Raw genomic sequence first — 115343 nt, 5'->3', positions numbered from 1 at the left:
TGGTCACCACCACCGTCACCACCGGCTGCTGGATGTATTTCGACAGCGACTTTTCAATGTCGCGCGCCAGTTCGCTGGACGTCTTGCCGGCCGCCTGCAGGTCCTCGACCAGCGGCGTGGTGATCTTGCCGTCCGGACGCACCGGCACCGACATCGACACCTCCGGATTGCGCCAGACGATGATGTTGACCGCGTCGCCCGGACCGATTTTATAGTCGGGGTTGGCGGCGACGGCCTGGTTTTCGGCCGGGGCCGGCGGGGTCGCGCAGCCGCCCAGCAGCAGGGCCAGGCTCGCGGTGGCGGCCAGGATGGCAGCCCTGGCGGTCAGTCGGTATGTCATTTCCTTGTTCTCCTTCGTGGCAGAGGTCGCGTCAACCCAGGCCGGCCTGAAAGTTGCAATTTACCCATCAGTTTCCTGTTGAGTCGGAACTATAGTGCTTTTGGAAAAGACACCGCGCACGGGAGAACATTTCACGTTTTCAAGCTCGTGCCCGGCTCTCGATTCTGTCTCCGCCACCTCACCGTGTCCCGTCAGATCCCCGTTTCCCCTGCAGGGACGCGGCGCAAGGCTTCGCCAAGCTCAACCGTGCTACGTGAAATTTTTTTTCTCACTACAATCAAATCGTTTAATTTTTGGCAACAATGCAAACCGGCACGCGAGGCCAGACAAGTGTTTGCATGAGCTAACAACAGTTCATTGATTGCCAAACCAAAACTTGGGTGCGGTAACGCACGGAAGTTTGATTGCAGAAACGACACCTTAGTAATTCACGACGGAAATTTCATCGCGGAACTCGCATCCGCCCAACAAGCAGGCAACAACCTCGCCCCCGCCGGGCATTTTTTAGACGAGACAAGCAAATGGCAGAAATGACGGCCGCAATCCACCACTTTCTCAAGGCGATTGGCAAGTACCGCTGGCACGCGGTCGCCATCACGTGGACCTTTGCGCTGGTCGGCTGGGCGATCGTGCTCAAGCTGCCCAACCAGTACGAAACCTCGGCCCGCGTGTACGTCGATACCCAGACCATCCTCAAGCCCCTGCTGTCGGGGATGACCACCCTGCCCAACCTGGAGCAGCAGGTGGTGTTCATGCGCCGCACGCTCCTCAGCCGCCCCAACGTCGAAAAGCTGATGCGCATGGTGGACCTGGACGTGAAGGCCGGCGACGCCAGGGAGCACGACAAGATGGTCGATGAGCTCATGGACAAAATCAAAATCGCGGGCACCGAGCGCGACGACATCTACACCATCAGCTACACCGCCCCCAATCCCAAGCTGGGCCGCGACGTGGTGCAGTCGCTGCTGACGATGTTCGTCGAGGGCAGCTTCGGCGGCAAGAAGCAGGACTCCGAAAAGGCGGTGCAGTTCATCGACGACCAGATCAAGACCTACGAGGAAAAGCTGGCCAGCGCCGAGAACGCGCTCAAGGAATTCAAGATCAAGAACGTGGGCATGCTGCCGCGCGACGGCGCCGACTATGGCGCCAAGCTGGCCGACGCCACCGAGCAGCTGAACCAGGCGCGCCTTGAACTGGCCGAGGCCGAGCAGGCCCGCAACGCGATCCGCCACCAGATCGCCGGCGACGGCAAGGGCGAGAAGCTCGATCCGGCGCTGGCCGACAAGGAGCTGGACGACCGCATCGCGTCCGTGACCAAGAATCTGGACGCGCTGCGCATGCAGTACACCGACCAGCACCCGGACATCATCGCCAGCCGCCGCCTGCTCGACCAGCTCCAGGCGCGCAAGAAAGAAGAGTTGAGCCATCCGAAGCGCAGCCTGGACCCGGGCGCCTCGTACAGCCCGATGCTGCAGCAGCTGAACGTGAGCCTGTCGGCGGCCGAGGCGCGCGTGGCCTCGCTCAAGGCCCGCGTGGGCGAACACGCCGCGCGCGTTTCCCGCCTGCGCGCCCAGGGCACCGTGATCCCCGAGGTGGAAGCCCAGCTGGCGCAGCTGAACCGCGACTACCAGGTCAACCGCGAGAACTACCAGAAGCTGGTCGAGCGCCGCGAATCGGCACGCCTGTCCGGCGACCTGTCCTCGGCCACCGACATGCTCACCTTCCGCGTGGTGGACCCGCCGACCGCGCCCACCAAGCCGTCCGGCCCCAACCGCCTGCGCCTGTTCTCGCTGGTGTTCGTGTTCGCGCTCGGCGCCGGCGTGGCGGGCGCCTTCCTGATGAGCCAGGTGCGCCCGACCTTCCTGTCGCACGCGTCGCTGCGCGAAGTGACCGGCTTGCCGGTGCTGGGCAGCGTGGGCATGAACTGGACCGAGCGCGAGCGCGTGCGCCACCGGCGCCGCCTGTATGCGCTGGCCTGTTCGGTGCTGGTGCTGTTCGGGACCTACGGCGCCGGCGTGGCCGCGATCGTGGCGCGGCCCGCGCTGTAACGGATAGAACACAAGGAGTCATCGTGAGCATTATCGAAAAAGCGGCCAGCCGCATCGACCTGCAGCGTGCAAGCGCCGCCCAACCCATTCCCGCCGGCGCCGAACCGGAAACCGCCGCCGCGTTCGTGCCGCCGGCGCCGCCCGCGCTGCCGCTGCCCGGGTTCGACGCGGCCACCGCCGCGCCGGTCGTTCGCCCTGCCGCCAAAACGGTCGATCTGGACCTGGAGCGCATGCGCACCATGGGCCTGGTCACCGCGGCCGGCGGGCGCACCCAGCTGCTCGAGGAATTCCGCATCATCAAGCGCCCCCTGCTGCAGCGTGCCTTCGCCGCGCGCGCGCCGGGCGACAAGCCGGCCAACCTCATCATGATCACCAGCTCGCTGCCGGGCGAAGGCAAGACCTGGTGCGCGATCAACCTGGCCATGAGCATTGCAATGGAACTCGACCACACCGTGCTGCTGGTCGAGGCCGACGTGGCGCGCCCGTCTGTGTTGCGCACGCTCGGCCTGCCCAACCAGCCCGGCCTGATGGACGTGCTGGCCGATACGCGCCTGGACGTGGCCGACGTGATGCTGCGCACGAACGTGGACACGCTGTCGATTCTCCCGGCCGGCACCTCCACCGCGCGCTCGACCGAACTGTTGGCCAGCTCGGGCATGAGCTCCCTGCTGCATGAGATCGCGACGCGCTACCCGGACCGGGTGGTGATCTTCGATTCGCCGCCGCTCCTGATGACCAGCGAAGCGCGCGTGCTGGCAAGCCACATGGGCCAGATCGCGCTGGTGGTGGAAGCCGAGCAGACCACCCAGCACGCGGTGATGGAGGCGATCGGCCAGCTCGAAGGCTGCAGCAACGTCAACCTCATCTACAACAAGACCAGGGACTTCCCGGGCCTCGACGCGGCGTATGGCTATCACTACGGTTAAGCTGCCGCGGCTGGCGCCGGTCGCACTGGCGCTGCTCGCGGTAGCGCCACAATGCCACGCCGGCTGGCGCTTCACGCCATTCGTCGGCGTCACCGAGACCTTCACCGACAACGTCGCGCTGCAGCCGGACGAGCAGGCAAGGAGCGCGTGGATCGGCGAGGTCACGCCCGGGTTTGCGCTGACCGGCCGCACGCCGCGTCTGTCGCTGGCCGCGATGACGCGCTGGCACGTGTTCGCCTACGAGGGCAAGCGCATGCCGGGTACCGCCGACAGCGTGAACCAGTACAACGCCAACGCCCAGGCGCGCGTGATCGACGACTGGCTGTACGTGGACGCCCTCGCCTCGGGCGGCCCGCAGTCCGTCTCGGCGTTCGGTCCCCAGGCCGCTGTCACCGGCAACCTCTGGGCCACCGGCAACCGCGCCAACGTGCACACCTGGCGCGTGAGCCCCTATCTGCGGCACCGCTTCGGCGGCAGCGCCGACCTGACCGTGCGCTACCTGCGCGACTCGGTGGACGCCGGCCGCAACCTGCTGGGCACCAGCGAGGGCCGCACCGTGGCCGCCAGCCTGGCCAGCGGGCCGTCGTTCTACACGCTCGGCTGGAGCCTCGATTATTCGAAACAGGACCTGGACAACAAGCTGATGGGGCCCTCGTCGTCGGAAAACGCGATGGGCACGCTGCGCCTGCGCCTGAGCCGCAGCTTCGCGCTGACCGCAAGCCGCGGCTACGACCGCTACGACTTCCAGTCGCTGGGCGGGCGCACCGCCGGCGCCAACTGGGCCGGCGGCTTCATCTGGGCGCCATCGAGCCGCACCAGCGTGCGCGCGAGCTTCGGCCATCGCTATTTCGGCCCGAGCGGCTCGCTCTCGGCCAGCCACCGGCGCCGCCACAGCGTGTTCAACCTGTCGTACAGCGACGAGATCACCACCGCGCGCTCGCAATTCCTGCTGCCGGCCACGTTCGACACCGCAGCCATGCTGGACAAGATGTTCACCACCTCCTTCCCCGACCCGGCCGCGCGCGCCCAGGCGGTCGAGGCGTACATGAAGGTGGCCGGCCTGCCTCCCACGCTGGCCGACAGCATCAACTACTTCAGCAACCGCTTCATGCGGCAAAAGCAGCTGCACGCGTCGATCGGCCTGAACGGCGCCCACGGCAGCTGGCTGCTGTCGGCGTACGACACCCGGCGCGAGGCGTTGTCGCTGGCGCAAAGCGACAGCCAGTTCCTCGGCAGCGAGCTGGCCACCGCCAGTCAGGACACGCGCCAGCGCGGCCTGTCCTCGACCTACACCTACCGCGTTTCATCGCGCACCAGCGCATCGCTGTCGGCGCTGGCCTTTCGCACGCAGTCGCTTTCGACGGGCCTTGCGCAGGACACGCGCACCGTGCGATTCGGGATGAACCACCAGCTCAGCGACCGCATGCAGGCCGCTTTCGAAGTTCGTCACGCGCGCGGCGCCTCCAGCGCCCTAAACGCAAAGACCTACACCGAGAACGCGGTGTCGGCCACCCTGTCCATCCAGCTTTAAGCGGAGCGAGAACACGATGTACGAAACCTACTATGGATTGTCGGCCAAGCCGTTCCAGCTGCGCCCCGACCCGCACTTCTATTTCGCCAGCCACGGCCACAAGCGGGCCATGGCCTACCTCGAATACGGCCTGTCGCAGGGCGAGGGCTTCATCGTCATCACCGGCGAAGTCGGCGCCGGCAAGACCACGCTGGTGCGCAACCTGTTCAACCGCATGCCCAAGGACCAGATCGTCGCGGCGCACATCGTCAACACGCACCTTGACGCGGACGATGCGCTGCGCATGGTGGCGTCTGCCTTTGGCCTGCCGACCGACGGCGCATCCAAGGCCACGCTGCTGGCGCGCCTTGAGCAGTTCCTGCGCCTGACCGGCCGCCAGGGCAAGCGCGCGCTGCTGGTCATCGACGAGGCGCAGAACCTGAACGCGGGCACGGTGGAAGAGCTGCGCATGCTGTCGAACTTCCAGACCGATTCGCAGTGCCTGCTGCAGACCTTCCTGCTCGGCCAGCCCGAGTTCCGCGCCACCCTACACAGCCCGACCATGCAGCAGCTGCGCCAGCGCGTGATCGCCAGCTACCACCTGGGGCCAATGGACGCGCAGGAGACGCGCGCCTACATCGAGCACCGCCTGCAGACGGTCGGCTGGAAGGGCGACCCGGCTTTCTCGGCCGAGGCGCACGCCGCGATCTACGCCTACAGCGGCGGCATTCCGCGCAAGACCAACACGCTGTGCGACCGGATCATGCTGATGGGCTTTCTCGAAGAGCTGCACGCGTTCGGCGCGGCCGAGGTGCAGGCGGTTGTGCGCGACATCAGCGAGGAGTTCGAGCTGCCCGGCCAGCAATTCGAGCACGCGGCCGCAGCCGCGCCGCAGGCGACGCCACCGGCCGACTCGATCGACGAGCGCATGACGCGCCTGGAGACATCGATGGTATCGATGCTCTCGCTCCTGAAGCACATGGTGGCCGCGCCCCAGGCCGCGCTCGCACAGCCAGCGGACGGTGCCCAATGAAGATGAACGAAGCAGCGCTGCAGGCAGGGCACGCCAGCAGCACCGGCCCGGTCGTCAACGCGATGACGTGCGACGTCGAGGACTACTTCCAGGTGTCCGCATTCGCGCCGTTCATCGCGCGTGACAGCTGGCCGGCGCGCGAATGCCGGGTCGAGGCGAACATGGACCGCATTCTCGCCCTGTTTGCCGACAACGGCGTCAAGGCGACCTTCTTCACGCTCGGCTGGATTGCCGAACGCTACCCGAACGTGGTGCGCGCGATTGTCGCGCAGGGCCACGAGCTGGCCAGCCACGGTTACAGCCACCTGCGCGCGAGCGACCAGGGCCGCGCCGAGTTCGCGCGCGACATCCGGCGCAGCAAGGCGCTGCTGGAGGACATCGGCGGTGCGCAAGTGGTGGGCTACCGCGCGCCCAGCTTTTCAATCGGCGCGGACAACCTGTGGGCGCTCGACGAGCTGCTGGGTGCCGGCTACCGCTACAGCTCGAGCATCTACCCGATCCGGCACGACCACTACGGCATGCCGCACGCGCCGCGCTTCGCCTTCCACCCCACCGGGCCGGACGGACTGCTCGAGGTGCCGATCACCACCGTGCGCCTCATGCAGCGCAACCTGCCTGCGGGCGGCGGCGGCTACTTCCGCCTGCTGCCGTACACGCTGTCGCGCTGGATGATGGAGCGCGTGAACCGCATCGACCGCCAGGCCGCGATCTTCTACTTCCACCCGTGGGAGATCGACCCCGGCCAGCCGCGCCCGCAGGGCCTGTCCCCCAAGGCGCGCTTCCGGCACTACATCAACATCGACCGGATGGAACAACGTATTCGACAGCTCACCCGCGATTTTGCGTGGGACCGCATGGACCGCATTTTCCTGGACAAGCAATGACGATCATCGAACTGGCACAAGCCAAACACGCCGCCCCGATCCTGGCGACCGGGCCGCACACCCTGCACCTGATGCAGCCGCATGAGCGCCCCCGCTGGGACGCATTCGTGCGCACCTGCCCTGACGCGACCTTCTTCCACCTCTCCGGCTGGCAGAAAGTGATCGAGGAGTCGTTCGGCATCAAGACCTGGTTCTACTACGTGCAGCAGGACGGCCAGATCCAGGGCGTGCTCCCGCTGGCGCAGATCAAGAGCCGCCTGTTCGGGCACTCGCTGGGGGCGATGCCGTTCTGCGTGTACGGCGGCGTCGCCGCCCTCACCGACACCGCGCGCGCGATGCTCGACGGCGCGGCGCACGCGCTGGCGCAAGAGCTGGGCGTAGGCCACCTCGAATACCGCGGCATGCGGCGCGCCCACCCGGATGACCCCGAGTGGCAAACCAAGGAACTGTACGTCACCTTCCGCAAGCCGATCTCGGGCGATGACGAAGAAAACATGACCGCGATCCCGCGCAAGCAGCGCGCCATGGTGCGCAAGGCGATCAAGCTTGGTCTGGTGGGCGAGGTCGACGACAACGTGGACCGCATGTTCGACGCGTATGCCACCAGCGTGCATCGCCTGGGCACCCCGGTGTTCCCGAAAAAGTACTTCGCGCTGCTGCAGCAGGTGTTCGGCGACGAGTGCGAGGTGCGCACCATCACCACCGCAACCGGCGAACTGGTCGCGTCGGTGCTCAGCTTCTACTGGCGCGACGAGGTCGTGCCCTACTACGGCGGCGGCACGGCGCTGGCGCGCGAGGTGGCCGGCAACGACTTCATGTACTGGAATTTGATGCAGGCCGCCAGCGCGCGCGGTTGCCGCCTGTTCGATTTCGGCCGCAGCAAGCTGGGCACCGGCGCCTACGACTTCAAGAAGAACTGGGGCTTCACCGCGCAGTCGCTGCCCTACGAGTACAAGCTGTACCGCGCCACGGCGCTCCCCGACAACAACCCGCTCAACCCGAAGTACCAGCTGTTCATCCGCATGTGGAAGAGGCTGCCGCTGCCGGTCGCCAACGCGCTCGGCCCGTACATCGTGCGCAACCTGGGGTAAGCACATGGAAGACCTGCTCCTTTTGGTTCACCGGATCCCGTACCCGCCCAACAAGGGCGACAAGATTCGCTCCTACCACCTGCTCAAGCACCTGGCAAAGGACTACCGCGTGCACCTGGCGACCTTCGTGGACGACCCGGCCGACTGGCAGCATGTGCCGCACGTGGAAGCGATGTGCGCCAGCAGCCACTTCGCCGGCCTGAACCCGGCGCTGGCGCGCGTGAGAAGTCTGGGCGCGCTGGTCAAGGGCCGCTCGCTGTCGCTCGACTACTACCGCGACGCGGCGCTGCAGCGCTGGGTGGACCAGACCGTCGCCGCATACGGCATCGAGCGCATCCTCGTGTTTTCGTCGGCCATGGCCCAATACGCCGAAAACCATCCGGGCGCGCGACGCGTGGTGGACTTTTGCGACGTCGATTCGGACAAATGGCGCCAGTACGCCGAAAAGAAGGCATGGCCGGTGAGCTGGCTGTACCGCCACGAGGCGAACCAGCTGCTGTCCTACGAGCGCCGGGTGGCACGCGAGTACGACGCCTCGCTGTTCGTGTCCGCTCCCGAGGCCGAGCTGTTCCGCAGCCTCGCGCCCGAGAGCATCGGCAAGATCGGCTTCTTCAACAACGGCGTGGATACCGACTACTTCTCGCCTGAACTCGGGCACGAGAACCCATACCAGCCGGGCGAACGCGCAATCGTCTTCACTGGCGCCATGGACTACTGGCCCAACGTGGACGCGGTGCAGTGGTTCGCGAGCGCGATTTTCCCGGCGCTGCGCGCGCGCCACGGCGACCTGCGCTTTTACATTGTCGGCGCTCGTCCCACCGCCGCCGTGCAGGCGCTGGCGCAGCATGAAGGCGTGACCGTCACCGGCACCGTGCCGGACGTGCGCCCCTACATTGCGCATGCAAAGGTGGCAGTCGCGCCGCTGCGGGTGGCGCGCGGCATCCAGAACAAGGTGCTCGAAGCGATGGCGATGGCAACCCCGGTGGTGGTGTCGCCACAGGCACTGGAAGGCATCGACGCCGTGCCCGGCACCGAGCTGGTGCTGGCCGAAGACGCGTCCGATTTCGTCGAGGCCGTGTCCGCGCTCCTGTGCGTGCCGGAACACGGCATCGGCAAGGCCGCGCGCGCCAGGGTCGAGCGGCAGTACAGCTGGCCGAGCAACCTGGCCTGCATCGGGGAGCGCCTCGAATGCTGACCAAGGCGCCAACCCACGCAATCCGCATCGCGCAACCTGGCGCAGCACGCGGAACGCTGCTGCTGGCCGGCCTGTGCCTGCTGGCGCCGTTCTTCCTGTACCTGTCCACCGTGCAGTCGATCGTGACGGTCTGGAACAGTTCGGACACCTTCGCCCACGGCTATGCCATCCTGCCCATCAGCGCATGGCTGGTGTGGCGCCGCCGCGAGAACTTCACGCACATTCCCATGGCCCCGTGGTGGCCGGGCCTCGCCGCGCTGGCGCTGGCCGGGGCGGGCTGGCTGCTGGCCACCGTGGGTGAAGTGCAGGTGGTGCGGCAGTATGCATTCGTATCGATGATCCCGCTGGGCGTGCTGGCCCTGCTCGGGCCGCGCCTGGCCGCGTCGCTCGCGTTCCCGCTGCTGTTCCTGCTGTTTGCCGTGCCGTTCGGCGAAATCTTCGTGCAGCCGCTGATCAACTTCACCGCCGACTTCACCGTGGCCGCAGTGCGGGCCAGCGGCATACCCGTGCTGCGCACCGGCGCGCGCTTCGAGCTGCCAACCGGTACCTGGTCGGTGGTGGAAGCGTGCAGCGGCATCCGTTACTTGATCTCGTCGATCACGCTGGGCTGCCTGTACGCCTACCTGACCTACCGTTCAATGACACGGCGGGCCATGTTCGTCGCGCTGTCGGTGGCGGTGCCGATCGTGGCCAACGGCCTGCGCGCCTACATGATCGTCATGATCGGCCACCTGTCCGGCATGAAGCTCGCCACCGGTGTGGACCACCTGATCTACGGCTGGCTGTTCTTCGGGCTGGTCATGTTCATCATGTTCTGGATCGGCAGCTACTGGCGCGAAGACGAGGCGCAGGAGCCGGCCGCGCGCCGCAACGCCCCGGCGGCGCAGTCGGCCATAGCGCCCGCCGCTCCTGGCCAGATGGCGCGCATGGCGGCGTACACCTTGCTGCTCGCGGCCCTGTGGCCAGCGCTCGCCCGGTACAACGAGCATGCCAACGCCAACCCGGCGCCGGTACGGCTTCATGCGCCGCAGGTCGCCTGGCCCGCCACACCAATGTTCACCGACTGGTCGCCGCGCTTCCTCGCGCCGAGCGCCGGCTACAGCGGCGCGTGGCGCGCGGCCGGTCTGCAGCCGGTCGGGCTGACGGTGCTCTACTACCGCGACCAGGACAGCAGCAGGAGCCTGGTCAGCTCGCTCAACAAGCTGGCCAACCCGAACGACGCGTGGCACTGGACGGCTTCCGGAACGCGGACCGAAGCGGTTGCGGGGCGTCCCCTTGCGCTGACCGAGACCGCGCTCCAAAGCGGGAAAGGTTCGCTACTGGCCTGGCAGTGGATGTGGGTCGGCGGTCAGTACACGGCCAGCGCCTACAAGGCCAAGCTGCTGCAGGCACGTTCGAAACTGCTGCTGCGCGGCGACGACGGCGCAGCGCTGCTGCTGTACGCGCCGTTCGCGGAGTCGCCGGAGGAAGCGCGCCGCGCAATGCGCGCCTTCCTGTCCGCGCAGGGCGACGCCATCGGCGCGGCGCTCGCCGACGCAAAGGGAGGTTGACGATGACAACGCAAGCCCTGCACCCGGAAGCCACGCCGCTGGTGGCGCACCTGATCTACCGGCTCGACATTGGCGGGCTGGAGACCCTGCTCGTCGACTCGATCAACCGCATGCCCGTTGGCGCCTACCGCCACGTCGTCATCTGCCTGACCGACTACACGGACTTCGCCAAGCGCATCACGCGCCCGGACGTGGAGCTGCATGCGCTGCACAAGCGCCCTGGCCTGTCGCTGGGCACGCACGGCGCGCTGTTCAAGCTGCTGCGCCGCCTGCGCCCCGACATCCTGCATACCTACAACCTGGGCGCCATCGAGTACGCATTCACGGCGACGCTGGCGGGCGTGCCGGCCCGCGTGCATGCCGAACACGGGCGCAACGCGCGCGACCCCAACGGCAGCAACCGCAAGCACAACCTGCTGCGCCGCCTGCTCGTGCCGTTCATCGACCGCTACGTGCCGGTCTCCACCGACCTGCAGCACTGGCTGTCCGGCGTGGTCGGCATTCCGGCCGCGAAGATCCGCTTCATCGGAAATGGGGTGGACACGCAGCGCTTCGGCGCGGCCGCGGCGCCGGAAGACCAGCGCGAGCCGTGGATGGCGCCGGGCTGCATTGTCATCGGCACCGTGGGCAGGCTGCAGGACGTGAAGGACCAAGCCACGCTGATCGAGGCTTTTGCCCGCCTGCGCGAGATGCTGCCATCCGAACAGCACCGCCTGCGGCTGGTGATCGTCGGCGACGGCCCGCTGCGCGGCGCGCTGGCCGAACGCATCGCCACCCTTGGCCTGCGCAACTGCGTGTGGCTGGCCGGCCCGCGCACCGACGTGGCGCAGGTGATGCGCAGCTTCTCGCTGTTCGCGCTGTCGTCGATCGCGGAAGGCACACCGGTCACGCTGCTGGAAGCGATGGCAACCGAGCTGCCGGTGGTGGCGACCGCCGTCGGCGGCATTCCCGAACTGGTGCTCGATGGCGTCACCGGAACCCTGGTGCCGCCAGCCGACGCCGACCAGATGGCGCGCGCCCTGCTCGGCTACGTGATGGACAGCGAGCGTGCGCGCAACCATGGCGCTGCGGGACGCGCGCGCGTCGAACAACACTACAGCATTGCCGCCATGCTCGGCCACTACCTGGCCCTGTACGACGAGCTGTGCAAACCCAGGACAACACTCAAGCAAGCAATCACACCATGTGCGGAATAGTTGGAATGTTTGATACCCAGGGCGCACGCGACATCGATCGCGCCGCACTGCACCGGATGAACGACAGCCAGTTCCACCGCGGGCCGGTGGAAGGCGACGTGCACGTCGAGCCCGGCCTGGGCTTTGGCCACAGGCGCCTCTCGATCATCGACCTGGCATCGGGCCTGCAGCCGCTGTTCAACGAGGACCACAGCGTGGTCGTCGTGTTCAATGGCGAGATCTACAACTTCAGGGCGCTGATGCGCGAGCTTTCCACGCGCGGCCACACCTTCCGCACCCGCTGCGACACCGAGGTGATCGTGCACGCGTGGGAGGAATGGGGCGAACAGTGCGTGCAGCGGCTGCGCGGCATGTTTTCGTTCGCGATCTGGGACCGCAACCGCAAGACCCTGTTCCTCGCGCGCGACCGCCTGGGCATCAAGCCGATGCACTACGCGCTGCTGCCCGACGGGATGTTCGTGTTCGGCTCCGAGCTCAAGTCGATCATGGCCGCACCAGGCCTGTCGCGCGAGATCGACCCGTGCGCGGTGGAGGAGTACTTCGCCTACGGCTATGTGCCCGAGCCGCGCACCATCTTCAAGGCCGCGCGCAAGCTCAAGCCCGGCTACACGCTCACGCTCAAGGCAGGCGAACCACTCGCGGCGCCCAGGCGCTACTGGGATGTGCCGTTCAAGCCGCACTACGGCATGACCGACCGCGATATCGAGGGCGAACTGATCCCGCGCCTGCGCGAGGCGGTCGAGAGCCACCTGGTGGCGGACGTGCCGCTGGGCGCCTTCCTGTCCGGCGGTGTCGATTCGAGCGCGGTGGTGGCGATGATGGCCGGCGTGACCAACGGCCCGGTCAACACCTGCTCGATCGCCTTCGACGACCCGGCCTTCGACGAATCGGAATACGCGCGCCAGGTGGCCACGCGCTACGGCACCCGCCATCAGTGCGAGACGGTGAGCAAGGACGACTATGGCCTCATCGACACGCTGGCCGCGCTGTACGACGAGCCGTATGCCGACAGCTCGGCGATCCCGACCTACCGCGTCTGCCAGCTCGCGCGCAAGCGCGTGACGGTGGCGCTGTCCGGCGACGGCGGCGACGAGAACTTTGCCGGCTACCGCCGCCACCGCATGGCGATGGGCGAGGAGCGGGTGCGCGCCATGCTGCCGCTGGCGGTGAGGAAGCCCGTGTTCGGTTTTCTGGGCGCCGCCTACCCCAAGGCCGACTGGGCGCCGCGCGTGTTTCGCGCCAAGACCACCTTCGAGGCGTTGGCGCGCGACCTCACCGAGGGCTACTTCCACGGCGTATCGATGCTGAACGATCGCGTGCGATCGCAGCTGTTCTCGGATGGCTTTCGCAGCGAGCTGCAGGGCTACCGCGCGATCGAAGTCATGCGCGGCTACGCGGCCGAGGCGCCAACCGACGACCCGCTGTCGCTGGTTCAGTACATCGACATGAAGACGTACCTGCCGGGAGACATCCTGACCAAGGTGGACCGCGCCAGCATGGCGCACTCGCTCGAAGTGCGGGTGCCGCTGCTGGACCACGAGTTCGTCGAGTGGGTGTCGGGCCTGCCGCCATCGTCGAAGCTGCGCAACGGCGAAGGCAAGCACCTGTTCAAGAAGGCGCTCAAGCCCTACCTGTCCGACGACATCCTGTACCGCAAAAAGATGGGATTTTCGATCCCCCTCGCGGCCTGGCTGCGCGGACCGCTGCGCGAGACCATGAAGCAGGCCGTGCTCAACCCGGCTTTGGAGGGTACCGGCATCTTCAACCAACACTACCTCAGGCAGATGGTGGACGAACACCAGTCCGGCGCCCACGACCACAGCACCGCGCTGTGGCAGGTGCTAATGTTCGACGCCTTCCTGCGCAAGAACGGCGCCGATGGCGCGCATGGGAGCACCGCACAATGAAAGTACTGCACGTCCTGGACCATTCGATACCGCTGCACAGCGGCTACACCTTCCGCACGCGCTCGATCCTGCGCGAACAGCGCGCGCTCGGCTGGGAAACCTTTCACGTCACGGGCGCCAAGCAGGGCGCCACCGACGCACTGGAAGAGACCGTGGACGGCCTGCACTTCTACCGCACCCCGGCAGGCATGCTGTCGAAATTGCCGGTGCTGAGCCAGAAGGACGTGATTGACGGCCTGGCCAGGCGGCTGGGCGAGATCATCCCGAAGATCAAGCCCGACGTGCTGCATGCCCACTCGCCAAGCCTGAACGCGATCGCCGCACTGCGAGCCGGCAAGCGCTTCGGCATCCCGGTGGTGTACGAAGTGCGGGCGTTCTGGGAAGACGCCGCGGTGGACCACGGCACCACGGCCGAAAACGGTTTGCGCTACAAGCTCACCCGCGCGCTCGAAACCTATGCGCTCAAACAGGCCGATGCCGTCACCACCATCTGCGAGGGGCTGCGCCGCGACATCGTCGCGCGCGGCATCCCGGCCGAAAAGGTGACGGTGATCCCGAATGCGGTAGACATCGAGAAGTTTTCTATCGGCGGCACGGCCGACATGGAACTCAAGACCAGGCTCGGCCTGCAGGGCTCGCGCCTGATCGGCTTTATCGGCTCGTTCTACGCCTACGAGGGGCTGGACATCCTGCTGCGCGCGGTGCCCAGGCTCGCGGCGCGCCATCCGGATTTGCGCGTGCTGCTGGTGGGCGGAGGGCCGCAGGACGAGCAGCTGCGCGGTCTGGCCAGGGAGCTGCGCATCGAGGACAGCGTTGTCTTCACAGGCCGCGTGCCGCACGACCAGGTGCAGAAGTACTACGACCTGCTGGACGTGCTGGTGTACCCGCGTTCGTCGATGCGCCTGACCGACCTGGTCACGCCGCTCAAGCCGCTGGAGGCGATGGCGCAAGGCCGCGTGCTGGCCGCGTCCGATGTCGGCGGGCATCTTGAGCTCATCGCAGACGGCAAGACGGGTGTGCTGTTCAAGGCCGACGACCCCGACGCGCTCGCGGACAAGGTGGGCGCGCTGCTGGCGTCGCGCCAGGAATGGCCGCACCTGCGCGCGGCGGGGCGCAAATACGTTGAGAGCGAACGCAACTGGCCGGTGAGCGTGGCACGCTACAAGAGCATTTACGGCCGCCTCACCGGAAGGCCGGGCGCATGAAGATCCTGACCTTCAGCACGCTGTTCCCGAACGCCGAAAAGCCCGGCCACGGCATCTTCGTCGAAACCCGCCTGCGCCACCTGGTCGCCAGCGGCAAGGTCGAATCGCGGGTGGTGGCCCCGGTGCCGTGGTTCCCGAGCACGCATGAACGCTTCGGCGCATGGGCGCGCTTTGCCAGGGTGCCCCGCGCCGAAACGCGCCACGGCCTTTTGGTCGAGCATCCGCGCTACCCGGTGCTGCCCAAGATCGGCATGAACGTGGCGCCGGCCCTGCTCGCGCAGGCGGCCAGGAGCACCATCGCGCGCATCATCGACGAGGGCTACGACTTCGACCTGATCGACGCACACTACTTCTATCCGGACGGTGTGGCCGCCGCCATGCTGGGCCGCTACTTCAACAAGCCGGTGGTTGTGACGGCGCGCGGCTCGGACATCACCCTGATCCCGCGCTATCGCCTGCCGCGCATGATGGTCCGCTGGGCCGCGAACCAGGCGAGTGCCTTGATCACTGTCTGCAACGCGCTGCGCGACGAAGTGGTGGCGCTCGGCGTGGACCCCGGCCGTGTGACCTCGCTGCGCAACGGCGTGGACCTGGATCTGTTCCAGCCGGCCGCGCGCAAGGACAACCCGGCATTCACGCTGCTCGCGGTCGGGCACCTGGTCCCGGTCAAGGGCCAGGAACTGATCATCGCGGCCCTGCCCATGCTGCCGGATACGCGGCTGGTGCTCGCCGGAGACGGTCCGGACCACGGCAAGCTGGAAGCGCTGGCGCACACGCTTGGCGTGGCCACCCGCGTCCAGTTCCTCGGCGCGGTGCCGCAGTCCGAACTGCCGCGGCATTACGCCGCCGCCGACGCGCTCGTGCTGGCATCGAGCCGCGAGGGCTGGGCCAACGTGCTGCTCGAGTCGATGGCGTGCGGGACCCCGGTGGTCGCCAGCCGCGTCTACGGCACCCCTGAAGTGGTGGCAGCGCCCGAAGCGGGCGTGCTGATGAGCGAGCGCAGCGCGCGCGGCGTGGCCGAAGCGGTGATTGCGCTGCGCAGCCGCTACCCCGACCGCGCCGCCACGCGCCGCTACGCCGAGCGCTTCAGCTGGGACGACACCACCGCCGGTCAAATCAAGGTATTCGGGCAGGCGCTCGAGCGCCATGCAATCAAAGGAAACCAGACATGGAAAGCATACTGTGGGCCCTCGACCTGATCGCGGTGCTGGTATTGTGCCGGTGGGCGATCGCGCAGGACGTCAAGGCCGCGCGCAAGAACGAAAAGCGGCCGGGGTAAGTCATGCGTGATGCGTTTTTGCTGGCCGTACTGCCATTCATGCTGTACGCGATCGCCAGGCGCCCGTTCATCGGGCTTGGGCTGTGGATCTGGACCGCGCTGTTCTTCCCCAACGGCTGGGTGTACGGCCCGGCCGCCGCGATCCGCTACAACCTGCTGTTCGCGGCCTTGGCGATTTTCGGCTACCTGACGACCCGTTACAAACCAAAATTCGCCTTCAGCGGCACCGCTTTTCTTGTGCTGCTGTTCTTTGCCTGGACCACCGGCAGCACGCTGACAGCCCTTGGCCGGCCCGAGGTGGCCTGGGAAATCTGGGACCGCTTCATGAAGGTGGTGGTGCTGTTCGTGTTCGTGCTGGCCATCGTGGACAGCAAGCTGCATTTCGATTTTTTCCTCGGCTGCGTGGTGCTATCCGTTGGCTTTTATGCCGACATCGAAGCGCTCAAGTTCCTCGCCAGCGGCGGTGGCCACAAGATCGAAGGCATGGCCGGGCACGTGCTGGGGGACCGCAATGAACTCGCGGTCGCCTTCGTGATGCTTCTGCCGATCTGCGCCTACCTGCTGCGCGAATACGGCAAACAGTCGCGTGTGCTGTCGATCGGCCTGCTCGGGACGATCGCGCTCACGGTGGTGGCCATCGTCGGCACCCAGTCGCGCGGCGGTTTCATCGCGCTGCTCGCACTGGGCGTCTACTTCTTCATCAAGACCGACCGCAAGCTGCTGGTGACGGCGATGGTGGCGGTGCTCGCGCTGGGCGTGTCGCAAGTGGCGACGGCGGAATGGCTGTCGCGTATCGACAGCATCAATTCGGCCGGCAAGGACGCCTCGTTCATGGGCCGGGTGGTCGCGTGGAAGCTGTCGATGATCATGGCGATGCGCCACCCGTTCTTTGGCGGCGGCTTCAAGGGACTCGAGTACTTTCCGGTCTGGTCCTCGCTGTCGCAAGACTTCTTTTCCTACCCGTGGTTCTATACCGGCGACGCGCTGCCGGACACCGAAAAGGCGCGCGCGGCCCACAGCGTGTACTTCCAGGTGCTGGGCGACCACGGCTTCTTCGGCCTGGCGATCTACCTCGGTATCCTGGTGGGCGCGTTCCGTACCGCGCACCGCGTCGCCCGGCGCGCCCGCGCGGCGGCATCGGCCCAGTGGATCGCCCAGGCCGCCACCACGCTGCAGCTGACGCTGTTCGCGTTCTGTGTCGGCGGCGCCGCGCTCAGCTTTGCCTACTTCGACCTGACCTTTGCGATCATTGCGCTCCTGATCGTGCTGGAGAGGCGGATTCTCCCGCGTGCGCTGGCGGAGGCGCCGCGATGACGACGCATACCGGTTTCACGCGCAGCCTGCTGCGCCTTGCCGGCGACGCCATCGCGCGCAGCCAGCGCGAGCCCAGCCTGTGCGTGGTCAACTACCACCGCATCCTCGCGCGCCCGGACCCGCTGCTCGACTCGGAGCCGGACGTTGCGGCCTTCCGCTGGCAGATGGCGCTGCTCGCCGAGTGCTTCCACGTGATGCCGCTGCGCGCCGCCCTGGCCGCGCTAGACGCGGGAAACCTGCCAGCGCGCACAGTCTGCATCACCTTCGACGACGGCTACCGTTCGGTCCACGAGCTGGCCCTGCCGGTGCTGGAGGAATTCGGCTTGCCGGCAACGGTATTCGTCACGAGCGGCCACGTGGGCAGGGGCAGCATGTGGAACGACCGCATCATCGAGGCAGTGCAGGCGCTGCCCGCCGGCGCGCTCGACCTGTCGGACCTGGGCCTGCCGCGCTACCCGCTTGCCAACGAGGCCGACCGCAAGCGCGCCACCGCCGGCCTGACCGAGGCATCCAAGTACCTGCCGCCGCCGGCGCGCGCGGCACTGGTGGAACGACTCGCCACACTGGCCGGCACCGGAGACGCGCCCGGTCTGATGCTCACACCCGAGATGGTGGTGGATCTGGACCGCCGCGGTGTGGAAATCGGCGCGCACACCGTCACCCACCCGATCCTGACCAGCCTGGACGACGACGCCGCGCGTGCCGAAATCCGCAATGGCAAACAGGAGCTGGAAGCGCTGATCGGTAAGCCAGTGCGCCTGTTCGCCTACCCTAACGGCAAGGCCGGCAAGGACTTCGACGCGCGACACGTGGCGATGGTGCGCGAGGCTGGCTTCGAAGCCGCGTTCACCACGGCGGTGGGTGCGATCGGCGGCATGGCCGACCGGTTCCAGTTGCCACGCAGCCGGCCGTGGGACAAGAGGCCGCTGCTGTTCGGCCTGCGGCTGCTGCAGTGGCTGGCACAAGGCGCACCGGCGCGGCACGAATACGCAAACAGGATGGCGCGCCTCGCCGGCAGTGACAACGCCGCCATCCGCTAGCCCATACAAGAGCATGAGCATGACCAAACGCGCACTACTGATCGCATTTCATTTTCCGCCGCAGGCAGCAAGCAGCGGCATCCAGCGCACGCTGAGCTTTTCGCGCCACCTGGGCAAGAACGGCTGGGAGCCGCTGGTGCTCTCGGCCCACCCGCGCGCCTACCCCGAACAGAATCCCTCGCAGCTGGCCAGCGTGCCGGCCGGGCTGGTGGTCAAGCGCGCGTTTGCGCTCGACACCAAGCGCGACCTGGGCGTGCGCGGGCGCTACCTCGGCCCGCTGGCCCTGCCCGACCGTTGGGTGTGGTGGTGGTTCGCGGCGGTGCCCGCGGGCCTGGCGATGATACGCCGCCACCGCCCGCAGGTGATCTGGTCCACCTTCCCGATCGCCACCGCGCACCTGATCGGCCTGTCGCTGCACCGCCTGACCGGCCTGCCATGGATCGCCGATTTCCGCGACCCGATGCTGCAAAGCGCCTACCCCAGCTACGCTCTGCAGCGCAAAGCGTACGCGTGGATCGAGCGCCAGACCATCCGGCGCTGCCACAAGGCCGTGTTCACGACGCACAGCGCAATGGCCTCGTACAAGGCCCGGTTCCCCGAGCTGGCGCTTGACAAGTGCATGGTGATCGAAAACGGCTACGACGAGGACAACTTCACGGTGGCGGGCACGCTGCAGACGGAAGCGCCGCGCCCGGCCGGCCAGGTGACGCTGGTGCACAGCGGCCTGCTGTACGACACCGGGCGCGACCCGGGCGCTTTTTTCGAGGCGATCGCGCGGCTGAAACGCGCCGGTACGGTCGATGCCGGGAAGCTGCGCGTGATTCTGCGCGCGCCGGGCAACGAACAGGCCATCGCGGCAGCCGCGCGGCGCCTGGGCGTGGACGACATCGCCGAGGTCGTGCCGGCCGTGCCCTATCGCGAGGCGCTGCAGGAAATGCTGGCCGCGGACGGCCTGCTGGTGTTCCAGGGCACGCCGTTCAATACGCAGGTTCCGGCCAAAGTGTACGAATACTTCCGCGCGCGCCGCCCGATCCTGGGGCTGGTGGACCGTACCGGCGAAACGGCGCGCGTGCTCGGCGCGGCGGGCTTTGACAGCATCGCGACCATGGACGCGCCGGACGAGATCGCGGAAGTGCTGGAACGCTTTCTGCGCGAAGTGCGCGATGGCAGCGCGCACGTGGCCTCGCCCGATCTGGTGATCCGTTCGTCGCGCGCGGGCCGGGCGCGCCAGCTTGCCGGCCTGTTCGACGAGGCGGTGGGCGAGCGCGTGTGCATGGAGGCCGCATGAGCGACATCGACCGCAAGATCGCCAAGGGCGCGGCCTGGATGGTGCTGTTCAAGCTGGTCGATCGCGGCATCGGCGTGGTCAGCACCGTGGTGCTCGCGCGCTTGCTGCTGCCGGCGGACTTCGGCCTGGTGGCAATGGCGATGACTCTGATCGGCGCACTGCAGCTGTTGGTGGCGTTCAGCTTCGACGTGGCGCTGATCCAGAATCCCGACGCCGGCCGTGACGAATTCGACACGGCGTGGACCTTCAACGTGCTGTTTGCGGCGGCGTGCGGGGTGGTGCTGGCCCTGCTGGCGCCCATGGCCGCCGTCTTTTACAACGAGCCGCGGCTGGCAGCGGTAATCTATTCGCTCGCCATCGGCTTCGTGCTGCAGGGCTTTTCCAACATCGGCCCGGTGAGCTTTCGGCGCGAGATGCGCTTTGACCGCGAGTTCAAGTTCCTGCTCGGGAAGCGCATGGCGACCTGCGTCACCATACCGCTCGCCTTTTATCTGCACAACTACTGGGCACTCGTGATCGGCCAGCTGACCGGCACCGTGCTGTCGGTGTGGCTGTCCTACAGCGTGAGCGACTACCGGCCGCGCTTTTCGCTACGCGCCAAGGTCGACCTGTTCCACAAGTCCAAGTGGCTCATGGTGAACAACCTGTTCCAGTTCCTGAATAACCGCGCCGGACAGTTCATCCTTGGCCGCTACGCCGGCGCGCAGGCGCTGGGCGTGTACTCGATCGCGTCCGAAATTTCGTCGCTTCCCACCACCGAGCTGGTGGCGCCGGTGAACCGCGCCGCCTTCCCCGGCTACGCCAAGGCGGCCGGCAACCTGGCGGCGCTGCGCGCGAGCTTTTTGAACGTGGTGTCCTCGATCGCGATGGTCGCGCTGCCCGCCGGCGTGAGCATCCTGGTCGTGGCCGACCTCCTGGTGCCGGCGGCGCTGGGGTGGAAATGGCAGTCGGCGGTGCCGATCATCCAGATCCTCGCAATCTACGGAGTCATCGAGGCGGTGCAGAACAACATCGGCTACGTGTACCTTGCGCTCGGCCGCACCACGCTCATCACCTGGACGGCCGGCCTGCAGTTCGCGCTGCTGGTGTCGCTGCTGATCCCGGGAATCCTGTGGTTCGGGGTGCTCGGCGCCGCCGGCGCGTTCCTCGTTACGATGATCCTGATGATCCCGGTGAACCAGTACCTGATCGCGCGCTGCCTCGGGTTGTCGGCACTGCAGTTCGTGCGCCACGTGATGCGGCCGCTCGTGGCATCGAGCGTCATGGGCGCCGTCGTGCTGCTGCTGAAGGATGCGCTGCAGCCGCGCCCGGTCACGCTCGATTACGTCATGGCCCTGCTGTTGTGCGTGGCGGCCGGCGCGCTTGTCTATGCGGGATCGCTGTACGCGCTGTGGCGTTGGGCCGGGCGCCCGTCCGGCCCGGAAGGCTATGCGTTCGCCAGGCTGGAGGATGTGCTGCGCAAGCGGGGCAGGGTCAGCTCGCAGCCGCCGGGCGCTTGAGCGCGAACGGCAGCAGCTTGCGCGAGTACGCAAGGTAGCGCCAGCCGCCCGGCAACAGCAGGCTGCGCGCGTGCAGGGCCACTGCGCGGCCGTAGCGACCTGCCATGCGCGCCTGGTCCGCCAGGTCGTGGCAAGCGGCGCCCACCTTGCCGCGTACCTGGCGCGCCACCGGCGCCGGCAGCGGCAGCGCCGCGATGCGCCGCAGCACATCCAGCTCCGCGGCGCGGTATGCGTCCGACTTGGACAACGAGGCCGGCGTGTCGTGGATGCGGAAGGTCGGCGTGTCCACGAAGGCCATGTTGAAGTCGAGCGCCAGCCGATAGGCCAGGTAGGTCCATTCCAGAAAGGGCGCCGGATCGTCGAAATAGACGGGCCCGATGCTGCTGGTGCGGAACAGGCCGCCGCACGAGGCGAGCCAGTTTTCGCGCGCCAGCGCCGCCAGCGGGTTGGCGCGCACGGCCGCCGCGCAAGAGACCATCAGCCTGTCCTCGCCGCCCACGCAGCGGTAGCCGTTGGTGGCCACAAAACCGAGCTGGGGATCGGCCAACAGCGGCGCGCAGCGCTGCGCCAGCGCCTGCGGCAGGTATTCGTCGTCGTCGTCCAGGAACGCGAAGAACTCGGTGCCCACCAGCGTGCGGCCATGGCGCTGCGCCAGCGGCGCACTGCCCTCTTCCCGGTACGCGACCGTGAGGTCGGGGCGGGCACGCAGTTCCGCCAGCTTTGCCGCATCGAAGCGCTTGCCGTTGACGACCACGATCACCTTCACGTCCACGCCTTCGCTGGCGCGGGTGCTGGCAATGGCGCGCTGCAGCGACGACCAGCGGCGCTCTTCGCAGGTGGTGGGGATGATCACGGAGACGGTCGGCATGCGCTACTCCTTCAGACGAGGACTTCGACAGCGTTCGGGTGGCTCAGGAAACCAGCGGGACTGGCCGAGATGCCGTAGGCGCCGGACTGGAACACGACCACCAGGTCCCCTACGTCCGCGCGCGGCAGCTCCATCTTGTCCGCCAACAGGTCAAGCGGCGTGCACAGCGGGCCGACCACGGACACCACCTCGGCCTGGCCGCCATCCATGCGGTTGCCGATCGCAACCGGGTAGTTCTTGCGGATCACCTGGCCGAAATTGCCGGATGCGGCAAGGTGGTGGTGCAGGCCGCCGTCGGTGACCAGGAACACCTGGCCGCGCGAGACCTTGCGGTCCACCACGCGGGCCACGTACACCCCGGCTTCGCCCACCAGGTAGCGCCCCAGCTCGATCGACACTTCGGCCTGCGGCAGCGCCGCCTGCACGCGCGGCAGGGCCTGGCGCAGGTGCGCCGCGATCGGCGCCAGGTCGAGCGGCGCCTCGCCGGGAAAATAGGGAATGCCGAAGCCGCCGCCGATGTTCAGCACCCGCACCGGGTTCTGGCAAGACTGCGCCAGCCGCTCGGCCAGCGCAAAGGTCTGCGCCTGCGCTTCGACGATCGCCTCGGCCTTCAGGCTCTGCGATCCGCTGAAGATGTGAAAACCCAGCACGTCCAGCCCCAGCCCGGCGGCGAGCGCCAGCACGCGCGGCATCTCCTCGGCGTCGATGCCGAACTGCTTGGCGCCGCCGCCCATGCGCATGCCCGAGCCCTTGAGCTCGAAGTCGGGATTGACGCGGACGACCACCAGCGGGGCGATGCCGAGCTCCTGGCCGATGCGCGCCAACGCATGCAGTTCGCGCTCCGACTCCGCGTGCACGTGCACGCCGGCCGCCACCGCCTGCGCCAGTTCGGCGTCGGACTTGCCGGGGCCGGCAAAGCTGATGCATTCGGGCGCCATGCCGGCGTCCAGCGCGATTTTCAGTTCGCCGCCGGAAGCCACGTCCAGCCCGTCCACCAGCGCGGCCATGTGCTGCACCAGCGCCGGCATCGGGTTGGCCTTGATCGAATAGTGCAGGCGCACGCCGTCCGGCAGGCAGTCGCGCACCTGGCGCACGCGGTCGCTCACCACCTTGCGGTCGTAGGCGTAGAAGGGCGTGCGGCCGACCCGCTGTGCCAGGCGGGTGAGCGGCACGCTGCCCACGTGGAGGACGCCGTCAACGACCGGGAACCGGCTCTGGGCGGCGTGGACTGGTTTGGTGGAGCTCATGGATTGGAGGCTTTGTCGAACAAGGTCATGAAGGATTGGCGCAGCAGCGTGCGGTCGATCTTGCCGTTCGGGTTGCGCGGGAACGGTTCGCCCCGCACCTCGACGTGCGCGGGCACCATGTACGCCGGCAGGCGACGCTGGCACTCCTTGAGCAGCGCCGCCGGCTCCAGCGTGGCCTCGCGCGCGACGGCGAGCAGCACGATCGCCTGCCCCAGCGCCGGGTGCGGCACGCCGAACGCGGCCACTTCCTGCACCAGGCCGGTCGCATGCACCGCCTCCTCGACCTCGGTGGGGCTGATGCGGTAGCCGGACACCTTGATCATATCGTCGCTGCGGCCGATGAAGTACAGGTAGCCCTCTTCGTCCATGCGCACGGTGTCGCCCGACCACACGGCCATTTCGGTGATCGGCAGCGCCGGGTCCTGACCGGGCGCCGGCTTGAAGCGCTCGGCCGTCTTGACCGGGTCGTTCCAGTAGCCGAGCGAGACCAGCGCACCGCGATGCACCAGCTCGCCAGGCTCGTTCGGCGCGCACGGCGTGCCGTCCGGGCGCACCACCATCACCTCGGCGTTGGGGATCGCGCGGCCCATCGAATCAGGGCGGCGCTCCAGTTCGGACGGCGGCAGGTAGGTCGAGCGAAACGCCTCGGTCAGGCCGTACATCAGGAACAGGTCGGCCCCGGGCAGCGCCGCGCGCAGCGCCGCCACGGTCGGGCGCGGCATGGCGCCGCCGGAATTGGTCAGGAAGCGCAGCGTATTCGGCTGCGGCCAGGGCAGCGCGGCCAGCTGGATCCACAGCGGCGGCACCGCAGCCAGGCCCGTGATGCGCTCGGCGGCGACCATCTTCACGATATCGCGCGCGAACAGGTGGTTCATCAGCACCACGGCCGCGCCGTGCAGGAACGCGGTGGTGAGCTGGGACAGCCCGTAGTCGAAGCTGAGCGGCAGCACCGACAGGATGCGGTCGCTGGCGGTGATCTCGAGGTAGCTGGCCACGCTCTGCGCGCCCGCCACCATGTTCCGGTGCGACAGCACCACGCCCTTCGGCTTGCCGGTGCTGCCGGAGGTATACAGGATTGCTGCCATGTCGGCATCGATCACGCGGCGGCTTGCGAGCTGCTGCGCCGACGGCTCGGCCTGCGCCGCTTCCCACGAGCGCACCGGCGCCGCGTCGTCGCGCGCCGGGCCGGTCACGAACACGGTGCGCAGGTCCGGGCAGCGCGCCAGCACGCCATCGAGCTGCGCAAGGCGCTCGGGCGAGGTCACCAGCACCCGCACGTTGCAGTCGGCAAGGATGTGCGCCACCTGCTCGGCCTTGAGCAGCGGGTTCACCGGCACGAACACGGCGCCGGCCAGGCTGGCGCCGTACATCGCGGCCACGTTCTCGATCCGCTTTTCGAGATACACGGCGACCCGGTCGGCACGCTTCACGCCGGCGGCGAGCAACGCGCCGGCGGCGCGGCGCACGGCAGCGGCCAGCGCCGCGTAGTCGAGCCGCTCGTGCCCGTAGGCGAGCGCGGCGGCTTGCGGGGTGCGGGCGGCGGTTTCAAAAATGACGTCGTGGATCAGGACTGGCATAGGCGGAACGTATTCGCGCGCCGCGCTGGGCGTGGCGCAAGACAGGCCGCAATCTTAACAGTTTGTGGTCGGTGGCCGCAGACGATTGTTTAGTTTCGGACATATCTCGTGGCAAATTTTTTAACACTCGATCTATACTCGGCCCATGAGTCACGCCACCCGCCCGATTCCATTGTCCCCGGTGCTGTCGTTCAGCGCACTGCGCCGCGCGCGGGGCACGCGCACCCGCTCGGTGCTGGACGCGGGCGAGGCGCGCTTCGTCACCAGCGGCCGCATTGCGATCGGGCTGGCGCTGCGCGAGATGGGCATCAAGGCCGGCGACAAGGTGCTGGTACCGGCCTGGCACAGCCCGTCCATGGTCCCGCCGGTGCTGTGGCGCGGCGCGCAGCCGGTGTTCTACCAGCTGCGTGCCGACACCAGCGCCGACCTGGCCGACATCGTGGACAAGCTCGACGACACGGTCCGCGTGCTGGTGGTGACGCACTACTTCGGCTTTCCCCAGCCCGAGATCGCGACCCTGCGCGCCCTGTGCGACGCGCGCGGCATAAGGCTGCTGGAGGACTGCGCGCACTGCCTCATCGGCGAGCACCAGGGCCGCCCGGTTGGCGCCTGGGGCGACTACGCGATCGCCAGCAGCATGAAATTCCTGCCGATTTACGAGGGCGGCCTGCTGGTGTCGGCGCGCCACAGCCTGCGCCAGGTGGCGCTGCGCTCGGCGGGACCCGGGTTCGAGGCCAAGATCGCCCTCGCATCGCTGGAGAAGGCATTCGCCCACGGGCGCCTGCGGGCCGCGCGCGCCGCGCTCTGGCTGCCCATGAAGGCCAGGGATGCGGCGTGGGGAATGCTCAAGCGGCGGACGAAGGCCGGCGCCGTGCCGCTTGCGCCCGACTCGTCGGACAGCAGTTTCAATTTCGACCCGCGCTGGATCGACAAGCGCTCGTCGTGGTTCGCGCGGCTGGTGACGCGCCTTGCGTCGCCGGCCCGGATTGCCGCTGCGCGCAGGGCCAACTACGAACGCATCGACGCCAACCTGCGCGGCCTGCCCGGCGGCCGGGCGCTGTACCCGCGCCTGCCGGACGGCACATGCCCCTGGGTGTTCCCGTTCCTGGCGGACGATCCCGAGGCCCTGTGCGAGCGCCTGCGCCAGGCCGGCGTGCCGGTGGTCCGCTTTGGGCTGCCGCTGTGGCAAGGCGTGGACGACAGCGTCTGTGCGACCAGCGCGCGGCTGTCGCGGCACGTGGTCGGATTCGCCTGCCACCAGGAGCTGCAGGAGCAGGAACTGGCGTGGATGATCGAAACGATCAGGAAGGCGCTGGCATGAGCTGGACCGTGCTCCCCGCCGCGCACTTTGCCGAACATGCCACGCTCTGGCAGCAGCTGCACCGCCGCTGCGGCGCGCCGTCGCTGCTGGCGGCCGATTTCGTCGCGCCGCTGCTGGCGCAGTTCAGCACCGGGCGCGAGCTGCTTGCGCGCTGCCGGATGGACGGCGAAACCGTGGCGATGGCGCTGATAGTCCCCGCCGGCCGCGCTGGCTGGTCGACCTTCCAGCCCGCGCAGGCGCCCATCGGCCTGTGGCTGCAGCGCCCCGGGCTTGACATGGAGCGGCTGGCGCAAGGCCTGATGCGCGCCCTTCCGGGTTTCCCGCTCGTGTTCGGCATCACGCAGCTGGACCCCGCAATGCACGCACGCCCCGCCGATTGCGGCAGCGTGCGCACGCTCGACTACATCGACACCGCGCGCGTCACGATCGAGGGCAGCTTCGACACGTATTGGAACAACCGCGGCAAGAACCTGCGCGCCAACCTGAAGAAGCAGCGCGCGCGCCTGGCCAGGGACGGCATCCCCACCCGCCTCGTGGTCTGCCGCGACGCACGGGACATTGCGGCGGCAGTGGAGGACTACGGGCGGCTGGAGGGCTCGGGCTGGAAGGCGGCCCGCGGCACCGCGGTCGATGCCGGCAACGCGCAGGGCCGCTACTACCGCACGATGCTGGAGAACTTCTGCGCTCGCGGCAAAGGCAGCGTCTATCGCTACTACTTTGGCGACCAGCTGGTCGCGGCCGACCTGTGCGTGGAAGACGCGGACAGCATCGTCGTGCTCAAGACGGCCTACGACGAGCGTGTGCCGAACGCCCTGTCGCCGACGCTGCTGATGCGCGAAGAGGCCTGCCGGCGCCTGTTCGACGAGGGCAGGTTCAGGCGCCTCGAGTTCTACGGCCGCGTGATGGACTGGCACCTGCGCTGGACGGAAGATGTGCGTACTATGTACCATGTGAACGTTTACCGATGGCCCGGGCTGCGCCGCCTGCACACGTTGCTGGCGTCCACCGCACGCTCGCGGCAGGCCGCGCACCCTTCCCCTTGAAAGCAACCATGTACCTGAACGACGTTAAAAATGTCCTGATCGATGTGCTCAACCTCGGCCCGGCCGGGGAAGCGCTCACCGCCGAGTCGCCGCTGCTCGGCAGCCTGCCCGAACTCGATTCGATGGCGGTCGTCACGCTGCTCGGCGCACTCGAAGAGCGCTTCGGCATCGCGGTGGACGACGACGACATCAGCGCCAGCACCTTCGAAACGCTGGGCAGCCTGGCCAAATTCGTCGAAGAGAAAGCGGCATGAACGATGGCGCTGCCCGGACACGCGCCTGCTGAACCGATCTATCTCGACGCGAGCGCCGGGCCGCGCTTTTGCCTGTTCCATCACCCGGCCGGCCCCTGCCGCGCCGCGCTGGTGTACATCCATCCCTTTGCCGAAGAGATGAACCGCGCGCGCCGCATGTCCGCGCTGGCCGCGCGCGCGCTGGCCGCCAGTGGCGTGGCGGTGCTGCAGCTGGACCTGCACGGCTGCGGCGACAGCAGCGGCGAGTTCGGCGACGCGCGCTGGGACACCTGGAAACGCGACGTCGCCCTCGCCAGCGCCTGGCTGCGCGCGCGGCTGGGCATGCAGCCCGGCCTGTGGGGGCTGCGCCTTGGCGCCCTGCTCGCGCTCGACTGCGTGCAAGGCGATGCCCTTCCCGCTGACCGCCTGCTGCTGTGGCAACCCGTGTTGAGCGGCAGCGGCTACCTGACCCAGCTGCTGCGGCTTCGCCTTGCCGGTGACCTGCTGCAGCAAGACGGTGCGACAACGAGCACCGGATCGCTGCGCGCGCTGCTGCGCGGCGGCAGCACGATTGAAATCGCCGGCTACGACCTGGCGCCGGGACTGGCCCTGCCGATGGACCAGCTCGAGGCCGTCGCGCTCGCGCCGCCCCGCTGCCCCGTGCACTGGTTCGAGGTGGTGGCCGCGCCAGGGCAACCGCTCTCGCCCGCCGCGGGCCGCGTCGCCTCTGCATGGCGCGACAAAGGCGCCGATCTGCATGCCGAAACCGTCTGCGGACCGAGCTTCTGGGCCACGCCCGAGATTGCGGAATGCCCGCAGCTGGTGGAGGCCACCGTCAACGCCTGCCGGGAGGCCGCACATGCTTGAGGAGCGCGCATTCGCGTTCCCGTGCGGCGGCGACTGGCTGTACGGGATCCTCAGCCAGAGCGCGCGACCGGCAAGGCGCGGCGTGCTGATCGTGGTCGGCGGCCCGCAGTACCGCGCCGGCAGCCACCGCCAGTTCACCCTGCTGGCGCGTAGCCTGGCCGCAGCCGGCATCCCCGCCATGCGTTTCGACTACCGCGGCATGGGCGACAGCGAAGGCGGGATGCGGCACTTCGAGTCGGTCAACGACGACATCCGGGCGGCCATCGACAGGTTCGTCGCCGAGTCGCCCGCCCTGGAAGAGATTGTGCTGTGGGGACTGTGCGACGGCGCGAGCGCCGCGGCGATGTACGCGCCGGGCGACCAACGAGTGCGAGCGCTGGCCCTGCTCAATCCGTGGGTACGCACCGAGGAAGGCGCGGCCAGGGCCACGTTCAGGCACTACTACGGCGCTCGGGTGCTCGAACGCGCATTCTGGGCCAAGGTGCTGGATGGCCGCTTCGAATACCGCGCCGCGATGGCATCGTTTGCGGCACTGGCGCGCAAGGCGCTCGGGGTCGGCCAGCGCGACGACGTGGCGATGACCCTGCCGGAGCGCATGCACGCGGCGTTGCGTTCCTTCCAGGGCGAGGTGCTCATCATGCTGAGCGGCGCCGACCTGACCGCGCAGGAGTTTGCCGATCTCGCGTCCACGCGGGCGTGGGAAAAGCTGCTCGGGGAAAGCCGCTTCACGCACTACACCCTGCCCAAGGCCGACCATACCTGCTCGCGGCGCGAGTGGCACGACCAGATCGTCGAGTGGACCTGTGCGTGGAGCGCGGTCAGGTCGTAGGGTGGGCAGGTTCTCCTGCCCACGCGTCCAGCTCAAGTTTTGCAGGAACCCGACCGCCGCTTGAACGCGTGGGCGGGAAACGCGCCCACCCTACCGTACGCAGTCTGCGAAATTCTCGAATGCGCCGTAGCTCGCCCACACCGGCCGCAGCTTGCCGCACATGTCCACGGCCGCGGCGGTGATGGCGCGCCTGGGCGGCGCCGCCTTCCAGCGCAGGTTCAGCTCCCGCACGTTCTCGAACAGGCGACGCACCGGGTGATAGCCCGCATACAGGTAAGCGATCGGCGTGTCCAGGTTGTCCAGGGCCCGCACGCGCGCACCGTTGCGCGCGCGGATCGTGCCATCGACCAGGTTGCCGACCACGTCCGCGCCACTCTCGGGAAAGCGCACGTCGATGCCGCCGGTGTCGAGCAGCGTGTTGTGGATGATCTGCGTGTCGGCCGCGCTGTTGATGTAGATGCCGGCGTCGGAGCAGGCGGCGACGAGGTTATCGCGGATGACGCCGTGGTCCTGCTCGGTGATGCACCGGCGGTCGCGGCAATATGGTTTGCCGGTTCCGCCGCCGCCAAACGACAGGCCGACGCGCTGGCCGGGCTGGCCCTGCAGCCGCTGCTCGCACAGCACCACGTTGCGCTCGACGATCGTTCCCGCGCCGGCGCCCTTGGCAAACGCGCCATAGCTGACGCGGTCGCCCTGCGCCTTGATGAAGTCCGCAATGTAGTTGGCGCGAATGGTCCAGCCGCTGGCGCCGACCAGGTCGATCGGCGTCACCGGGCCGGCCGTCTTGCGCGGCGCGGAATTGGCCAGCGTGTTGTGGTCGATGAGGCCATGGTCCGGAAAGCGCCCACCGCTGCCGTTGATCTTGAAGTGCGCGTTGAAGTCGCTGATCGTGTTGTTCACGGCCACGAAATGATGGGCGTCGCCCGCCACGTGGAACGCATGCTCGCAGCGCGCGTCTATTGCGCAGGCGCCGCGCACGATCAGGTTCTCGAAGCGCCACCACGGGCCGGATACCGCGAAGCCCTCCACCGTGTCGAACTGGACGACCACCGAGCCATGGCGCTCGGCGCGCACGGTGATCGGCGCCTGCTCCGTGCCCGCGGCGAGCGCCGCCAGAACGGCGCCAAAGCGGTAGGTTCCGGGGAGCAGCGTGATCACGTCGCCCGGCTGCGCCGCCTGCATGGAGGCACGCACATCGGCCGGGCTGCCGGCGAATTTGCGCAGCCGGCGGCAACCCGGCGTGCGCCAGCAGGCCTGGTCGCTGGCTTGCGATGGCGGCATGGCCATGGCGCCGACGGAAAACGAGGGCATCGCGTACGGACCGGGTCTGCGGCGGTCGAGCGACAGCAAGCGCTCCTGCAGCCAGCTGCCGATGCCACTGACAAGCGGGTTGTGCCCCGCACTGCGCTGGCCGACGTATGGCCCCAGCGCGCGCGGCGCCACGCCCATTCCCTGCAGGTACAGCGCGGCCGCGGTCGTCACCGACAAGCCGAGCAGCGCCAGCAGCGAGGCATAGCGCAGCGCGCGCGCATTCATGCGGCCGCCGCTGCCGGCTTGATGGCGTGCCGCGCCATCAGGTCGTACATCGTGGGGCGGCTGATGCCCAGCAGCTCGGACGCCTTGACGATGTTGCCGTCCACCCGCGCGAGCACCTTGATGATGGCCTTGTACTCGGCATCGTCGCGCACCTGGCGCAGGTTGATCGGCTCGTCCTGTGCGGCGGTGTCGGGCAGGCCGAGGTCGTCGGCGCAGATCGATGAGCCGTCGGCCATGATGACGGCGCGCTTGATGCAGTTCTCCATCTCGCGCACGTTGCCGGGCCAGGACCAGGACTCGATCGCGGCCACCGCCTCGGGCGAAAAGTGCAGCGCCGCGCGCGACTCCTGGGCGCAGAACTTGTTCTTGAAGTGATGCGCGAGCAGGGCCGCGTCGCCGCTCCGTTCGCGCAGCGGCGGAATGTTCACCACGATCTCGGACAGGCGATAGTACAGGTCCTCGCGGAAGCGCCCCGCCGCGCACAGGTCCTTGAGCTTCTGGTGGGTCGCGCACACGATGCGCACGTCCACCGGGATCTCCTCGTGTCCGCCGATGCGCTCGATCACGCGCTCCTGCAAAAAGCGCAGCAGCTTGGCCTGCAGCGCCATCGGCAGGTCGCCCACTTCGTCCAGGAAGAAGGTGCCGCCGTGGGCCAGTTCCACCTTGCCCTTGGTCTGCTTGGCCGCACCGGTGAAGGCGCCCTTCTCGTAGCCGAACAGCTCGCTCTCGAGCAGGTTCTCGGGAATGGCTGCGCAGTTAATCGCCATGAAGCGCTGGCCGGCGCGGGGACTGAGCTGGTGCAGCGCGCGCGCCAGCACCTCCTTGCCGGTGCCGCTTTCACCGAGCAGCATCACCGAGGCCGAGGTAGGCGCGACCTTTTCGATGTTGCGGCACACCTTGAGCATGCCGGGGTCGCGGCTGATGACGCCGGCCAGCGGCGAGTCGGCCTGCAGCGTTTGCATGCGCCGGTTCTCCTGCTGCAGCGCGTGCAAGAAGAACGCGCGCTCGATCACCAGGTTCAGGATCACCGGGTCGCACGGTTTCTGGTGAAAGTCGTACGCGCCCATGCCGATCGCCTTGACCGCATGCGCGTGGTCCTGGTTGCCGGTGAGGACAATCACGCGCGTGTCTGGCGCCATCGCCAGGATCTGCTGCAGCGTGGCCAGTCCTTCGGTGGCGCCGTCCGGGTCGGGCGGCAGGCCCAGATCCATGGTCACCACCGCCGGCTCGTGGCGGCGCACCTGCGCCAGCGCGCTCTCACGGTCGTCCGCGACCACCACGTCGTAGGCATCCAGGCTCCACCTGAGCTGCTTCTGCAGCCCGGGATCGTCTTCGATGATGAGCAGTTTCGGTTTCGTTTGTGTCACAGCGCTTTCCTCTTCATGCGGCTTGTTCGATGGCCTGCGTCTCTTCCTGGTAGAGAGGCAGGACGACTTTGAAAGTGGTTCCGTGGGATGGCTTGCTGGTCACTTCCAGGCTGCCGCCCAGCTCGATGATGTATTCGCGGCTTTCGAACACGCCAATGCCCATGCCGGCCGACTTGGTGGACTCGAACGGCTTGAACAGGCGCTCGCGGATGAACTCGTCGCTCATGCCCGCGCCCGTGTCCGCGATTTCGACCAGCACGCCGGCGCCGCTCGCGCCCACGCGGATCACGACCTCGCCGCTCCGGGGCGTGGCTTCGATCGCGTTCTGGATCAGGTGGCCCACCACGCGCTCGAGGCGCTCGCGGTCGGCCAGCACGTACAGCCCGGCGCTTTTGATCTCAAGCCGCGGCCGCGGCTCGAACGCCGCCTTGAGCGCGACCGCCTGGCGCACCACCTGGTCCACCGCCAACGGCTCCGGGTTCTCGGGACGCCCAGCGCGGCCAAGCTTTTGCAGCAGCAGCTTCATCTTCTGCACCGAATAGCTGACCGTTTCCTGCATGTCGCGCTGGAATTCGGGATTGTCGCGATGGCGCTCGGCGTTGGCGTTCATCAGCGACAGCTGCGCCACCAGGTTCTTCAGGTCGTGCACCACAAAGGTGGACATGCGGTTGAACGACTCGAACTGGCGCGCCACCATCAGCGCGTTGGCGGCATCCTGCTGCGCCAGGTAGCTGGCCGCCTGGCTGCCGGCGATGCCGAGCAGGTCGATCACTTCCCAGTTCAGCTTGACCGGGCTGCGCGCGTTTTGCAGCAGCACGAAGCCGAACAGCTTGCCCTGCAGGACCAGCGGGACCACCAGCCAGCCACGCGGGAAGCTTTCCACCCATGCCGGCAGCGCCAGCCCTTCGTAGCGCTCGGGGTAGCGCGCGCACTCGTGCAGGTCCACCACCCACTGCGTCGATTCGAGGAACTGGCAGAACGGCGACGCGTCCGGCTCGCGCGCGGACACCGCGGGGACGTGCCAGTAGGCGACCGGTTCGAATACGCCGCCATCGCGCCGCTTCCACAACACGCCGCCGGGGCTTTCGACCAGCGCGGCCACGGCCTCGATCGCGCGTTCGGCCAGGCCCGGCCCCGGCTCGGACAGGGTGCGCGTGAAGCGCATCCATTCCTCGCGGTAGTCGTAGTTGTAGCGGTAGAAGTGCTTGCTGATGAAGACCTTGAGCCAGGAGCGGAAGGCGCCGGAGAACAGGATCCCGGCCAGCAGCACCAGCGCGCCGAACAAGAAGGTCACCTGCATCACCGTGCCCCAGCTGCCGCCGAAAAAGCGCAGGTAGTAACCGGCCGATCCCATGGCGAGCAGGTAGATGCTCGACCCAAACAGCGCGGCCGAGTGGAACATCACGCGGCGCGACACCGCCAGCGGCGTGGACCACGATTTGCTGCGCCCGACCGACACCGCCAGGAGCGGCACCGTGAGCGCGTTGACGACGCCGCGCGCGGCCCACACGTCCGGGTGCGTCTCGTGGAACAGCATGGTATGACTGTACAGGTAAAAGTCGTAGGCGAACATGCCGCCGATGCCAAGACAGGCAAACTTGATGGCCCAGCGTTCCTGCGCCGACTTGTTGCGGTACACCTGCTCGACCAGCAGCATGCCGTACACCGCAAACACGACATGCGCGGCGACGGTGGGCATGAGCCCGAAGCGCGCGAACAGCGGCAGGTTCCAGTAGCCGGCCAGGGTTGCAGCCAGCATCAGCACGTACAGACAGCCGCCCGCGAACCACGATGGCCGCAAGCCGAACGGCAGGCGGCTGCGCGGATCGCGGTAGTGCCCATGCAGGCCCGCCAGGAAGACCGACCAGCCGGCATCGCGCAGGATTTCCAGCACGCCGGTCATGGCCGACCACATCACCATGCGCGAGGCAGCCCAGCCCAGTGCGGCGGCCCACGCGGCCGACAGCAAGCAGGCGGCAGTGAGCGCGCGGCCGTGGTTGCGGCCGCGCCAGCGTGTCATCATCGGCACGCCGAGCACCAAAAAGCAAACGGCGGCCAGCGCGTAGCTATAGGCGGCGATACTCGTCACGATGCACCATCAGGAAAAATAGCGGCATGCGCCGGGATGGCGCAGCCAGGCAAAGCAGTTCGTTGCGCGGGCCGCTACGGGCAGCCCGCCGTGTTACATCAGCGCCCGCTGCGGAACAGCACCACCTTGAGGGTGTCGATCAGGATCAGCATGTCCAGGAACAGGCTGTTGTTCTTCACGTAGTACAGGTCGTACTGCAGCTTTTGCAGCGCGTCCTCGGCCGAGGAGCCGTACCCGTAGCGCACCTGCGCCCAGCCGGTGATGCCCGGCTTGATGCTGTGGCGGACGTTGTAGTACGGGACCACCTCGATCAGCTGCTCGACGAAGTACGGGCGCTCCGGGCGCGGGCCGACGAACGACATCTCGCCCTTGAACACGTTGACGATCTGCGGCAGCTCGTCGATACGGGTCTTGCGCATGAGGTTGCCCACGCGGGTAACGCGCGGATCGTTCTGCGCCGCCCACTGCGGCTTGCCGCCTTTTTCGGCGTCGGCGCGCATGCTGCGGAATTTGTGCACGCGGAAGGTCCTGCCGTCCTTGCCCACGCGCTCCTGCGAATAGAACACCGGGCCGCCGTCCTCGAGCTTGACCGCGATCGCGGCCAGCAGCATCAGCGGGAAGGTCAGCGCCAGGATGATTGCGCTGCACACCAGGTCGAACGAGCGCTTCATGAAGGTGCGCACGAAGCTCTGGTCGAAGCCGCCGCCGAACACCAGCCAGCTCGGCTGCAGCGAATCGACGCGGATCTGGCAGGTCTCGCGCTCGAAGAAGGTGGCGGCGTCGGTCACCTTCACGCCCTGCAGTTTGCAGTCGAGCAGTTCCTTGATCGGCAGACCCGAGCGGCGGTTCTCGACCGAGACCACGATCTCCTCGACCCCGTGCTTCTTCGCCATCGACAGCAGCGAGTCGCCGTCCTTCATCTTGAGCAGGTTCGACGCCGGCACGCACAGCTCTTCCGACTCGGTCTGGATGAAGCCGGCGATCTTGTAGCGGTGGTAGCGCGAGCTCTGCCCCGCCAGGTCGCTGCACTCCTTGGCCAGCGGGCCGCCGCCGAGGAACATGATGCGCGACTGCAGGAAACGCAGCTCGGAGGTCTTCAGGAAGATCATCCGCGCCACCGCAATGCCGGCGGCTGCAATCGCGAACACCAGCAGCAGGATGCTGCGGCCGAACGACAGGTCCGGCGCCAGGTAGAACACCAGCGTCAGGATGAAAAAGCCCATCACGAACGAGGGCATCAGCTGCATCAGGAACGAGTTGCGCGAAGTCCCCTCGCCAAAATTGAGCTGGTACATGCCCATTGCGCTCATGCTGAAGATGACCGCGGTCGCAAACGCGATCGCCGAGGTGAAAAAATGGTGCAGGTGCTCGGCCGAGAGCACTTCGCCCGAGCCGATGTGGCGCACTGCCGCGCCGGCATAGGCGGAGCCCATCAGCACCAGCAGCTCCACGAACAGGAGTACAAATACGATCTTCGACACATAGTGATTAGATATCCTAAGCACGTCAGCCTCCGGAATACTTTCTTGCTTCGTTTGTTACTGTGGCACGCCGGGCGCGTTTCCTTGCCGTGCGAGGTCGCGGACGTACCAATCCATTGCCTGTTTCAAGCCTTCCCCGATCCGGTGCGTCGGCACGTAGCCGAGCAGCGCGGCGGCCTTTGAAATATCTGCCTGCGAATGCCGTACGTCGCCTGGCCGGAAGTCGACGTATTGCGGCGCGTGCGCAGCCACGTGCGGGAACCGTTCGCGCAGCAGCTCGCGCATCATCTGGTACAGCTGGTTGAGCGTGGTGCGGTCGTTCAGCGCCACGTTGTACACCTGGTTGGCCGCGTCCTTGTCCGCCAGCGCGGCGAGCAGGTTGGCCTGCACCACGTTGTCGATGTAGCAGAAGTCGCGGCTGGTCTCGCCGTCGCCGTTGATACGCAAGGGCGTGTTGCGGATCAGCGCGGCGATCCACTGCGGGATCACGGCGGCATACGCGCCATTCGGATCCTGGCGCGGGCCGAACACATTGAAGTAGCGCAGCCCGATCGACTCCATGCCGTAGGTGCGGCCGAATACGTTCGCGTACAGCTCGTTCACGTACTTGGTCACGGCGTACGGCGACAGCGGATTGCCGATCTGGTGCTCGATCTTGGGCAGCGCCGGATGGTCGCCGTAGGTCGAGCTCGAGGCGGCATAGACGAAGCGCTTCACACCGGCGTCGCGCGCTGCGACCAGCATGTTCAGGAAACCGGTGATGTTGGTCTCGTTGGTGCCGATCGGGTTGTCGATCGAGCGCGACACCGAGCCCAGCGCCGCCTCGTGCAGCACATAGTGGACGCCTTCGCAGGCGCGGTGGCAATCGGCCAGGTTGCGGATGTCCGCTCCGATGAACGTGAAGTTCGCCCACAGGGTGGCGCCGACGAGGTCGCGGACCTGGTCCAGGTTGCGCTGGTGGCCGGTGGCGAAGTTGTCCAGGCCGGTCACGCGCTGGCCCAGGCGCAGCAGCGCTTCCACCAGGTTCGAGCCAATAAAGCCGGCCGCGCCGGTGACCAGCCAGTGGTAGCGGTGTGCGCGCAGGTGCTGCTCGACGTCGTTGATCTTGTTCACTTTGTCAGACACTTTCCAGGTAACGCCAGGGTTGATGCCGGCTGCCGCCCCTGTCATCAAGGCGGGGGCAGCCGCAAATCGCGGTGCTTACAGGCGCCAGACGCAAAAGCCGGCTTCCTTGATCGCCTTCGGGTCGAACTGCGACTTCACGTCGATGAAGCAACCGCCTTCGTTGAGCCGGGACTCGAAATCGACCAGCGAACGGGCCAGCACTTCCTTGTGCGGCACCGCCACGATCAGCGCATCGGCCTTGGGCAGGCTGTCCCAGCTTTCCAGCTTGATGCCGTACTCGTGCTGCGCTTCCTCGGCGTCGGCCACCGGGTCGTGCACGTGCACGTCGCAGCCGTAGCTCTCCAGCTCGTGCACGATGTCGGCCACCTTGGAGTTGCGCAGGTCCGGGCAGTTCTCCTTGAAGGTCAGGCCCACCACGTTGACCTTGGAGCCCTTCACGTGAAAGCCGCTGGAGATCATGCTCTTGACCGTTTTCTCGGCCACGAACTTGGCCATGCCGTCGTTGATGCGGCGGCCCGCCAGGATCACCTGTGGGTGGTAGCCGATCATCTCGGCCTTGTGGGTCAGGTAGTAGGGATCGACGCCGATGCAGTGGCCGCCCACCAGGCCCGGACGGAACGGCAGGAAATTCCATTTGGTGCCGGCGGCCTTGAGCACTTCCAGGGTGTCGATGCCGACCTTGTCGAAGATGATCGCCAGCTCGTTCATCAGGGCGATGTTCAGGTCGCGCTGGGTGTTCTCGATCACCTTGGCCGCCTCCGCCACCTTGATGCTCGAGGCGCGGTGCACGCCGGCGGCCACGACCGACTCGTACAGGCCGGCCACGCGCTCGAGCGTCTCGTCGTCGTCGCCCGAGACCACCTTCAGGATCGTGGTCAGCCGGTGCTCCTTGTCGCCGGGGTTGATGCGCTCGGGCGAGAAGCCGACGTGGAAGTCGTCCTTCCACTTCAAGCCGGAATGCTTTTCCAGCAGCGGAATGCAGACTTCTTCGGTCGCGCCGGGGTAGACGGTCGATTCATACACGACGATCGCGCCGCGCTTCATGTGGGCGCCAACGGTGCGGCTGGCGCCTTCGAGCGGCGTGAAATCGGGGTTGTGGGCGATGTCCACCGGGGTGGGCACGGCCACCACGATATAATCGGCCTGCCCCAGCATGGCGGGATCGGTGGTCACCTCCAGGTGGCGCGATGCCTTCAGCTCCTCGGTGGAAACCTCGCCGGTCGGGTCCACAAAGCGTTTGTAGTTCTCGACCTTGGTGGCGGACAGGTCAAAGCCGATCGTCCTGCCCTTTTTGCCGAATTCCACTGCCAGCGGCAAGCCGACGTACCCCAGACCTACTACTGCGACGACCTCATCTGCTTTCATGTTCGGTTCCGTTCTCAAAAGAGTTTCACAAGTGCAAGCCTTTGACATCACGCCGCGATCGGCGCCGATCTCATCGAGATTGTCAAAACTGCACTACTTAAATCCTTGTTTCGATGTCAAAAAGATACTAACGGCACTGCGCGGATGCTTCGCCATGGTGGTCGTGGCGGCGTCGATCCTGAGCATGAACATCGCTGTCGCGTCGCTTCATCACAACAGTTAGTTGCCTGAAACACGCAGCTGCCGAAAAAATATCCCGTTATTTCGGATGGACGAGGTTGCTCCGTTCCCCGCGCGAGATTGTCAAATCATCTCTGGCTTATCGGAAACAACGGTGCAATAGTAGCATTTTCTAAAATTCAAGTTCCGGGACGAATTGAATCGTGCGCACCCCCTGGCTGTTGAGCTAATCGTAGTTCTTGAGCTCAACTGGACGGCGCACGATTGAACGCGTGGGAAGGCGGGAGGAAACGGATTGCACGGGCCGGCTGGGCGTGGCCGCGTGCGCTTGGAAGAGGTTGGGTCAGGCCTTGATGGCGGTACAGCCCTTGCTGGCCTGGGCGGCCCCGATCGCGGCGACCTCGCCCTTGGCCTTGGCGACTTCGGCCGCGTAATCGCCGGTAAACAGGCTGGCGGGCACCAGCACCCAGAACACGAAGGCGGCATCGACATTTGCCTTCTTTTCCTGCTTCGCCGAAAAATCCTGCAACCTGGCCTTGGCGTCGGTCATGCGCTCAGCCAGCTGGGCGCACTCGCTGGCCATGTAGGGCTCGTTGGAAACGAAACTCGGTTCGATCTTCGCGGGCCGGGTCGCACAACCTGCCGCGGCTGCCAGCACACCGGCTGCGGCAATCAGCTTTTTCATGACTCCTCCGGATAAATTGTCATCGCGATAATGATCCGATGCTACATTCGCGCGCGAGAAGCTGTCGCGCGGTAACGCAAACGCGGGCGCGCTGTTCGGAAACGCGAGCAGGTGCAGCGTCCCCTCAGGGAGCAGCATCGCTCACTTACCTGTTAACAGCGGAGCCACGGGCGGTCGCACTCCGGAAAGAACGGCGCAGGTGCTTGTCTTCGGCTGAGCTTATGGGCAGACCGGCGCGCCAACCTGATATCCGAGTGATTCTGCGCTGACGATCGAAGGTGACGTCGGTAGCGAAAAATTCATCGCTACCAGCGAAAGCAAGGTTCGGTAGGGAACCGGATCGCAATCAGAGGAATTGCCCGTGCGACAGATTCGGACACGGACGAGCCGGATGCAACTGGGGTTGTTCGGATCCGCGAGGCAAGTCTGACGGTTACGAGACGGGCAACTAGGCAAGGACGTGATGGGTGTCATCGTCAGGGAGCCGTCGGACTGTCGCGCCAGTGAAAGATAGTCGATTTTTACGTTTGCGTCCGTGATCGGATCACCCCATGCAAGGGTTCCAGCAGTCGACCTGAACAGTGCCTGCTGGCGTACCCGAGCCATTGCGTCGCTGTCGCGCCAATCGGTGTTGGCTGCCGCGCGCGCCGCATTCTTCGTTACCATTGGCAATGTATTGAGAATGTACATCGCCCTGGACGTCTCGATGATGCCGAGTACGAAGGTCAAAAAGACGATCGCAACGAGTGCAAACTCGACAGCGACGAGACCTTTCTGTGCAGAGCGCGGGGTCAGGTCAAAATCAGATTTGCCTTGCATCTCAATCCCCAACGTAGTTCGTGGTGACAGCGGTCTGGATGAGCAGCGAGTCCGTGTTGAATAACCCATACGTCAGGTTTGGAAAGAAGATGTCTGTCACACTCATCTCGATCGACACCGAGACCTTCTTCGGCACGAACTGTCCAGCGCACGGGTAGAAGACGTCACATACGACATTGATTTGCGGACTGTATAGTCCACCAGGTCTTAATTCCGCAATCTCATCGTTGGCGATTTTTCTGGCGATCGCAGCGACCGGGTTGTCGGCCCCACCGCCCACAGGCGGTACCCGCATCTCGGTGACAGTAGCCGCGGCAAGGAAGCGTGCCGCATCATGCGCTGCTTTTTGCGCGACCGTGTAATGCCAGAAGAAGCGCGCAAGAAACAGGCCTGCGCCGAGCAGAAGCACAAGAAATGGGAGCCAGAGGGCCAACTCGACAGCGGCCACACCCCTCGATGAGGCAGAAGACGGGATAGAAGCTTTCATTTGAATATCTCCACATTCCCACCTGCGAGATCATCGGTAATCGCGCCGGCGAACTCCGCGAGAACCGCGGTGGAAGTGGCCGGCACCGTCATGAAAAACCTCCCGATCCCAACAACGTCAGCGCTCGAGCCACTGATCGGGCATCTCAGAAGCGGTACGTTCAGCACCCGCCGGTACTTCAGTCCGGGTCGATGCCCAGCGCTTGGCTGCGTCGAGAACGCGCCTGACAGATAAGGCGTTGCGGTTCCGGATGGGTAGGACGACTTAAAGTTTGTCAGTAGCGAATACAGATCATGCGCAACAGTTGAGGTCGCTCCAAACGTGGTGTATCCGTTGAGCGGCTCTGGCTGCCCTGGTACGTAGGAGGACCAGGGGACCGCGCGGGCGTATGCCCAGAGAGGGACGTAGTTCGGGTTGTCGGAAGTAACCCAAGTCGCGTTTGCGCTTGTGTAGGACCTGACATTGCTATCCGGCGGCGCCGCGTTCGGATTGCATGAGCCATTGTATTGGTCGAACCGGGAGTTCAGGTGAGCGGCGAGTGAGCTGAGTGGAAAAGGCTGTTGGATCGCGATTCTGCCGCCCGACAAGGTCGGTGCCGCGACAGTACCCGCACACACATGAGGACCGACAATGGACAAAGAAAAGTTCGACGCAGAGGCGGCCTGACCCGGCGCGCCAACCGGGTCAACCAATGTCGGATTGAGGCTCATGAGGTCGTAGGTCAAGCCGCGGCGAAATCCAAACTCAACCAACTCGACATTGCTGGTGTATGCGTGCTGCGAAGCCGGCGAGTCCGGATCCACGGCGCAAACCCCCAACGGTGTGACATCGAGCGACGCACGTCCTGCGACGGCAACCTGACGCACGCTGACGGAGCGGACCGCCGGGTTAAAGATGGGCATGAAGGTCAGCTTCACCGCGCCGCTGATCGCGGCCAGTCCGCTGGTGTCAACCATCGCGTACAGCAGCCCTTGGGGGGCCGCAGCCGCGGTCCCGGCATCGACCCAACCTTGCGCTCCATCGGATGACTTGCTGAACTTGATGGCACTGTCGCTCCAGTCCATGGCGGCACCGTAACCGTACTTCAGGCTCCGGACCACACCGCTTGCCGCAGCAACGGCGTTACTGATTCCGCGAGGAGTGCCATCCAGGTTCCTGGCTGCCGCCAACGCCGCCATGTCGGCAACGTTTTCCATCTCAACCTTGCGGTTGTAGACCTGGGAAAGGTCGAGGGACATTCCAAGGGCGGCCAGCATCACGATGATGAAACCAAACATCATCACATGAACTGTACCGTTCTGAAATCCAGTAGCAAACCTGTGCTCCACGTTCCCCTCCCCATTGCGAGGCGACAACTTAACTACTGTCAACATTGCCGATTCTAGGCGCAGGAATATCGGCTTTGTTGACATGGCACAATTGCTGCTGGGGTTCGTGCGACGGAGGAGACAACTGACTTCGCGCAGATCTACGCCCGAGATTTCGCATTGAACGGCGTTGTGTTCTCACTACCTGGTTTCGTCAGCTTGCCTTGAATCTTCAGAGCGAGCGGGAGCAGAGCGAGTGGATCGGGGTGGCAGCGATCACGCTTGGTGTAACCCGGCCGTAGCCCGGCGTCTTCCCGGTCGAGGAACCGGAAGGCAAATCAGGGCCTTTTGCTACAGTCACCGAGGCCGAGAGGATCCGCGGGGCGTTCGTTTCGCGGAGCGAGGTGGAAGCGACGCTGATCCATGACTTGCTACAGCGTTATGAGGGCGAGGTACTCCCAACCAAACGCGGTCACGCGGCAGATCGATCGCGGCTGAAAACGCTCGACCACGCTTTCGGCGCGTTCCGCCTAGCGAGCCTGACATCGGCGCATGGACGGACGATCCTCTCGAATTGGATCGCGCGGTCGCGCAGCCCCCTGTAACTCGAGAAGCCACGGGAGTCTGGCGGCGCCTGTGGCGGCAACTCTTGTGACGGCACCGCCAAAGAAGGAGTCCGCGAAACCCAAGGCGGCAAAAGTGGGTTACGGAATTTAGAGAGCTGCGATTTCGTCCAGAAGCTTAGGATCGCGGTCTATCAGGCTTAGCAAGATTGCAGCCTGAGCATTTGGTTTGGATATTCCCTGTTCCCAGTTCTTGATAGTCCGCGGCTCAGTGCGTAGTTTAAGCGCGAACACCGGCTGCGATACATGAAGCTTTGCGCGTACTGCTCGCACCTTGGCCGCAGTCATCTCCGGCGGGGCCTTGCGGGCAACCTCCGTTTTACGAAGCGTAACTTTGCCTTCGCGCGCCCCTTCCAGGGCGTCGAGACCTTCCATCAGCTCAGCAAAAATATTTCGTTTAGTCATTTTTCGGCACTCCTGGCCTTGATTTCCGACTCCAGGCGTTGCTTCAACGCCTTGCGCTCGTCTGCAGTAAGGTCGTCTGCCTCGTCTTTGTCGTAGACGGTGAACAGCCAGAACTGGTCTTCAGCATCTTTCCAAAAATAGATAACACGGCGACCTCCCCGCTTTCCCTTGCCGCGTCGCTCGTCGGCATACCTGATTTTCCGCAGCCCCCCGGTCCCCTTGATAACGTCCCCGGCCTCGGGGTTCTTCATCAGCTCGTTCTGCAGATCCTTGAACGAGCCGTCATCGAAGTAAGTGTCACGCAGGCGCTGGAATGGGGGGAGCTCAATAAACGTGGCTTTCATGTAGTGTACCCAAGTTGGAGACGCTTTGGTTAGATTTTCTAAACAGTGTTGAGGAAATCGTTTCGGTTGCACAGCCACAATGTCTTTTTGTCATCTCGATGCTGCCGAGCAAGACTATTCCAGAATGCAGAGGCGCGAGCCAACCTTGATGGGTCCGCCGTCGTCGAATGAACTGCCGAGGGAGGAGGTAGGTTTATCCTCGACTCAGTAACAGCTAGGTCGAAGGATGAGTTGCCGGCGCAGACTGTCGGGCTGTTCGGTGGAGCGCGATCGTCCAGACAGCCGTGACAAGGGGGCCTGTTGGCAGCCCCGGCGTCTCCGAAAGGATCCGTAGAGCTTGTTTTAGCCCTATTTGATCACATTCTTCTCGGCTCGTACCAGCCGCTTGGCGGCAACCGCGGCCAGCATGTGTCGGTGGGATCGGCCGCAGATCCAGCACGCAGCGATCTTTGAACTATTTACCGAGCGGTTGCGCGCGTTAGATCTTGCACATTCCCCTGGACTGACCTTTAGAGTGAACTCTGCGCTAGCCACAAATTTGCCACACTTCGTGTGCCAAAAAGCGCGGGAAATAGCTCAACAGTGCACACCACTGTTGAGGTTAGGTCTTTGAATTTATAGGAGAAAATCTGGCGCGGCTGGCGGGGATCGAACCCACGACCCTTGGCTTCGGAGGCCAATACTCTATCCACTGAGCTACAGCCGCTGAGGGGAACTGCGAAGTGATGCGAAGCATACAGTAAATCCGCCCTCCCCGTCCATGGAAACTGCCGCCGCTCGACTGAATTGCGTTCCAAAAGGTTGACGGAGGGTCTATAATCGGCCGTTTAGCGGCAGTTGCAAGCTGGCATCGATGCCCGCGCACGGGCCGGCGGACAGGTTTTTTTAATTGTTGTATTAAGGAAATCATGAGCGACGAACACAAAGAACATCAATCCTTCATCCGGACCCCGAAGCAGCTCATCGCCGTGGTCGCTGGTTTCTTCCTTGTAATCATCATCGGCATCATCCTGCTGGTCACCTACGCCACCAGCAGCAAGCTGACCGGCGCCGGTACCGAAAGCCAGAGCCCCGAGGCAGTCGCCCAACGCATCCAGCCGGTGGCCGAGCAGGGCTACACGCTGAAGGACACCAACGCGCCGAAGGTGTTGCAGACCGGCGAAGCCATCTACAACACCACCTGCGCCGCCTGCCACGGCACCGGCGCGGCTGGCGCACCGAAGTTCGGCGACGCCGGCGCATGGGGCGCACGCATTGCTCAAGGTTTCGACACCCTGGTCCAGCACGCCACGCAGGGCATCCGCGCGATGCCGGCCAAGGGCGGCAATCCTGACCTGTCCGACGTCGAAGTCGCTCGCGCCGTCGCTTACATGGCCAACAAGGCTGGCGCCGACTTCAAGGAGCCGGAAGCGCCGGCCGGTGCAGCCGCAGCGGCCAGCGCCCCTGCAGAAGCAGCCCCGGCAGCAAGTGCTCCGGCAGCCGCAGCGGCACCGGCAGCGGCTCCTGCCGCAGCTGCAGCCCAGCCGAAAGCGGCCTCGGCCGACGCCGGCAAGGCGCTGTACAGCTCGACCTGCCAGGCTTGCCACGGTGCCGGTATCGCCGGCGCGCCGAAGTTCGGCGACAAGGCCGCCTGGGCCCCGCGCATCAAGCAAGGTAGCAACGTCCTGTACGACCACGCCATCAAGGGCTTCCAGGGCAAGGCCGGCGTGATGCCGCCGAAAGGTGGCTCGACCGCCTCGGACGACGAGGTCAAGGCAGCCGTCGATTACATGGCGGCCGCAGCGAAATAACCTGCACGTCCCGCCCAAAAAACCGCCCTCGCACGGGCGGTTTTTTTTCGTGCTCATTCTTTTAACGGCCAATAGAAAAACATCAAAATTGACATTTTGGACAAATAATATTTGTTAAATTTCAGATAAAGTTGTGTTGTATTTGGGCAAAAAATTGAACAGCTTGAGATAATTTCCTGTGCCAAACAATTTCCATGGCGTAACCTAAAAGGACTCCACAGTGGCCGCTTTCGCGAAAAGCCACGGCAACAAGTCCTGAAGAGATCGCCATGAAATTTCCACTGCACACATCGGCAGGCAGGGTGCTGCCAGCCATCCTTCTCGCCTCCTCGCTGGCCGCTTGCGGCGGCGGCTCGGATCCACAGGCAGGCAATGCCACCGTCCTCGCGGCTGAGGTAAGCAACGGCACAGCCACCACCACCGCCTCCGGCACCTCTGCCGCCGTCCAGGGCGTTCTCACCGACGTGCGGTTCGAGAACACCAACCCGCTGGTGGCTCAGGCCAACGTCCCGGTCACCTTCGGCCAGGTGTTCGCGCAAGGCGCGCTCAATCCGGCCGATGGCCTGGTCGGCCGCCTCCCGGACGGCACGACCGTCCCGCTGCAGGTGGACGTCAAGGCCCTGCACGCAGACGGCTCGGTGCGCCATGCGGTCATCTCCGCGGTGCTGCCGAGCCTGGCGGCCGGGCAAACCAATTCCATGTCGCTGGTGAAGTCCGGCACCGCCGCCAGCGCCGGCACGTCCACCCCCGACGACCTGCTGGGCGCCGGCTTTTCGGCCTCGGTGCACGCCACCATCAACGGCGTGCGCTACGAGGCTTTCGCCGACGACCTGCTCAAGGAAGGCCCGTACCAGACCTGGCTGTCCGGTCCCGTTGCCAGTGAGTGGCAAGTGTCCGCCCCGCTCACCGCGGCCGACGGCACCAGGCACCCGCACCTCTCCGCCCGCTTCGCGATACGCTGGTACCCGGGCGCGAGCAAGGCGCGAGTGGACGTCACGGTCGAAAACGACTGGGCCTACGAGCCGAACCCGCAAAACATCACCTACGACGCGAGCGTGCTCGTCGGCGCGAAAGAGGTGTATGCCAAGACCGGCCTGAACCACCTGAACCACGCCCGCTGGCGCAAGGTCTTCTGGTACAACGGCACTGCGCCAGAGGTGAACGTCAAGCACAACGCGGCTTACCTGATCGCCACCCGCGCACTGCCCAACTACGACCAGACCGTCACCATCCCCGAGGCCAGGCTGGCCGCGCTGCAGACCAGGTGGACCGGCGCGATCACCGAGCCGATGGGCATTGGCCTGGCCACCGCGTACATGCCGCAGACTGGCGGGCGCGACGACATCGGCCTGTTGCCCGGCTGGGCCGCGACCTGGCTGCTCTCGATGGACAAGCGCGCACGCGACGTCACGCTGGGCACCGCCGACGGCGCCGGCAGCTGGTCCGCGCACTACCGCGACAAGAACACCGGCCGCCCGGTCAGCCTGATCGACTACCCGTACATGACGATCCTGGGCCGCATCGGCGACACCTACAACCCGGTCACGAAAAAGTACGAAGCCTTCCCGGCCTGCGCCAGCAGCACCGCGTGCACCACGCCGTACACGCACGACAGCGCGCACACGCCGAACCTGGCCTACCTGCCCTACCTGCTCACCGGCGACTACTACTACCTGGAAGAGCTGCAGTTCTGGGCGATGTGGGCGGCGTTCTCGTCCAACCCGGGCTACCGCCAGAACGTGAAGGGCCTGGTGCTGGCCGACCAGGTGCGTGGCCAGGCCTGGACCATGCGCACGGTAGCCGAAGCGGCCTACATCACGCCCGACAACGACCGGCTGAAGGCGCACTTCACGCAGATCGTCAACAGCAACCTGGACTGGTTCAACCAGACCTACACCAACAACGCATCGGCGAACCAGCTCGGCATCATCGTCAACGGCTACTCGCTGGTGTACAACAACGGCACCGGCATGGCGCCGTGGCAGGATGACTTCTTCACCTCCGCGATCGGGCACGCGGCCGAACTGGGCTTTGCGAAGGCGCAGCCGCTGCTGGCGTGGAAGTCGAAGTTTCCGGTCTCGCGCATGACCGCCGACGGCGCGTGCTGGGTGGACGGCTCGATCTACACACTGATCGTGCGCGATTCCTCCACCAGCCCGTACTACGCGACCATGGGACAGGCCTACAAGACCAGCCACACGGCCACGTTCAACGCCCTGTCCTGCGCCAGCGCCGAGATGGCCACCGCGCTCAAGCTGAAGGTCGGCGAGATGACCGGCTACTCGGCCGAGGCGACCGGCTACCCGTCGAACCTGCAGCCGGCGCTGGCCTACGCGGCCGACGCGCTGGGGGCACCCGGCAAGAGCGCGTGGACGGTGTTCATGAACCGCTCGGTCAAGCCGAACTACGGCCTGGCGCCGCAGTTCGCGATCGTGCCGCGTTGATCCGCGGCGCCAACGTAGGGTGGGCAGCTTCGCTGCCCACGCGTCCAACAAGGGGATGCGCTCGGGCCAGGCGAGCATTGGCTGAACGCGTGGGCAGAAACCTGCCCACCCTACCGTGACCGGCCTGCCTTGTTCGATTGCTACCGTTACAAACGCTTACGGCTTTTCTTGCAGGCAGCGCGTAACCTCGGCCGTTTTCCCTGTTCAAGATTGCCGCCTCGCAGCGGTTTGTCATTCGATCATGAAACACCGAAACGTCCTCATTTTCCCCGCCCTGCTCCTGGCCGCCGCTTCCGCATCCGCCGCAACCTTGTCGGTGGGCCCCGGCAAAAGCTACGCCACGCCGTGCCGCGCGTTCGCGGCAGCCAAATCGGGCGACATCGTCGAGATCACCGGCGGCGTCACCTACAGCGGTGACGTGTGCGCTATTTATCCCAGCAACCTGACCATCCGCGGCGTGAACGGCCGCCCGAAGATCGACGCGGCCGGCAAGAACGCGCTCGGCAAGGGCACCTGGGTGATCGAAGGCAGCAACGTCACCGTGCAGAACGTCGAGATGGTCGGCGCCAAGGTGCCGGACCAGAACGGCGCCGCGCTGCGCCTGGAAGGCACCAACTTCACGCTGCGCCAGGCCTTTTTGCACGATAACGAGAACGGCATCCTCAGCAACCCCAACACCAACAGCAGCATCACCATCGAGTACAGCGAGTTCGGCCACAACGGCTATGGCACCGGCTACACGCACAACCTCTACATCGGCAACGTGGCCAGCCTGACCTTCCGCTACAACTACTCGCACGACGCCAACGGCGGCCACAACCTGAAGTCGCGCGCGCGCACCAACATGATCGCGTACAACCGCTTCTCGAGCCTGGCGCCGGGCGAGACCGGCAGCACGGCTGCGGGCAAGCCGAGCTACGAGATCGACCTGCCGAATGCGGGCAGCTCCTACATCATCGGCAACGTGATCGAGCAGCCGGCCGCCAACAGCAATCCGAATATGATCGCGTATGGCGAGGAAGGCGCAACCAATCCGGCGCAGGACCTGTACGTGGTGAACAACACGTTCCTGAACGATTACACCGGCGGCGGCACCTTCGTGCTGATGGGGAGCGGCGTCACGCGCGGCGCGCTCCTGCAGAACAACATCTTCAGCGGCGTGGGCGCCGTGACCAACCAGAGCGCGGCAGTCCAGAAGACCAACTACCGCGGCACCAGCGTGGCCTTCGTGGACCGCGCGCACTACGACCTGCATCCGGTGTCGAACGTTCTCATCATCAACGCCGCGTCGGCGCCGGGCTACGCAACCAGCGGCGTTTCGCTCAACCCAGGTGCGCAATACCAGCACGTCGCGTCAAGCGTGGCGCGCCCGGTCGTGGGCGCGCTCGACATCGGCGCGTACGAGGCCACGTCGCCGTAAGGTGCCCCCGGTTCCATTCGGCCAGCCTGGCTTTATACTCGGGCGTATGGACATCTCCCCCGTTACGCTCCTGGGCTCCCGTGTTCGGCTGGAGCCGCTCACCCTCCAGCATGTGCCGGCGCTGGCCCGCGCTGGCCTGCATCCGGAACTGTGGCGCCTGCAGCCGCGGCCCATTGACACCGAAGCGGACATGCGCGCCTATGTGCGCGCGGCGCTCGACGACCAGGCGCGCGCGGCCAGCCTGCCATTCGCCGTGGTCGACCTGGCGAGCGGCACGGTGATCGGCTCGACGCGGTTCATGGACATCGCACCGGCCCACCGCCGCGTCGAGATCGGCGCCACCTGGTACACGCCTTCATTCCAGCGCAGCGGCGCCAACGTGGAATCGAAGCTCCTGCTGCTCACGCACGCATTCGAAACGCTGGCGGTGCAGAAGGTCGTGTTCAAGACCGAGGCGCACAATGCGCAGTCGCGCAAGGCGATCCTCGCGCTCGGTGCGCTCGAGGAAGGCACCTTGCGGCGCCATCTCATCGCCGACAACGGCAGGCCACGCGACATGGTGTACTTTTCGATTCTCGACGACGAGTGGCCAAACGCAAAGGCGCGCCTGCGCGAGCGGCTCGCGCGCTACCCATCACCAACCCGTCGTTCCCGCGAAGGCGGGAATCCATGCTGAAGCCGAGCCGCCAGCAACCGGGCCGCAGTCCGATTAACTCAGCATGGGTCCCCGCCTGCGCGGGGACGACGTCTTTCCGGTAACGACAAAAAAATAGGGCTGCCGAAGCAGCCCTCTACTCTTGCGCTGACGCGCTTACCAGATGATCACGCGATCCTTCGGTGCGACGTACATCTTGTCGCCCGGCTTGACGCCGAACGCGTCATAGAAGCCCGGCTGGTTCTTCACCGTGCCGTTCGCGCGGTACTGGCCCGGCGAGTGCGGATCGACCTTCACCTGCACGATCTGCTGCTGCTCGCGCATCTTGGTGCGCCACACCTGCGCCCAGCCCATGTAGAAGCGCTGGTCGCCGGTCAGGCCATTGATCACCGGCGCCTTCTTGCCCTTCAGCGAGAGCTTGTAGGCCTTGTACGCGATCGCCAGGCCCGAGTTGTCGGCGATGTTCTCGCCCAGGGTCAGCGAACCGTTCACGTGGTAGCCCGGCAGCGGCTCGAAGGCGCTGTACTGCTCGACCAGCATCTTGGTCTTGGCCTCGAAGTTCTTGTGGTCGGACGCGGTCCACCAGTCGCGCAGGTTGCCGTTGCCGTCGTACTGCGCGCCCTGGTCGTCGAAGCCGTGGCTGATCTCGTGGCCGATCACGGCGCCGATGCCACCGTAGTTAACCGCGTCATCGGCGCTGGCGTCGAAGAACGGCGGCTGCAGGATCGCAGCCGGGAACACAATCTCGTTCATCTCCGGGTTGTAGTACGCGTTGATGGTCTGCGGCGTCATGCCCCACTCGTCGCGGTCGATCGGACGGCCCAGCTTGGACAGCTCGCGGTCGTACTCGACGGCGCGCGAACGCATCACGTTGCCCACCAGGTCATCCTTGGCGACCACCAGCTTCGAGTAGTCCTTCCACTTGTTCGGGTAGCCGATCTTGGGCGTGAACTTGGCCAGCTTGGCCTGCGCTTCCTTCTTGGTCGCGGGGCTCATCCAGTCCAGCTTGTCGATCGACTGCTTGTAGGCGGCCAGCAGGTTCTTCACCAGCGCTTCCATGCGCGCCTTGCGCTCCGGTGGGAAGTATTCGGCCACGTACAGCTTGCCCAGCGACTCGCCCATCGAGCGCTCGACCGCGCCCACGCCACGCTTCCAGCGCGGCTCCATCTCCTTCACGCCCGACAGCGTGGTGCCGTAGAACGCGAAGTGCTCGTCCACGTAGGCCTTGGACAGGAAGTTGGCGTAGCTGTCGATGATGTGCAGCTGCAGGTAAGCCTTCCAGGTCTCCAGCGGGGTCTTGGCGGCGATGTCGGCAAAGCCCTTCAGGTAGGTCGGCTGGCCCACGATCACGTAGCTGGTCTTGGCGGCGATGCCGGTGTCCTTCAGCCAGGTGCTCCAGTCCCAGCCCGGCGCCACGTCGGCCAGCTTGGCCAGCTCGACCTTGTTGTAGGCCTTGATCGGGTCGCGCAGTTCGACCTTGGTCCACTGCGCCTTGGCGATCTCGGTTTCCAGCGCCAGGATGGCCTTGGCATTGGCAGTGGCGTTGGCGTCGCCCGCCATCGACAGCGTTTTCTCCAGGTGGGCGAGGTATTTGTCGCGCGCGGCCGACAGCTTGGCGTCGTCCAGCTTCAGGTAGTAGTCGCGGTCCGGCATGCCCAGGCCGCCCTGGCTGATGTCAGCCACGTACTTGGTCGAATCCTTGTTGTCCTGGTGGATGCCGAAGTCGTACGGCACGTTCACACCCAGCTTGCTCATGCGCGCAAACACGGCCGGCAGCTCGGACTTGTCCTTGAGTGCGGCGATCTTGTCCAGCTCACCCTTGAGCGGCGCCAGGCCCAGCTGCTCCAGCTTTGCCTCATCCATGAAGGCGGCGTAGTAGTCGCCGATGCGCTGTTCGTCGGTGCCGGCAGCCGCGTGCTTGGTCGCCGTCTTCTCGATCAGGCCGTGCAGCTGGGTCAGCGTGTCGTCACGCAGCTTCTGGAACGAGCCCCAGGCCGATTTGTCGGCCGGGATCTCGGTGGCCTGCATCCACTTGCCGTTCACGTAATCGTAGAAATTGTCCTGTGGGCGGACCGACGACTCGACATACTGCATGGCGATACCGGCCGACAGGACCGGGGCCGATTTCGAGGCGGTGGCGGAGGCCTTGGCTGCGGTGCCTTCGGCGTGGGTAACGCTGGCGATCAGCGCAAGGGTCAGTGCGCTGAGCAGATGACGTTTCATGTTCTTCTCCACTTATTGGTTTTGGAAGATAAACCACTAAAACGTCGTCCCGGCGAAGGCCGGGACCCATACACAGTGAGCGGATTCGCACACTCGGCATGGGCCCCGGCTTTCGCCGGGACGACGGCTTACAACGCGTAATTTACCAGATCGAGACGCGATCTTTCGGCTCGAGGTACATCTTGTCGCCCGGCTTGACCCCGAATGCCTCGTAGAAGCCCGGCTGGTTGCGCACCGTGCCGTTGGCACGGAACTGGCCCGGCGAGTGCGGGTCGGTCTTGATCTGCACGATCTGCGCGGCGTCGCGCATCTTCGAACGCCATACCTGGCCAAAGCCCATGTAGAAGCGCTGGTCGCCGGTCAGGCCGTCGATCACTGGGGCCGGTTGGCCGTGCAGCGAGATCTTGTATGCTTTGTACGCGATCGCCAGGCCCGAGTTGTCGCCGATGTTCTCGCCCATGGTCAGCTGGCCATTCACATGGTAGCCCGGGATCGGCTCGAAGGCGCTGTACTGCGCGTCCAGCACGTCGGTCTTGGCCTTGAATGCGGCGCGGTCGGAGTCGGTCCACCAGTTGCGCAGGTTGCCGTCGCCGTCGGACTGGCTGCCCTTGTCGTCGAAGCCGTGACCGATCTCATGGCCGATCACGGCGCCGATCGCGCCGTAGTTCACGGCGTCGTCAGCGGCGGCGTTGAAGAACGGCGGCTGCAGGATCGCGGCCGGGAACACGATCTCGTTGAGCGACGAGTTGTAGTACGCGTTCACGGTCTGCGGCGTCATGCCCCACTCTTCGCGGTCCACCGGTTTGCCCAGCTTGCTGATGTTGCGGTTGTGGGCGAACTGCGATGCGCGCATCACGTTGCCGACCAGGTCATCGGCCTTGATGGTCAGCTTGGAGTAGTCGCGCCACTTGCTCGGGTAGCCGATGTGCGGGGTGAACTTGGCCAGCTTGTCCAGCGCCTGCGCGCGGGTCTCGGCGCCCATCCATTCCAGGTGCTCGATGCTGTCCTTGTACGCGGCCAGCACGTTCTTCACCAGCTCTTCCATGCGGGCCTTGCGCTCCGGCGGGAAGTACTGGGCCACGTACTGGCGGCCCACGGCTTCGCCCAGCGCGCCTTCGACGGTGGCCACGCCACGCTGCCAGCGCGGGCGGTTCTCGTTCACGCCGGTCAGCACCGTGCCGTAGAACGCGAAGTTCGCGTCGACGAACTGCTTGGACAGGAAAGGCGAGAACTCGCGCAGCAGGTGCCACTTGAAGTACGACTGCAGGGTGGCCAGGTCGGCGTTCTGCACGATCTGGTTCATGCCGCTCAGGTAGCTCGGCTGGCCCACGATCACGGTGTCCACCTTGTTGCCCACGCCGGCAGCGGCCAGCGCCGCCTTCCAGTCGTAACCCGGCGCCAGTTCGGCCAGCTTGGCCACTTCCATCTTGTTGTAGCGCTTGACCGGGTCACGCAGTTCGACCTTGGTCCACTGCGCCTGCGCGAGCTGGGTCTCGAAGGCGACGATGGCCTTGGCCTCGCTTTCCGCGTTCTTTTCGCCGGCCAGCGTCAGGACCTTGGCGACATGCTCTTCGTACTTGGCCAGCGCGTCGGCCATGCGCTTGTCGTCCTTCTTCAGGTAGTAATCGCGGTCCGGCAGGCCCAGGCCGCTCTGGCCGATGTACACGGCGTACTGAGTCGAGTTCTTGGCGTCCTGCGCAACGCGGATCCCGTACGGGCTGGACACGCCGATCTGCGACAGGTGCGCGATCAGGGCGGGCAGCGCCTTCTTGTCCTTCAGCGCCGCGATGCGGTGCAGTTCGCCGGCCAGCGGCTTGGTGCCCAGGCTTTCCAGCTTCTTCTCGTCCATGAAGCTCTTGTACAGGTCACCGATCTTCTGTTCGTCGGTGCCCACCTTGTGCTTGGCCGCGGCATCGGCTTCGACGATGCCGCGCGCCTGGGTGATCGAGGTTTCGCGCAACTGCATGAACGTGCCCCAGCTCGACTTGTCGGCCGGGATCTCGGTGTCCTTCAGCCACTTGCCGTTCAGGTACTTGAAGAAGTCATCCTGCGGACGCACGCTCGAGTCGATGTACTGGACGTCGATGCCGGAAGTGCGAGCCGGGGCGTTGTCGGCCGCGTTGGCGAAGGCCGCCATCACGGACAGGGTCAGGGTGCTCAGAAGGTATCGTTTCACAGGATGGTCTCTCTTGTTAGCAGGGGAAAAGGCGGCTCTTGGTGGCCGATGAAAAAACTGGGAAAGGCAGCATGCGCATCAGATCTTCAGCTCCAGCTGGACACGCACGCTGGTGTAGGTGCGGGCCAGCGTATCGATCGCCTGCAGCATGCCGTTGGTATCGACGACGCGCGCGGTCTCGTATTTGCGGGCGAACAGGTTGTTGCCGGAGACGCGCAGCTGGGTGTTGGGACCGAACCGCCACAGGCCGTAGGCGTCGAGCTGGCGCTTCATGCCGGTGGTGTCGAGCTCCTGGACGGCCGAGCGGATCACGGTGACCGGCGTCCAGTTGAGGTTCGCGCCCAGTGTCAGCGGCAGGCCCTTCATGCGGTAGTCGGCGCCGACGTTGGCGGTCTGTTTGGCCTGCTGATCGAGCCGGTTGTCCGGGCCCGGAATGCCGTCCACCTTCGACCAGAAGTGGCTGTAGTTCGAGCGCACGTCCACGTTCGGGCCGTTCGGGAAGAACTCGGCGAGCTGGAACTTGGCTTCCAGTTCGATGCCGCTGGTGCGCGCATGGCCGATGTTGGTGGGCGTGGATACCCAGCGCGGGCCGATGCTGGTCTGCTGCAGCGTGGTCTGGCGCCGCATCAGGTTGTCGATGTCGCGCACAAAGGCGCTGGCCGAAAGGATGCCGCTGCGGGTCAGGTAATGCTCGTACGCGAGGTCGATGCCCTTGGCCAGCTCGGGCTTGAGGTTCGGGTTGCCGCTGCGGTCCGGGCGGGTGGCGCGGTTATCGCTCGAGAACGAGGGCGCGGCGATCATGTCGTTCAGCGCCGGCGCCTTGTAGCTCTGGGTCAGGCTGGCGCGCACCTGGTCCTTGTCGTGGCCGGGAATCCGGTACACGGTGTGCAGCACGGGGCTGAACACGCTGCTGGTGTTCTTCACCTCGCGCGCCACGCTGTTGCTGGTGGTGCGGATGCCTTCCCAGCGCAGGCCGAAATAGGCCGACCACTGGCTCGTGATGTCCCACTCGTCCTGCGCGAACAGCGCCACGCGCCGGGTGTCGGCCGTCAGGTTGGCGCCCGATTCGTCGTACAGCGGGTTGTTGTCGCCTTCGGCCACGTGCACCTGCGACAGGTGCGCCGCTTCGGCATCCCAGCCGGCTGCGAAGTTGTGGCCCTGGCCGAGCGGGCGGCTGTACTTGCCGCCGGTGGAGAAGCTGCGGTGGCGGATCGTGTCGGTGTCGTTGTACACGCGGTTCAGGCGTTCGGCCGCGTCGTAATTCTGGCGCACGCCTTCGCTCTCGTTGTGGTTGACGCCACCGCTGAATTTCACGTCGAGCTTGGCGCCGCCATCCATCTTGTGCACCCAGTTGCCGAAGCCGCGCGCCATGTGGCCGCTGGAGTGGGACACGGCGTTCTGGAACACGAACTCGGGCGGCAGCAGCCCGATCGTCTGGTCAACAGTCGAATCGGTGACGTTGTCGTTGCGGTTGGCGACGATGAAGGGCTGGAAGTTCAGCGTGTCGCCATTGTCGAACTTGTACGACAGGCGCGGCGACAGGTGCACCCCGCGCGACTTGCCATTGCCGTCCACGTGGATCAGCTGCTCGCGCAGCACGGTGCCGTCGTCCAGCGCGTCGATGTCGCGGCTGTCGCTCTCGTTGTGCTGGCGGTTCTGCATGGCCGCGATGTTGAGCATCCAGGTCAGGTTGCCCGCCTTGCCAGGGATCGTCGCCGAGACGTTGGCGCCGTGGCGGCCCTGCTCGATGTTGTCGGCGACCCGGATCTGCTTGTCCTTCTGCGTGTAGCCCTCGCGCAGCACCACGTTGATGGTGCCGGCGATCGCCTGCGTGCTGTGCTCGGCCACCGGGCCACGCATGATCTCGATGCGCTCGACCTGGTCGGGCGGGATCGATTCGAGCGAGAAGCCTGGCGGCGGGCGTTCGCCATTGACCAGCATCTGGGTGTAGCCGTTGCCCAGGCCGCGCATGCGCACGCCGCCGCCGCCGCGTCCGGGCGCGCCGCCCATGGTCACGCCCGGCAGGCGCTTGAGCACTTCGCCGATGTTGCTGTCGCCGTTGCGGTCCAGCTCTTCACGGCCGAAGATCATCTTGGCCGCGGTCGAGGCGCGGCGCACGTCGATATCGCGGCTGCCGCTGACGACCACCTGCTGCGTGTCCTTGGCGTCACCCTCGGTGGTGGCGGGTTTCTGGGCGCGCACCGGCGGACGGCGGCGCTGTGCGGCTTCGGGCTTGGCGTCGGCCGGCGGCGCCTTGGCCGCGCTGTCCTGGACTTCCTGCGCAGGCGCGCCAGCCGGCGCCACCTGGTTCTGTGCCAACGCCTGTCCGCCGGCCGTGCCCAGCAGGGCCAGGCAGGCGATCGGGATCAATCTGCTCATGCTTGTTGTTCAGTTATTTTTTACCGGCCGGGAGTCGGCAGGCTGAACATTCTAGCGGCTGGGGCAGCATGGAAATCATGGGCCGGCGGTTTTTTACTTTTCGATACATGGGCTGCAGCATTTGTGCAAATGCTGGCTGGACGCGTGGGCAGGAAAACCTGCCCACCCTACCAATGGCACGCGGCTGCTCCCGTAGGGTGGGCAGATTCTGCCCACGCGTTCAACATCAGCTCCCCGGCATGCCCATGCCGCCACGGCCGTGGCCAGGCGCGCCGGCATGACGGCGGTCGCCGCCCTCGCCGCGTGGGCGGTCCTGGCCGCCGTGCTGCGCGGCCTCCGGCACACGCATCATCTGCTCGGCCAGCAGCGCGGCCACCTTGCGCCGCTGGGCATCGTCCAGCGCGTCGTTCACGGTCAGCCACAGGTCGCGCAGTTGCTTGTCCTCGGCAAAAGCTGCCCCGCTTTCGGCGTCGATCAGGGCGTTCACGTCGCGCAGTTCGACCGTCGCATTCTCAAGCAGGGCCTTGACCTGCTGCTGCAGACGCTCGCGGCGCGACTGGCGTTCGCGCAGGATGGCCCGGCTGCGGCTTTCCACCTGCTGCCACAGCGTCTGCTGGTTGGCGTTCAGATCGAGGGTCTTGCGCAGCTCCGAGGCCATCGGCAGCAGGTCTTCGGCGCGCATGTCCATCAGCGGCACCGCTTCGGACGGAACGGCGCCGCCCAGGGCCAGCGCCACGAACGCCGCCTGCAGGCCGCGGCGCACTGAACTTGACTTCATTGCAATCTCCGGGCAGAAAAAAGCCCACGGAGGGGGCCGTGGGCAAAGACCACTTCAAAAGAGTGGAGAGAGAGAAAAACTGCATGGACGAATATAGGCCCGACACTGTTGCCCTGCCCGCACTCTTACATTTGCTTACCGTCCAGCCGCGAGTCGAAACAGGGCTTTACAAATCTTGCCATCGTGCACCGCGCTTGTGCGGTGTCCACGTACCCGGACCGTTCAGGTTTATACTGGCCCTGCGCTATCTCATGCGCTCTTCGCAGGTGAAACATGGGCTCCAAACTCAAGAACACTGGCCTGGTCGGCCTGGGCGCAGTCGCCGGCGTGGCGATTTCGATGCAGTTTTCGGCGTTGGCGCAAAAGCCGGTCGAAGCGGCCATCCCAATGGACAGCCTGCGTGAATTGTCCAATGTCTATGGCCTGATCAAGTCCGACTACGTCGAAAAGGTGGACGACAAGCGGCTGCTCACCGAGGCCATCTCCGGCATGGTCGGCTCGCTCGACCCGCATTCCGCCTACCTGGACAAGAAAGCCTACCGCGAGCTGCGCGAGGGCACCGAAGGCAAGTTTGTCGGACTGGGTATCGAGATCCAGCAAAGCGACGACGGCTATGTGCGGATCGTCTCGCCCATCGAGGACTCCCCCGCCTGGCGCGCCGGCATCAAGCAGGGCGACCTGATCACGCACGTGAACGGCGTGTCGCTCAAGGGCGTGGACATGGACGAGGCCATCAAACGCATGCGTGGCGAGCCGCACACCCGGGTGGCGATCACCGTGCGGCGCGAGGGCGAGGAACAGCCGCTGTCGTTCACGATCACGCGCGAAGAGATCGTGCAAAAGAGCGTCAAGGCGCGCCTGGTCGAGCCGGGCTACGCGTGGATTCGCGTGTCGCAGTTCCAGGAACCGACCGTGGACGACCTGGCCGACAAGCTGGCCGCGCTGTACAAGCAGGACCCCGAGCTCAAAGGCGTGGTGCTCGACCTGCGCAACGACCCGGGCGGCCTGCTGCAGGGCGCGATCGGCGTGGCGGCGGCCTTCCTGCCGAAGGGGGCCGAAGTGGTCTCGACCAACGGCCAGCTGGCCGACTCCAGGCAGCGCTTCTACGGCAAGGCCGAGTACTACATGGTGCGCGGCGGCGACGACCCGCTGGCCAAGGTGCCCGAGGTGTTCAAGACGCTGCCGATGGCGGTGCTGGTGAACACCGGGTCGGCGTCGGCGTCCGAAATCGTGGCCGGCGCCCTGCAGGACTACAAGCGCGCGGCGATCATCGGCAGCCAGACCTTCGGCAAGGGCTCGGTGCAGACCATCCGGCCGATCGGCAACGACGCCGCGGTCAAGCTGACGACGGCGCGCTACTACACGCCGTCGGGGCGCTCGATCCAGGCGCGCGGCATCGTGCCTGACTACGCGGTGGACGAAACGCCGGACGGCGACGGCGTCAACGCGCTGCGCGTGCGCGAGGCCGATCTGGAACACCACCTTTCCAACGACCGCGACAAGGAAGAAGCCTCGCGCGCCGGCGCCTACGACGAGGACGAGGCGCTGGCCAGGGCCGGCGCACGCAAGCCAATCGATTTCGGCAGCGACAGCGACTTCCAGCTGGCGCAGGCGCTCAAGCACCTCAAGGGCCAGCCGATGCAGCTGGCCAGGCACGCGCAGCAAACGCTCGCGCATCGCACGCAGTGAAGTGGTAGGGTGGGCAGGTTTCTGCCCACGCGTTCAGCCGACGTTCGCATTCGCACAACGTGGCCTTGGACGCGTGGGCAGGAAACCTGCCCACCCTACGGAGGCCGCAGCTGCCTGCGCCGGTCGTTCCCACGCCACGGCCGTTTGTGTAGAATCAGCCCATCTGCCGGTAAAGCCCGGTTATCTTCACTGAAAGTTTCGCCAACATGAAATCTGTCGTCATCAGCGGCACCGGCCTGTTTACGCCTCCCTACTCCATCTCCAACGACGAGCTGGTGACGGCCTTCAACGCTTATGCCGAGCGCTTCAACGCCGACAACGCTGCCAGGATCGCGGCCGGCGAGGTCGCCGCCATCGAGCCGTCCAGCAGCGCGTTCATCGAAAAGGCATCGGGCATCAAGTCGCGCTACGTGATGGAAAAGTCGGGCATCCTCGACCCCGCGCGCATGACCCCGCGCATTCCCGAGCGCGGCGACGACGAACTGTCGCTGCAGGCCGAGATGTGCGTGGCCGCCGCGCGCCAGGCGCTGGACCGCGCCGGCCGCACCCCGGCCGACATCGACATGGTGCTGGTGGCGTGCTCGAACATGCAGCGCGCCTACCCGGCGATGGCGGTGGAAGTGCAGGAGGCGCTGGGCATCGACGGCTACGGCTTCGACATGAACGTGGCCTGCTCGTCGGCCACCTTCGGCATCCAGACCGCGGCGGCGGCGGTGCAAAGCGGGCAGGCGCGGGCGGTGCTGGTGCTGAACCCCGAAATCACCAGTGGCCACCTGAACTTCCGCGACCGCGACAGCCATTTCATCTTTGGCGACGCATGCACGGCAATGGTGATCGAGGCGGCGGACACGGCAACCAGCAATCACCAGTTCGAGATCGTGGAATCGAAGCTCAAGACCAAGTTCTCGAACAACATCCGCAACAACTTCGGGTTCATGAACCGCTTCGACGAAGCCGGCATCGGCCAGCCGGACAAGCTGTTCCGCCAGCAGGGCCGCAAGGTGTTCAAGGAGGTGTGCCCGATGGCGGCCGAGATGATCGCCGACACGGTCAAGGCCGCGGGGCTGCAGCTGCCGCAGGTATCGCGCTACTGGCTGCACCAGGCAAACCTGAACATGAACCTGCTGATCGCGCGCACGCTGCTGGGGCGCGACGCCGAGCCGAACGAGGCGCCGGTCATTCTCGACACCTACGCCAACACCTCGTCGGCGGGGTCGATCATTGCGTTCCACAAGTACCAGGACGACATGCCGGCGGGCTCGTACGGCGTAATCTGCTCGTTTGGCGCGGGCTATTCGATCGGCTGCGTGGTGGTGCGCAAGAAGTAACCGCTCCCCCCAAAACCGTCGTCCCGGCGAAGGCCGGGACCCATGCCGAGCAGGCAGTCACGCGACCAGGTTCAAAGCCATCCCGGTGCAAGCTCAGCATGGGTTCCGGCTCTCGCCGGAACGACGGGTTAAGCGGGTGGGTTCATAAACGCGCCGCCAGCTCGGCGCCTTCCCGGATCGCGCGCTTGGCATCGAGCTCCGCCGCCAGCGCCGCGCCGCCGATCTTGTGGAAACGCGGGCCACGGTCCTGCGCACCCTGCTCCGGCATCAGCTCGGCCAGGCTCTCCTGCCCCGCGCAAATCACCACGTTGTCCACCTCGAGCAGGCGACGCTCGCCGCCCACCGTGATGTGCAACCCGGCGTCGTCGATGCGCTCGTACTGCACGCCAGCCATCATCTGCACGCCGTTGCGCGCCAGCGTGGCCCGGTGCACCCAGCCGGAGGTCTTGCCCAAGCCCGCGCCGGGCTTTGACGCCTTGCGCTGCATGAGCCAGACCTGGCGCAGTGGCGCGGCCTCTGCGGGCTTGAGCAGGCCGCCCGGCTCGCGCACCGCCAGGTCCACGCCCCACTCCGCAGTCCACTCCGACACCGGCACCGGCAGCGGATGCGAGTCATCGTGCAGCAGGTATTCGCTCAGGTCGAACCCGATGCCGCCCGCGCCGATGACGGCAACGCGCCGGCCCACCGGCTTCTTGTCGCGCAAAACGTCGAGGTAGGACAGCACCTTCGGATGCGCGATGCCCTCGATGCGCGGCATCCTCACCTTCACGCCGGTGGCGACGATCACCTCGTCGAAGCCGGCCTCCAGCAAGTCGGCGCGTGTGACCCGGCGGCCCAGGCGCACATCCACACCGGTCGCTTCGAGCTTGCGGCGGAAGTAGCGGATCGTCTCCGCAAACTCCTCCTTGCCCGGTATTTGCATGGCGATGTTGAACTGGCCGCCGATGCGCTCGGCCGCTTCGAACAGCGTCACCGCATGCCCGCGCTCGGCGGCCACCGTCGCGGCGGACAGCCCGGCGGGGCCGGCGCCGACCACCGCAATGCGCCGCGGCGACGCCGTTTTCGTATAAACCAGTTCGGTTTCGTGACAGGCGCGCGGGTTGACCAGGCAGGTGGCGCGCTTGTTGGCGAAGGTGTGGTCCAGGCAGGCCTGGTTGCAGGCGATGCAGGTGTTGATCTCGTCCGCCCGCCCGCTGGCGGCCTTGGCCACGAAGTCCGGATCGGCGAGGAAGGGCCGCGCCATCGACACCATGTCGGCGTCGCCGCGCGCGATGATGTCCTCGGCCACCTCGGGCATGTTGATGCGGTTCGAGGCCACCACCGGAATGCTCACCTCGCGCCGCAGCCGCCCGGCCACACTGGCAAACGCCGCGCGCGGCACCGAGGTGACGATGGTCGGCACGCGCGCCTCGTGCCAGCCGTAGCCCGTGTTGAGGATGGTGACGCCAGCCTCCTGCAGCGCGCGCGCCACGGTGGTCACTTCGTCCCAGGTGTTGCCGCCCTCGACCAGGTCCAGCACCGACAGCCGGTACATGATGATGAAGTCCGGCCCCACCTTGGCGCGGATACGCCGGACCACCTCGACGGCCAGGCGCATGCGGTTCTCGATCGGCCCGCCCCAGCGGTCGACGCGCTTGTTGGTGCGCGCGCACAGGAACTGGTTGAGCAGGTAGCCTTCGCTGCCCATCACCTCCACGCCGTCGTAGCCGGCCAGCCTGGCAAGCGACGCGCTGCGGGCGTAGGCTCGGATCGTCTTTTCGATCCCGCTGTCGGTCAGTTCGCGCGGCTTGAAGCGCGAGATCGGCGACTTGATGCTGGAGGCCGACACCACGAACGGCTGGTAGCCGTAGCGCCCCGCATGCAGCAGCTGCAGCAGGATCTTGCCGCCCTCCTGATGCACGGCGTGGGTGACGCGCCGGTGGTTGAACATGTCGCCGATGAAGTTCATGGTGCCGCCCAGCGGCAGCAGCCAGCCCTCGCGGTTGGGTGAAATGCCGCCGGTGACGATCAGCCCCACGCCGCCGCGCGCGCGTTCGCGGTAGAACGCGGCCAGCTTGCCGTAGTGGTAGAAGCGGTCCTCGAGGCCCGTGTGCATCGAGCCCATGACCACCCGGTTCCTCAGGGTGGTGAAGCCCAGGTCGAGCGGTTCGAGCAGGTGCGGATAAGTTGTGTTTGTCATCACGCCATTAGAGTTCATCCCCGCGCAGGCGGGGACCCATGCTTTGCGATCCTTAAGCCAAGTGGCTCTCGCGGTCGCGCAGTTCGGCGAACTGCTCGATGCTGCCGATGCGGACTGTGACCGGGTTCAGGCTCGCGCCAGGCGTGAGCGAGCGCCAGGCGAACTGCCACTCCTGTTCCGGCGCCTCGGCGGCCGACTTGGTGAAGGCCGCGCCCAGCGGCGAACGGTGGCCGTATTCGACCGCGCCGTCGATGCCGGCCCAGTTGGGAAGCGTGCGCTGCACCGCGCGGTGCAGGCGCTCGCCGAACTCCTCGGTGTTGTGGATCACCAGGCAGCAGTCTGCCGGCGCCAGCAGGTCGAACAGCTCCTTGTCCCACACCTTGGAAAAGGCGACGGTGAGGAACTGGCCGGACGGGACCAGCCGGAACTGGCCGGACTTGAGCGCGGCCTCGAGTTCGGCGCGGGTGCCGTAGCGATACAGGGTGGGTGGGCGTTGGTAGTCGTGCATGGTTCTCTCTTTAGCGCACCTGCTGTGGCAGGGTCGCGTTATGTCGTTCGCGCATGTGGCGCGCGGCGATGAAGATTTCGCGCAGCAGGTTCACGAAGCTGCTGATCAGCGCCAGCATGGCGAGCACGAAGAAGGCCGCAATGATCTGGTCAAGCGGCAGGTCGGCGGTATCGCTCAGGAACAGCATGGCGATCACCAGGCAGATCAACAGGCCGCAGGTTGTGCTGGACGTAATGGCGTAGTTGATCAGGTGCGAGCGCGTGTACAGCACCTCGAGCTCCTCGCTGTATTCCTCGTTGGGGCCGTTGCGCAGGCGGTCCTCCAGCAAACGCGTACGGTCGATGATACGCCCAAGGCGGTTGGCCAGCACGCCAAGCTTGGTGGCCACGCCCGTCAGCAAGAACACCGGCGCAATCGCCAACTGGATGATGTGGCCGACGTCGCTGATCTGAATATTCATTACTCCCCTTACTCAATAATCTCTTCGCTTGCAGCATCGTAGCCCGGGCACACGTGCCCGGCGCTCATTGCCTGCACAGAGTTTACCAGCGCCACTGCCACCCTGGCATTCAATCGAAGCGCCCGTTGCGCTTGAACTGTTCGGTGGCGGCGACCAGCGCGCGCGCGATGCCGGCCTCCAGCGCGCCGTGGCCGGCGTCGGGAATCATGCGCAGGCGCGAACCGGGCCAGGCATGGTACAGGCGCCAGGCCGACAGCGGCGGGCAGATCACGTCGTAGCGGCCCTGCACGATCACGGCCGGCAGGTGCGCGATGCGGTCGATGTCGCGCACCAGCTGATCGTCTTCGAGGAAGCCGCCGTTGGCCATGTAGTGCGATTCCAGGCGGCCCACGCCCAGGTCGAGCGTGTCGGACGGCGATTCGTCCTCTTGCGGCAGCAGGAACACGCGGCGTCCCTCGAAGCGGCTCCAGGCGCGCGCGGCGGGCCAGTAGGTATCGGGATCGTCGCACAGCAGGCGCGCGCAATAGGCCTTGAGCAGGTCGCCGCGCTCGGCCTCGGGGATGGGCGCGATGAACTCGGCGTAGAGCTCGGGATAGAACCACTCTACGCCGTGGATGAACCAGTCGATCTCGGCCCGGGTGCACAGGAAGATGCCGCGTAAAACGAAGCCGAGGCAGCGGTCGGGATGGGCCTGCCCGTAGGCCAGCGCCAGCGTCGAGCCCCACGAACCGCCGAACACCAGCCAGCGCTCGATGCCGAACATCTGGCGCAGGCGTTCGATGTCCTCGATCAGCAGCTGCGTGGTGTTGTTGCGCCACTCGCCCAGCGGGGTGGACTTGCCGGCGCCGCGCTGGTCGAACAGGATGATGCGGTAGGCGTGCGGGTCGAAAAAGCGGCGGTGCTGCGGCGACAGGCCCGCGCCCGGGCCGCCGTGCAGGAAGATGACCGGGATGCCGTTCGGGTTGCCGACCTCTTCCCAATAGATGGTGTGGACGTCGTCGACCGCCAGCATGCCGTGGCGGGCGGGCAGGATCGGCGGGAACAGCGAGGACGGCGTGACGGGCATGTGTGGCTCTCTTGTTAAGCGAGGGCCATTGTAGCGTACTGCCCGGCTTTCAGAAGAACGTGTTCAGTGCGAAACGCACCACGTAATCGTCGTCCACCGCCAGCAGCAGCGGCCACTTGTCGAAGGTCGTGCACGGGTGCGAAATCCCGCAGCCGACCAGGTCGCCAACGGCCAGCGCGTCACACAAGGGATGGCCGTCGGGCAGGCGCAGGTAGGCGTGCTGGTCGTTCATCTTGAAGATCTCGCAGCCGTCCGGCAGCGTCGCCGGCGTGCCGGGGCCGGGCCGGTGGTGCACCAGCGGCACCGGCAGGCCATCGTCGTAGGAGGCGTCGCGCTTGCCCATGGTGAGGATGGCCAGGGTCGGCTCGGGGCGCGACTGCACCACGCTCCACACTTCCAGCGCCGGGCGCAGCGCGTCGCGCGCCGGGATGTCCTCGCGCAGGTTGAGCTGGGCCAGCAGGCGCTTGTACGAGCCGTGGTCGCTGGTCAGGTAGCAGCCGCTGCGCAGCACGGCGCGCACCGGCCGCGACAGCTTGCCGACGTCGGCAAAGCCGCGCGCCACCAGGTCGAACCAGGCCGAGCCGCCCGCCGACAGCAGGATCTCGGGCATGCCGAACAGGCCTTCGTCGTCGGACTCGCGCACCAGGGCGACGATGCGGCCGACGAATTCGGACACCTCGCGCGCATCGCGCTCGCGCTCGCCCGAGACCAGCAGGCCCTCGTAGCCTTCGAAGCCGGCCAGCTGCAGGCCGGGCGCGCCTTGCACGGCGCGCGCCACGGTCATCGCCTCGTCCAGCGTGCGGCAGCCGGCGCGCTTGCCAGGCAGCCCCAGCTCGACCAGCACCGGCAGCTTGCGCGCCAGCGGGTGGCGCTCCACCGCTTCGGCCAGGCGCTCGACGCCGGCCAGCGAGTCGGCCAGCACGTAGCACTCGAAATCGGGGTCTTCATGCATCAGCTGCAGCACGGCGTTGGTGTCGGCCCGGGCGACCAGCTGGTTGGCCAGCAGCACGCGGCGCACGCCGAAGCGGTGCGCGACCTGCACCTGGGTGGCGGTGGCCAGCGTGATGCCCCAGGCGCCGTTGGCGAGCTGGGCGCCGAACAGCTGCGGGCTCATCGTGGTCTTGCCGTGCGGGGCGAGCGTGGCGCCGTGGCGCTCGCAGAAGCGGCGCATCCAGTCCAGGTTGTGCTTCAGGGCCGAGGTCCTGAGCAGCGCGACCGGAAAGCTGGTGTCGCCATGCAGCACGTTCCAGCCCTGCAGGCCAATGGCGCCCTGACGCAGCGGGTCGGTGACCGGCAACCCCTTGACGCCGGGCTGCAGCAGCTGTTCTTCGAGGGCGGACAGGGCCAGGCCGCCGTGGGGCAAGGTAGTCATCGGGATCGCGTCCTTGGTTGGTCAGCGCATTGTAGCGTGCCGCCCCGCGCGGCAGCGCATCATCGTCGTTGCATATAAGCAAGAAATGGGATAGCATTGCGTGCAAGGTTGATCTAATTACAATAACGTCTTCCCACTTCAATCACCAACGAGGACCTCCCATGTCGATCCAAGCCGCGCAGGACTTCCGCCAGCAGACCAATGCCTCGCCTGCACTGCAGGCTGAAGTGGCACGTCACTTCAACAATGGCAGCATCGATTACGCCGCACTGGCCGAACTGGGCCGCAAGCACGGCCACGACTTTTCCGCCGAAGACGCGGTGGCGGTCCTGAGCACGCCGTCGGACGAGCTGTCCGACTTTGAAATGGAGCTGGTCTCGGGTGGCATCATCATGCCGTCCTATATGTCCACGAAACACAACCGCCCCATGGGTGGCTGATTTACGGCCGACCAATCCAGCATTTCATTCAAGAGGAACTTTCCATGTCGATCCAGGCCGCGCAAGCCTTCCGCCAGCAAACCAACACCTCGCCTGCCCTGCAGGCCGAAGTGGCACGCCACGTCAGCAACGGCACCATCGATTACGCCGCACTGGCCGAACTGGGCCGCAAGCACGGCCACGACTTTACCGCCGAAGACGCGGTGACGGTCCTGAGCGCGCCGTCGGACGAGCTGTCCGACTTTGAAATGGAGCTGGTCTCGGGCGGTACCCTGATCCCGCCGCAGTTCTCGAAGCGCGACCGGCCCATGGGCGGCTGACCGACGGTAAGCAAGCAACGCACCTCCAGGCATCCCATTCACCAGAAGGAACTTCCCATGTCGATCCAAGCCGCGCAGGCCTTCCGCCAGCAAACCAACGCCTCGCCTGCACTGCAGGCCGAAGTGGCGCGCCATGTCAGCAACGGCACCATCGATTACGCCGCACTGGCCGAACTGGGCCGCATGCACGGCCACGATTTTTCCGCCGAAGACGCCGTGGCGGTCCTGAGCGCGCCGGATGACGAGCTGTCCGACTTTGAAATGGAGCTGGTCTCGGGCGGGTTCCTGGTCCCGCCCCAGTTCTCGAAGCGCGACCGGCACATGGGCGGCTGACCGACGGTAAGCAAGCAACGCACATCCAGGCATTTCATTCATCAGAAGGAACTTCCCATGTCGATCCAGGCCGCGCAAGCCTTCCGCCAGCAAACCAGCGCCTCGCCTGCCCTGCAGGCCGAAGTGGCACGCCACGTCAGCAACGGCAGCATCGATTACGCCGCACTGGCCGAACTGGGCCGCAAGCATGGCCACGACTTTACCGCCGAAGACGCGGTGACGGTCCTGAGCGCGCCGTCGGACGAGCTGTCGGACTTCGAAATGGAACTGGTCTCGGGCGGTACCTGCATGCCGCCGCAACGGAAATTCGACGGCAGCGGCATCGGCCGCGGCTGATCGACGGCCAGGGTTGAAGCGGGCGCGCTGCCGCCTTGCGGCGCGCACCTGCCGGTATCGCCCAGCCCCGGCTCCCGGGGCTGATTTTCTCCTGCATGCCCACAGCACCGGATCGACTGCCAACACATGGCTGAGAAGCGCTTTTTTCGCCAGGCCGCACTCGACCGTCTGGCTTCACCCGATCAACTGGACCGGCTGCTGCCCGTCGCCGAACGGCGCGGCTGGTTTGCGCTGGCCCTGCTCGGCGTCCTCGGCGCCTGCCTGGCCGCGTGGAGCCTGGGAGCCTCGGTTCCCGTCACCCTGTCCGCCCCCGGCATCCTGACCGCCGGCGCCGGCCGCATCGTCACCCTGCCTGCCAGCGCCAACGGCCGGCTGGGCGGATTCTCGGTTGCGCCGGGCGAGGTGGTGCGGCGCGGCCAGCCACTGGCCGACATCATCCTTGAAACGGGCGGCCCGGCCACGCAGGCAGCGCCGCTCGAGGGGCGCGTGCTCGAACTGAAGCGCGCCCGCGGCGCCACCGTGCGCGCCGGCGAGGCGCTGTTGTCGATCGAATCGGGCGACCCGCAGCGGCTGGAAGGCTTGCTGTTCCTGCCTGCCGACCAGGGCAAGCAGGTCAAGCCGGGCATGGCGGCGCTGCTCACGCCCGCCGGCGCGCGTGCTGCCGTGCGCGGCACCGTCAGCGCGGTATCGCCGTATCCGCTCAGCGCCGAGGCGATCGGCGCCATGCTGGCCAATCAATCGCTGGCGGCGTCGTTTGGCGCGCCCGCGCCACGCTATGCGGTGCGCGTCGCGCTCGCCCCCGGCGCGTCCCTCAGCAGCGGCACCTTGGTCGACGCCGAAATTACCCTGCGCCAGCGGCGTCCCATCGACATGGTGCTGCCCGGCCTGGACGCGCGAGCCGCGCGATGAACAAGGAAGTGCAGGGCGCGGCGAGGCGCGCCAGGACCCCGACCGTGCTGCAGATGGAAGCGGTCGAATGCGGCGCGGCCGCGCTTGCGATCGTGCTGGCGCATTACGGCCGCTGGATCCCACTGGAGGAATTGCGGATCGACTGCGGCGTGTCGCGCAACGGCAGCAAGGCCAGCAACCTGCTCAAGGCCGCGCGCCGCCACGGCATGGCCGCCAAGGGCTTCACCAAGGACGGAGTGGAGGCGCTGGCCGCGCTGCCGGTGCCATCGATCCTGCACTGGAACTTCAATCACTTCCTCGTATTCGAAGGGATCGAGGATGGCCACGCCTGGCTGAACGACCCCGCCAGCGGACCACGCAAGGTGACGCTCGAGGAACTCGGGGAAAGCTTCACCGGCGTGGTGCTGGCGATGGAACCGGGACCCGAGTTTGCCAAGGCCGGGAGCCCGCCGTCGCTGCTGCGCGAGCTGGCGGGCTGGCTGCGCCATTCGCGCCAGGGCGTGGCGCTGGTGGCGCTGGCCAGCCTGCTGCTGGTGGTGCCCGGCATCGCCCTGCCCTTGTGCGCCAAGGTGTTCGTCGACGAGATCCTGATCGCGCGCGACGAGCGCTGGTTCGGCCCGCTGATGCTGGCGATGGCCACCGCGCTGGCCGGGCGCGCCCTCCTGACCTGGCTGCAGCAGCGCTACCTGCTGCGGCTGGAGCTCAAGCTGGCCGTGGCCATGTCCACCCGCTTCCTGGCGCACGTGATGCGCCTGCCGCTCAACTTCTTCAGCCAGCGCCACCCCGGCGAGGTGGCCAGCCGGATCGGCGCATCGGAGCGCATTGCGCAACTGCTGTCAGGGTCGCTGGCCACCAGCTGCTTCAACCTGCTGGCGGTGGTGTTCTACGCGGCCGTGATGCTGGCCTACGACCTGCCGCTGGGCCTGTGCGTGCTGGCCCTGGTCGGGCTCAACCTGTGGTGCCTGCATGCGCTGGGACGCCAGCGCGCGGACCTGTCGAACCGCCTGATCGGCGACCAGGGCAAGTTGAGCGCGGCCACCGTCGGGGCCATCGCCGGCATCGAGACCCTCAAGGCCGGCGGCACCGAGGACGTGGCGTTCGGACGCTGGGCCGGCTACCAGGCCGCCACCCTGCTCGGGCAGCAGGAGCTGGGGCGCCAGGGCGCGCTGCTGGCGGTGGCGCCCGGCCTGCTGGCCGCGCTGACCGCGGCCATGGTGCTCGGCCTTGGCGGCCTGCGCGTCATCCACGGCGTGCTCACCATCGGCGACCTGGTCGCGTTCCAGCTGCTGCTGGCCGCGTTCAGCCAGCCGGTGGCGCAGCTGGTGGGCATGGCCGCCAGCATCCAGTCGGTCAAGGGTTTGCTGACCCGCCTGTCGGACGTGTTCCACTATCCGGTGCCGCCGAGCGCGCCGGAGGGCGAGGACGCGGCGCAGGAGGCAGCGTGGGCCGCCGGCTTGCAAGGCCGGCTGGAGCTGCGCAACGTCAGCTATGGCTACAGCCCGCTCGACCCGCCGCAGGTGCGCGACATTTCGTTGACGGTGGCGCCGGGCGCGCGCGTGGCGCTGGTTGGCGCGTCCGGCAGCGGCAAGAGCACGCTCGGGCGCATCTGCTGCGGCCTGGTGCCGCCATCGTCGGGACAGGTGCTGCTGGACGGCCGCCCGCTCGATTCGCTGCCGGCGCGCGTCTTTGCCAGCGCCGTGGCCTACGTCGACCAGGAGGTGTTTCTGTTCCAGGGCAGCCTGCGCGACAACCTGACCCTGTGGGACGACTCGGTGCCCGACGCGGACCTGCACGCCGCGCTGGAGGATGCCTGCGTGGCCGCCGAAGTCGCGGCGCGCGACGGTGGGCTGGACAGCGCCGTGGGCGAGGGCGGCGCCAACTGGAGCGGCGGCGAGCGCCAGCGCCTGGAAATCGCGCGTGCCCTGGTGCGCGACCCGGCACTGCTGGTGCTCGATGAGGCCACCTCGGCGCTGGACACGGTGACCGAACAGGCGATCGACGCGGCGCTGCGCCGGCGCGGCTGTGCCTGCGTCATCATCGCGCACCGGCTGTCCACCTTGCGCGACAGCGACGAGATCATCGTGCTCAAGGGCGGGCAGGCGGTCGAGCGCGGCACGCACGAGCAGTTGCTGGCCATGGATGGCGAATACGCGGCCCTGATTGCGGCAATGTGATGACGGCACGCCACGACTTCCCCGGCCCGGTACGCCCCGCCAGCGCAGCCCTCCCGCTCGACCTGACGGGCCGGCCGGCTCCGCTGTTCGTGCTGCGCGGCGCCATTAACGTGTTCGCCGAAGAGACCGGCGGGCGCCGCCGCTTCCTGTTCCAGTGCGCCACCGGCGAGCTGCTGTGCGGCCTGCCCGCCATCGGCGCGCGCCGCGTGCTGGGGCTGGCCGCGCTGGGCACCGAGGTCATCGAACTGGACGACGCCGGGCTGGACGCCGTGCCCGCGCAGCAGCGGCGCGCCCTGCTGGGCGCCTGGTGCGCGCACCTGGGCGCGCCTGACGCCATCGTCGACAGCGTCGCGGCGCTGGCGCCGCTGCATGCCGCTGCCGCGCAGCGCTTCGATGCCATGCTGGCGGCCCAGGGCGCGGCGCGCGCCGGCCGCATCACGCGCAGCTGGCGCGAAGGCATGCTGCGCTACCAGCAGGCGCTGGGTGCGCTGGCGCGCCTGGTGCGCGACGGCGGGGTGCCCGGGCAGCCGGTGCGGCCGAGCGAGGCGAGCAGCCCGAGTGCGGCGCCGGCCGCCCCGGCGCCGGCCCACGTGCCGCAGGCCGGGCGACACGGCGCGGCGTTCGCCGCTTGCCACCGCGTGGCGGCAGCACTCGGCATCGACCTGCAGAGCCCCGCTGGACTGCCGGCCGATGCCCCGCTGGACGAGCTGCTCGCGCATGCCGGCATCCGCAGCCGCGCGGTGCTGCTGCGCGGCCACTGGTGGCGCGCCAACAACGGACCGCTGATCGGCTTCGACCAGGCGCAGCAAGCCTGTGCTCTGCTACCCGGGCGTGGCGGCTACCGGCTGGTCGGTGCCGACGGCGTCGTGCAGAAAGTGGACGCCGCCACCGCCGCCACCCTGGGCGCGCAGGCGCTCATGCTGTACCGGCCGCTGCCCGGCGGCGCGCTGGATGCCGGCGCCCTGCTGCGGTTCGGCGCGCGCGGCCTGGCGCCTGACCTCGGCTTGCTGCTGCTGGCGGGCCTGGCCGCTTCGGCGCTGGCGCTGATGGCGCCGGTGGCCACGGGCCTCCTGGTCAAGTCGGTCATTCCGCGTGCGGACCTTGGCGGCCAGTGGCAACTGGTGGGGCTGCTGGCGGCGGCGGCGCTGGGCGCGGCCGGATTCGAGCTGGTCAAGTCCTGGCTGCTGCTGCGCTGCGAATCGCGCGTGGACCTGGCCCTGCAGGCAGCGCTGTTCGACCGCCTGCTGCGCCTGCCGGTAGGCTTCTTCAGGAATTACACGGTGGGCGACCTGGCCAACCGCGCGCTGGGCGTGCAGGAAATCCGCAACCTGCTGTCGCTAAGCGCGCTCGGCGCCATGCTGGGTGCGCTGTTTTCGCTGTCCAGCCTGGCCGCGATGTTCTATTACAGCGTGCCGCTGGCGCTCGCCGGCCTGGTGCCGGTCGCGCTGGTGCTGGCGCTGACCGTGTGGTCGGCCCGCGGCCAGTGGCGCCCCAAGGCGGAGCAGAGTCACCAGCGCGGCCTGGTCGAGGGACTGGTCCTGCAATTCATCACCGGCATCGGCAAGCTGCGCGCGGCGGCGGCCGAACCGCGCGCGCTGGCCGCATGGGCGCGCATCTACCTGTCGCAGGCCGGGCGCTTTGCCACGTCGCGCCGCAGCACACAGCTGCAGGAGCTGGTGCAGGCGTGCGCGCCGCCGCTGGCCAGCCTGCTGATCTTCGGCGCAATGCTCGTCCTGCTGCGGCGCGAGAGCGGCGTGGCCACCGGCGACCTGCTGGCGTTTAATGCCGCGTTCGGCCAATTGCTGGCCGCGGTCACCGGGATGGGCCTGGCCCTGAACGGCGCGGCGCGCGCGCTGTCGCCGTGGCGGCGCCTGAAGCCCCTGCTGCAGGCCGTGCCCGAAGACGCGGCCGGCAAGCGCCAGCCGGAGGCGCTGCGCGGCGCGATCGCGTTCAGCGAGGTGTCGTTCCGCTATGCGCCGCAAGGAAAACCGATCCTGCAGGACGTCTCGCTGCGCGTCGAGCCCGGCCAGTATGTCGCCATCGTCGGGCCGTCCGGCAGCGGCAAGTCCACGCTGCTGCGCCTGATGATGGGTTTCGAACAGCCGCAGGCGGGCGCCATCGCCTTCGATGGCCAGCCGCTGGACCAGCTCGATACGGGGGCGCTGCGCCGCCGCATCGGGGTGGTGCTGCAGAACGGGCGCATCGCGTCGGGCAGCGTGTTCTCGAACATCGCCGGCAGCGCGCGCATCAGCCATGAACAGGCGATGGAGGCGGCGCGCCAGGTCGGGTTCGCGGACGAAATCGCCGCCATGCCGATGGGCCTGCACACCGTGCTGCAGGATGGCGGCGGCACCCTGTCCGGCGGACAGCGCCAGCGCCTGCTGCTGGCGCGCGCGCTGGCGCGCAAGCCCGCCGTGCTGCTGCTGGATGAGGCGACCAGCGCGCTGGACAACCGCACCCAGGCCATCCTGATGGACAGCCTGGCGCGGCTGCAGCTGACCCGGGTGGTGGTGGCGCACCGGCTGTCCACGGTGATGTCGGCCGACCTGATCCTGGTGGTGCACAACGGCCGCATCGTGCAGCGCGGGACCTACCGGCAGCTGCTGGAGGAAGAAGGATTATTTGCCGAGTTGGCCCAGCGCCAGCTCTTATGATGGAAAGGAAGCCCGATGCGCAAGGCACTGTACATTTTTGGCCTGCTGGCCGACGCCGACGTTGAACTGATGGCCAGGCTGGGGCGCAAGCGCAAGCTGGCGCCCGGCGACGTGCTGATCAAGCAGGGCCAGGTGCTCGACCGGCTCTACCTGCTGCTGGACGGCCACATGGATGTGGACATCAGCGGCCTGGGTGTGGTGGCCACGCTGTCCAGCGGCGAGATCCTGGGCGAGATGTCGTTCGTGGACAGCGCGCCCACGTCGGCCACCGTGCGCGCGCTCGACGAGGTGAGCCTGCTGGAACTGCGCAAGGACGAGCTGGAGGCGCGCTTTGCCAGCGACCCTGCGCTGGGCATGCGGTTCTTCAAGGCGATCTCGGTGTTCCTGGCCGAGCGCATGCGCAGCACGATCGCGCGCCTGGGTTACGGCGGCGCGGCCAGCCTCGCATCGGAGGAACTGCTGGAGGACGAACTGGACGAAGGCTTGCTGGACAACGTGGCGATCGCCGGCGAGCGCTTCAGCCGCCTGATGCGGCTCCTGGCCGACGCGCCGGAGGCCTGACCGATGCAGCCCGGCCTGCTGGCCGGCGTGCGCCGCCTGGCGGCCGAGACGCCGGACCGGATCGCTCTTACCTTCCTCGACGACGACGGCGGCGCGCCGCGCACGCTCACTTTCGGCCAGATCGACAACGAAAGCCGGCGCATCGCGCGGCGCCTGTTGCGTCACTGCCCGGATGCGCAGCGCGCGCTGTTGCTGCACCGGCCGGGGCCCGAATTCGTCACCGCCCTGTGCGCGTGCTGGGTGGCGGGGATCACGCCGGTGCCAACCTATCCGCCCACCTACCGGCTCGGCTCGCGCGCGAGCGAACGCTTCGAGCGGCTGGTCGCGGATGCCGATGCCCAGCTGGCACTGGTGGACAGCGCCAGCCTGGCCCGGACCTGGCAGGCAGGCCATGACGCCGGCGCGCTGCACTGGCTGGCCACCGACGAAACCCACCCGGACGACGACGCTGGCGCGCAAAGCAAGCCCGGCACCGGGCCCGCGCTGATCCAGTACACGTCCGGTTCCACCGGGTCGCCGCGCGGCGTCTGCCTGAGCCAGGCCAACCTGGAGGCGAACCTGGCCACAATGGCCGACCGCTTTGCGCTCCCGCCGAGTGCCTGCGTGGTGAGCTGGCTGCCGCCGTACCACGACATGGGGCTGATCGGCGGCATCCTGCCGATGCTGGCGTTCGGCGTGCACCTGGTGCTGATGACGCCGGCCCACTTCATCGCGCGCCCGCGGCGCTGGCTCGAGGCGATCAGCCGCTACCGCGCCAGCCACAGCGGCGGCCCCAACTTCGCCTACGAGCTGTGCGCACAAAAGCTCGCGCCGCAGGACCTTGCGGGACTGGACCTGTCGTCATGGCGCGTCGCGTTCTGCGGCGCCGAGACGGTGCGCGCGGCGAGCCTGCAGCGGTTCGCGGCCCTGGCCGCAAGCGCCGGCTTTTCCGCCGATGCGCTGGCGCCCTGCTACGGCCTGGCCGAATCGACCTTGCTGGTCAGCGCGCGCGCGCCCGGCTCCGGCCTTGCCACCCATGCGCGCGACGAAGAAGGCGAAACGGCGCAGCAGAGGGTCTCGTGCGGCGCTCCCGGCCCCGGCGTGCGCGTTGCGATCGTCGATGAGCGCGCTCGCCGCTGCCCCGAGCGCAGCGTCGGCGAAATCTGGATCGCCGGCGCCCAGGTGGCGGCCGGTTACTGGCGCCAGGACCGGCTCAACGCCCAGGTGTTCGGGCAGGCGCTGCAGGGCGAGCCCGGAGCGTGGCTGCGCAGCGGCGACACCGGCTACCTGCATGACGGCGAACTGTACGTGACCGGCCGCATCAAGGACCTGATCATCCTGCGCGGCCGCAATTGCTACCCTGCCGACATCGAGCAGCTGGCCGGCGCCAGCCACCCGGCGCTGGACCCGCTGGCGGTGGCCGCATTCAGCGACGAGGGCGCGCACGGCGAGCGGCTGGTGGTCGCATGCGAACTGCGGCGCGAGCGCCGCCGCGCCGACCAGCAGCAGGTCGCGAGGGCAATCCAGGCTGCGCTGGCGCAGGCGCTGGACGTGAGTGCCGACGAGATCGTGCTGCTGCTGCCGGGCGCGCTGCCGCGCACCACCAGCGGCAAGATCAGCCGCTCGGGCACACGCGCCGCGTGGCGCAGCGGCGAACTGGCGCTGGCGCCGGCGACACCGGCTCCGGCCCGCGCAGCCGGACAGGCCGCCTTGCTGGACTGCGCGGCGCGGCTGGCCGGCCTGGATCCGGGCCAGGTCGACAGCGACTGGACGCTCGGCGAGCTCGGCATCGATTCGCTCAAGCGCGTCGAGCTGACGATCACGCTCGAGCAGGAGCTGGGCCGCGCCATCGGCGTGGAGCAGTTGCGGCCCGACCTGCCGCTGCGTGAGCTGCAACGGCTGCTCGACGCCGCGCCCAGCGGGCCGGCCGACGCCGCTGGCGGCGCGGGACAGGCGGCCGTGTACGTGCCCAGCCCGGTGCAACTGCGCTTGCTGACCGCCGGCGTGGCCGACCCGAACGACTTCCTTGAAATCGTCTACCTGCGCGCGCCGGCGGCGCTCGACCAGGCCGCGCTGGAGGCTGCGCTGGCGTGGCTGGCGCAGCGCCACCCTGCCCTGCGCCTGCGTTTCGAACGCGCTGGCGGGGCCGGCTGGAGCGCGCGGCCGGACGGCGCGGGGATCGGCCTGGAGCGCCTCGACATGGCCGCCGTGCCCGCCGGCGCGCACGGCTGGCAAAACGCTGTGCTGCAACAGCTGCGTGCCGCCATCGACATCGAACGTGGCCACCTGGCCCATGCGGTCTGGCTCGACCGCGGAGCCGGCGAAACCGGCGTGCTCGCACTCGCGCTGCACCACCTGGCGATCGACGCGGTGTCGGTCGCGATCCTGCTGCGCGGCCTGCAGCACGCGTACGGGCAGGCGTGCCGGGGTACGCTGGCCCCGCCGGCCCCGGATGCCTTTTTGGACTGGCTTGGCGAGCGCCAGGAGCGCACCGCGACACCCGGCTGGGCCGAGGACGAAGTGCGGTTCTGGCGCGCCGTCTGCGGCACCGCCGGGCCGCCCGTGGCGCAGCCATGGCCGTTCGTGTTCGAGCACACGGCGCAGCAGCGCCTGGCGCCACTGGCCAACCGGCGCTTTCTCGAACGCTTTGCCGATGGCCCGGCGCGCCATGACGCGCTGCTGGCCGCGTTTTGCCATGCCTGGTGCAGCGCCAGCGGCGACGCATCGGCGCTGGTGCTGCTGAACCAGCACGGCCGCAGCGGGGCCAGCGCCGCGGCAGTCGGCTGGCTGGTCGATTTCTACCCGGTGCGGGTGGAGGCCGCGCCATCCAGCCCGCAGCGCCAGTACGCTGCGGCGCGCCAGGCCCATGCCGCGGTCGCGCCGCATGCCGCGGACTATGCGCTGCTGTGCCATGGCGCCGCGGGGCACGCGCAGGCCAAACGGCTGGCGCAGCCGGCCCTGGCGCTCGAATTTCGCGGTGCGGTCGATAACGGCTTCCGGCGCGACGGCGTGTTCACCTTCCTTGGCGCGACTCACCTGCCGGGCGCGTGGAACGAGGCGCGTGCGCGCAGCGGCAGCTTCCCCGCGCTTGAGCTAAGCGCCAGCATGGGCGACGGAACGCTGGCATGGCGCCTGTGTTACCTGCCGCACGCTGTGGCACGGGACAAGGCCGAGGCGATCGGCGCGGCGGTCGCGCGCTTCCTGGAGCGGCTGCTCGAGGACTGATTGTTCAGGCCAGGCGCGCCGCCAGCGCTGCCAGCAAGGCGGCGGCGAGCCAGCCGGGCCAGCGCGCCCGGCGCAGCAACAGCAGGGGACTGGTGTTGCTGCCCTCCCCCTGGAAGCGGCGCAGGGCCTGGTCGCGGAACAGGCCGCGCCGCATGGCCGGTACGCCTGACGCGGGCGCGACAGCCGGCGCTTCGGGCGCCGGCTCGAACCAAGCCTGCCCTTCCTGCCCGGCGAGCGTGCCGAGCGCCGCGCGCACCGGCGGGCTGCCGGGTGCGCCACGCGCGGCCACCTTGCCATGCGCGAGCACCAGCACCTCGTCGGCACAAGCAAGAGCGCTGTCGCGATGGCTGACCAGCAGGCAGGTCACACCAAGCGCGCGGATGCGGCCCAGCAGCTCGGCCTGCATCTCGTCGGGCAGCGCGCTGGTCGCTTCGTCGAGAACCAGCAGGCGCGGACGGCGCAGCAGGCAGCGCGCAATCAGCAAGCGCTGCAGCTGCCCGGTGGCCAGCCGGGCACTGTCAACAATGGTCAGCACGCCCATCGGCATGCGCCGAACGTCGCGCGCCAGCACGGCCTGCCCGAGCGCCTGCCACACCGCGCCCAGCGGCCACGTGCCCATTCCCGCGAGCTGCCAGCGCAGCGGGCCGGCACCGTTGAGAACCTCATCCTGCATCACCAGCCCGGTGGATTCGCGCAGCGCGGCCATGCCGGCCACGCCCGGCGCCACGCCATCGACCAGCACCTGGCCGTGGCTGGCCGTCTCGAAGCCGAGCAATAGCCTGAGCAGGGTGGACTTGCCGCTGCCCGAGGCGCCGGCCAGCGCCGTGATACGTCCGGGAGCAAGTTCGATCGACACGCTGTCAAGCGCCGGACGCGGGCTGCCGGGGTAGGTGAAGCACAGGGCGTGGGCCTGCACGCGCGCGGGCCCTTGTGCAGTGTCCGCGGACGGGGCCGGCTCGCGCGGCGCACGCAGCAGCCGGTGCAGCGCGCGCCGTTCGTCGAGCGCGGTGGCCCAAGCCATGGCGGCCTGGCACAGGCGGCCGGCATGGACCAGCATCGACAATGCCAGGGCGGCGGTGGCAAGCCAGCGCGCGCCCGCAGGCGCTGCGGCCGGCGCCGTCAGTACCCAGGCCAGCAGCAGGCCCAGGGCGGCAAGCGGATAGCCGGAGCGCCACGCACTGGCCGCGCGCAGGCGTCGCGCCAGGCCAACCGGCTGGCGCCACGGCATGCCGAGCCAGCGCCGCAAGGCGGCATCGGCACGGCCGGCCGCGCGCAGCGAGCCAACGTGGTGCAGCACATGCTGCAGGAACTGGGCCCTGCGCCGCAGCACACGCGCCCGTCGCACACGCAACCGGGCCGGCCCCGCCGCCCAGGCCAGCGGCAGCATGGCCGCCAGCGCCAGCGCAGCCCACGCGGGCCACAGCGCCGGCCACAGCCACGCAAGGCCGGCGCCTGTGGCCAGCAGCGAGCAGGCCGCTGCGGCCACCGGGGGCACGCCGCGGCGATCGTCCTGCAGCGCGCGCAGCATGGCCGGCGCCGCGTCGGCGCCACTGGTCAGGCGCAGCGCGGTGTAGCGGCCAAATGCCGCCGGCGGCACGCTGTGTAGCGTCTGGCGCAGGGTGGCGTCGAGCGCTGCGTGATCGCGCCCCAGCACCCGCGCCAGCCGCACGCCGGCCTGCCATCGCAGCAGCAAGGACGCGACGAGCGCGGCGGCGGCGGCCGGCCAGGCCAGCAGCGCAGCGGAACACAGCGCCGCCACGCCCAGCACGGCATCGAGCACGCAGGCGGCGAGCGTGCCGCCCCAGTCCTGGCGGCCGTGCCACCCGACGCGCGCCAGCAAGGCGGCCACGCTGGCCGGCACCGCCTTGTCTGCCCGCGGCATCGGCGCGTACGCATCGTCGTCGAACGCGTGCTCGGGGGCCGTGACGGGACGGCGCGCACCGGTGGCGTCGAACATGATGTAGCCGCGGCCCGGCCCGGCGACAAGCAATGCTGGCCGGCCGCTGGCGCGCTCGAACACCAGCAGCGGTCCGGGGTCCTCGCGCCACCAGCTGCGCGCGACCATGCGCACAGGACGCAACCGCCATCCTTGCGCGCGCGCCAGCGCCAGCACGGCCTGCGCGCGCGTGGCGGCAGGCGCGGCCGGCTGTGCCACGGTGTCCCACGGCAGGCCGCAGCGCTCGGCCAGCTGGCGCAGGCAGTCGCGCAACTGGCCTGGCTCGGGCAGCGGCGGCGCCGGCTCGTCCGCCTCGTCCGGCGCGTCATGAAAACCGGCGGCGCTGGCGGAACGCGACGGCGCGGATGCGGCATCTTGCGCAAGCGTGCCGTTCTTCAGCCGCAGCACGCGATCGCAGGCGGCCAGCGTGGCGCTCCGGTGGCTGATCAGGACTACGCTGCAGCCGCGCCGCCGCAGGTTCGACAGCAGGGCCGCCTCGAGCGCGCTGTCCAGGCCGTCGGTGGCCTCGTCCAGGATCAGCAGGCGCGGCTCGCCCACCAGCGCGCGCGCAAGCGCCAGGCGCTGGCGCTGTCCTCCGCTGAAGTTGGCCGCGCGCGGCGCCACCCCGCTGTCCAGCGCTCCGGGGCGCGATGCCACCAGCTCGCCCAGGCAGGCGTCGTCGAGCGCCTGGCGCAGCGTGGCCTCGCCGACGCCGTCCTGCCATAGCGTCAGGTTGGCGCGTACCGAGCCGGCAAAGAATGGCGGGAATTTGTCGACCCAAGCGATCGCGCCCGCCCGCTGGCCCGGGTCGAGCGCGCCTGGCGCGACGCCGCCGAAGCGCAGCTCGCCCGACCAGGGCTGCGCCAGGCCGCACAGCAGCGCCGCCAGGGTCGATTTGCCGGCCCCGGACGCGCCCGTGAGGCCCACGATCTCGCCGGGCGCGACATCGAGCGACACATCGTCCAGCACCGGCGCGCGGTTGCGCGCGTAACCGAACACGAGGTGGCGCGCCACCAGGGCCGGGGCCGGGGAAAGCGCCACGCTTCCCGCCTGTGGTGGGCCCGCCGGCGGCGCTTGCGCGTCGTCTTGCAGCTGCGCGATGACCCGCAGGTTGTGCAGGCAGGCCGGCAAGCGCGCCAGCCACGGAAGCGCCAGCGGCAGCGGCGCCGCCAGCAACAGCAGCGCCAGCACCTGTCCGGCGGGCGCCCCGGCCGCGTAGCGGGCCAGCAGCGCGACCAGGACCAGCAGGCATCCATGCTGCACCAGCCGGATCCTCAAGGCCCAGGACGCGAGCCACTGGAGCTGGCCGACGTCCGCCGCCAGCGCGCCGGCGCGCGCTGCCAGCGCTTCTTCGGCCTGGCCGCCGGTCCTGGTGCTCTCGATACCGTTGGCGCTGTACGACGCGGTTTCCGGTGCCGGCGCCAGCAGCCGGTTCAAGCGCCAGCGTCCGCGCCCGCCCGCCGCCCACGCCAGCACCGCGGCAGCGCCCAGCACCGCGCACACGGCGGCCCCGAACGCCGGCGCCAGCCAGGCCAGCCCGGCCAGCAAGATCACCGTTTCCGCAAGCCGGGCCCAGGCCGGCAGCAGCTGCCGGCACACGGCGCCGGCCAGCGCCTGCGGCAGGCCCGCGATCGCCTGCAGGGCCGAGGGAATCCGGTAGTCGAAAAACGATTGCGGCTGGCGCGCCATGCTCTCCACGAACCGGCGCTCCCCGTCCTCGCGGATGGCGCGCTCGGCGCGTTCGCGTGTCCCCGCTTGCAGCCAGGCGAGCAGCATGCGCAATGCGGCCGCCACCAGCGCGGCGCCGGCAACGACCTGCGCGCCACTACCCGCGAACGCGGTCCAGGCCAGTGCCAGCGGGACCAACGGCATGAGGAGCGCGACCAGCGCGGCGGCGGCCAGCGGACGACGGGCTTGTGGCGGCAGGCGCCCCGCACAAGCGGCCAGCAGCCGGGGCGGCGGCGCGTTGCGTTCAAACTGGGGGGTGGGGGCGAGCGCGATCGCAATGCCGGTGAAACGCTCGTCGAAGACTTCGCGCGGCAGCCGCTCTGGCCCGTGTGACGGATCGTTCAACAGCACCTCGGTCGCGCTGATTTCTTCGAGCACCGCGAAATGGATGAAGTCCAGGTGCACGATCAACGGCAGCCCGAGCGCTGCCAGCTCGCCCGGCTCCTTGCGCAGCACCCGCGCCGCCAGGCCGTAGTGGCGCGCGGCCCGCGCCATGTCCGCCGCGCTCAGGCAGTCGCGCGAGATGCCCGTTACTTCGCGCAGCTCGGCCAGCGTGACCGAACGCCCGAAATAGCCGAGCATCGCGCCAAGCACGGCAATGCAACACTCGGTCTGCTGGGACTGGATGAAGAGAGGGGTGCGCGTCATGCCGATGATGCTGTTGAAAAAACAGCATGATGCCATACGACATTGCCGCGCTGGCCGATGCAGGCGGGGCAGCTGCTGCCGCCCCGCCGTGCCGGCTTAGTACATGTGCTGCCCGCCGTTGATGGCGATGTTGGCGCCCGTGACGAAAGCGGCCTCATCCGACGCCAGGTAGGCCACCAGGCCGGCCACTTCCTCCGGCTTGCCCAGGCGCCCCATGGGGATTTGCGGAATGATCTTGGTCTCGAGGACCTCGCTCGGGATGTCCATCACCATCTTGGTGCCGATATAGCCCGGCGAGATCGTGTTGACGGTCACGCCCTTGCGCGCCACTTCCAGCGCCAGCGCCTTGGTAAAGCCGTGCATGCCGGCCTTGGCGGCGGAGTAGTTGGTCTGGCCGAAGGCGCCCTTCTGGCCGTTGACCGACGAGATGTTGATGATCCGCCCCCAGGCGCGCTCGACCATGCCGTCGCACACCGGCTTGGTCATGTTGAACACGGAATCGAGGTTGGTCTTGATGACCGCGTCCCAGTTGACCTTGTCCATTTTCTTGAAGGTCATGTCGCGCGTGATGCCGGCGTTGTTGACCAATACATCCACCGGCCCCACCTCGGCCACCACCTTGGCCACGCAGGCCTGCGCCGAATCGTAGTCGGCCACGTCGCACTCGTAGGCATGGAACTCGTGCCCTTTTTCGCGCATGGCGGCCAGCCACGCGTCGCGCTTGGTGTTGCCCGGCGAGTAGGTGGCCACGACCTTGTAGCCCAGCGCGGCCATCTTGATGCAGATTGCCTCGCCCAGGCCGCCCATGCCCCCAGTTACCAATGCCACTCTAGCCATGTGTCTTCTCCTGTTTTTATCTGTACTTCCGAAAACCCGGACCGCCAGCGCGGTTGCGCCCGCGCTTAGCGCTCCACTGCCAGCGCCACGCCCATGCCGCCGCCGATGCACAGGCTGGCCAGGCCGCGCTTGGCGTCACGGCGTATCATTTCATGCAGCAGGGTCACCAGGATGCGCGCGCCGGAAGCGCCGATCGGGTGGCCGATCGCAATCGCGCCGCCATTCACGTTGATCTTCGACGTGTCCCAACCCATTTCCTTGTTGACCGCAACGGCCTGCGCGGCAAACGCCTCGTTAATCTCCATGAGGTCGAGGTCGTTCACGCCCCAGCCGGCCTTTTGCAGGCACAGGCGGGTGGCCGACACCGGGCCCATGCCCATGATCGACGGGTCCACGCCGGCCGAGGCGTAGGCCTTGATGCGCGCCATCGGCGTCAGGCCCATTTCCTTGGCCTGCGAGGCGGACATCATGATGACCGCCGCCGCGCCGTCGTTGATGCCGGATGCGTTGCCGGCCGTGACCGTGCCTTCCTTGTTGAAGGCCGGGCGCAGGCTCGACAGCGCCTCGATCGTGGTGCCGTGTTTCGGGTACTCGTCGGTGTCGATGACGGTCGTGCCCTTCTTGGTCACGATCTCGAAGGGGATGATCTCGTCCTTGAACTTGCCGGCCTTTTGCGCGGCCTCGGCCTTCAGCTGCGACTGCAGCGCGAATTCGTCCTGCTCCTGGCGCGAGATGTCGTACTTGCGCGCGACGTTCTCGGCGGTCACGCCCATGTGGTACTGGTTGAACGCGTCCCACAGGCCGTCGATGATCATGGTGTCCACCAGCTTGGCCTCACCCATGCGAACGCCGTCGCGCGAGCCGGGCATGGCGTGCGGGGACATGCTCATGCTTTCCTGGCCGCCGGCAATGACGATGCGCGCGTCGCCGCACTTGATCGCCTGCGCCGCCAGGTGGGTGGCGCGCAGGCCGCTGCCGCACACCATGTTGATGGTCATGGCCGGGATGGTGTCGGGCAGGCCGGCCTTGATCGAGGCCTGGCGTGCCGGGTTCTGTCCGGCCGCCGCGGTCAGCACCTGGCCCATGAGCACTTCGCTCACGGCGTCCGGCGCGAAGCCGGATTTGGCCAGCAGCTGCTTGATGACGTGCGCGCCGAGCTCGGCGCCGGATACCTTGGCGAGGCTACCGCCGAACTTGCCCACAGCGGTGCGGCCGGCGGCGACGATGACAACTTCTTCCATTTGATTCTCCAGTGTCCTGGCGTGCCAGGAGGTTGACGAGGCGGCGGCAGAGCGCCGCCGGTTCAGGATTCGACGCAGCAAGGCAGGCCGGGCGTAGCCGCAGCTCGTGGCTGCCGGGTGCCGGCCTGCGTTGGAAAAAGATACATGTTAGTGATCGGGCGTCCTTTCGCCTTTGAGGCAAGTCAATCTTATCAGCTTGGTCACAGAAGACAACGACGACCCGGTATCAGCCTGCCGGCCATGCCGCTCAGTTGCCTTCGCAGTTGACCCGCGTCATCGGGAACTCGAGGACCTTGCGCTCCCCCTTCACCGTGCCTTCCATCCTGGAATGGAAATGCATGGCGTCCTTCTGGCGCAGCACCAGGCGCTGGGGAAACGTCGGCGCCGCGCGCGCGAACGCCAGCTCGCCGCGGGCCGCGGCAACCCGCGTGAAGGCCATCACCGCCTCGCCCAGCGACTGGGCCACGTACTCGAGCTGGCCATCGACATGGCGCAGCTGGAGCAGTCCGATGTTCGTCATCTTGCCGCCCCTGACCAGGCGCGCCGAACCGACCATCGCGCCGGCCGCCGGTGCGCTCCAGTGCTCGCCCGAGCCCGGTTCGGCGCCATCGACCTGCCAGCAGCCCTGCAGCCACGCCACCTCGCGCAGCGGCTCGGCAGCGTGTGCCAGTGTGCCCACCAGCGCCAGCGCGCAAAAGATCGTCTTTTTCAAGTGATTCCCTTCATTGCCGCGTTGCCGGACCGGCCGGCCATGCTCTTTATTGATTGTTAGATAACAGATATGTTAGCGACAAGACAAGGAAAAGCAAGCGCTATTTACCCTGGGTGAAGTGGATCCTCCGCCACCGCGAACTGCTGTTTTCGAACTGCCAACCTGCCGTGATTTCGGGCGAATTGATGCCAGTTGGCATGTCCACACGGCTAAAAATCACAGTAGAATGCACGGGCTTGAGCCAACCTGACCCGTTTATGTCCAAAAGCCCGACCTCCTTGCCCGTCGAAATCAAGATTTCCACCGTTGTCGCGATCTCGACCATCCTCCATTCGGCCGATCCGTTGTCGATCGACGCGGCGCTGAAACAGATGACGGGGGGCGTGTCCGACTTTTTCGAGGACGAGTTCGCGGTGATCGACGTGACCGCCATTGCGGCGGCGAACCCGCGCATCGACTGGACGGCGCTGGCAACCCTGCTCAAGAAATACCGGCTGAACGCGGTGGCGGTGCGCGGCGCGTCCGCGGCCATGCACGACGCGATCCGCGCCAGCGGCCTGTTCCTGGACGACGGCGCCAGCGGCGAGCGCGTGCGCGAGGCGGCCCCGCTGGCCACGCCGGCGCCCACGCCCGCCCCGACGCCGGCCCCGACGGCGGCACCGGCCGCCCCTGCCGCCAGCGCCGCGATGATCGTGGACACCCCGGTGCGCGCGGGCCAGCGCATCTACGCGCGCGGCTGCGACCTGATCATCACGGCGGTGGTCAACAACGGCGCCGAAATCATCGCCGACGGCAGCATCCACGTGTATGCGCCACTGCATGGCCGTGCGCTGGCCGGCGCTTCCGGCAATGCCGGCGCGCGCATCTTCGCGCTGTCGATGCAGCCGGAACTGGTTTCCATTGCGGGCGTGTACCGCACCTTCGACGAGGGCTTCCCGGCCGACCTGGGCAAGGGGCCGTCGCAAATTCGACTAACAGGCGATCGACTGGATATACTATCGCTCAGTTCGGCTACCCGCGTCTGAGCGCAACTGACAACCAGATACCGAAAAGGACTTTTTTGTGGCACGAATTATTGTTGTGACGTCCGGTAAGGGCGGTGTGGGCAAGACCACCTCGAGCGCGAGCTTTTCCACGGGCCTGGCCATGCGCGGCCACAAGACCGCGGTGATCGACTTCGACGTCGGCCTGCGCAACCTCGACCTGATCATGGGCTGCGAGCGCCGCGTGGTGTACGACCTGATCAACGTGATCAACGGCGAGGCCAGCCTGACCCAGGCGCTCATCAAGGACAAGCACTGCGAGAACCTGTTCATCCTGCCGGCCTCGCAGACCCGCGACAAGGACGCGCTGTCGGAAGAAGGCGTGGAGCGCGTGCTGAACGAAATGGTGAAGATGGGCTTCGAGTACATCGTGTGCGATTCGCCGGCCGGCATCGAGCACGGCGCGCTGATGGCGCTGACCTTTGCCGACGAGGCGATCATCGTCACCAACCCGGAAGTGTCGTCGGTGCGCGACTCGGACCGCATCCTGGGCATCCTGCAAGCCAAGTCGCGCCGCGCGCAATCGGGCTCGGAACCGGTCAAGGAGCACCTCCTGATCACCCGCTACTCGCCCAAGCGGGTGGAAGCGAACGAAATGCTGTCGCATGAGGACGTGCAGGAAATCCTGCGCATCAAGCTGATCGGCATCATCCCGGAATCGGAGCAGGTGCTGCACGCGTCGAACCAGGGCAATCCGGCGATCCACTTCAAGGGGACCGACGTGGCCGAGGCGTACGAAGACGTGGTGTCACGCTTCCTTGGCGAAGAACGCCCGCTGCGTTTCACCAACTACGAAAAACCCGGTTTGCTGCAGCGCATCTTTGGGGTGAAGTGACATGGGCCTGCTTTCGATCCTGTTCCCGCAGAAACAGAAAAGCGCGTCGGAGGCCAAGGAACGCCTCCAGATCATCATCGCGCGCGAACGCAGCAGCCGTGCCGGCGGACCGGATTTCCTGCCGGCCCTGCACCGCGAGCTGATCGAGGTGATCTCGAAGTACACCAAGGTCAACGCCGACGACATCAAGATCTCGCTCGACCGCCAGGGCAACCTGGAAGTGCTCGACGTGAACGTGGTGCTGCCGGACGCGTAAAGCGCGTCGTCAGCATGCCCGTCGTCCCGGCGCACGCCGGGACCCATAGACCGCTTCCGAATTCGGAAACCCAGCATGGATCCCGGCCTGCGCCGGGATGGCGGCTTTACGGCTGGTGGCTGTTCACCGGCACTCAGGCCGGCCCGGTTTCCGCCGCCTTCTCCACCACCTTCGCACATGCCTCGATGTGCTGGTACCCCATCTTCTGAAACAGCGCGTAGCCGATCGCGGCCGAGGCCACCTGGCCCGCCAGCGGCACGAACCGGCTGACCGACTTGGCCGCCAGCTTCAGCCCCGACTTCTTGAAGACCTGCAGCACCAGCTCCCGGGTCACGATCTTCCCCACCAGCATCCCGCCGATCGCCGCCGTCGCCTCGTACACCGCGATGCGCATGCGCGGCTGCAACTTGTCGATCTGCGCCGGGGTCAACCCGAAGGCCTTGTTGATTTCCTCGATCAGCAGGGCGAAGGTGGTCAGGTCGGACAGCAGGTCCACGCCCGGCAGCGGTACCGCCGCGATGCCGGCCGACACCGCCGCGCGCTTGCGCACCAGCTTGCGGCACTGCTCACGCACCCGTGCGATCTCGGTGCCGCTTGCCGGCATCAGTTCCCAGTCCAGGTTCTCTTTCATATCCAAAGCGAAGTCTGCCAACGCCCAAGCTTAACGCGTTTGCGCTGCATGCCGCGCACACCCATCTGGATTGCACAAAGACAAACTTCGTTGTATTGGAACAAATGCCGCTTTATCCAATGAAAACAACCGTTTGCCGCCCCCGATAAGCAGCCTGCATAGCGCCCGAGACACATTTGCCATCCTATTCCTACAAAGCGATTTGGCGAATTCCCGACCATTGCACACGGGAAATCGTTGTTTCTAAACGAAATTTTCTTGTCCAGTTATGGCACATCTTTGTAAAAGTCTGTTATATTCGGTGTAACCTTGTAGGACTGCTCCTACATTAACTCCTACAGGACTCTTTAACGAGCTGAATTGCACTATGAGAATCGCCGTCTTGGATAACGACCGCAGCCAGGCAGACACCATCTGCCAGGTTCTTTCCGGGGCCGGGCACTCGTGCCAGACCTTTGACTCGGGCAAGGAACTGCTGGGGCAACTGCGCAAGGACAGTACCGACCTCTTGATCATGGACTGGCAAGTGCCGGACATGCCGGGCAGCGAAGTGCTGCGGCGCGCAAAAGAAAAACTGTCGGCCAACACCCCGACCATGTTCCTGGCCAATACCTCGGCCGAGGACGACATGGTGGCGGGCATGACCGCCGGCGCCGACGACTACCTGGTCAAGCCGCTGCGCCGCGGCGAGCTGGCCGCGCGCGTCTCGGCCCTGCTGCGCCGCGCCTACCCGTCGCAGAACGGCTCGGAGCAGCTCACCTTTGGCCCGTACACGTTCGAAACCCGCCCCGGACGGCTGCTGATGGACGGCGCGCCGATCGACGTGACGCACAAGGAGTTCTACCTGGCGCTGCTGTTTTTCCGCAACATCGGCCGTCCGCTGTCGCGCGCTTACATCCACGAGTCGGTCTGGGTGCGGGAAACGGCGGTGCCCTCGCGCACCATGGACACCCACGTCTCGCGCGTGCGCAACAAGTTGCAACTGCGTCCAGAAAACGGCTTCCGCCTGGTGCCGGTGTACAGCTACGGCTACCGGCTGGAAAAACTGGGCGCCTGAAACCCTGCCCGCCTCAGGGTATAATGGCGCCACCCGCCAGCCCTCGTTCCAACAGCATGCAACTTCTCGCCGTCGGCCTCAACCACAACACAGCACCGGTCTCGCTGCGCGAGCAACTGGCGCTGGGGCCTGAGCAGCTTGGCGAGGCGGTGCGGGCGGCGCGCGCCTGGTTCGCGCGCTACAACGACAAGGGCAGCGACGAAGCGGCCCTGCTGTCCACCTGCAACCGCACCGAGATGTACGCCGCCAGCGGCGCGCCCAACCCGCTGGATGCATCGGCCCATTTTCTGGCCCACTACCACGCGCTGAACCACGCCGAGCTGCGCCCGCACCTGTACCTGCTGCCGCAGGACGACGCCGTGCGCCATGCGTTCCGGGTCGCCTCGGGCCTGGACTCGATGGTGCTGGGCGAACCGCAGATCCTGGGCCAGATGAAGGACGCGGTGCGCGCGGCCGAAGAAGCCGGCGGCCTGGGCACCTACCTGCACCAGCTGTTCCAGCGCAGCTTTGCCGTGGCCAAGGAAGTGCGCAGCACCACCGAGATCGGCGCGCACAGCGTGTCGATGGCGGCGGCCGCCGTGCGCCTGTCGCAGCGCATCTTCGACCGCATCGGCGAGCAGAACGTGCTGTTCATCGGCGCCGGCGAAATGATCGAGCTGTGCGCCACCCACTTCGCGGCCCAGAACCCGAAAAGCATCACCATCGCCAACCGCACCATGGAGCGCGGCGAGGCGCTGGCGGCACGCTTCAACGGCCAGGCGATCAAGCTGGCCGACCTGCCGGAGCGCCTGTCCCAGTTCGACATCATCGTCTCCTGCACCGCCTCCACCCTGCCGCTGATCGGCAAGGGCCTGGTCGAGCGCGCCATCAAGGCACGCCGCCGCCGCCCGGTGTTCATGGTCGACCTGGCGGTGCCGCGCGATATCGAGCCTGAAGTTGCCGGCCTGGACGACGTGTTCCTGTACACCGTGGACGACCTGGCGCAGGTGGTGAGAACCGGCATCGAAAGCCGCCAGGCCGCGGTCGCGCAGGCCGAGGCCATCATCGAAACGCGCGTGCAGTCGTTCATGCACTGGATCGGCGACCGCGCCGTGGTGCCGGTCATCCGCGACCTGCACGAATCGAGCGAAGAGCTGCGCCTGGCCGAGCTCGAGCGCGCACGCAAGCTGCTGGCCAAGGGCGAGGATCCCGAAGCCGTGCTCGAAGCGCTCTCGCGCGGCCTGACCGCCAAGTTCCTGCACGGCCCGCAGCAGGCGCTGCACCGCGCCCAGGGCGACGAGCGCGCGCGCCTGGCCAGCCTGCTGCCGCAGCTGTTCCGCGGCCGCCGTTAGCGGCCCTCCCCTTCTCTCGCGCCGCCCCTGCCGCGGCGCGCCGCGTTGCCGCGCCCTGCGGCCCGAACCACGTTACCGAGATATCTGATGAAACCATCCATGCTGGCCAAGCTGGACCAACTGGCCAACCGACTAGTCGAACTGGACGAACTGCTGGCGCAAGAAAACGCGACGGCGAACATGGACAACTACCGCAAGATGACGCGCGAGCACGCCGAGCTCGGGCCGCTGGTCGCGCTGTACCGCCAGTACCAGGACGCGCAGGGCGACATCGCCACCGCGCAGGAGATGCTGGCGGACCCGGACATGAAAGAGTTCGCGCAGGACGAAATCGAGGCCGCCAGGGCGCGCCTGGGAGAGCTTGACCTGGAGCTGCAGAAGATGCTGCTGCCGAAGGACGAAAACGACGAGCGCAACATCTTCCTCGAGATCCGCGCCGGCACCGGCGGCGACGAATCGGCGCTGTTCGCGGGCGACCTGCTGCGCATGTACACCCGCTTTGCCGAGCGCAACCGCTGGCAGGTGGAGATGGTGTCCGAATCGCCGTCCGACCTGGGCGGCTACCGCGAGGTCATCGTGCGCATCGTCGGCAACGGCGCCTACTCCCGGCTCAAGTTCGAATCGGGCGGCCACCGCGTGCAGCGCGTGCCGGCCACCGAAACCCAGGGCCGCATCCACACCTCGGCCTGCACCGTGGCGGTGATGCCAGAGGCGGACGAGGTCGAGGACGTGAACATCAACCCGGCCGACCTGCGCATCGACACCTTCCGCGCCTCGGGCGCCGGCGGGCAGCACATCAACAAGACCGATTCGGCGGTGCGCATCACCCACCTGCCCACAGGGATCGTGGTCGAATGCCAGGACGACCGCAGCCAGCACAAAAACAAGGCGCAGGCGATGAAGGTGCTGGCCGCGCGCATCAAGGACGTGCAGCTGCGCGAACAGCAGAGCCGCGAAGCGGCCACCCGCAAGAGCCTGATCGGCTCGGGCGACCGCAGCGAGCGCATCCGCACCTACAACTTCCCGCAGGGGCGCCTGACCGACCACCGCATCAACCTCACGCTCTACAAACTGGACATGATCATGGACGGCGACCTGGAAGAGCTGACCCGCGCGCTGGCGTCCGAGCACCAGGCCGAGCAGCTGGCCGCGCTGGGCGATTGACGGAAACCCGTCGCCCCGGCTTTCGTCGGGACGACGGTGGCGGTTCCGAATTGCAAAGCCGAAATCAAGGAAGGGGCATGGCGCTTTATGCGACAATGCCCCATCTTTTTTGCAGCCCCAACCTATACGAATGACCACGTCCAGAAACGTCCTCTACGCCATCGCCGCCGCCTGTTTCGCGCTGGTCGGCGCCGCCCTGTACCTGCAGCATGCGCAGAACATGATGCCCTGCCCGCTGTGCGTGATCCAGCGCTACCTGTACCTGACCATTGCGCTGTGCTGCCTGCTGGGCGCCGCCATGGGCCAGCCGAAGGTGGGGGCGGGCCTGGGCCTGCTCGGCGCGCTGGGCGGGCTGGGCGTGGTGGGCAAGCACCTGTACGTGCTGGCCCACCCCGGTTTCTCATGCGGCATCGACCCGATGGAAACCATGCTGAACAAGATCCCGACCGCCACCGCGATGCCGTGGATGTTCCACGCCGACGGCCTGTGCGAGGACGCGCGCGACACCCTGTTCGGGCTCTCGATCCCGGCCTGGTCGGCGGTGTGGTTCGCCATTCTGGCGGTGTCGCTGGCGTGGCTGCTGGTGCGCGGCAAACGATGATTACCGCCGGCGACACCATCGGCGCGCTGCAGTCGGCGCTGCCGCTCGACCCGCTCGAGAACCGCATTTTGCTGTGCCATGCGCTGGGCCTGTCGCGCGTGGGGCTGGTCACGCAATCCGACCGCGCGCTCACGGCCGAGGAGGCCGCGCAGCTGGCCACGCTGGTCGAGCGCCGCAAGTTCGGTGAGCCGATCGCCTACATCGTCGGCCGCCGCGAATTCTACGGGCTCGATTTCGAGGTCAACGATTCGGTGCTCATTCCGCGCCCCGACACCGAACTGCTGGTCGAACTGGCTTTGGAACGCCTGCCGCAACAGGGCCGCCTGCTCGACATGGGCACCGGCAGCGGCGCGATCGCGGTATCGGTGGCGCATACGCGGCCGGATGCCGCCGTGACCGCGCTCGACTACTCCGGCGCCGCGCTGGACGTCGCGCGCGCCAACGCGAACGCGCACGGGGCCGCGGTGCGCTTCCTGCGCAGCGACTGGTTCTCGAACCTGGATGCCGAAACCTTCGACGTCATCGCGTCCAACCCGCCGTACATCGCCTCGGGCGACGAGCACCTGTCGCGCGGCGACCTGCGCTTCGAGCCGAACATGGCGCTCACCGACCGTGCGGACGGACTGGCGGCGCTGCGCATCATCATCGGCGGCGCGGGCCGGCACCTGGCGCCAAACGGGTGGCTGCTGCTCGAGCATGGCTACGACCAGGCGGCGCAGGTGCGCGCGCTGCTGGAAGCGCAGGGCTATGCGGACGTGCAAAGCTGGCGCGATCTGGCCGGCATTGAACGCGTCAGCGGCGGCAGGTTCGCTACCCGCAACGCATAGCAACCAGCCCGCATCCCGTCGCGCCGCCGGGCAAGCGCCAGGACGACCTGCCTGGCCGCTCTCCCCTGCGCGCCCGAAATTGCGCCTTTGATAAACTTTCCGATCCACGCCCAGACCCATCGCATGCGCAGACTGTTTGCCATCCTCGCCATCTACGCACCGCTTGCGGCAGCCGCCGACAGCGCGGCGGACCAGGCGCACGCGCTGTTCGAGCGCGACTGGCAATGGCGCCTGCGCCACCAGCCCGAGCTGGCCACAAGCGTCGGCGACCACCGCTTCGACGACAAGCTGGCCGACACCTCGTTAAATGGCCTGCGCGCGGCCACCGAGCACGAGCACCGCATGTTCGACGCCATCAAGGCCATCGACCGCGACCAGCTCGCCGGCCAGGACCGCATCTCCTACGACCTGTTCCTGGACGACAAGGAGCGCAAGCTCGCCGCCGCCGCCTTCTACCCGTTCGATCCCTACCCCATCACGGCGCAGAACGGCCTGCACATCCGCCTGCCGCAACTGGTCGCGCAAATGCAGTTCGCGGACGAGGACGACTATCGCAACTACATCGCGCGCCTGCAGGCGCTGCCGCGCCACGTGGACGGCCTGATCGAGCAGATGCGCTACGGGATGCGCAACGGCTGGGTCGCGCCCAAGGTCGTGATGCAGCCGCTGCCCGCGCTGCTGCGCGCGATGCGCGAGCACCTGGCCGACGGCCCGCTGGGCTCACCGCTGCGCGCGCTGCCGGCCACGATCGACAAGGACGTGCGCGAACAGCTGGCCGCGAGCGGCAGCGCCGCCCTGGCCGACAGCGCCGCGCCCGCGCTGCAACGCCTGGAGGAGTTCGTGCGCACCGAGTACCTGCCGGCCGCGCGCGACGCGATCGCCGCATCCAGCCTGCCGGGCGGCGCGGCCTGGTATGCCTTCGTGGTGCGTGGCGCGACCACGACCAACATGAGCCCCGCCGAGATCAACGCGCTCGGCCTGAAGGAAGTGGCGCGCCTGCGCGGCGAGATCGTGGCGGCGATCCCGCGCACCGGCTTCAGGGGCAGCTTCGAACAGTTCGCCGCGTTCGCGCGCAGCGACCCACGCCTGTTCTACGTTGATCCCGAGGCGCTGCTGGCACGCTATCGGCGCACGCTCGAACGCGCCCAGGCGCGCCTGCCCGACCTGTTCGCCACCGTGCCCAAGGAAGACATCGTGGTCAAGCCGATCCAGGGCGCCGGGGCCGAGCAGCAGCCGGGCGCCTACTACGAGGCCGGCGGCCCCGGGCGGGTGGCGGCGCTGGTGGTGAACACCTCGCGCCTGAACACGCGGCCGATGTGGGAGGTGGACACCCTCACCCTGCACGAAGGCGTGCCGGGCCACCACGTGCAGGTCGCGCGCGCGCACGAGATCGAGGGCCTGCCCGCGTTTCGCCGCTACGCCTGGTACGTAGCCTTCGGCGAAGGCTGGGCGCTGTATGCGGAGAGCCTGGGCCCGCAACTGGGCCTGTACAAGGACCCGTTCTCCAGCTTCGGCCACCTGAACGACGAATTGTTTCGCGCGGTGCGGCTGGTGGTGGACACCGGCATCCATGCGCTGGGCTGGTCGCGCCAGCAGGCGATCGACTACATGAACGCGAACACGGCCAACCCGCCGGCCGACAACGAGGCCGAGGTCGATCGCTACATCGCCCAGCCGGGGCAGGCGCTGGGCTACAAGATCGGTCAGCTGCGCATCCTGGCGCTGCGCGAGAAGGCCCAGGCGGCGTTGGGTCCGCGCTTTGACCTGAAGCGCTTCCACAACGCGGTGATCGACAACGGAGCGCTGCCGCTGGCGGTGCTCGAGCGCGAAATCGAGCGCTGGATCGGCCAGGAGAGCGCGCCCAAAGCGGAGACGCCGAAGCCGGCGCCGGCCCATCCACCGGGCTAACATTTTGTCAAGATTGTGAACTTGAGGGGTGCCCGACGCAGCCGGCGATTTTCGGTTACTCTTGGCGCCACTGATTAGGCAGTAAAAGAAAGGAAACATCCCGTGTCGAACCAACTGACCCGCCGCCTGGCCCTGCTTGACGACGATGCACACCGCTCCCTGCTGGGCCAGGGCCTGCGCGGCATCGAACGCGAGACGTTGCGCGTCGACCAGCACGGCCACCTGGCGCACACCCCGCATCCGCTCGCACTCGGATCGGCGCTGACGCATCCGCAAATCACCACCGACTATGCCGAGGCGCTGCTCGAGTTCATCACGCCGGCGGAGCACGACATCGCGCTGACCCTGCACCGGCTCGACACGATCCACCGCTTCGCGTACGCGCGGCTGGGCGGCGAGCTGCTGTGGAGCCAGTCGATGCCGTGCGAGCTGCCGCCGGATTCCGACATCGAGATCGCCTGGTACGGCAAGTCGCACATCGGGATGCTCAAGCACGTGTACCGGCGCGGCCTGGCCCTGCGCTACGGGAAGGCGATGCAGTGCATCGCCGGCATCCACTACAACTATTCGCTGCCCGAAAAGCTGTGGCAGGTGCTGGCGGTGAACGAAGGCGTAATGGAAGAGCGGCGCTCGGCGCTGCGCGACTTCCAGTCCGAGAGCTACATCGCGACGATCCGCAACTTCCGCCGCCACAGCTGGCTGCTGATGTACCTGTTCGGCGCCTCGCCGGTGCTGAACAAGAGCTTCCTGCGCGACCGTCCGCACAACCTCGAGCCGCTGTCGGACGACACCCTGTACCTGCCGTACGCCACCAGCCTGCGCATGAGCGACCTGGGCTACCAGAACGACGCCCAGTCCGGCCTGCGCCCGCACGAAAACAGCCTGGAAAGCTACGTCACCTCGCTGATGGACGCGGTCAACCGCCCGTACGAGCCGTACGCGGCGCTCGGCACCAAGAAGGACGGCGAGTGGATTCAGCTGTCCACCAACGTGCTGCAGATCGAGAACGAATACTATTCGACGATCCGTCCCAAGCGCGTGATCCGCACCGGCGAGCGCCCGGTGCAGGCGCTGTGCCGCCGCGGCGTGCAGTACATCGAGGTGCGCTGCATGGACGTCGATCCGTTCGAGCCGGTCGGCATCTCGCTGGAGGCCGGCCGCTTCCTCGACGCCTTCCTGCTGTTCTGCGCGCTGGAAGAGAGCCCCTTCATCAGCGCGGCCGACGGCCAGGTCCACGCGTCCAACTTCGCGCGCACCGTCAAGGAAGGCCGCAAGCCGGGCCTGACGCTGACCAAAGACGGCAAGGAAGTGCCGCTGGTGGAATGGGCGATGGAACTGATCGAGCGCATCCGCCCGGTGGCCAAGCTGCTCGACACCCAGTTCGACGAGCCGGTGCACGAGGCCTCGCTGGCCGTGCAAAAGGCCAAGGTCGAGGACCCGTCCAAGACGCCGTCGGCACGCGTGCTGGACGAAGTGCGCGCGCTCGGCTCGGCCAACAAGTTCGGCCTGCAGCAAAGCCAGCTGCACGCGGCCTGGTTCCGCGAGACCGCGTTGATGCCGGCCGAGGAAGCGATGTTCCTCGAGATGGCGTCGGCCTCGCTGGCGGAGCAGGCGGTCATCGAACAGTCCGACACCGGCAGCTTCGACGACTTTGTCGCCAAATACAACAGCAGTACACTATGCGGCGAATAATCACGCCGCGAGGATGACTTGCTCACCTTTTTCAACGAACACCACGCCCAGCACCGGCCGCGCCTGGAAATCCACCGGGGCGAGCTGGTGCCGTGTTCGGAGAAGCCCGAGCGGGCCAGCCTGGTGCTGGCCGAATTCGAGCGGCGCGGCCTTGGCCGCATCGTCACGCCGCATGGCGTGCCGCTGGTCTCGCTCGAACGCATCCACACGCCGCGCTACCTGCACTTTTTGCGCAATGCGTGGAGCGAGTGGACTGCGCTGGACCCCGCCAACGCCGACAAGGACGCCTTTCCCGCCGTCTGGCCGGTGCGCACGCTGCGCGACGACATCGAGCCCGACAACTTCTGCGCCCGCCTGGGCCTGTACTCGATGGACAGCGGCACGCCGCTGTCGGCCGGCACCTGGATCGCAGCCAAGACCGGGGCCGACTGCGCGGTCAACGCCGCGCACGCGCTGCGCCTGGGCGAGCGCTCCACGTTCGCGCTCACGCGCCCGCCCGGGCACCATGCCGGCGCCGATTTCTTCGGCGGGTACTGCTTCCTGAACAACGCCGCGCTGGCGGCCCAGCACCTGCTGGACGATGGCGCGGCGCGCGTGGCGATCCTCGACATCGACTACCACCACGGCAACGGCACCCAAAGCATCTTCTACCGCCGCAACGACGTCTTGTTCGTGTCGGTCCACGGCGACCCTCGCACCGAATACCCGTTCTACCTCGGGCATGCGGACGAAACCGGCGAAGGCGAGGGCCTGGGCTACAACATGAACGTGCCGCTGCCGGCCGGCGCCAGCACCGCGCAGTGGTTCGCAGCGCTGGAGACGGCCTGCATCAAGATCAATGCATACGGGGCGGATGCGCTGGTCGTCTCGCTTGGCGTGGACGGCTTTGCCGGCGACCCGGCGTCGCGCGTGGCGTTGTCCACGAGCGACTTCCTGCGCATCGGCGAGCGCATCGCCCACCTCGGGCTGCCGACGGCCTTCATGATGGAGGGCGGCAGCGCGATCGCGGAACTTGGCATCAACACCGTCAACGTGCTCGAAGGCTTCGAGACGGCGGCCTGACAACGGAAAACACATGATCGAATGGCAGTGGCGCAGCTTCCACGAACTGACCAACGTGGAACTGTATGAGGTGCTGGCGCAGCGCCAGCAGGTGTTCGTGCTCGAACAGCAGTGCTTTTATAACGACTTCGACGGCCTGGACATCGGCGCGCACCACCTGCTTGGCTGGCGCACGGACGATGGCAGGCGTGAACTGGCGGCCTACCTGCGCGTGCTGGCGCCGGGCGCCAAATACGACGAGATGTCGATCGGCCGCGTGCTGACCACCCAGGCCGCGCGCGGCACCGGTGCCGGGCGCGCGCTGCTGGCGCGCGGGATCGAGTGCGCAGAGCGCCTGCATCCGGGACACCGCATCAAGATCGGCGCTCAGCAGTACCTCGAAAAGTTCTACCAGAGCTTCGGCTTCCAGACGATCTCCGAACCGTACGACGAGGACGGGATCATGCACATCGACATGCTGCGCTAGCGGGGCACGCCCTCGAGCTCGGCGCGGTTCCAGTTGGCCAGCCTGGCCGCAGCCTCATAGGTGCTCTGACAAAATTCCATCAGCATGTCGTCGGGCGACGGCGCCTCGCGCACCGCTTCGTAGGGCAGCACGAATTCGCGCAGCTGCGGGTGGAAATAGGCAGCGGCCGGCGCGATGGCCGCATCGGCAAAGCCCGCCGGCTCCGGGTAGGCATACGAATAGAACACCGGCTCGGGCAAGGCAGGGCCGCCCGGCCAGAAGCCGCAGCTGCTCACTTCCTGCGAATAGGCTTCGCGCGCGACCCAGTCCGGCAGGTGCGGCACGCCGCCGGGATGCGGCGGCGCGCGCCGTCCCGAAAAGCGCGTGACCGCCAGGTCGAAGCTGCCCCAGAAGAAGTGCACCGGGCTGCACTTGCCGCGAAAACCGGCCCGAAAGCGCCCGAACACCCGCTGCGCGTGCAGCATCGCCTGCCAGCAGCGGTTGGCGTAGTCGCCGTCGTAAGCCCTGTGCACGTGGTCCTGGTCGCACGGGATCGCGTCCGGGATCTCGTTGGGCATCGGCCGGATTTTGACGGGTAGCCCGAGCTCGTCGAGCGTGAACAGCAAGTCGCGATAGAAATGCGCGACCGGCTGCGGCCGCAGCGGCAGCAGGCGCGTGGCCCCGTCCGCGGTCTCGATGCGCAAGACGTGGTCGATGAAATCGAAATCGATCTGGAAGCTGCGCAGGCCGTATGGCACCGGCAGCGTGCTCATGCCGCGCGCGGTAAGGAACAAGGTCACGTGCCAGGAATGGTTCGTCCACGGCATGAGGCCCAGCTTGACCTTGCCGACGACCTGCGTCCACAAATGCAGGGTCGCCAGCGTGTCCTTCCACTGGCTGTATGGCAGCGCCGGCCATTCGTCCATCATGTGCATGATGCGCCCTCCTTACCTGCTTTGACCGGAAAGCGCGGCCATCATCGGCCGCACACCGACAAAAAAAACGGGTGCCGCCACGAAGGCGACACCCGCAGGAGAGATTGGTTGCGGCGCGCACCGCGCCGCTGGCGTTATTTCAGCAGGCCCGACTTGCCCGGGTCGGGCATCTTGAACGCGACCACGAAGGCCAGCGCGCACATGCCGCTCACGTACCAGTAGAAGTTCTGTTCCATGCCGGCCGACTTGAACCACAGCGCCACGTACTCGGCCGAGCCGCCGAAGATCGCGTTGGCGACCGCGTACGACAGGCCCACGCCCAGCGCGCGCACTTCGATCGGGAACATCTCGGCCTTGATCAGGCCGCTGATCGAGGTGTACAGGCTGACGATGGCCAGCGCGCCGATGATGAGCAGGCAGGCGGTGACCGGGCTCTGCACCCCGCGCAGCGCAAAGAAGATCGGCGCGGTGCAAACGGTGGCCAGGCCGCCGAACCACAGCATGGACGCGCGCCGGCCGATGCGGTCGGACAGCAGGCCGAACAGCGGTTGCATGGCCGCGTACGCCAGCAGCGCGACGGTCATCGTGGCGCTCGCGGTTTCCTTGGTCATGCCCACCGTGTTGACCAGGTACTTTTGCATGTAGGTGGTGAACGCGTAGAAGATCAGCGAGCCGCCTGCGGTGAAGCCGAGCACTGTGACGAATGCGCGCTTGTGCTGCAGCAGCGTGCTGATGCGGCCGGCGCCCTTGCTCTTGCGGGTCTCCTCGGTGGTGGTTTCGTGCAGCGAGCTGCGCAGGTACAGCGAGACCACCGCGGTGGCCGCGCCGATCGCGAACGGGATGCGCCAGCCGTAGGCCTTGAGCTCGGCCTCGGTCAGGATCTGCTGCAGGGTCACCAGCACCAGCAGCGCCACCAGCTGGCCGCCGATCAGCGTGACGTACTGGAACGACGCGTAAAAGCCCTTCTTGCCGGACTGGGCGACCTCGGACATGTAGGTCGCGCTGGTGCCGTACTCGCCGCCGACCGACAGGCCCTGGAACAGGCGCGCGATGAGCAGCAGCAGCGGTGCCGCGTTGCCGATCTGGTTATAGGTCGGCAGCACGGCGATGAGCAGCGAGCCGCCGCACATCATCAGCACCGAGATCAGCATCGATTTGCGGCGGCCGTAGCGGTCGCCGATGCGGCCGAACAGCCAGCCGCCGACGGGACGCATCAGGAAGCCGGCGGCGAAGATGCCGGCGGTGTTGAGCAGCTGCGAGGTCGGATCGCCCTTGGGGAAGAACTGCGACGAGAAGTACAGCGCGCAGAACGAGTAGATGTAGAAGTCGAACCACTCGACCAGGTTGCCCGACGATGCGCCGACGATTGCAAACACGCGCTGCGCGGGCGTGAGCTCCTGCGTGGTTTTCTGGGGGGTGTTGTCTTGCCTTGCCATTCCTGTCTCCGGATACTTGTTTTGAAAAATGTCGAGGCGGGCTCAGGCTTGCCCTGCGCGCGCGCACGTCGTACGCAGCGTGTGGCGCCTGCCACCGCGCTGCAATGCCTTACAAGGCTTCATAAGCGAGCGGCACGCCGGTCATGCGCTGCAGTTCGTCCAGGCCCAAGCCCTCGACCATCTCGCGCACCACCATGCCGCGCGCGGTCACGTCGATGACTGCCAGGTCGGTGTAGATGCGGCTCACGCAGCCCACCCCGGTCAGCGGATAGGTGCACTCGGCGACGATCTTGCTGGCGCCGTCCTTGGTCAGGTGCTCCATCATCACGAACACGCGCTTGGCGCCGATCGCCAGGTCCATGGCGCCGCCCACCGCCGGAATCGCGTCCGGCGCGCCGGTGTGCCAATTGGCCAGGTCACCGCGCGCCGAGACCTGGAAGGCGCCCAGCACGCAGATGTCCAGGTGCCCGCCGCGCATCATCGCGAACGAGTCGGCGTGGTGGAAATAGGCGCCCCCAGGCAGCAGCGTCACCGGCTGCTTGCCGGCGTTGATCAGGTCTTCGTCTTCCTGGCCCGGCGCGGGCGGCGGGCCCATGCCGAGCAGGCCGTTCTCGCTGTGCAGGAAGATGTCCAGGCCGGCCGGCAGGTGTTTGGTCACCATGGTCGGCAGGCCGATGCCCAGGTTGACGTAGGCGCCTTCGGGGATGTCGCGCGCCACGCGGGCGGCGATCTGGTCGCGGGTCAGGCGCTGCATCATGCCGCTCCCTGCAGCACCACGCGCTGCACGAAAATACCCGGGGTGACGATCGCCTCGGGATCGAGCTGCCCCAGTTCCACCACTTCGTTCACCTGCGCGATCGCACAGCGCGCGGCCATGGCCATGATCGGCCCGAAGTTGCGGGCGGTCTTGCGATAGGTGAGGTTGCCCCAGCGGTCGCCGCGATGCGCCTTGATGAGCGCGAAGTCGGCGTGGATCGGGGTCTCGAACACATAGTGCTTGCCGTCGATGACGCGCGTCTCCTTGCCCTCGGCCAGGCGGGTGCCGTAGCCGGTGGGCGTGAAGAAGCCGCCGATGCCGGCGCCGGCGGCGCGGATGCGCTCGGCCAGGTTGCCCTGCGGGGTCAGCTCCAGCTCGACCTCGCCGGCGCGGTACAGCGCATCGAACACCTGCGAATCGGCCTGGCGCGGGAACGAGCAGATGATCTTGCGCACGCGGCGCGCCCTGAGCAGCGCGGCCAGGCCCGTCTCGCCGTTGCCGGCGTTGTTGTTGACGATGGTGAGATCGCGCGCGCCCTGGGCGATCAGGGCGTCGATGAGCTCGGCCGGCTGGCCGGCGGTGCCGAAACCGCCGATCAGCACGGTGGCGCCGTCATGCACGCCGGCGACCGCCGCTTCGAGCGACGGGGAAAGCTTGTTAATCACTGGGGACCTCCGGCCCCGCGGCGCGCAGTCATGCTGTGGGGCGGGACGTCTGTTGACACTGTTCGGTGATCGCACTATTGTTCGATCGCAGAACCATTTGTGCCAAAGTTTAGAAGCCGCACGATTGAAGCGTCAAGACGGACGCAACAAATTGTGTTCGATTGTCGAACGCAATTTGACAGTTTGATTCCTGAGGAGAATATGAACAGCGCAGATCCCAGTACCGACGGCAAGGCCGAGGACGAGCAGCCGCACAACGACCCCAACTTCATGACCTCGCTGGCGCGCGGGCTGGCGGTGCTGCAGGCCTTCAGCGACCAGCGCCGCAGCCTGACGATGGCGCAAATCAGCCACCGCACGGGCATTCCGCGCGCTTCGGTGCGGCGCTGCCTGCATACCTTGATGGAACTTGGCTACGCCGAGGTGGACGGCAATCACTACGCGCTCAAGCCCAAGGTGCTCACGCTCGGCTACTCCTACCTGTCCTCGACGCCGCTCACGGTCTCGGCCCACCCCTACCTGAACCAGGTCAGCCGCACGCTCAGCGAATCGTGTTCGCTCGCCGTGCTGCAGGACGACGAGGTGCTGTATGTGGGGCGTTCGGCGGCCTCGCGCATCATGTCGGTTTCGCTCACCACCGGCAGCCGGCTGCCGGCCTACTGCACCTCGCTGGGCCGCGTGCTGCTGGCACACCTGCCGCCCGAGCAGCTGGACGCCTACTTCGAGCGCGTGCCGCTCAAGGCGATGACCGACCGCACGGTGGTGTCGCAGGCGCGCCTGCGCGAGATCCTGGCCGGGGTGCGCGAACAGGGCTACGCAATGGTCGAGGAAGAGCTCGAAGTCGGCCTGCGTTCGATCGCCGTGCCGGTGCGCGGCGCCAGCGGCAATGTGCTGGCGGCGCTCAACGTCGGCGCGCACGCGGCGCGGGTGTCGAACCGCAAGATGCTCGATCAGTTCCTGCCGGTGCTGCAGAAGGGCGCGCAGGAGCTGTCGATCCTGCTGCCGTAATGCTGCTCACCCGATAAAGGCGGGCGTAGCCGTCAAATTCGAAGTTTCCCCGATGATAAAATCTGGGGATTGGCACCGCGATCTGGTCCAAATAAAAAAAGAATATCCTGAAGGAGAAACCGTGGATTCGGAGCGCACCTCAGTCCATCAGCTGTTCAGGCCTGAACGGCAATATTGTGTCCCTTTCTACCAGCGAGCCTATGTGTGGAGCCTGAAGGACCAATGGGCGCGGCTATGGTGGGACATCCAGCAAAAAGCCGAAGCAAGACTGGAGCAGCTCGAACCCACGCCACACTTCATGGGCGCGGTGGTGCTGGAGCCCCAGGAGCGCAAAAAGCTGATCGGCGTGGAAAAAGCGCACATCATCGATGGCCAACAGCGGATTACGACCTTGCAGTTCACGCTGGCCGCACTGGCCATTGTGCTGAGAAACCTCGACCATACGAACCTGCTTCCTCCGGTCGAGGCTTGCCTGAGGAATTCCGACCTGCGCAACATGCGCGACAAGGAGATCGAGCCATTCAAGGTATGGCCGACATTTTATGATCGCGCCGCCTACCGCCGCGCCATCGTGGCAAGCTCGCTGGGCGACCTGAGGCGAGACTTTCCCAATCACTTTACCCAGCAGGGGCAGCTCAAGAAAATCGGGATCAACCACCCGCCGGCACTGGCGGCGATCTGGTTTTTCGCGACCGAGATGACGGCCTGGCTGAAGGCAAATGGCGCTAGTGACATCTCGGCAGCCGAGGCCCTGGTCGAGGCCTTGCTGGAAGACCTGGTCGTCATTTCGATCACGCTGGACGAGCAAGACGACGCCCAGGTGATTTTCGAGACCCTGAACGGCCATGGCGTCGAACTGACCGCCACGGACCTGATCCGTAACTACGTGTTCCTGCGAGCCGAAGCCGAGGGCGCCGCCGCGGACCAGCTCTACGAAACGCTGTGGAACCGGTATGAGGATGACTCATGGAAGGCGACCGAACGCCGGGGCCGTCTCAATCGCCCGCGAGTGGAATGGTTCGTGCAAACCGTGTTGCAGGCCGAGCTCAGGGATGAGGTAGACCAGGGCCGCATTTACGCGGAATACCAGCGGTTCGCCGTCGCCAGCAAGCTGACAGCGGCGGATCAGTTAAAGACGCTGTCGGCTTATGCCGACCATTATCAGGCGCTGCTCGATGGCGACGCCAGGACGCCGATCGGCCGTTATGGCAAGCGTTTCAAGGAGTGGGACGCAAGCACCACCTACGTGCTTGCGATCGCAATCGCCCGCTCCGGTTATGACGAGGCGAGTCAGGACGCCATGTTTTCCATTCTTGGATCCTATCTCGTACGGCGCGCGGTGTGCGGGCTGACGAACAAGAACTACAACAAGATATTCCTCCAGGTGCTGAAAAACCTGAAGGGCGCGCCATTGACTCCGGAAAGCCTGCGGACGACGCTGGAGGAGTTCGGTGGCACGGCAACCCGTTGGCCGCGGGACGAGGAATTCAGGCACGGCTTCCTGAATAACGCGCTCTACCCGGGCTGCCTCGACGCGCCAAAAACCCGGTCGATTCTGGTCGAACTCGAAAATGCCCTGCGCACCGAACGCTCCGAAGAACCGGTCTTTGTGTCGGCAGGCAGCCTGGACATCGACCACATGCTGCCGCAGAGCTGGTCCGAACATTGGCCGCTCGCCGACGGAAGTTTTGCAAGCGACGACGAATTGGCGGACATAAGATCAGGCTACCTCCATCCGGAAGCCCGCACCCCGAGGCAAATCGCGCTGCAAAACCGCGAGGCAGCGATCCCGACGATCGGCAACCTGACGCTGCTGCATTACGGGACAAACCGCGCCGCGAAGAATTACAAATTCGACGTCAAGCACAAGCTATTCCTGACCAATACCAACCTCCACCTGAACAGGGCAATGTTGACGGCCAGTGCCTGGGACGAAGGAACGATCAGGCAGCGCGCCGAGGCGTTGTACGCCGCGGCGACGACCTTATGGCCCGCCCCCCAAGCGGCTGAAGCGCAAAAACCAGCGGCCGCGCAGGACTGAGCGCGACCGGGCGCCCGAACGTGGCGACCAGGCCCGCCCTGCGGCGGGCCCTGCCACGGCGTTTGAACTGCCAGCCGGGATCATCCATAATGGAATTTTTGTTTCGTTTGGAGAAAAACAACATGTCGGCGACCCAAGACTCACCTACCAGCTACGGCTCGGTCTCGCGCTTCAACCACTGGCTGGGCGCACTGCTGGTGCTGGCACTGCTTGCGATCGGCCTGTACTTCGAGGACATGCCCAAGGGCGACGCGCGCAAGTTCTGGCGCGGCCTGCACATCGCCATCGGCGCGTTCGCCTCGCTGTTCCTGCTGTGGCGCGTGTACTGGCGCGTGAGCTCGACGTCGCCGCAAGAGCTGCCGCAGCAGCCGGCGCTGCAGAAGTTCGCGCGGGTCGTGCACGTGCTGCTGCTGGTGGGGATCGCGGTGCTGGCAATTACCGGGCCGCTGATCATCTGGAGCACGGGCCGCGCAATTCCGGTTTTCGACCTGCTCAGCATCCCGAGCCCGTTCCCGGAGTTCCGCGCCCTGCATGAGCCGCTCGAAGAGGTCCACGGCTTCACCGCCGATGCGATGCTGTTCCTGATCGGCTTTCACCTGCTGGGCGTGATCAAGCACCAGTTCATCGACCGCGACGGCATCCTCAAACGCATGTCCGGCCGCGCATAAGGGGGCGCAGGCGAAAAAAAACCGGGGTTGCGTCCCCGGTTTTTTTATGCGCCGCGCGCTTACTGCGCGCTGACCAGTTCGATGTCGAACACCAGCCCCGAACCGCCCGGGATGCCCGACGTGCCCGAGGCGCCATAGCCCAGGCTGGACGGGATCAGCACGGTGCGCTTGCCGCCCACCTTCATGCCCAGCACGGCCTGCTCGAAGCCAGGGATGACCGAGTTGGTGCCCAGCTTGAACGAGAAGGTGCCGGTGTCGAACTGCGTCCCCTTGTTGTTGGTCGCGCTGGTGCTGTACAGCCAGCCGGTGTACTTCACCGTGACCGTCATCCCGGTGGCGGCGGTGGCGCCGGTGCCCACCACGGAATCGGTGTAGCTCAGTTGCGCCGGGCTGGCGACGGCGGTGCTGCCGCTCGGGCTGGTGCCCGACGAGCTGCCGCCACCGCCGCACGCGGTCAGGCCCAGCACGGCGACGAAGGCGGCGATCAGGGGATACTTCAGTTTCATGGACGATCCTTGGCGTTGAAAAGGTAAGAAAGAATGCGGAACAAAATCCGCACACTACCCGAGCCCGGCGGCAGGAGGTGTCCGGATTTTGTAAGCCTTTGTATCAGATCTCGACTTGCGTGCCGAGCTCGATGACACGGTTGGCGGGGATCTGGTAGTAGTCGGCGGCGGCGCGCGCGTTGCGCGACATGGCGATGTACAGGTGTTCGCGCCACGGCGCCATGCCGCGGCCCGGCACCGAGATTACGGTCTGGCGCGCGATGAAGAACGACGTCTCCATCGGCTCGAACTTCAGGCCCTGCTGCTCGCACAGGCCCAGCACCGTCGGGATGTTCGGCTCGTCCTTGAAGCCGTAGCAGACGTTGAGCTGGTAGCAGTTGTGCCCCAGCGGAATGATGGTCACCTGCTCGCTGGGCGGCACGAACGGCTCTTCGCGGATGTGCACGGTCAGGAAGGCAACGCGCTCGTGCAGCACCTTGTTGTGCGACAGGTTGTGCAAGAGCGCGTGCGGCACGCCGTCGCTTTCGCCGCGCAGGAAGATGGCGGTGCCGGGCACGCGCACCGGCGGGGCCACGAACAGCGACTGCAAGAAATCGTCCAGCGGGATCGCGTGCTGCTGCAAGTTCTCGAACACCAGCTCGCGGCCGCGCTTCCAGGTCATCATGATGGTGAACATCACAGTGCCGAGCAGCAGCGGGAACCAGCCGCCGTGGAAGAACTTCAAACTGCTGGCCGAGACCAGCGCCAGGTCCATGGTGATGAAGAAGGCGGTTGCGCCCAGCGACAGCACCAGCGGCAGGCTCCAGCGGTAACGGATCACGAAGAAGGTCAGGAAGGTGGTGGCCAGCATCGTGCAGGTCACGGCAATGCCGTAGGCGCCGGCCAGCTTTTCCGACGAGCCGAAGCCGATCACCGCCAGCAACACCACGCCGCACTGCAGCCAGTTCACCGCCGGCATGTAGATCTGGCCGATCTCGCTCACCGATGTGTGCAGCACGCGCATGCGCGGCAGCAGCCCGAGCGCGATGGCCTGGCGCGTCATCGAATAGCTGCCCGAGATCGTGGCCTGGGACGCGATCACCGCCGCCACCGTGGACAGCACCACCAGCGGATACACGCTCCACGCGCCGAGCTGGTGGAAGAACGGGTTCTCGATCGCTTCGGGCTGCGCCATCAAGAGCGCGCCCTGGCCCATGTAGTTCAGCGCAAGCGCCGGGAACACCACCATGAACCAGGCGACCCGGATCGGCTTTTTGCCGAAGTGGCCCATGTCGGCGTACAGCGCCTCGGCGCCGGTGAACGCCAGCACCACCGCGCCCAGCGCGACGAAGCCCACGAAGCGATTCTCGAGCAGGAACGCGAACGCATGCAGCGGATTGAGGGCAGCGAGCACCTGCGGCGCGGCCACGATATTGATGACGCCCATGATCGCCAGCGCGGCGAACCAGATCATCATGATCGGGCCGAACCAGCGGCCGATGCCCGCCGTGCCGTGCCGCTGCAGCGAATACAGGATCACCAGCACGACGATGGTGAGCGGCACCACGTAGCGCGACAGCGCCGGCGTGGCCACTTCCAGGCCCTCGATCGCGCCCAGCACCGAGATCGCCGGCGTAATCACGCTGTCGCCGTAGAACATGGTGGCGCCCAGCACGCCGATCAGCATCAGCGGGAACTGCCAGCTCGACTTGCGCACCGAGCTCAAGGCCAGCGCCATCAGCGCCATGATGCCGCCCTCGCCACGGTTATCGGCGCGCAGCACCAGCGAAACGTACTTGAGCGCGACGATCATGGTCAGCCCCCAGAAAATCAGGGAGATCACGCCCACCAGGTTGAATTCGTTCAGTGCCAGTCCATGCACCGGATCGAAGATGGTCTTGAGTGTGTACAGCGGGCTGGTGCCGATGTCGCCGTACACGATGCCGACTGCCGCCAGGGTCAGCGCGGCGACGCTGCTTTTCTTGTGTTGCGAAGCCAAAATTTCACCGTCTTGTCGTTTTGGTGCGTTGCACAATATGCCACATTATGGAACTTTGCAAGTGGTGTTTCAAATACGCAAATACCCCTACTGTGACTGTTGTTTCCACCATGAAAGCAAGCGCCGCAGCGCCTCGGGTTTGGTCACCGGCGGCGGCCGTCCGGCCTGGTCGCGCACATTGACGCCGTGGCACGATGCGCACACGCGCATTTCACCGGCCTGGAAGGTGATCCAGTTGCGCTCGCGCACCACCGGCTCGCCGGACGGATCGGTGGTCTGCCAGCTCAGTGCGCGCCGCGCGGGCACGAACGCAGCGGTGGAGCCGTCGGGCGCAATCTGCACGCTGCCGTCCGGTCCGCCGGGGTTGGCCGGCAGCCGTCCGGTGTGCATGGGCTGCGCGATCACGCGGCGGCCGGGGCGGCCCGGATAGGCGCGCAGCTGCTCGCCCTCGAACAACTGGAAATGCGCGATGTCGTACACCCTGCCGCCTGGCGCGCTGTTCGAGAGCGTGCGCACGCCGCCGGGCACGCGCAAATTGAACGGCTGTTGCAAGTCTGCCCGATCACGGCTGGTCTGGTCGCGCGTTACGATCAGGGCAAGGTCGTGACGCACCAGCCAGCTGCGCAGCGCTTCTTCGCTGACGTGTTGTTCGGCCAGCACGGCGCGCTCCGGCGCTTCCAGTCCAGCCTGCGCGCGCATGGGCCGCGGCCGGGGCCGCACCTCGACCGCCTCCAGCTCCCACAGCTCGCCCGACCAGCTGCGCGGGCCCGCCGCCGACGTCCATCGCAAGGTCTTCCTGATGCCGGCAGTGAGCGGCCTGCCGGCCCGGTACAGGCCAGTGGCGCCGGGTTCGAGCCACACCAGCCGCAAGCCGGACAGGCCAGGCGCACCGGCTGCGAGCCGCTCGTCGCCAGTGTGGCTGGCCACCAGCGAGCCATCCGACAGCGGCAAGGGGTTGCGAAAGCGCCCGCCGGGCAGCGCGTCGCCCGGGTCGCCCGGCGTGACCGGATCGACCTGCATCTGCTCGCCGTTCAGGCCAGGATCGGCGCCAAGGCGCACCAGCTGCCCGGTGCCGAAGGTGCCACGGTCGCGCGCGGCGACGGCGAAGTAGGCGCCGGGGTGGCGCGGGTCCTCGCGCAGCTGCAGCAGGCCGCCCTCGCGGCGAATGCTGGTGCGGTTGGCGTGCAGCGTGTCCACGGTGCGGTTGGACAGCGCCGGGTCGTCGCGAAAGCTCGGGGTCAGGTAGCCGAAGGCCAGTTCGTGCTGGCCCACGTGGTTCAGGGTCTCCTCGCCGCTGCCATCCTCGTTCATCTGCCACACCGTGAAGAAGTTGTTGGTGAACGCATTCACCCAGCCATATTTGCCCTCGCTGCCGGAGCGCGATTCGGGAAACACCTCGGTGCGCGCCGGCAGCGGTATCGCGCCAGCCGCCTCGCCGGCATAGTTGAATGACCTGAAGGGCAGTGCCACCCCATTCTTCGCGGCGTCGCGGTCGCGCTGCGCCAGCTGGTCCTGCTGCAGGTGGTCCCAGCGCGTGAACACCACCCGCCCGTAGCTGTCCACGATGGGGCTGAAGGCGCCGCTGGGCGCATGGTTCAGGATGCGCAGCACGCCGCTTGCGCGGTCAAGGCTCCAGATGCCGGTAGTGGTGGGCGTGGCTTCGTACTCGTCCAGCTGGGGGTACAGGTGCGCAAGGCCGGCGCGCGGGCGGTCCGAGGTGAACAGGACGCGGCCATCGGTGGCGTACAGCGGCGAGACGTTGTTGGCGTTGGCCGGCTGGCCGGGCAAGCGCGCGATGTGCGCGCGCTCGCCCTTGGCCAGGCCGGTTACCTCGTACAGCTGCCAGAACGCGTGCCCGTCCCCCGCCACCATCGAAAACAACGCGCGCTTGCCGTCCCAGTCCACCGACGGCTCGCGCACCGCGATCGCGTTTGCGCCTTGCGCGCCGTCCGTGCCGAAGCCCGCTTCCTGGGTGAGATTGCGCAGGCTGCCGTCCGGGTAGCGCAGCATCAGGTCGCCGCCGCGCGGCGCCGCGTCCAGCGCCGGCAGGTGGTTGGCAAAGACCGACAGCCGCGCCGCGTCGTCGGTAGCGACCGGCGCCTGGGTCACGAACAGAATCGGATAGCTGGCGGGTGCGCGGTCGCCGTTGACGGTGGCCACAGGCGCCGCCGCGACGTGCGCAAGCGGCGCGCGCGCGCTCGCCGCGCCATGGCTGTCCTTGTCGCAGCCGGCGACGGCGACGAGCAGCGCCAGCAATGCAATGCGAATAGGGACGATAGCCATGGGTTTGCAATTTCATACAAGTTTAGCCCAGCAATAGTACATACTTGAAACTTTCCGGCACAGCAGGAGAAGCTCATGCATCTGGCCCAGAAAACAAACGGCAGGTTCGTACTGGCGGCGGCGGCGCTGGCTGGCGCGCTGCTGGTCGCTTGCGGCGGCGGTGGCGGCGGCAGCGGCACGACGGTGGTGACGGAACCGCCACCGGTCGTGCTGCCGCCCGTCAACGGCCCGGCGTGGCTGGGATTCGGCGCCGACGCACAGCACACGGCCGTGGCCCAGATTGCGACGCAGGACCTGGCGCGCATCCGCTGGCGCACGGCGGTGGACATGGCCCCGCAGTACAGCCCGCAAGGCTATTTGCTGGTCCATTACGGCTCGCCGGCGATCACCAGCAAGAACACCGTGCTCGTTCCCGTCAAGCGCCTGAGCCAGGACGGCTATATGGTGCGGGCGGTGATCGGCTACACGGGCGAGCTGCTGTGGGAGATGCAGACCGACTACGTGATGCCGCCGCACCGCTGGACGCCGAGCTTCAACGTCACGCTCACCAGCGCCAACCGGATGATCGTGCCGGCGCTGGGCGGCCGCGTGCTGTACCGCGACAACCCGGACAGTGGCGGCGTGAGCGCGCAAAGCGCCGCGTTCTATGGCAACGCCGCGTATGACGCCAACAAGGCGGCGTTCGACGCCAACGTCTTCGTCAATACGCCGATCACGGCGGACAGCCAGGGCAACATCTATTTCGGCTTCACCGCGCTGCCGGGTGCGCCCGCGGGGCTCAGGGGCGGCGTGGCGCGCATCGGCGCGGACGGCAAGGGCAGCTGGGTCGCGGCCACCGTGCTCACCGGCGACGCCGAGATCGACAAGGCCGCGACGAACAGCGCGCCGGCACTGTCGCAGGACCAGAAGACGCTGTATGTGGCCGTCAACGGCCCCAGGGAAAAAGGCTACCTGCTGGCCCTGGACGCGGCCACGCTGACCTTGAAGAGCAAGGCCCTGCTGATCGACCCGCAGACCGCGCAATCGGCACGGGTGTCGGACGACAGCACCGCATCGCCCACCGTCGGCCCGGATGGCGACGTGTTCTTCGGCGTGCTCGAGACCACCTACGCCCAGCACAACGCGCGCGGCTGGCTGCTGCATTTCAACGCCGGCCTGACACAGACGAAGACGCCGGGCTCCTTCGGCTGGGACGACACGGCATCGATCGTGCCGGCCTCGATGGTGCCCGGCTACAAGGGAAGCTCGCAGTACCTGATCACCACCAAGTACAACAATTACGGCCGCGCCGGCAGCGGCGACTCAAAGAACAAGGTCGCGCTGCTCGACCCGAACGCGGCGCAGGCCGACTTCATCGCACCCGGCGTGCAGGTAATGAAGGAAGTGCTGACCATCCTCGGCGTGACGCCCGATCCGAACTACCCGGGCGGCGTGGTCGAGTGGTGCATCAACACGGCGGCGGTGGACCCGTTCACCAAGTCGATTCTGGTCAACAGCGAAGACGGCTGGCTGTACCGCTGGGACCTGACGACCAACACGCTGTCGCAAAAGGTGCGCCTGACCAGCGGGCTGGGCGAGTCGTACACGCCGACCGCCATCGGCGCGGACGGGACGGTGTATGCGATCAACAATGCGATGCTGTTCGCGGTCGGCAAATAGCCGGTCTGCCGATGGATTGTTGGGACCGGGCCGGTCCCGGCAAGCCCCGCCGTATTTTGGGATAATGTCCTCCCAGCAACCCACCGACGTTTCCCATGCAAACAGGCATCCTTTCCGCAGCCCTGGCGTTTCTCTGCTGGGGCCTGTTCCCCCTGTATTTCCGCGCGCTTGGCGAAGTGCCGCCGGTACAAATCCTGGCGCACCGCATGGTGTGGTCGCTGCTGTTCCTGCTGATCGTGCTGGCCGTGCGGCGCCAGTGGGGCTGGCTGAGCCTGGTCAGGAAGCCCAAGGTGCTGGTGAGCTTCATCGCCTCTGCCTTCTTCCTGTCCGCGAACTGGGGTATTTACATCTGGGCCGTCACCAGCGGCCATGTGATCGAATCCTCGCTCGGCTACTTCATCAACCCGCTGGTCAACATCATGTTCGGCTCGCTGCTGCTGAAGGAACGCCTGCGCCCGCAGCAATGGGGCGCGATCGCGATCGCGGCGCTGGGGGTGGCCTGGCTGACCTGGCAGGCCGGCACGCTGCCGTGGATTGCCCTGCTGCTGGCTTCCACCTTCGGCATCTACGGCCTGCTGCGCAAGACCGCCGCACTGGGCGCGCTGGAAGGGCTGTCGTTCGAGACCATGGTACTGTTCCCGCTCGCGCTGGCGTACCTGGTATGGCTGACGCTGCACGGCCAGAACGTGTTCCTCAACACCAGTTCGGACCTGACGCGCGTGCTGCTGGTCGCCGCCGGGCCGACCACCGCGATCCCGCTGCTGCTGTTCGCGTCCGGCGCGCGCCAGATCCCGCTGTCGGTGCTGGGGCTGCTGCAATACCTGTCGCCGACCCTGCAGTTCCTGCTGGGCGTACTGATGTTCCATGAGCACTTCGACTCGGGCAAGCTGGTCGGCTTCGCGCTGATCTGGAGCGCGCTGGCGCTGTTCGCGGCCGAGGGGCTGCTCCGGCGCACCCAGCCGGCCGCCGCCAACAAGGCTTGAGCAGAAAAACGGCTGGTGCCGCCTATTCTGTCGTATCCTGTCGTCCTCATTTCACCTACAAGTTAAAGAATGGCCAACTACGTCTATACAATGAATCGCGTGGGCAAGATCGTCCCGCCGAAACGCCAGATCCTGAAAGACATTTCGCTGTCGTTCTTCCCCGGCGCAAAAATTGGCGTGCTGGGCCTGAACGGTTCGGGCAAATCGAGCCTGCTCAAGATCATGGCCGGCATCGACACCGACATCCAGGGCGAAGCGCGCCCGATGCCGGGCCTGTCGATCGGCTACCTGCCGCAGGAACCGCAGCTCGATCCGGAAAAGACTGTGCGCCAGGAAGTCGAGTCGGGCCTGGGCGAAGCGTTCGAAGCGCAAGCCAAGCTGGAAGCCGTGTACGCCGCCTATGCCGAACCGGACGCCGACTTCGACGCGCTGGCCAAGGAGCAGGAGCGGCTGGAAGCGATCATTGCCGCCGCCGATGGCGGCAACCTGAACCTGCAGCTGGAAATGGCTGCCGACGCGCTGCGCCTGCCGCCGTGGGACGCGAAGATCGGCGTGCTGTCCGGCGGTGAAAAGCGCCGCGTGGCGCTGTGCAAGCTGCTGCTCTCCAAGCCGGACATGCTGCTGCTGGACGAGCCGACCAACCACCTGGACGCCGAATCGGTCGAGTGGCTGGAGCAGTTCCTGCTGCGCTTCCCGGGCACCGTGGTGGGTATCACCCACGACCGCTACTTCCTCGACAACGCCGCCGAATGGATCCTGGAACTGGACCGCGGCCACGGCATTCCGTGGAAGGGCAACTACTCGTCGTGGCTGGAGCAAAAGGAAGACCGCCTGAAGCAGGAAGAAGCGCACGAGTCGGCACGCCAGAAGGCGCTGGCCAAGGAACTGGAGTGGGCGCGCCAGAACCCGAAGGCACGCCAGGCCAAGTCCAAGGCACGCCTGGCGCGCTTTAACGAGCTGTCCGAATACGAATACCAGAAGCGCAACGAGACCCAGGAGATCTTCATCCCCGTCGCCGAGCGCCTGGGCAACGACGTCATCGAATTCAAGAACGTGACCAAAGCCTTCGGCGACCGCCTGCTGATCGACAACCTGTCGTTCACCGTGCCGCCGGGCGCGATCGTCGGCATCATCGGCCCCAACGGCGCCGGTAAATCGACCCTGTTCAAGATGATTGCCGGGATCGAGCAGCCGGACAGCGGCGAAGTCCACATCGGCCAGACCGCCAAGATCTCGCTGGTGGACCAGTCGCGCGACGCGCTGTCGGACAACAAGACCGTGTTCGAGGACGTGACCGGCGGCGCCGACGTGCTGCAGGTGGGGCGTTTCGAGATGCCGTCGCGCGCCTACCTGGGCCGCTTCAACTTCAAGGGCGCGGACCAGCAGAAGCAGGTGGGCAACCTGTCCGGCGGCGAACGCGGCCGCCTGCACCTGGCCAAGACCCTGCTCAAGGGCGGCAACGTGCTGCTGCTGGACGAACCGTCCAACGACCTGGACGTGGAAACCCTGCGCGCGCTGGAAGACGCACTGCTCGAGTTCGCGGGCAGCGTGATGGTGATCTCGCACGACCGCTGGTTCCTCGACCGCATCGCCACCCACATCCTGGCGTTCGAAGGCAACTCGCAGGTGACCTTCTTCAACGGTAACTATCAGGAGTACGAAGCCGACAAGAAGGCCCGCCTGGGCGAAGAAGGCGCCAAGCCGAAGCGTATCCGCTACAAGCCGCTGCACGGCTAAGCGCGGCGGGCGAGCGCGGCGGCTCAGGCAGGCAAGGCGGGCGAATGCGCCCCCTGCACCGGCGCCGCCGCGAAACGCATCGAAAAATCAATCGCGCGGATGTCCTTGATCAGGGCGCCCACCGAAATGCGATCGACCCCGGTTGCGGCCAGCTCGGGCAAGCGCGCCAGGGTCACGCCACCGGAGATCTCCAGGCTGCAGCGCCCGGCCGCCAGGCGCACGGCCTGGCGAATCCGTTCCAGTGGCATGTTGTCGAGCAGCACCATCTTGACCCCGGCACTCAGGGCTTCCTCGAGCTGGCCCAGGGTTTCGACTTCCACCTGGATGAAGCTGGCCTGCTGGCCGCAGTGCAAGGCTGCCGCATAGGCCGCGGTCAGGCTGCCGGCGGCGGCGATGTGGTTTTCCTTGATCAGGATGGCGTCATGCAGGCCCATGCGGTGGTTCCTGCCGCCGCCGCAGCGCACCGCATACTTTTGCGCCACGCGCAGGCCGGGAATGGTCTTGCGCGTGTCGAGTATCGCCGCTCCCGTTCCGGCCACGGCCTGCACATGGCGCGCCGTATTGGTCGCCACCGCGCTCAGCGTCTGCAGGAAATTCAGGCAGGTGCGCTCGGCCGTCAGCAAGTCGCGCGCGTTGCCACTGATCTCGACAACGACCTGGTTGGGCGTGCAGCGCCCGCCCTCGGCGACGCGCCACTGCGCCAGGGCCGAGGGCGCGACCTGCCTGAGCGTTTCCATGACCCAGGGTTGGCCGCAGAGCACGGCGTCCTCGCGGCAGACGATCGTGGCGCACGCGGTTTGCCGGGCCGGCACCAGGGCCGCGGTCAGGTCGCCGCTGCCGACGTCTTCCTCGAGAGCGCGCCGGACATCGGCCTGGACCTGTTGAACGAATTGTTGATCCATTGAGGTAAGCATTGGAATGGTTGCCGGGGGCGCCGGCGGCGCCCCCGGACCGGCCTGCCGGTCAGATGACCACGCCGCGCGGAACCGGAATGCCGTAGAGCGAACCGGCGAAGGCCGCATAGACCGGATCGTCGACGTTGCAGGCGTGCCCCATGGCCACCGACAAGTCGCGCCAGCAGCGCTGGATCGGGTTGGTGACGCGGCTGGCGTTGCCGCCGGCGTGCTTGAACACCTCGGCGGCCGCCTCGGCGGCGCGGCGCACGGCGCGCACCTGGTTCACCCGGGCCTTGTATTTCATTTCCTTGGTCACCTTGCCGCCGGCCCGGACCAGCTGGTAAATCTCGCCGATCTCGCCCAGTACATGGTTGCGCGAGGCGTCGATGTCGGCCAGCGCGGCGCCGAGCGAGGCCATGTGGTACGGGTTCTGGGTCTGCTTCACGCCCATCCGGGTGACGCGCCCGCCGGTGTATTCCGCGAAGTGGTTGACCACGCCGGCGGCGATGCCCAGCGTGGCGGCCGTGATCGCGCCGGGGAAGAACAAATCGAACGGGATCTGGTACAACGGGCTGTCCGGGCGGTTGCGCGCGGCGTACACGCAATCGTTCAGGTCCTGCACGTTGTAGGTACGATACGCGGGGACGAAAACTTCCTTCACCAGCACGTCCTTGCTGCCGGTGCCGGACAGGCCCATCACGTTCCACGAGTCCTGCAGGATCTCGTAGTCGGCGCGCGGCAGCACGAAGTGGGTCAGCACGGTGAATTCGCCGGCCGGGCCGTGCTCGCTCTCGGCCAGTCCGCCCAGCACTGCCCACTTGCAGTGGTCGGTGCCCGACGAGAACGGCCATTGTCCGCTCAGGATGTAGCCGCCATCGACGCGGCGCGCCCGGCCGATCGGGGCGTACGGCGAAGCGGTCCAGGTGTCGTGGTCCTGGCCCCACACTTCTTCCTGCATGCGCGGGTCGCCCTGGCCGAACTGGAACGGGTGCACGCCCACCACCGAGCCGACCCAGCCCAGCGACGACGCCTTCGACGCCAGTTCAATCACGGCCTGGTAGAACTCGCGCGGATCGGCCTCGAAGCCGCCGTATTGCTTGGGCTGCAGCATGCGTACCATGCCGCTGTCGCGGATCAGTCTTGCGCCTTCGTCCGTCACGCGGCCCAGTTCGTTGCTCGGGACTTCTTCGTTGATGAAGCGATCGATGTTGCCAATGATGTTTTCTCGTACCGGATGCATGGTGCACTCCTCTTTCACGATGGATTCGTTGATGTTGTGAGTCACCCCCGGCTGCAGGCGCGGCCGGGGAAAATTCTTGCTTGCTGCGCAGGTGCG

Annotated in this window: 94 protein-coding genes and 1 tRNA gene (1 of these 95 cut by a window edge); 54 read left to right on the top strand and 41 right to left on the bottom strand. The window is 67.0% G+C overall.

Going from position 1 to position 115343, the window contains the following annotated elements; all coding sequences use genetic code 11:
• Positions 1-340, bottom strand: the 5' portion of a protein-coding gene (locus NX773_RS17735; RefSeq protein WP_258857628.1) for an XrtA/PEP-CTERM system exopolysaccharide export protein. The gene continues 284 nt to the left of window position 1, outside the view; the window shows 340 of its 624 coding nt (coding positions 1-340); it begins with the start codon at positions 338-340; its stop codon lies beyond the left edge, outside the window.
• A gap of 521 nt (positions 341-861) precedes the next feature.
• Between NX773_RS17735 and NX773_RS17730 the strand changes: the two genes are divergently transcribed.
• The 16 genes from NX773_RS17730 to NX773_RS17655 all read left to right on the top strand — a co-directional run bounded on the left by NX773_RS17730 (position 862) and on the right by NX773_RS17655 (position 21305).
• Positions 862-2388: an XrtA system polysaccharide chain length determinant gene (locus tag NX773_RS17730; RefSeq protein ID WP_258857627.1), complete on the top strand. Its 1527-nt coding sequence runs from the start codon at positions 862-864 to the stop codon at positions 2386-2388.
• A 23-nt stretch (positions 2389-2411) separates the two neighbouring features.
• Positions 2412-3314, top strand: coding sequence for an XrtA-associated tyrosine autokinase (locus NX773_RS17725; RefSeq protein WP_258857626.1), 903 nt, complete (start codon positions 2412-2414; stop codon positions 3312-3314).
• Positions 3295-4845: a TIGR03016 family PEP-CTERM system-associated outer membrane protein gene (locus NX773_RS17720; RefSeq protein WP_258857625.1), complete on the top strand. Its 1551-nt coding sequence runs from the start codon at positions 3295-3297 to the stop codon at positions 4843-4845. The genes NX773_RS17725 and NX773_RS17720 overlap by 20 nt, the downstream gene beginning before the upstream one ends.
• Before the next feature lie 16 nt (positions 4846-4861).
• Entirely contained in the window at positions 4862-5857 is a 996-nt protein-coding gene (locus tag NX773_RS17715) for an XrtA/PEP-CTERM system-associated ATPase (RefSeq protein ID WP_258857624.1), read from the top strand.
• A gap of 2 nt (positions 5858-5859) precedes the next feature.
• A complete protein-coding gene (locus NX773_RS17710; protein ID WP_258857735.1) occupies positions 5860-6741 on the top strand; it encodes an XrtA system polysaccharide deacetylase in 882 nt (293 codons plus the stop codon).
• Positions 6738-7832 carry a FemAB family XrtA/PEP-CTERM system-associated protein gene (locus tag NX773_RS17705; RefSeq protein WP_258857623.1) on the top strand — a complete coding sequence of 365 codons (1095 nt, stop codon included), beginning with the start codon at positions 6738-6740 and terminating at the stop codon, positions 7830-7832. The genes NX773_RS17710 and NX773_RS17705 overlap by 4 nt, the downstream gene beginning before the upstream one ends.
• A 4-nt stretch (positions 7833-7836) precedes the next feature.
• On the top strand, positions 7837-9027 hold the full coding sequence (locus NX773_RS17700; RefSeq protein ID WP_258857622.1) for a TIGR03087 family PEP-CTERM/XrtA system glycosyltransferase: 1191 nt from the start codon (positions 7837-7839) through the stop codon (positions 9025-9027).
• The gene (gene xrtA, locus NX773_RS17695) at positions 9021-10577 is read left to right on the top strand and encodes an exosortase A (protein WP_258857621.1); all 1557 of its coding nucleotides are present in this window, start codon (positions 9021-9023) and stop codon (positions 10575-10577) included. The genes NX773_RS17700 and xrtA overlap by 7 nt, the downstream gene beginning before the upstream one ends.
• Positions 10578-10579: 2 nt before the next feature.
• The gene (locus NX773_RS17690; protein WP_258857620.1) at positions 10580-11773 is read left to right on the top strand and encodes a TIGR03088 family PEP-CTERM/XrtA system glycosyltransferase; all 1194 of its coding nucleotides are present in this window, start codon (positions 10580-10582) and stop codon (positions 11771-11773) included.
• Positions 11761-13680, top strand: a complete 1920-nt coding sequence (locus NX773_RS17685) for an XrtA/PEP-CTERM system amidotransferase (protein WP_258857619.1) — start codon at positions 11761-11763, stop codon at positions 13678-13680. Before NX773_RS17690 ends, NX773_RS17685 begins: the two co-directional genes overlap by 13 nt.
• Positions 13677-14885, top strand: a complete 1209-nt coding sequence (locus NX773_RS17680) for a TIGR04063 family PEP-CTERM/XrtA system glycosyltransferase (protein WP_258857618.1) — start codon at positions 13677-13679, stop codon at positions 14883-14885. Before NX773_RS17685 ends, NX773_RS17680 begins: the two co-directional genes overlap by 4 nt.
• Positions 14882-16084, top strand: coding sequence for a glycosyltransferase family 4 protein (locus NX773_RS17675; RefSeq protein WP_258857617.1), 1203 nt, complete (start codon positions 14882-14884; stop codon positions 16082-16084). Before NX773_RS17680 ends, NX773_RS17675 begins: the two co-directional genes overlap by 4 nt.
• A gap of 83 nt (positions 16085-16167) precedes the next feature.
• Positions 16168-17478 (top strand): putative O-glycosylation ligase, exosortase A system-associated, encoded by a 1311-nt coding sequence (locus NX773_RS17670; RefSeq protein ID WP_258857616.1) that lies wholly within the window; start codon positions 16168-16170, stop codon positions 17476-17478.
• Positions 17475-18518 carry a polysaccharide deacetylase family protein gene (locus tag NX773_RS17665; RefSeq protein WP_258857615.1) on the top strand — a complete coding sequence of 348 codons (1044 nt, stop codon included), beginning with the start codon at positions 17475-17477 and terminating at the stop codon, positions 18516-18518. Before NX773_RS17670 ends, NX773_RS17665 begins: the two co-directional genes overlap by 4 nt.
• 19 nt (positions 18519-18537) lie before the next feature.
• Entirely contained in the window at positions 18538-19806 is a 1269-nt protein-coding gene (locus NX773_RS17660) for a glycosyltransferase (RefSeq protein ID WP_258857614.1), read from the top strand.
• Positions 19803-21305, top strand: coding sequence for a lipopolysaccharide biosynthesis protein (locus NX773_RS17655; RefSeq protein WP_258857613.1), 1503 nt, complete (start codon positions 19803-19805; stop codon positions 21303-21305). Before NX773_RS17660 ends, NX773_RS17655 begins: the two co-directional genes overlap by 4 nt.
• On the opposite strand, the gene NX773_RS17650 is transcribed toward NX773_RS17655, so the two are convergent.
• From NX773_RS17650 to NX773_RS17640, 3 genes are read right to left on the bottom strand one after another with little or no spacing between them, the layout of a single operon-like run.
• The gene (locus NX773_RS17650; protein WP_258857612.1) at positions 21280-22173 is read right to left on the bottom strand and encodes a glycosyltransferase; all 894 of its coding nucleotides are present in this window, start codon (positions 22171-22173) and stop codon (positions 21280-21282) included. The genes NX773_RS17655 and NX773_RS17650 overlap by 26 nt on opposite strands.
• Before the next feature lie 11 nt (positions 22174-22184).
• On the bottom strand, positions 22185-23420 hold the full coding sequence (locus NX773_RS17645; protein WP_258857611.1) for a pyridoxal-dependent decarboxylase, exosortase A system-associated: 1236 nt from the start codon (positions 23418-23420) through the stop codon (positions 22185-22187).
• Positions 23417-24997, bottom strand: a complete 1581-nt coding sequence (locus NX773_RS17640) for an acyl-CoA ligase (AMP-forming), exosortase A system-associated (protein ID WP_258857610.1) — start codon at positions 24995-24997, stop codon at positions 23417-23419. Before NX773_RS17640 ends, NX773_RS17645 begins: the two co-directional genes overlap by 4 nt.
• A gap of 145 nt (positions 24998-25142) precedes the next feature.
• Here NX773_RS17640 and NX773_RS17635 point away from each other — a divergent pair, with 145 nt between their 5' ends.
• The 5 genes from NX773_RS17635 to NX773_RS17615 are packed head-to-tail and all read left to right on the top strand — an operon-like array spanning position 25143 to position 29290.
• Positions 25143-26318 carry an aminotransferase class I/II-fold pyridoxal phosphate-dependent enzyme gene (locus NX773_RS17635; protein ID WP_258857609.1) on the top strand — a complete coding sequence of 392 codons (1176 nt, stop codon included), beginning with the start codon at positions 25143-25145 and terminating at the stop codon, positions 26316-26318.
• Positions 26282-27361: a GNAT family N-acetyltransferase gene (locus NX773_RS17630; protein ID WP_258857608.1), complete on the top strand. Its 1080-nt coding sequence runs from the start codon at positions 26282-26284 to the stop codon at positions 27359-27361. Before NX773_RS17635 ends, NX773_RS17630 begins: the two co-directional genes overlap by 37 nt.
• Before the next feature lie 8 nt (positions 27362-27369).
• On the top strand, positions 27370-27615 hold the full coding sequence (locus NX773_RS17625) for an acyl carrier protein (RefSeq protein WP_258857607.1): 246 nt from the start codon (positions 27370-27372) through the stop codon (positions 27613-27615).
• Between the two features lie 3 nt (positions 27616-27618).
• A complete protein-coding gene (locus NX773_RS17620) occupies positions 27619-28461 on the top strand; it encodes a hydrolase 2, exosortase A system-associated (protein WP_258857606.1) in 843 nt (280 codons plus the stop codon).
• On the top strand, positions 28454-29290 hold the full coding sequence (locus NX773_RS17615; protein ID WP_258857605.1) for a hydrolase 1, exosortase A system-associated: 837 nt from the start codon (positions 28454-28456) through the stop codon (positions 29288-29290). The genes NX773_RS17620 and NX773_RS17615 overlap by 8 nt, the downstream gene beginning before the upstream one ends.
• A 90-nt stretch (positions 29291-29380) precedes the next feature.
• Here NX773_RS17615 and NX773_RS17610 read toward each other — a convergent pair whose 3' ends face one another.
• The 13 genes from NX773_RS17610 to NX773_RS17550 form a co-directional block, all read right to left on the bottom strand.
• A complete protein-coding gene (locus NX773_RS17610) occupies positions 29381-30826 on the bottom strand; it encodes a polysaccharide lyase domain-containing protein (RefSeq protein ID WP_258857604.1) in 1446 nt (481 codons plus the stop codon).
• Positions 30823-32193, bottom strand: coding sequence for a PEP-CTERM-box response regulator transcription factor (gene prsR, locus NX773_RS17605; protein ID WP_258857603.1), 1371 nt, complete (start codon positions 32191-32193; stop codon positions 30823-30825). Before prsR ends, NX773_RS17610 begins: the two co-directional genes overlap by 4 nt.
• A 13-nt stretch (positions 32194-32206) precedes the next feature.
• Positions 32207-34282 carry an XrtA/PEP-CTERM system histidine kinase PrsK gene (gene prsK, locus NX773_RS17600; protein ID WP_258857602.1) on the bottom strand — a complete coding sequence of 692 codons (2076 nt, stop codon included), beginning with the start codon at positions 34280-34282 and terminating at the stop codon, positions 32207-32209.
• A gap of 98 nt (positions 34283-34380) precedes the next feature.
• Positions 34381-35763, bottom strand: coding sequence for a TIGR03013 family XrtA/PEP-CTERM system glycosyltransferase (locus NX773_RS17595; protein ID WP_258857601.1), 1383 nt, complete (start codon positions 35761-35763; stop codon positions 34381-34383).
• Positions 35764-35820: 57 nt separating this feature from the next.
• Positions 35821-36876, bottom strand: coding sequence for an SDR family oxidoreductase (locus NX773_RS17590; RefSeq protein ID WP_258857600.1), 1056 nt, complete (start codon positions 36874-36876; stop codon positions 35821-35823).
• A gap of 87 nt (positions 36877-36963) precedes the next feature.
• A complete protein-coding gene (locus tag NX773_RS17585) occupies positions 36964-38253 on the bottom strand; it encodes a nucleotide sugar dehydrogenase (RefSeq protein ID WP_258857599.1) in 1290 nt (429 codons plus the stop codon).
• A gap of 523 nt (positions 38254-38776) precedes the next feature.
• Entirely contained in the window at positions 38777-39118 is a 342-nt protein-coding gene (locus NX773_RS17580) for a hypothetical protein (RefSeq protein ID WP_258857598.1), read from the bottom strand.
• Positions 39119-39337: 219 nt separating this feature from the next.
• Positions 39338-39937, bottom strand: a complete 600-nt coding sequence (locus NX773_RS17575; protein ID WP_258857597.1) for a TadE/TadG family type IV pilus assembly protein — start codon at positions 39935-39937, stop codon at positions 39338-39340.
• A gap of 1 nt (position 39938) precedes the next feature.
• Complete coding sequence (locus tag NX773_RS17570; protein WP_258857596.1) at positions 39939-40424, bottom strand: TadE/TadG family type IV pilus assembly protein; 486 nt, start codon at positions 40422-40424, stop codon at positions 39939-39941.
• The gene (locus tag NX773_RS17565; protein WP_258857595.1) at positions 40421-41752 is read right to left on the bottom strand and encodes a pilus assembly protein TadG-related protein; all 1332 of its coding nucleotides are present in this window, start codon (positions 41750-41752) and stop codon (positions 40421-40423) included. The genes NX773_RS17570 and NX773_RS17565 overlap by 4 nt, the downstream gene beginning before the upstream one ends.
• A gap of 692 nt (positions 41753-42444) precedes the next feature.
• On the bottom strand, positions 42445-42759 hold the full coding sequence (locus tag NX773_RS17560; RefSeq protein WP_258857594.1) for a helix-turn-helix domain-containing protein: 315 nt from the start codon (positions 42757-42759) through the stop codon (positions 42445-42447).
• Complete coding sequence (locus NX773_RS17555) at positions 42756-43103, bottom strand: type II toxin-antitoxin system RelE/ParE family toxin (protein ID WP_258857593.1); 348 nt, start codon at positions 43101-43103, stop codon at positions 42756-42758. Before NX773_RS17555 ends, NX773_RS17560 begins: the two co-directional genes overlap by 4 nt.
• A gap of 630 nt (positions 43104-43733) precedes the next feature.
• A tRNA-Arg gene (locus NX773_RS17550) sits at positions 43734-43809 on the bottom strand.
• A 202-nt stretch (positions 43810-44011) separates the two neighbouring features.
• Between NX773_RS17550 and NX773_RS17545 the strand changes: the two genes are divergently transcribed.
• Entirely contained in the window at positions 44012-44893 is an 882-nt protein-coding gene (locus NX773_RS17545; RefSeq protein ID WP_258857592.1) for a c-type cytochrome, read from the top strand.
• A 121-nt stretch (positions 44894-45014) separates the two neighbouring features.
• Here the strand turns inward: NX773_RS17545 and NX773_RS17540 are convergent, their stop codons facing one another.
• Positions 45015-45164, bottom strand: coding sequence for a hypothetical protein (locus NX773_RS17540; RefSeq protein ID WP_258857591.1), 150 nt, complete (start codon positions 45162-45164; stop codon positions 45015-45017).
• Here NX773_RS17540 and NX773_RS17535 point away from each other — a divergent pair.
• The 3 genes from NX773_RS17535 (at position 45163) to NX773_RS17525 (ending at position 49433) form a co-directional block, all read left to right on the top strand.
• On the top strand, positions 45163-47337 hold the full coding sequence (locus NX773_RS17535; protein ID WP_258857590.1) for an RIFT barrel domain-containing protein: 2175 nt from the start codon (positions 45163-45165) through the stop codon (positions 47335-47337). The two genes, NX773_RS17540 and NX773_RS17535, sit on opposite strands and share 2 nt — an antisense overlap.
• A gap of 241 nt (positions 47338-47578) precedes the next feature.
• Positions 47579-48757, top strand: coding sequence for a right-handed parallel beta-helix repeat-containing protein (locus NX773_RS17530; protein WP_258857589.1), 1179 nt, complete (start codon positions 47579-47581; stop codon positions 48755-48757).
• Between the two features lie 46 nt (positions 48758-48803).
• Complete coding sequence (locus NX773_RS17525; protein ID WP_258857588.1) at positions 48804-49433, top strand: GNAT family N-acetyltransferase; 630 nt, start codon at positions 48804-48806, stop codon at positions 49431-49433.
• Between the two features lie 135 nt (positions 49434-49568).
• Here the strand turns inward: NX773_RS17525 and NX773_RS17520 are convergent, their stop codons facing one another.
• From NX773_RS17520 to NX773_RS17505, 4 genes are all read right to left on the bottom strand, one after another.
• Positions 49569-51635 (bottom strand): M13 family metallopeptidase, encoded by a 2067-nt coding sequence (locus NX773_RS17520; protein WP_307728657.1) that lies wholly within the window; start codon positions 51633-51635, stop codon positions 49569-49571.
• Between the two features lie 142 nt (positions 51636-51777).
• Positions 51778-53772, bottom strand: a complete 1995-nt coding sequence (locus NX773_RS17515) for a M13 family metallopeptidase (protein ID WP_258857733.1) — start codon at positions 53770-53772, stop codon at positions 51778-51780.
• A gap of 117 nt (positions 53773-53889) precedes the next feature.
• Complete coding sequence (locus tag NX773_RS17510) at positions 53890-56190, bottom strand: TonB-dependent receptor plug domain-containing protein (protein WP_258857587.1); 2301 nt, start codon at positions 56188-56190, stop codon at positions 53890-53892.
• A 226-nt stretch (positions 56191-56416) separates the two neighbouring features.
• Entirely contained in the window at positions 56417-56968 is a 552-nt protein-coding gene (locus NX773_RS17505) for a hypothetical protein (protein ID WP_258857586.1), read from the bottom strand.
• Between the two features lie 273 nt (positions 56969-57241).
• On the opposite strand from NX773_RS17505, the gene NX773_RS17500 reads away from it, so the two are divergent.
• Positions 57242-58657, top strand: a complete 1416-nt coding sequence (locus tag NX773_RS17500; protein WP_258857585.1) for a S41 family peptidase — start codon at positions 57242-57244, stop codon at positions 58655-58657.
• Positions 58658-58863: 206 nt separating this feature from the next.
• Entirely contained in the window at positions 58864-59985 is a 1122-nt protein-coding gene (locus NX773_RS17495; RefSeq protein WP_258857584.1) for a beta-ketoacyl-ACP synthase III, read from the top strand.
• A 142-nt stretch (positions 59986-60127) separates the two neighbouring features.
• On the opposite strand, the gene NX773_RS17490 is transcribed toward NX773_RS17495, so the two are convergent.
• From NX773_RS17490 to NX773_RS17470, 5 genes are all read right to left on the bottom strand, one after another.
• A complete protein-coding gene (locus NX773_RS17490) occupies positions 60128-62164 on the bottom strand; it encodes an NADPH-dependent 2,4-dienoyl-CoA reductase (RefSeq protein WP_258857583.1) in 2037 nt (678 codons plus the stop codon).
• 52 nt (positions 62165-62216) lie between these two features.
• Positions 62217-62672, bottom strand: a complete 456-nt coding sequence (locus tag NX773_RS17485; RefSeq protein WP_258822930.1) for a hypothetical protein — start codon at positions 62670-62672, stop codon at positions 62217-62219.
• Positions 62673-62682: 10 nt separating this feature from the next.
• On the bottom strand, positions 62683-63132 hold the full coding sequence (locus NX773_RS17480; RefSeq protein ID WP_258822929.1) for a DUF2721 domain-containing protein: 450 nt from the start codon (positions 63130-63132) through the stop codon (positions 62683-62685).
• Positions 63133-63241: 109 nt separating this feature from the next.
• Positions 63242-64198, bottom strand: coding sequence for a prolyl aminopeptidase (pip, locus tag NX773_RS17475; RefSeq protein WP_258857582.1), 957 nt, complete (start codon positions 64196-64198; stop codon positions 63242-63244).
• Between the two features lie 49 nt (positions 64199-64247).
• Positions 64248-65570: an amino acid deaminase gene (locus tag NX773_RS17470; protein ID WP_258857581.1), complete on the bottom strand. Its 1323-nt coding sequence runs from the start codon at positions 65568-65570 to the stop codon at positions 64248-64250.
• A gap of 161 nt (positions 65571-65731) precedes the next feature.
• On the opposite strand from NX773_RS17470, the gene NX773_RS17465 reads away from it, so the two are divergent.
• The 9 genes from NX773_RS17465 (at position 65732) to NX773_RS17425 (ending at position 76501) form a co-directional block, all read left to right on the top strand.
• Positions 65732-66010: a Nif11 family protein gene (locus NX773_RS17465; RefSeq protein ID WP_258857580.1), complete on the top strand. Its 279-nt coding sequence runs from the start codon at positions 65732-65734 to the stop codon at positions 66008-66010.
• A 44-nt stretch (positions 66011-66054) separates the two neighbouring features.
• On the top strand, positions 66055-66330 hold the full coding sequence (locus NX773_RS17460) for a Nif11-like leader peptide family RiPP precursor (RefSeq protein ID WP_258857579.1): 276 nt from the start codon (positions 66055-66057) through the stop codon (positions 66328-66330).
• Positions 66331-66387: 57 nt separating this feature from the next.
• Positions 66388-66663, top strand: a complete 276-nt coding sequence (locus tag NX773_RS17455) for a Nif11 family protein (protein ID WP_258857578.1) — start codon at positions 66388-66390, stop codon at positions 66661-66663.
• Between the two features lie 57 nt (positions 66664-66720).
• A complete protein-coding gene (locus NX773_RS17450) occupies positions 66721-66999 on the top strand; it encodes a Nif11 family protein (RefSeq protein ID WP_258857577.1) in 279 nt (92 codons plus the stop codon).
• A gap of 126 nt (positions 67000-67125) precedes the next feature.
• Positions 67126-67908 carry an HlyD family efflux transporter periplasmic adaptor subunit gene (locus NX773_RS17445; protein WP_258857576.1) on the top strand — a complete coding sequence of 261 codons (783 nt, stop codon included), beginning with the start codon at positions 67126-67128 and terminating at the stop codon, positions 67906-67908.
• Positions 67905-70082, top strand: coding sequence for an NHLP family bacteriocin export ABC transporter peptidase/permease/ATPase subunit (locus NX773_RS17440; RefSeq protein ID WP_258857575.1), 2178 nt, complete (start codon positions 67905-67907; stop codon positions 70080-70082). The genes NX773_RS17445 and NX773_RS17440 overlap by 4 nt, the downstream gene beginning before the upstream one ends.
• Positions 70082-72736 (top strand): NHLP bacteriocin export ABC transporter permease/ATPase subunit, encoded by a 2655-nt coding sequence (locus NX773_RS17435; RefSeq protein WP_258857574.1) that lies wholly within the window; start codon positions 70082-70084, stop codon positions 72734-72736. The genes NX773_RS17440 and NX773_RS17435 overlap by 1 nt, the downstream gene beginning before the upstream one ends.
• A gap of 15 nt (positions 72737-72751) precedes the next feature.
• The gene (locus NX773_RS17430; RefSeq protein WP_258857573.1) at positions 72752-73297 is read left to right on the top strand and encodes a cyclic nucleotide-binding domain-containing protein; all 546 of its coding nucleotides are present in this window, start codon (positions 72752-72754) and stop codon (positions 73295-73297) included.
• A gap of 3 nt (positions 73298-73300) precedes the next feature.
• Positions 73301-76501 (top strand): AMP-binding protein, encoded by a 3201-nt coding sequence (locus NX773_RS17425; protein ID WP_258857572.1) that lies wholly within the window; start codon positions 73301-73303, stop codon positions 76499-76501.
• 4 nt (positions 76502-76505) lie between these two features.
• On the opposite strand, the gene NX773_RS17420 is transcribed toward NX773_RS17425, so the two are convergent.
• The 4 genes from NX773_RS17420 to NX773_RS17405 form a co-directional block, all read right to left on the bottom strand.
• Positions 76506-80813 carry an ATP-binding cassette domain-containing protein gene (locus NX773_RS17420; protein WP_258857571.1) on the bottom strand — a complete coding sequence of 1436 codons (4308 nt, stop codon included), beginning with the start codon at positions 80811-80813 and terminating at the stop codon, positions 76506-76508.
• Positions 80814-80909: 96 nt separating this feature from the next.
• Positions 80910-81650 (bottom strand): acetoacetyl-CoA reductase, encoded by a 741-nt coding sequence (phbB, locus tag NX773_RS17415; protein ID WP_258857570.1) that lies wholly within the window; start codon positions 81648-81650, stop codon positions 80910-80912.
• Positions 81651-81715: 65 nt separating this feature from the next.
• Positions 81716-82891 carry an acetyl-CoA C-acetyltransferase gene (locus tag NX773_RS17410; RefSeq protein WP_258857569.1) on the bottom strand — a complete coding sequence of 392 codons (1176 nt, stop codon included), beginning with the start codon at positions 82889-82891 and terminating at the stop codon, positions 81716-81718.
• 247 nt (positions 82892-83138) lie between these two features.
• Positions 83139-83603 (bottom strand): DUF6265 family protein, encoded by a 465-nt coding sequence (locus NX773_RS17405; RefSeq protein WP_258857568.1) that lies wholly within the window; start codon positions 83601-83603, stop codon positions 83139-83141.
• A 257-nt stretch (positions 83604-83860) separates the two neighbouring features.
• On the opposite strand from NX773_RS17405, the gene minC reads away from it, so the two are divergent.
• The 3 genes from minC to minE are packed head-to-tail and all read left to right on the top strand — an operon-like array spanning position 83861 to position 85737.
• Positions 83861-84628 carry a septum site-determining protein MinC gene (minC, locus tag NX773_RS17400; protein WP_258857567.1) on the top strand — a complete coding sequence of 256 codons (768 nt, stop codon included), beginning with the start codon at positions 83861-83863 and terminating at the stop codon, positions 84626-84628.
• A gap of 37 nt (positions 84629-84665) precedes the next feature.
• Complete coding sequence (gene minD, locus NX773_RS17395; RefSeq protein WP_258822914.1) at positions 84666-85481, top strand: septum site-determining protein MinD; 816 nt, start codon at positions 84666-84668, stop codon at positions 85479-85481.
• Between the two features lies 1 nt (position 85482).
• Entirely contained in the window at positions 85483-85737 is a 255-nt protein-coding gene (minE, locus tag NX773_RS17390) for a cell division topological specificity factor MinE (protein ID WP_258822913.1), read from the top strand.
• Positions 85738-85870: 133 nt separating this feature from the next.
• On the opposite strand, the gene NX773_RS17385 is transcribed toward minE, so the two are convergent.
• Positions 85871-86368 carry a hypothetical protein gene (locus NX773_RS17385; RefSeq protein ID WP_258857566.1) on the bottom strand — a complete coding sequence of 166 codons (498 nt, stop codon included), beginning with the start codon at positions 86366-86368 and terminating at the stop codon, positions 85871-85873.
• A 367-nt stretch (positions 86369-86735) separates the two neighbouring features.
• Between NX773_RS17385 and NX773_RS17380 the strand changes: the two genes are divergently transcribed.
• The 9 genes from NX773_RS17380 (at position 86736) to NX773_RS17340 (ending at position 96476) form a co-directional block, all read left to right on the top strand.
• A complete protein-coding gene (locus NX773_RS17380) occupies positions 86736-87425 on the top strand; it encodes a response regulator transcription factor (RefSeq protein WP_258822911.1) in 690 nt (229 codons plus the stop codon).
• A 56-nt stretch (positions 87426-87481) separates the two neighbouring features.
• Positions 87482-88756 carry a glutamyl-tRNA reductase gene (hemA, locus tag NX773_RS17375; RefSeq protein WP_258857565.1) on the top strand — a complete coding sequence of 425 codons (1275 nt, stop codon included), beginning with the start codon at positions 87482-87484 and terminating at the stop codon, positions 88754-88756.
• Positions 88757-88843: 87 nt separating this feature from the next.
• Positions 88844-89920 (top strand): peptide chain release factor 1, encoded by a 1077-nt coding sequence (gene prfA, locus NX773_RS17370; protein WP_258857564.1) that lies wholly within the window; start codon positions 88844-88846, stop codon positions 89918-89920.
• Between the two features lie 130 nt (positions 89921-90050).
• Positions 90051-90521: a disulfide bond formation protein B gene (locus NX773_RS17365; protein WP_258857563.1), complete on the top strand. Its 471-nt coding sequence runs from the start codon at positions 90051-90053 to the stop codon at positions 90519-90521.
• Entirely contained in the window at positions 90518-91348 is an 831-nt protein-coding gene (gene prmC, locus NX773_RS17360) for a peptide chain release factor N(5)-glutamine methyltransferase (protein ID WP_258857562.1), read from the top strand. The genes NX773_RS17365 and prmC overlap by 4 nt, the downstream gene beginning before the upstream one ends.
• Positions 91349-91471: 123 nt before the next feature.
• On the top strand, positions 91472-93256 hold the full coding sequence (locus NX773_RS17355) for a DUF885 domain-containing protein (RefSeq protein WP_258857561.1): 1785 nt from the start codon (positions 91472-91474) through the stop codon (positions 93254-93256).
• A 102-nt stretch (positions 93257-93358) separates the two neighbouring features.
• Positions 93359-94948 (top strand): glutamate--cysteine ligase, encoded by a 1590-nt coding sequence (gene gshA, locus NX773_RS17350; protein ID WP_258857560.1) that lies wholly within the window; start codon positions 93359-93361, stop codon positions 94946-94948.
• 18 nt (positions 94949-94966) lie between these two features.
• Positions 94967-96010, top strand: coding sequence for a histone deacetylase family protein (locus NX773_RS17345; protein WP_258857559.1), 1044 nt, complete (start codon positions 94967-94969; stop codon positions 96008-96010).
• A gap of 13 nt (positions 96011-96023) precedes the next feature.
• Positions 96024-96476, top strand: coding sequence for a GNAT family N-acetyltransferase (locus tag NX773_RS17340; RefSeq protein WP_258857558.1), 453 nt, complete (start codon positions 96024-96026; stop codon positions 96474-96476).
• On the opposite strand, the gene NX773_RS17335 is transcribed toward NX773_RS17340, so the two are convergent.
• The 4 genes from NX773_RS17335 to NX773_RS17320 form a co-directional block, all read right to left on the bottom strand.
• A complete protein-coding gene (locus tag NX773_RS17335; protein WP_258857557.1) occupies positions 96473-97390 on the bottom strand; it encodes a DUF5996 family protein in 918 nt (305 codons plus the stop codon). The genes NX773_RS17340 and NX773_RS17335 overlap by 4 nt on opposite strands.
• 134 nt (positions 97391-97524) lie before the next feature.
• Positions 97525-98826: an MFS family transporter gene (locus NX773_RS17330; protein ID WP_258857556.1), complete on the bottom strand. Its 1302-nt coding sequence runs from the start codon at positions 98824-98826 to the stop codon at positions 97525-97527.
• A gap of 109 nt (positions 98827-98935) precedes the next feature.
• Entirely contained in the window at positions 98936-99580 is a 645-nt protein-coding gene (locus NX773_RS17325) for a CoA transferase subunit B (protein ID WP_258857732.1), read from the bottom strand.
• On the bottom strand, positions 99580-100248 hold the full coding sequence (locus NX773_RS17320) for a 3-oxoacid CoA-transferase subunit A (protein ID WP_258857555.1): 669 nt from the start codon (positions 100246-100248) through the stop codon (positions 99580-99582). The genes NX773_RS17325 and NX773_RS17320 overlap by 1 nt, the downstream gene beginning before the upstream one ends.
• Before the next feature lie 201 nt (positions 100249-100449).
• Between NX773_RS17320 and NX773_RS17315 the strand changes: the two genes are divergently transcribed.
• The 3 genes from NX773_RS17315 to NX773_RS17305 all read left to right on the top strand — a co-directional run bounded on the left by NX773_RS17315 (position 100450) and on the right by NX773_RS17305 (position 103965).
• On the top strand, positions 100450-101256 hold the full coding sequence (locus NX773_RS17315) for an IclR family transcriptional regulator domain-containing protein (protein ID WP_258857554.1): 807 nt from the start codon (positions 100450-100452) through the stop codon (positions 101254-101256).
• A gap of 121 nt (positions 101257-101377) precedes the next feature.
• Positions 101378-103297, top strand: a complete 1920-nt coding sequence (locus NX773_RS17310) for a DUF262 domain-containing protein (RefSeq protein WP_258857553.1) — start codon at positions 101378-101380, stop codon at positions 103295-103297.
• A 122-nt stretch (positions 103298-103419) separates the two neighbouring features.
• On the top strand, positions 103420-103965 hold the full coding sequence (locus tag NX773_RS17305; RefSeq protein ID WP_258857552.1) for a cytochrome b: 546 nt from the start codon (positions 103420-103422) through the stop codon (positions 103963-103965).
• Positions 103966-104024: 59 nt separating this feature from the next.
• Here the strand turns inward: NX773_RS17305 and NX773_RS17300 are convergent, their stop codons facing one another.
• The 3 genes from NX773_RS17300 to NX773_RS17290 form a co-directional block, all read right to left on the bottom strand.
• Positions 104025-104471: an FKBP-type peptidyl-prolyl cis-trans isomerase gene (locus tag NX773_RS17300; RefSeq protein ID WP_258857551.1), complete on the bottom strand. Its 447-nt coding sequence runs from the start codon at positions 104469-104471 to the stop codon at positions 104025-104027.
• 103 nt (positions 104472-104574) lie between these two features.
• Positions 104575-106449, bottom strand: a complete 1875-nt coding sequence (locus NX773_RS17295; RefSeq protein ID WP_258857550.1) for a potassium transporter Kup — start codon at positions 106447-106449, stop codon at positions 104575-104577.
• Between the two features lie 87 nt (positions 106450-106536).
• Positions 106537-108732, bottom strand: coding sequence for an HzsA-related protein (locus NX773_RS17290; RefSeq protein ID WP_258857549.1), 2196 nt, complete (start codon positions 108730-108732; stop codon positions 106537-106539).
• Positions 108733-108807: 75 nt separating this feature from the next.
• Between NX773_RS17290 and NX773_RS17285 the strand changes: the two genes are divergently transcribed.
• The 3 genes from NX773_RS17285 to ettA all read left to right on the top strand — a co-directional run bounded on the left by NX773_RS17285 (position 108808) and on the right by ettA (position 113111).
• Complete coding sequence (locus tag NX773_RS17285) at positions 108808-110391, top strand: SMP-30/gluconolactonase/LRE family protein (protein ID WP_258857548.1); 1584 nt, start codon at positions 108808-108810, stop codon at positions 110389-110391.
• A 95-nt stretch (positions 110392-110486) separates the two neighbouring features.
• Positions 110487-111374: an EamA family transporter RarD gene (gene rarD / locus NX773_RS17280; protein ID WP_258857547.1), complete on the top strand. Its 888-nt coding sequence runs from the start codon at positions 110487-110489 to the stop codon at positions 111372-111374.
• A gap of 69 nt (positions 111375-111443) precedes the next feature.
• On the top strand, positions 111444-113111 hold the full coding sequence (gene ettA, locus NX773_RS17275) for an energy-dependent translational throttle protein EttA (protein WP_258857546.1): 1668 nt from the start codon (positions 111444-111446) through the stop codon (positions 113109-113111).
• Between the two features lie 23 nt (positions 113112-113134).
• Here ettA and nadC read toward each other — a convergent pair whose 3' ends face one another.
• Both nadC and NX773_RS17265 read right to left on the bottom strand, forming a co-directional pair.
• On the bottom strand, positions 113135-114013 hold the full coding sequence (nadC, locus tag NX773_RS17270) for a carboxylating nicotinate-nucleotide diphosphorylase (protein WP_258857545.1): 879 nt from the start codon (positions 114011-114013) through the stop codon (positions 113135-113137).
• 61 nt (positions 114014-114074) lie between these two features.
• Positions 114075-115247, bottom strand: coding sequence for an acyl-CoA dehydrogenase family protein (locus NX773_RS17265; protein ID WP_258857544.1), 1173 nt, complete (start codon positions 115245-115247; stop codon positions 114075-114077).
• Positions 115248-115343: the final 96 nt, after the last annotated feature.

The organism is Massilia solisilvae (genome assembly GCF_024753215.1).
GTDB lineage: Bacteria > Pseudomonadota > Gammaproteobacteria > Burkholderiales > Burkholderiaceae_D > Telluria > Telluria solisilvae.
This window is presented reverse-complemented; position numbering and strand designations above follow the sequence as displayed.

What these genes read in the sequence shown, in the direction of transcription:
- NX773_RS17385 (WP_258857566.1), bottom strand. Translation starts at nt 86,368, where the DNA reads ATGAAAGAGAACCTGGACTGGGAACTGATGCCGGCAAGCGGCACCGAG.
- NX773_RS17540 (WP_258857591.1), bottom strand. Translation starts at nt 45,164, where the DNA reads ATGGCGATCTCTTCAGGACTTGTTGCCGTGGCTTTTCGCGAAAGCGGC.
- minE (WP_258822913.1), top strand. Translation starts at nt 85,483, where the DNA reads ATGGGCCTGCTTTCGATCCTGTTCCCGCAGAAACAGAAAAGCGCGTCG.
- NX773_RS17425 (WP_258857572.1), top strand. Translation starts at nt 73,301, where the DNA reads ATGCAGCCCGGCCTGCTGGCCGGCGTGCGCCGCCTGGCGGCCGAGACG.
- NX773_RS17355 (WP_258857561.1), top strand. Translation starts at nt 91,472, where the DNA reads ATGCGCAGACTGTTTGCCATCCTCGCCATCTACGCACCGCTTGCGGCA.
- NX773_RS17430 (WP_258857573.1), top strand. Translation starts at nt 72,752, where the DNA reads ATGCGCAAGGCACTGTACATTTTTGGCCTGCTGGCCGACGCCGACGTT.
- NX773_RS17515 (WP_258857733.1), bottom strand. Translation starts at nt 53,772, where the DNA reads ATGGCGGCCTTCGCCAACGCGGCCGACAACGCCCCGGCTCGCACTTCC.
- NX773_RS17445 (WP_258857576.1), top strand. Translation starts at nt 67,126, where the DNA reads ATGGCTGAGAAGCGCTTTTTTCGCCAGGCCGCACTCGACCGTCTGGCT.
- NX773_RS17340 (WP_258857558.1), top strand. Translation starts at nt 96,024, where the DNA reads ATGATCGAATGGCAGTGGCGCAGCTTCCACGAACTGACCAACGTGGAA.
- NX773_RS17675 (WP_258857617.1), top strand. Translation starts at nt 14,882, where the DNA reads ATGAAGATCCTGACCTTCAGCACGCTGTTCCCGAACGCCGAAAAGCCC.
- NX773_RS17645 (WP_258857611.1), bottom strand. Translation starts at nt 23,420, where the DNA reads ATGAGCTCCACCAAACCAGTCCACGCCGCCCAGAGCCGGTTCCCGGTC.
- NX773_RS17720 (WP_258857625.1), top strand. Translation starts at nt 3,295, where the DNA reads ATGGCTATCACTACGGTTAAGCTGCCGCGGCTGGCGCCGGTCGCACTG.
- NX773_RS17465 (WP_258857580.1), top strand. Translation starts at nt 65,732, where the DNA reads ATGTCGATCCAAGCCGCGCAGGACTTCCGCCAGCAGACCAATGCCTCG.
- rarD (WP_258857547.1), top strand. Translation starts at nt 110,487, where the DNA reads ATGCAAACAGGCATCCTTTCCGCAGCCCTGGCGTTTCTCTGCTGGGGC.
- NX773_RS17335 (WP_258857557.1), bottom strand. Translation starts at nt 97,390, where the DNA reads ATGCACATGATGGACGAATGGCCGGCGCTGCCATACAGCCAGTGGAAG.
- NX773_RS17380 (WP_258822911.1), top strand. Translation starts at nt 86,736, where the DNA reads ATGAGAATCGCCGTCTTGGATAACGACCGCAGCCAGGCAGACACCATC.
- NX773_RS17555 (WP_258857593.1), bottom strand. Translation starts at nt 43,103, where the DNA reads ATGAAAGCCACGTTTATTGAGCTCCCCCCATTCCAGCGCCTGCGTGAC.
- NX773_RS17635 (WP_258857609.1), top strand. Translation starts at nt 25,143, where the DNA reads ATGAGTCACGCCACCCGCCCGATTCCATTGTCCCCGGTGCTGTCGTTC.
- NX773_RS17560 (WP_258857594.1), bottom strand. Translation starts at nt 42,759, where the DNA reads ATGACTAAACGAAATATTTTTGCTGAGCTGATGGAAGGTCTCGACGCC.
- NX773_RS17440 (WP_258857575.1), top strand. Translation starts at nt 67,905, where the DNA reads ATGAACAAGGAAGTGCAGGGCGCGGCGAGGCGCGCCAGGACCCCGACC.
- NX773_RS17470 (WP_258857581.1), bottom strand. Translation starts at nt 65,570, where the DNA reads ATGACTACCTTGCCCCACGGCGGCCTGGCCCTGTCCGCCCTCGAAGAA.
- NX773_RS17660 (WP_258857614.1), top strand. Translation starts at nt 18,538, where the DNA reads ATGACCAAACGCGCACTACTGATCGCATTTCATTTTCCGCCGCAGGCA.
- NX773_RS17615 (WP_258857605.1), top strand. Translation starts at nt 28,454, where the DNA reads ATGCTTGAGGAGCGCGCATTCGCGTTCCCGTGCGGCGGCGACTGGCTG.
- NX773_RS17650 (WP_258857612.1), bottom strand. Translation starts at nt 22,173, where the DNA reads ATGCCGACCGTCTCCGTGATCATCCCCACCACCTGCGAAGAGCGCCGC.
- NX773_RS17530 (WP_258857589.1), top strand. Translation starts at nt 47,579, where the DNA reads ATGAAACACCGAAACGTCCTCATTTTCCCCGCCCTGCTCCTGGCCGCC.
- NX773_RS17730 (WP_258857627.1), top strand. Translation starts at nt 862, where the DNA reads ATGGCAGAAATGACGGCCGCAATCCACCACTTTCTCAAGGCGATTGGC.
- NX773_RS17420 (WP_258857571.1), bottom strand. Translation starts at nt 80,813, where the DNA reads ATGACGCGCACCCCTCTCTTCATCCAGTCCCAGCAGACCGAGTGTTGC.
- NX773_RS17325 (WP_258857732.1), bottom strand. Translation starts at nt 99,580, where the DNA reads ATGCAGCGCCTGACCCGCGACCAGATCGCCGCCCGCGTGGCGCGCGAC.
- NX773_RS17300 (WP_258857551.1), bottom strand. Translation starts at nt 104,471, where the DNA reads ATGAAACTGAAGTATCCCCTGATCGCCGCCTTCGTCGCCGTGCTGGGC.
- NX773_RS17290 (WP_258857549.1), bottom strand. Translation starts at nt 108,732, where the DNA reads ATGGCTATCGTCCCTATTCGCATTGCATTGCTGGCGCTGCTCGTCGCC.
- NX773_RS17690 (WP_258857620.1), top strand. Translation starts at nt 10,580, where the DNA reads ATGACAACGCAAGCCCTGCACCCGGAAGCCACGCCGCTGGTGGCGCAC.
- NX773_RS17450 (WP_258857577.1), top strand. Translation starts at nt 66,721, where the DNA reads ATGTCGATCCAGGCCGCGCAAGCCTTCCGCCAGCAAACCAGCGCCTCG.
- hemA (WP_258857565.1), top strand. Translation starts at nt 87,482, where the DNA reads ATGCAACTTCTCGCCGTCGGCCTCAACCACAACACAGCACCGGTCTCG.
- NX773_RS17455 (WP_258857578.1), top strand. Translation starts at nt 66,388, where the DNA reads ATGTCGATCCAAGCCGCGCAGGCCTTCCGCCAGCAAACCAACGCCTCG.
- prfA (WP_258857564.1), top strand. Translation starts at nt 88,844, where the DNA reads ATGAAACCATCCATGCTGGCCAAGCTGGACCAACTGGCCAACCGACTA.
- NX773_RS17480 (WP_258822929.1), bottom strand. Translation starts at nt 63,132, where the DNA reads ATGAATATTCAGATCAGCGACGTCGGCCACATCATCCAGTTGGCGATT.
- NX773_RS17520 (WP_307728657.1), bottom strand. Translation starts at nt 51,635, where the DNA reads ATGAAACGTCATCTGCTCAGCGCACTGACCCTTGCGCTGATCGCCAGC.
- NX773_RS17365 (WP_258857563.1), top strand. Translation starts at nt 90,051, where the DNA reads ATGACCACGTCCAGAAACGTCCTCTACGCCATCGCCGCCGCCTGTTTC.
- phbB (WP_258857570.1), bottom strand. Translation starts at nt 81,650, where the DNA reads ATGGCTAGAGTGGCATTGGTAACTGGGGGCATGGGCGGCCTGGGCGAG.
- NX773_RS17580 (WP_258857598.1), bottom strand. Translation starts at nt 39,118, where the DNA reads ATGAAAAAGCTGATTGCCGCAGCCGGTGTGCTGGCAGCCGCGGCAGGT.
- NX773_RS17410 (WP_258857569.1), bottom strand. Translation starts at nt 82,891, where the DNA reads ATGGAAGAAGTTGTCATCGTCGCCGCCGGCCGCACCGCTGTGGGCAAG.
- NX773_RS17655 (WP_258857613.1), top strand. Translation starts at nt 19,803, where the DNA reads ATGAGCGACATCGACCGCAAGATCGCCAAGGGCGCGGCCTGGATGGTG.
- NX773_RS17495 (WP_258857584.1), top strand. Translation starts at nt 58,864, where the DNA reads ATGAAATCTGTCGTCATCAGCGGCACCGGCCTGTTTACGCCTCCCTAC.
- NX773_RS17585 (WP_258857599.1), bottom strand. Translation starts at nt 38,253, where the DNA reads ATGAAAGCAGATGAGGTCGTCGCAGTAGTAGGTCTGGGGTACGTCGGC.
- NX773_RS17665 (WP_258857615.1), top strand. Translation starts at nt 17,475, where the DNA reads ATGACGACGCATACCGGTTTCACGCGCAGCCTGCTGCGCCTTGCCGGC.
- NX773_RS17435 (WP_258857574.1), top strand. Translation starts at nt 70,082, where the DNA reads ATGACGGCACGCCACGACTTCCCCGGCCCGGTACGCCCCGCCAGCGCA.
- NX773_RS17500 (WP_258857585.1), top strand. Translation starts at nt 57,242, where the DNA reads ATGGGCTCCAAACTCAAGAACACTGGCCTGGTCGGCCTGGGCGCAGTC.
- NX773_RS17705 (WP_258857623.1), top strand. Translation starts at nt 6,738, where the DNA reads ATGACGATCATCGAACTGGCACAAGCCAAACACGCCGCCCCGATCCTG.
- NX773_RS17685 (WP_258857619.1), top strand. Translation starts at nt 11,761, where the DNA reads ATGTGCGGAATAGTTGGAATGTTTGATACCCAGGGCGCACGCGACATC.
- NX773_RS17330 (WP_258857556.1), bottom strand. Translation starts at nt 98,826, where the DNA reads ATGGCAAGGCAAGACAACACCCCCCAGAAAACCACGCAGGAGCTCACG.
- NX773_RS17305 (WP_258857552.1), top strand. Translation starts at nt 103,420, where the DNA reads ATGTCGGCGACCCAAGACTCACCTACCAGCTACGGCTCGGTCTCGCGC.
- NX773_RS17315 (WP_258857554.1), top strand. Translation starts at nt 100,450, where the DNA reads ATGAACAGCGCAGATCCCAGTACCGACGGCAAGGCCGAGGACGAGCAG.
- minC (WP_258857567.1), top strand. Translation starts at nt 83,861, where the DNA reads ATGTCCAAAAGCCCGACCTCCTTGCCCGTCGAAATCAAGATTTCCACC.
- NX773_RS17710 (WP_258857735.1), top strand. Translation starts at nt 5,860, where the DNA reads ATGAACGAAGCAGCGCTGCAGGCAGGGCACGCCAGCAGCACCGGCCCG.
- prmC (WP_258857562.1), top strand. Translation starts at nt 90,518, where the DNA reads ATGATTACCGCCGGCGACACCATCGGCGCGCTGCAGTCGGCGCTGCCG.
- NX773_RS17570 (WP_258857596.1), bottom strand. Translation starts at nt 40,424, where the DNA reads ATGAAAGCTTCTATCCCGTCTTCTGCCTCATCGAGGGGTGTGGCCGCT.
- NX773_RS17670 (WP_258857616.1), top strand. Translation starts at nt 16,168, where the DNA reads ATGCGTGATGCGTTTTTGCTGGCCGTACTGCCATTCATGCTGTACGCG.
- NX773_RS17485 (WP_258822930.1), bottom strand. Translation starts at nt 62,672, where the DNA reads ATGCACGACTACCAACGCCCACCCACCCTGTATCGCTACGGCACCCGC.
- NX773_RS17525 (WP_258857588.1), top strand. Translation starts at nt 48,804, where the DNA reads ATGGACATCTCCCCCGTTACGCTCCTGGGCTCCCGTGTTCGGCTGGAG.
- NX773_RS17575 (WP_258857597.1), bottom strand. Translation starts at nt 39,937, where the DNA reads ATGCAAGGCAAATCTGATTTTGACCTGACCCCGCGCTCTGCACAGAAA.
- NX773_RS17535 (WP_258857590.1), top strand. Translation starts at nt 45,163, where the DNA reads ATGAAATTTCCACTGCACACATCGGCAGGCAGGGTGCTGCCAGCCATC.
- nadC (WP_258857545.1), bottom strand. Translation starts at nt 114,013, where the DNA reads ATGGATCAACAATTCGTTCAACAGGTCCAGGCCGATGTCCGGCGCGCT.
- NX773_RS17700 (WP_258857622.1), top strand. Translation starts at nt 7,837, where the DNA reads ATGGAAGACCTGCTCCTTTTGGTTCACCGGATCCCGTACCCGCCCAAC.
- ettA (WP_258857546.1), top strand. Translation starts at nt 111,444, where the DNA reads ATGGCCAACTACGTCTATACAATGAATCGCGTGGGCAAGATCGTCCCG.
- NX773_RS17265 (WP_258857544.1), bottom strand. Translation starts at nt 115,247, where the DNA reads ATGCATCCGGTACGAGAAAACATCATTGGCAACATCGATCGCTTCATC.
- NX773_RS17285 (WP_258857548.1), top strand. Translation starts at nt 108,808, where the DNA reads ATGCATCTGGCCCAGAAAACAAACGGCAGGTTCGTACTGGCGGCGGCG.
- NX773_RS17545 (WP_258857592.1), top strand. Translation starts at nt 44,012, where the DNA reads ATGAGCGACGAACACAAAGAACATCAATCCTTCATCCGGACCCCGAAG.
- NX773_RS17640 (WP_258857610.1), bottom strand. Translation starts at nt 24,997, where the DNA reads ATGCCAGTCCTGATCCACGACGTCATTTTTGAAACCGCCGCCCGCACC.
- NX773_RS17505 (WP_258857586.1), bottom strand. Translation starts at nt 56,968, where the DNA reads ATGAAGTCAAGTTCAGTGCGCCGCGGCCTGCAGGCGGCGTTCGTGGCG.
- NX773_RS17620 (WP_258857606.1), top strand. Translation starts at nt 27,619, where the DNA reads ATGGCGCTGCCCGGACACGCGCCTGCTGAACCGATCTATCTCGACGCG.
- NX773_RS17680 (WP_258857618.1), top strand. Translation starts at nt 13,677, where the DNA reads ATGAAAGTACTGCACGTCCTGGACCATTCGATACCGCTGCACAGCGGC.
- NX773_RS17460 (WP_258857579.1), top strand. Translation starts at nt 66,055, where the DNA reads ATGTCGATCCAGGCCGCGCAAGCCTTCCGCCAGCAAACCAACACCTCG.
- pip (WP_258857582.1), bottom strand. Translation starts at nt 64,198, where the DNA reads ATGCCCGTCACGCCGTCCTCGCTGTTCCCGCCGATCCTGCCCGCCCGC.
- NX773_RS17510 (WP_258857587.1), bottom strand. Translation starts at nt 56,190, where the DNA reads ATGAGCAGATTGATCCCGATCGCCTGCCTGGCCCTGCTGGGCACGGCC.
- xrtA (WP_258857621.1), top strand. Translation starts at nt 9,021, where the DNA reads ATGCTGACCAAGGCGCCAACCCACGCAATCCGCATCGCGCAACCTGGC.
- NX773_RS17625 (WP_258857607.1), top strand. Translation starts at nt 27,370, where the DNA reads ATGTACCTGAACGACGTTAAAAATGTCCTGATCGATGTGCTCAACCTC.
- NX773_RS17490 (WP_258857583.1), bottom strand. Translation starts at nt 62,164, where the DNA reads ATGACAAACACAACTTATCCGCACCTGCTCGAACCGCTCGACCTGGGC.
- NX773_RS17610 (WP_258857604.1), bottom strand. Translation starts at nt 30,826, where the DNA reads ATGAATGCGCGCGCGCTGCGCTATGCCTCGCTGCTGGCGCTGCTCGGC.
- NX773_RS17715 (WP_258857624.1), top strand. Translation starts at nt 4,862, where the DNA reads ATGTACGAAACCTACTATGGATTGTCGGCCAAGCCGTTCCAGCTGCGC.